General features: G+C 70.6%; 98 protein-coding genes, 2 tRNA genes, 1 rRNA gene, 1 pseudogene and 1 riboswitch (1 of these 103 only partly in view). Of the genes and pseudogenes, 42 read left to right on the forward strand and 60 right to left on the reverse strand.

The genetic code is table 11. The annotated features are described in order from the left end of the window. The first annotated feature begins 173 nt into the window (after positions 1-173). Both rrf and J2X36_RS12595 read left to right on the forward strand, forming a co-directional pair. Positions 174-289: ribosomal RNA gene (gene rrf, locus J2X36_RS12590) — 5S ribosomal RNA — on the forward strand. A gap of 88 nt (positions 290-377) precedes the next feature. Beyond that, positions 378-454: transfer RNA gene (locus tag J2X36_RS12595), tRNA-Met, on the forward strand. A 65-nt stretch (positions 455-519) separates the two neighbouring features. On the opposite strand, the gene J2X36_RS12600 is transcribed toward J2X36_RS12595, so the two are convergent. Next, a complete protein-coding gene (locus J2X36_RS12600) occupies positions 520-714 on the reverse strand; it encodes a YqaE/Pmp3 family membrane protein (protein ID WP_132254445.1) in 195 nt (64 codons plus the stop codon). An 84-nt stretch (positions 715-798) separates the two neighbouring features. Between J2X36_RS12600 and J2X36_RS12605 the strand changes: the two genes are divergently transcribed. After that, positions 799-1,638, forward strand: coding sequence for a hypothetical protein (locus J2X36_RS12605; RefSeq protein WP_310350104.1), 840 nt, complete (start codon positions 799-801; stop codon positions 1,636-1,638). Positions 1,639-1,681: 43 nt separating this feature from the next. On the opposite strand, the gene J2X36_RS12610 is transcribed toward J2X36_RS12605, so the two are convergent. From J2X36_RS12610 to J2X36_RS12630, 5 genes are all read right to left on the reverse strand, one after another. Next, entirely contained in the window at positions 1,682-2,689 is a 1,008-nt protein-coding gene (locus J2X36_RS12610) for a DUF4167 domain-containing protein (RefSeq protein ID WP_310350106.1), read from the reverse strand. Between the two features lie 418 nt (positions 2,690-3,107). Further along, positions 3,108-4,016 carry a peptide chain release factor N(5)-glutamine methyltransferase gene (gene prmC / locus J2X36_RS12615; RefSeq protein WP_310350107.1) on the reverse strand — a complete coding sequence of 303 codons (909 nt, stop codon included), beginning with the start codon at positions 4,014-4,016 and terminating at the stop codon, positions 3,108-3,110. A 7-nt stretch (positions 4,017-4,023) separates the two neighbouring features. Further along, on the reverse strand, positions 4,024-5,109 hold the full coding sequence (gene prfA / locus J2X36_RS12620; RefSeq protein WP_310350110.1) for a peptide chain release factor 1: 1,086 nt from the start codon (positions 5,107-5,109) through the stop codon (positions 4,024-4,026). A gap of 195 nt (positions 5,110-5,304) precedes the next feature. Beyond that, entirely contained in the window at positions 5,305-7,569 is a 2,265-nt protein-coding gene (ptsP, locus tag J2X36_RS12625; RefSeq protein WP_132254450.1) for a phosphoenolpyruvate--protein phosphotransferase, read from the reverse strand. A gap of 74 nt (positions 7,570-7,643) precedes the next feature. Next, positions 7,644-8,879 (reverse strand): aspartate kinase, encoded by a 1,236-nt coding sequence (locus J2X36_RS12630; protein WP_132254451.1) that lies wholly within the window; start codon positions 8,877-8,879, stop codon positions 7,644-7,646. A gap of 171 nt (positions 8,880-9,050) precedes the next feature. Between J2X36_RS12630 and ubiG the strand changes: the two genes are divergently transcribed. Genes ubiG through J2X36_RS12645 form a run of 3 tightly spaced genes read left to right on the forward strand, consistent with a single transcriptional unit; the run spans position 9,051 to position 11,477 of the window. Beyond that, positions 9,051-9,821: a bifunctional 2-polyprenyl-6-hydroxyphenol methylase/3-demethylubiquinol 3-O-methyltransferase UbiG gene (ubiG, locus tag J2X36_RS12635; protein ID WP_310350112.1), complete on the forward strand. Its 771-nt coding sequence runs from the start codon at positions 9,051-9,053 to the stop codon at positions 9,819-9,821. 48 nt (positions 9,822-9,869) lie between these two features. Further along, positions 9,870-10,442, forward strand: a complete 573-nt coding sequence (locus J2X36_RS12640; protein WP_310350113.1) for a YbhB/YbcL family Raf kinase inhibitor-like protein — start codon at positions 9,870-9,872, stop codon at positions 10,440-10,442. A gap of 60 nt (positions 10,443-10,502) precedes the next feature. Next, positions 10,503-11,477, forward strand: coding sequence for an NADPH:quinone oxidoreductase family protein (locus tag J2X36_RS12645; RefSeq protein ID WP_310350115.1), 975 nt, complete (start codon positions 10,503-10,505; stop codon positions 11,475-11,477). 13 nt (positions 11,478-11,490) lie between these two features. Here J2X36_RS12645 and J2X36_RS12650 read toward each other — a convergent pair whose 3' ends face one another. The 4 genes from J2X36_RS12650 to J2X36_RS12665 all read right to left on the reverse strand — a co-directional run bounded on the left by J2X36_RS12650 (position 11,491) and on the right by J2X36_RS12665 (position 14,474). Beyond that, positions 11,491-12,504, reverse strand: coding sequence for an adenosine kinase (locus tag J2X36_RS12650; RefSeq protein WP_310350117.1), 1,014 nt, complete (start codon positions 12,502-12,504; stop codon positions 11,491-11,493). Between the two features lie 76 nt (positions 12,505-12,580). Then, positions 12,581-13,135, reverse strand: a complete 555-nt coding sequence (locus tag J2X36_RS12655; RefSeq protein WP_132254456.1) for a Uma2 family endonuclease — start codon at positions 13,133-13,135, stop codon at positions 12,581-12,583. 51 nt (positions 13,136-13,186) lie between these two features. Further along, entirely contained in the window at positions 13,187-13,507 is a 321-nt protein-coding gene (locus J2X36_RS12660; RefSeq protein ID WP_405029776.1) for a hypothetical protein, read from the reverse strand. A gap of 73 nt (positions 13,508-13,580) precedes the next feature. Then, positions 13,581-14,474: a sulfite oxidase heme-binding subunit YedZ gene (locus tag J2X36_RS12665; protein ID WP_132254458.1), complete on the reverse strand. Its 894-nt coding sequence runs from the start codon at positions 14,472-14,474 to the stop codon at positions 13,581-13,583. A 315-nt stretch (positions 14,475-14,789) separates the two neighbouring features. On the opposite strand from J2X36_RS12665, the gene ligA reads away from it, so the two are divergent. Together ligA and J2X36_RS12675 are read left to right on the forward strand one after the other, a co-directional pair. Then, positions 14,790-17,171, forward strand: a complete 2,382-nt coding sequence (ligA, locus tag J2X36_RS12670) for an NAD-dependent DNA ligase LigA (protein ID WP_405029781.1) — start codon at positions 14,790-14,792, stop codon at positions 17,169-17,171. An 85-nt stretch (positions 17,172-17,256) separates the two neighbouring features. Continuing rightward, positions 17,257-18,165: a 3'-5' exonuclease gene (locus tag J2X36_RS12675; protein WP_310350121.1), complete on the forward strand. Its 909-nt coding sequence runs from the start codon at positions 17,257-17,259 to the stop codon at positions 18,163-18,165. Positions 18,166-18,285: 120 nt separating this feature from the next. Here J2X36_RS12675 and J2X36_RS12680 read toward each other — a convergent pair whose 3' ends face one another. From J2X36_RS12680 to J2X36_RS12695, 4 genes are all read right to left on the reverse strand, one after another. Then, complete coding sequence (locus J2X36_RS12680) at positions 18,286-20,487, reverse strand: 3-hydroxyacyl-CoA dehydrogenase NAD-binding domain-containing protein (protein ID WP_310350122.1); 2,202 nt, start codon at positions 20,485-20,487, stop codon at positions 18,286-18,288. A gap of 192 nt (positions 20,488-20,679) precedes the next feature. Next, the gene (locus J2X36_RS12685) at positions 20,680-21,159 is read right to left on the reverse strand and encodes a hypothetical protein (protein ID WP_310350124.1); all 480 of its coding nucleotides are present in this window, start codon (positions 21,157-21,159) and stop codon (positions 20,680-20,682) included. A 130-nt stretch (positions 21,160-21,289) separates the two neighbouring features. Continuing rightward, positions 21,290-22,498, reverse strand: a complete 1,209-nt coding sequence (locus tag J2X36_RS12690) for an acetyl-CoA C-acetyltransferase (protein ID WP_310350125.1) — start codon at positions 22,496-22,498, stop codon at positions 21,290-21,292. Positions 22,499-22,630: 132 nt separating this feature from the next. Further along, positions 22,631-24,424 carry an acyl-CoA dehydrogenase C-terminal domain-containing protein gene (locus tag J2X36_RS12695; protein WP_310350126.1) on the reverse strand — a complete coding sequence of 598 codons (1,794 nt, stop codon included), beginning with the start codon at positions 24,422-24,424 and terminating at the stop codon, positions 22,631-22,633. 293 nt (positions 24,425-24,717) lie between these two features. Here J2X36_RS12695 and J2X36_RS12700 point away from each other — a divergent pair, with 293 nt between their 5' ends. The 3 genes from J2X36_RS12700 (at position 24,718) to J2X36_RS12710 (ending at position 29,679) form a co-directional block, all read left to right on the forward strand. Beyond that, positions 24,718-28,026, forward strand: a complete 3,309-nt coding sequence (locus tag J2X36_RS12700; RefSeq protein ID WP_310350128.1) for a hypothetical protein — start codon at positions 24,718-24,720, stop codon at positions 28,024-28,026. Positions 28,027-28,158: 132 nt separating this feature from the next. Continuing rightward, the gene (locus J2X36_RS12705) at positions 28,159-28,596 is read left to right on the forward strand and encodes a DUF3429 domain-containing protein (RefSeq protein ID WP_310350131.1); all 438 of its coding nucleotides are present in this window, start codon (positions 28,159-28,161) and stop codon (positions 28,594-28,596) included. A gap of 15 nt (positions 28,597-28,611) precedes the next feature. Beyond that, positions 28,612-29,679, forward strand: a complete 1,068-nt coding sequence (locus J2X36_RS12710; RefSeq protein WP_310350133.1) for a putative sulfate exporter family transporter — start codon at positions 28,612-28,614, stop codon at positions 29,677-29,679. Here J2X36_RS12710 and pdeM read toward each other — a convergent pair whose 3' ends face one another. From pdeM to J2X36_RS12725, 3 genes are read right to left on the reverse strand one after another with little or no spacing between them, the layout of a single operon-like run. Then, complete coding sequence (pdeM, locus tag J2X36_RS12715) at positions 29,680-30,393, reverse strand: ligase-associated DNA damage response endonuclease PdeM (RefSeq protein WP_310350324.1); 714 nt, start codon at positions 30,391-30,393, stop codon at positions 29,680-29,682. Positions 30,394-30,428: 35 nt separating this feature from the next. Continuing rightward, the gene (locus J2X36_RS12720; protein ID WP_310350135.1) at positions 30,429-33,074 is read right to left on the reverse strand and encodes a ligase-associated DNA damage response DEXH box helicase; all 2,646 of its coding nucleotides are present in this window, start codon (positions 33,072-33,074) and stop codon (positions 30,429-30,431) included. Positions 33,075-33,080: 6 nt separating this feature from the next. Beyond that, positions 33,081-34,043: an alpha/beta hydrolase gene (locus J2X36_RS12725; protein ID WP_310350137.1), complete on the reverse strand. Its 963-nt coding sequence runs from the start codon at positions 34,041-34,043 to the stop codon at positions 33,081-33,083. Between the two features lie 277 nt (positions 34,044-34,320). Between J2X36_RS12725 and J2X36_RS12730 the strand changes: the two genes are divergently transcribed. Continuing rightward, a complete protein-coding gene (locus tag J2X36_RS12730; RefSeq protein ID WP_310350139.1) occupies positions 34,321-34,674 on the forward strand; it encodes a DUF6460 domain-containing protein in 354 nt (117 codons plus the stop codon). Positions 34,675-34,734: 60 nt separating this feature from the next. After that, entirely contained in the window at positions 34,735-36,099 is a 1,365-nt protein-coding gene (locus tag J2X36_RS12735; protein ID WP_310350141.1) for an MATE family efflux transporter, read from the forward strand. A 13-nt stretch (positions 36,100-36,112) separates the two neighbouring features. Here the strand turns inward: J2X36_RS12735 and J2X36_RS12740 are convergent, their stop codons facing one another. After that, positions 36,113-36,487 (reverse strand): hypothetical protein, encoded by a 375-nt coding sequence (locus tag J2X36_RS12740; RefSeq protein WP_132254472.1) that lies wholly within the window; start codon positions 36,485-36,487, stop codon positions 36,113-36,115. A gap of 95 nt (positions 36,488-36,582) precedes the next feature. Further along, positions 36,583-36,972 carry a tautomerase family protein gene (locus J2X36_RS12745; RefSeq protein ID WP_310350143.1) on the reverse strand — a complete coding sequence of 130 codons (390 nt, stop codon included), beginning with the start codon at positions 36,970-36,972 and terminating at the stop codon, positions 36,583-36,585. 179 nt (positions 36,973-37,151) lie between these two features. Here J2X36_RS12745 and J2X36_RS12750 point away from each other — a divergent pair, with 179 nt between their 5' ends. Continuing rightward, on the forward strand, positions 37,152-38,036 hold the full coding sequence (locus tag J2X36_RS12750) for a CoA ester lyase (protein WP_132254474.1): 885 nt from the start codon (positions 37,152-37,154) through the stop codon (positions 38,034-38,036). 66 nt (positions 38,037-38,102) lie between these two features. On the opposite strand, the gene J2X36_RS12755 is transcribed toward J2X36_RS12750, so the two are convergent. Together J2X36_RS12755 and J2X36_RS12760 are read right to left on the reverse strand one after the other, a co-directional pair. Further along, positions 38,103-39,179: a quinone-dependent dihydroorotate dehydrogenase gene (locus J2X36_RS12755; protein ID WP_132254475.1), complete on the reverse strand. Its 1,077-nt coding sequence runs from the start codon at positions 39,177-39,179 to the stop codon at positions 38,103-38,105. Continuing rightward, positions 39,176-39,538: a DUF952 domain-containing protein gene (locus J2X36_RS12760; protein ID WP_310350146.1), complete on the reverse strand. Its 363-nt coding sequence runs from the start codon at positions 39,536-39,538 to the stop codon at positions 39,176-39,178. The genes J2X36_RS12755 and J2X36_RS12760 overlap by 4 nt, the downstream gene beginning before the upstream one ends. 225 nt (positions 39,539-39,763) lie before the next feature. Here J2X36_RS12760 and J2X36_RS12765 point away from each other — a divergent pair, with 225 nt between their 5' ends. The 3 genes from J2X36_RS12765 to J2X36_RS12775 all read left to right on the forward strand — a co-directional run bounded on the left by J2X36_RS12765 (position 39,764) and on the right by J2X36_RS12775 (position 42,698). Continuing rightward, entirely contained in the window at positions 39,764-40,396 is a 633-nt protein-coding gene (locus tag J2X36_RS12765; protein WP_132254477.1) for a helix-turn-helix transcriptional regulator, read from the forward strand. A gap of 109 nt (positions 40,397-40,505) precedes the next feature. Then, entirely contained in the window at positions 40,506-41,579 is a 1,074-nt protein-coding gene (locus J2X36_RS12770; protein WP_310350327.1) for an ATP-binding protein, read from the forward strand. A 138-nt stretch (positions 41,580-41,717) separates the two neighbouring features. After that, positions 41,718-42,698 (forward strand): TIM44-like domain-containing protein, encoded by a 981-nt coding sequence (locus J2X36_RS12775; RefSeq protein WP_132250122.1) that lies wholly within the window; start codon positions 41,718-41,720, stop codon positions 42,696-42,698. Between the two features lie 36 nt (positions 42,699-42,734). On the opposite strand, the gene rsmA is transcribed toward J2X36_RS12775, so the two are convergent. The 5 genes from rsmA to lptF all read right to left on the reverse strand — a co-directional run bounded on the left by rsmA (position 42,735) and on the right by lptF (position 49,729). Next, positions 42,735-43,598: a 16S rRNA (adenine(1518)-N(6)/adenine(1519)-N(6))-dimethyltransferase RsmA gene (gene rsmA / locus J2X36_RS12780; RefSeq protein ID WP_310350148.1), complete on the reverse strand. Its 864-nt coding sequence runs from the start codon at positions 43,596-43,598 to the stop codon at positions 42,735-42,737. After that, positions 43,595-44,722: a 4-hydroxythreonine-4-phosphate dehydrogenase PdxA gene (gene pdxA, locus J2X36_RS12785; RefSeq protein WP_310350150.1), complete on the reverse strand. Its 1,128-nt coding sequence runs from the start codon at positions 44,720-44,722 to the stop codon at positions 43,595-43,597. Before pdxA ends, rsmA begins: the two co-directional genes overlap by 4 nt. Positions 44,723-44,820: 98 nt before the next feature. Next, positions 44,821-47,418, reverse strand: coding sequence for an LPS-assembly protein LptD (locus J2X36_RS12790; protein WP_405029777.1), 2,598 nt, complete (start codon positions 47,416-47,418; stop codon positions 44,821-44,823). Positions 47,419-47,474: 56 nt separating this feature from the next. Next, complete coding sequence (gene lptG, locus J2X36_RS12795) at positions 47,475-48,563, reverse strand: LPS export ABC transporter permease LptG (RefSeq protein WP_132250128.1); 1,089 nt, start codon at positions 48,561-48,563, stop codon at positions 47,475-47,477. 5 nt (positions 48,564-48,568) lie between these two features. Next, positions 48,569-49,729: an LPS export ABC transporter permease LptF gene (gene lptF / locus J2X36_RS12800; RefSeq protein WP_310350152.1), complete on the reverse strand. Its 1,161-nt coding sequence runs from the start codon at positions 49,727-49,729 to the stop codon at positions 48,569-48,571. 278 nt (positions 49,730-50,007) lie between these two features. Here lptF and J2X36_RS12805 point away from each other — a divergent pair, with 278 nt between their 5' ends. From J2X36_RS12805 to msrP, 4 genes are all read left to right on the forward strand, one after another. Next, on the forward strand, positions 50,008-51,507 hold the full coding sequence (locus J2X36_RS12805; protein WP_132250132.1) for a leucyl aminopeptidase: 1,500 nt from the start codon (positions 50,008-50,010) through the stop codon (positions 51,505-51,507). Positions 51,508-51,553: 46 nt separating this feature from the next. Then, a complete protein-coding gene (locus J2X36_RS12810; protein ID WP_310350153.1) occupies positions 51,554-52,297 on the forward strand; it encodes a hypothetical protein in 744 nt (247 codons plus the stop codon). Between the two features lie 11 nt (positions 52,298-52,308). Then, on the forward strand, positions 52,309-54,057 hold the full coding sequence (locus J2X36_RS12815; RefSeq protein WP_405029778.1) for an AMP-binding protein: 1,749 nt from the start codon (positions 52,309-52,311) through the stop codon (positions 54,055-54,057). Between the two features lie 122 nt (positions 54,058-54,179). Beyond that, a complete protein-coding gene (msrP, locus tag J2X36_RS12820) occupies positions 54,180-55,124 on the forward strand; it encodes a protein-methionine-sulfoxide reductase catalytic subunit MsrP (RefSeq protein WP_132250136.1) in 945 nt (314 codons plus the stop codon). A 14-nt stretch (positions 55,125-55,138) separates the two neighbouring features. On the opposite strand, the gene J2X36_RS12825 is transcribed toward msrP, so the two are convergent. From J2X36_RS12825 to carA, 9 genes are all read right to left on the reverse strand, one after another. Then, the gene (locus tag J2X36_RS12825; RefSeq protein ID WP_310350156.1) at positions 55,139-55,846 is read right to left on the reverse strand and encodes a hypothetical protein; all 708 of its coding nucleotides are present in this window, start codon (positions 55,844-55,846) and stop codon (positions 55,139-55,141) included. 203 nt (positions 55,847-56,049) lie between these two features. After that, positions 56,050-56,940, reverse strand: a complete 891-nt coding sequence (locus J2X36_RS12830) for a LysR family transcriptional regulator (protein ID WP_310350158.1) — start codon at positions 56,938-56,940, stop codon at positions 56,050-56,052. Positions 56,941-57,291: 351 nt separating this feature from the next. Further along, positions 57,292-58,272 (reverse strand): thioredoxin-disulfide reductase, encoded by a 981-nt coding sequence (gene trxB / locus J2X36_RS12835; protein WP_310350160.1) that lies wholly within the window; start codon positions 58,270-58,272, stop codon positions 57,292-57,294. Positions 58,273-58,294: 22 nt separating this feature from the next. Further along, positions 58,295-59,299 (reverse strand): mitochondrial fission ELM1 family protein, encoded by a 1,005-nt coding sequence (locus tag J2X36_RS12840; RefSeq protein ID WP_310350331.1) that lies wholly within the window; start codon positions 59,297-59,299, stop codon positions 58,295-58,297. 10 nt (positions 59,300-59,309) lie between these two features. Further along, positions 59,310-59,804, reverse strand: coding sequence for a hypothetical protein (locus J2X36_RS12845; RefSeq protein WP_310350162.1), 495 nt, complete (start codon positions 59,802-59,804; stop codon positions 59,310-59,312). 43 nt (positions 59,805-59,847) lie between these two features. After that, positions 59,848-60,324 (reverse strand): transcription elongation factor GreA, encoded by a 477-nt coding sequence (gene greA / locus J2X36_RS12850; RefSeq protein ID WP_207919138.1) that lies wholly within the window; start codon positions 60,322-60,324, stop codon positions 59,848-59,850. Between the two features lie 126 nt (positions 60,325-60,450). After that, positions 60,451-63,924 (reverse strand): carbamoyl-phosphate synthase large subunit, encoded by a 3,474-nt coding sequence (carB, locus tag J2X36_RS12855; protein WP_310350164.1) that lies wholly within the window; start codon positions 63,922-63,924, stop codon positions 60,451-60,453. A gap of 208 nt (positions 63,925-64,132) precedes the next feature. Beyond that, the gene (locus J2X36_RS12860) at positions 64,133-64,507 is read right to left on the reverse strand and encodes a hypothetical protein (RefSeq protein WP_132250148.1); all 375 of its coding nucleotides are present in this window, start codon (positions 64,505-64,507) and stop codon (positions 64,133-64,135) included. Positions 64,508-64,621: 114 nt separating this feature from the next. Beyond that, the gene (gene carA, locus J2X36_RS12865) at positions 64,622-65,857 is read right to left on the reverse strand and encodes a glutamine-hydrolyzing carbamoyl-phosphate synthase small subunit (protein WP_310350166.1); all 1,236 of its coding nucleotides are present in this window, start codon (positions 65,855-65,857) and stop codon (positions 64,622-64,624) included. 186 nt (positions 65,858-66,043) lie between these two features. On the opposite strand from carA, the gene J2X36_RS12870 reads away from it, so the two are divergent. From J2X36_RS12870 to J2X36_RS12905, 8 genes are all read left to right on the forward strand, one after another. Beyond that, positions 66,044-66,508, forward strand: a complete 465-nt coding sequence (locus J2X36_RS12870) for a GatB/YqeY domain-containing protein (protein WP_132250152.1) — start codon at positions 66,044-66,046, stop codon at positions 66,506-66,508. An 82-nt stretch (positions 66,509-66,590) separates the two neighbouring features. Continuing rightward, positions 66,591-68,501, forward strand: a complete 1,911-nt coding sequence (dnaG, locus tag J2X36_RS12875) for a DNA primase (protein WP_310350169.1) — start codon at positions 66,591-66,593, stop codon at positions 68,499-68,501. Positions 68,502-68,699: 198 nt separating this feature from the next. Further along, on the forward strand, positions 68,700-70,694 hold the full coding sequence (gene rpoD, locus J2X36_RS12880; protein WP_132250156.1) for an RNA polymerase sigma factor RpoD: 1,995 nt from the start codon (positions 68,700-68,702) through the stop codon (positions 70,692-70,694). 215 nt (positions 70,695-70,909) lie between these two features. After that, the gene (locus J2X36_RS12885) at positions 70,910-72,178 is read left to right on the forward strand and encodes an adenylate/guanylate cyclase domain-containing protein (protein WP_310350173.1); all 1,269 of its coding nucleotides are present in this window, start codon (positions 70,910-70,912) and stop codon (positions 72,176-72,178) included. A gap of 27 nt (positions 72,179-72,205) precedes the next feature. Continuing rightward, positions 72,206-72,335: riboswitch (TPP riboswitch) on the forward strand. 80 nt (positions 72,336-72,415) lie between these two features. Next, positions 72,416-73,621 carry a glycine oxidase ThiO gene (gene thiO / locus J2X36_RS12890; protein WP_405029779.1) on the forward strand — a complete coding sequence of 402 codons (1,206 nt, stop codon included), beginning with the start codon at positions 72,416-72,418 and terminating at the stop codon, positions 73,619-73,621. After that, positions 73,618-73,830 carry a sulfur carrier protein ThiS gene (thiS, locus tag J2X36_RS12895; RefSeq protein ID WP_310350178.1) on the forward strand — a complete coding sequence of 71 codons (213 nt, stop codon included), beginning with the start codon at positions 73,618-73,620 and terminating at the stop codon, positions 73,828-73,830. Before thiO ends, thiS begins: the two co-directional genes overlap by 4 nt. 3 nt (positions 73,831-73,833) lie before the next feature. After that, the gene (locus J2X36_RS12900) at positions 73,834-74,640 is read left to right on the forward strand and encodes a thiazole synthase (protein ID WP_132250164.1); all 807 of its coding nucleotides are present in this window, start codon (positions 73,834-73,836) and stop codon (positions 74,638-74,640) included. Continuing rightward, positions 74,637-75,287: a thiamine phosphate synthase gene (locus J2X36_RS12905; protein ID WP_310350180.1), complete on the forward strand. Its 651-nt coding sequence runs from the start codon at positions 74,637-74,639 to the stop codon at positions 75,285-75,287. Before J2X36_RS12900 ends, J2X36_RS12905 begins: the two co-directional genes overlap by 4 nt. 16 nt (positions 75,288-75,303) lie before the next feature. On the opposite strand, the gene J2X36_RS12910 is transcribed toward J2X36_RS12905, so the two are convergent. The 6 genes from J2X36_RS12910 to map form a co-directional block, all read right to left on the reverse strand. After that, the gene (locus J2X36_RS12910; RefSeq protein ID WP_132250168.1) at positions 75,304-76,056 is read right to left on the reverse strand and encodes a peptidase; all 753 of its coding nucleotides are present in this window, start codon (positions 76,054-76,056) and stop codon (positions 75,304-75,306) included. Between the two features lie 42 nt (positions 76,057-76,098). Then, positions 76,099-76,926, reverse strand: a complete 828-nt coding sequence (locus J2X36_RS12915; RefSeq protein ID WP_132250170.1) for a transglutaminase family protein — start codon at positions 76,924-76,926, stop codon at positions 76,099-76,101. 29 nt (positions 76,927-76,955) lie between these two features. Next, positions 76,956-77,900, reverse strand: coding sequence for an alpha-E domain-containing protein (locus J2X36_RS12920; RefSeq protein ID WP_132250172.1), 945 nt, complete (start codon positions 77,898-77,900; stop codon positions 76,956-76,958). Positions 77,901-77,982: 82 nt separating this feature from the next. Continuing rightward, entirely contained in the window at positions 77,983-79,413 is a 1,431-nt protein-coding gene (locus tag J2X36_RS12925; protein ID WP_132250174.1) for a circularly permuted type 2 ATP-grasp protein, read from the reverse strand. 255 nt (positions 79,414-79,668) lie between these two features. Continuing rightward, on the reverse strand, positions 79,669-80,379 hold the full coding sequence (gene radC, locus J2X36_RS12930; protein ID WP_310350338.1) for a DNA repair protein RadC: 711 nt from the start codon (positions 80,377-80,379) through the stop codon (positions 79,669-79,671). A gap of 30 nt (positions 80,380-80,409) precedes the next feature. Continuing rightward, positions 80,410-81,270 (reverse strand): type I methionyl aminopeptidase, encoded by an 861-nt coding sequence (gene map, locus J2X36_RS12935; protein WP_310350183.1) that lies wholly within the window; start codon positions 81,268-81,270, stop codon positions 80,410-80,412. A 229-nt stretch (positions 81,271-81,499) separates the two neighbouring features. Here map and J2X36_RS12940 point away from each other — a divergent pair, with 229 nt between their 5' ends. The 3 genes from J2X36_RS12940 (at position 81,500) to J2X36_RS12950 (ending at position 83,083) form a co-directional block, all read left to right on the forward strand. Beyond that, a complete protein-coding gene (locus J2X36_RS12940; RefSeq protein WP_132250179.1) occupies positions 81,500-81,757 on the forward strand; it encodes a zinc-finger domain-containing protein in 258 nt (85 codons plus the stop codon). A 17-nt stretch (positions 81,758-81,774) separates the two neighbouring features. Then, positions 81,775-82,962 (forward strand): FAD-dependent oxidoreductase, encoded by a 1,188-nt coding sequence (locus tag J2X36_RS12945; RefSeq protein ID WP_310350185.1) that lies wholly within the window; start codon positions 81,775-81,777, stop codon positions 82,960-82,962. 34 nt (positions 82,963-82,996) lie between these two features. Further along, positions 82,997-83,083: transfer RNA gene (locus J2X36_RS12950), tRNA-Leu, on the forward strand. Between the two features lie 13 nt (positions 83,084-83,096). On the opposite strand, the gene J2X36_RS12955 is transcribed toward J2X36_RS12950, so the two are convergent. Further along, the gene (locus J2X36_RS12955) at positions 83,097-83,516 is read right to left on the reverse strand and encodes an MliC family protein (protein ID WP_310350187.1); all 420 of its coding nucleotides are present in this window, start codon (positions 83,514-83,516) and stop codon (positions 83,097-83,099) included. Between the two features lie 269 nt (positions 83,517-83,785). Between J2X36_RS12955 and edd the strand changes: the two genes are divergently transcribed. Together edd and eda are read left to right on the forward strand one after the other, a co-directional pair. After that, complete coding sequence (gene edd, locus J2X36_RS12960; RefSeq protein ID WP_310350189.1) at positions 83,786-85,609, forward strand: phosphogluconate dehydratase; 1,824 nt, start codon at positions 83,786-83,788, stop codon at positions 85,607-85,609. A 35-nt stretch (positions 85,610-85,644) separates the two neighbouring features. Next, a complete protein-coding gene (gene eda / locus J2X36_RS12965; protein ID WP_310350191.1) occupies positions 85,645-86,262 on the forward strand; it encodes a bifunctional 4-hydroxy-2-oxoglutarate aldolase/2-dehydro-3-deoxy-phosphogluconate aldolase in 618 nt (205 codons plus the stop codon). 36 nt (positions 86,263-86,298) lie between these two features. On the opposite strand, the gene J2X36_RS12970 is transcribed toward eda, so the two are convergent. From J2X36_RS12970 to J2X36_RS12980, 3 genes are all read right to left on the reverse strand, one after another. Next, entirely contained in the window at positions 86,299-87,024 is a 726-nt protein-coding gene (locus tag J2X36_RS12970; protein WP_310350192.1) for a Crp/Fnr family transcriptional regulator, read from the reverse strand. 75 nt (positions 87,025-87,099) lie between these two features. Then, positions 87,100-89,214, reverse strand: coding sequence for an ABC transporter ATP-binding protein/permease (locus J2X36_RS12975; RefSeq protein WP_132250233.1), 2,115 nt, complete (start codon positions 89,212-89,214; stop codon positions 87,100-87,102). A gap of 188 nt (positions 89,215-89,402) precedes the next feature. Next, positions 89,403-89,744: a hypothetical protein gene (locus tag J2X36_RS12980; RefSeq protein ID WP_405029780.1), complete on the reverse strand. Its 342-nt coding sequence runs from the start codon at positions 89,742-89,744 to the stop codon at positions 89,403-89,405. Between the two features lie 329 nt (positions 89,745-90,073). Here J2X36_RS12980 and J2X36_RS12985 point away from each other — a divergent pair, with 329 nt between their 5' ends. After that, positions 90,074-90,775: a peptidase inhibitor family I36 protein gene (locus tag J2X36_RS12985; protein WP_310350195.1), complete on the forward strand. Its 702-nt coding sequence runs from the start codon at positions 90,074-90,076 to the stop codon at positions 90,773-90,775. A gap of 11 nt (positions 90,776-90,786) precedes the next feature. Beyond that, positions 90,787-91,092, forward strand: coding sequence for a hypothetical protein (locus tag J2X36_RS12990; RefSeq protein ID WP_310350196.1), 306 nt, complete (start codon positions 90,787-90,789; stop codon positions 91,090-91,092). A 109-nt stretch (positions 91,093-91,201) separates the two neighbouring features. Here J2X36_RS12990 and groL read toward each other — a convergent pair whose 3' ends face one another. Then, a complete protein-coding gene (groL, locus tag J2X36_RS12995; protein WP_132250239.1) occupies positions 91,202-92,842 on the reverse strand; it encodes a chaperonin GroEL in 1,641 nt (546 codons plus the stop codon). 99 nt (positions 92,843-92,941) lie between these two features. Beyond that, a complete protein-coding gene (gene groES / locus J2X36_RS13000; protein ID WP_132250241.1) occupies positions 92,942-93,229 on the reverse strand; it encodes a co-chaperone GroES in 288 nt (95 codons plus the stop codon). 211 nt (positions 93,230-93,440) lie between these two features. Between groES and J2X36_RS13005 the strand changes: the two genes are divergently transcribed. Then, the gene (locus J2X36_RS13005) at positions 93,441-94,445 is read left to right on the forward strand and encodes a magnesium transporter CorA family protein (protein WP_310350199.1); all 1,005 of its coding nucleotides are present in this window, start codon (positions 93,441-93,443) and stop codon (positions 94,443-94,445) included. A 319-nt stretch (positions 94,446-94,764) separates the two neighbouring features. On the opposite strand, the gene J2X36_RS13010 is transcribed toward J2X36_RS13005, so the two are convergent. The 5 genes and pseudogenes from J2X36_RS13010 to J2X36_RS13025 form a co-directional block, all read right to left on the reverse strand. Continuing rightward, positions 94,765-95,451 carry a hypothetical protein gene (locus J2X36_RS13010; RefSeq protein WP_310350201.1) on the reverse strand — a complete coding sequence of 229 codons (687 nt, stop codon included), beginning with the start codon at positions 95,449-95,451 and terminating at the stop codon, positions 94,765-94,767. A 109-nt stretch (positions 95,452-95,560) separates the two neighbouring features. After that, positions 95,561-95,740, reverse strand: a pseudogene (locus tag J2X36_RS26885) (IS630 family transposase); the annotation flags it as partial. Between the two features lie 108 nt (positions 95,741-95,848). Beyond that, entirely contained in the window at positions 95,849-96,028 is a 180-nt protein-coding gene (locus J2X36_RS26890) for a helix-turn-helix domain-containing protein (RefSeq protein WP_405029782.1), read from the reverse strand. A gap of 63 nt (positions 96,029-96,091) precedes the next feature. Next, on the reverse strand, positions 96,092-98,200 hold the full coding sequence (glyS, locus tag J2X36_RS13020) for a glycine--tRNA ligase subunit beta (RefSeq protein WP_310350204.1): 2,109 nt from the start codon (positions 98,198-98,200) through the stop codon (positions 96,092-96,094). 93 nt (positions 98,201-98,293) lie between these two features. After that, positions 98,294-99,232, reverse strand: coding sequence for a glycine--tRNA ligase subunit alpha (locus J2X36_RS13025; RefSeq protein WP_310350206.1), 939 nt, complete (start codon positions 99,230-99,232; stop codon positions 98,294-98,296). 211 nt (positions 99,233-99,443) lie between these two features. Here J2X36_RS13025 and J2X36_RS13030 point away from each other — a divergent pair, with 211 nt between their 5' ends. Further along, entirely contained in the window at positions 99,444-99,695 is a 252-nt protein-coding gene (locus J2X36_RS13030) for a hypothetical protein (protein ID WP_132250253.1), read from the forward strand. A 7-nt stretch (positions 99,696-99,702) separates the two neighbouring features. Here the strand turns inward: J2X36_RS13030 and J2X36_RS13035 are convergent, their stop codons facing one another. After that, positions 99,703-100,560 carry a S49 family peptidase gene (locus J2X36_RS13035; protein ID WP_132250255.1) on the reverse strand — a complete coding sequence of 286 codons (858 nt, stop codon included), beginning with the start codon at positions 100,558-100,560 and terminating at the stop codon, positions 99,703-99,705. Positions 100,561-100,759: 199 nt separating this feature from the next. Between J2X36_RS13035 and J2X36_RS13040 the strand changes: the two genes are divergently transcribed. After that, a complete protein-coding gene (locus J2X36_RS13040; protein ID WP_132250257.1) occupies positions 100,760-101,119 on the forward strand; it encodes a hypothetical protein in 360 nt (119 codons plus the stop codon). Here J2X36_RS13040 and J2X36_RS13045 read toward each other — a convergent pair. Then, on the reverse strand, positions 101,113-101,886 hold the full coding sequence (locus J2X36_RS13045) for a methyltransferase (protein WP_310350208.1): 774 nt from the start codon (positions 101,884-101,886) through the stop codon (positions 101,113-101,115). The genes J2X36_RS13040 and J2X36_RS13045 overlap by 7 nt on opposite strands. After that, the gene (locus J2X36_RS13050) at positions 101,873-102,103 is read right to left on the reverse strand and encodes a DUF2007 domain-containing protein (protein WP_132250261.1); all 231 of its coding nucleotides are present in this window, start codon (positions 102,101-102,103) and stop codon (positions 101,873-101,875) included. Before J2X36_RS13050 ends, J2X36_RS13045 begins: the two co-directional genes overlap by 14 nt. A gap of 202 nt (positions 102,104-102,305) precedes the next feature. Between J2X36_RS13050 and J2X36_RS13055 the strand changes: the two genes are divergently transcribed. Next, entirely contained in the window at positions 102,306-103,328 is a 1,023-nt protein-coding gene (locus J2X36_RS13055; protein WP_310350210.1) for a polyprenyl synthetase family protein, read from the forward strand. A 10-nt stretch (positions 103,329-103,338) separates the two neighbouring features. Here J2X36_RS13055 and J2X36_RS13060 read toward each other — a convergent pair whose 3' ends face one another. The 3 genes from J2X36_RS13060 to J2X36_RS13070 all read right to left on the reverse strand — a co-directional run bounded on the left by J2X36_RS13060 (position 103,339) and on the right by J2X36_RS13070 (position 108,151). Further along, complete coding sequence (locus J2X36_RS13060; RefSeq protein ID WP_310350212.1) at positions 103,339-104,214, reverse strand: 4-(cytidine 5'-diphospho)-2-C-methyl-D-erythritol kinase; 876 nt, start codon at positions 104,212-104,214, stop codon at positions 103,339-103,341. A gap of 222 nt (positions 104,215-104,436) precedes the next feature. Continuing rightward, on the reverse strand, positions 104,437-106,320 hold the full coding sequence (locus J2X36_RS13065) for a tetratricopeptide repeat protein (protein ID WP_310350215.1): 1,884 nt from the start codon (positions 106,318-106,320) through the stop codon (positions 104,437-104,439). A gap of 157 nt (positions 106,321-106,477) precedes the next feature. Continuing rightward, on the reverse strand, positions 106,478-108,151 hold the full coding sequence (locus J2X36_RS13070) for an electron transfer flavoprotein-ubiquinone oxidoreductase (protein ID WP_310350218.1): 1,674 nt from the start codon (positions 108,149-108,151) through the stop codon (positions 106,478-106,480). Positions 108,152-108,345: 194 nt separating this feature from the next. On the opposite strand from J2X36_RS13070, the gene J2X36_RS13075 reads away from it, so the two are divergent. Both J2X36_RS13075 and J2X36_RS13080 read left to right on the forward strand, forming a co-directional pair. Beyond that, complete coding sequence (locus tag J2X36_RS13075; protein WP_310350221.1) at positions 108,346-109,200, forward strand: uracil-DNA glycosylase; 855 nt, start codon at positions 108,346-108,348, stop codon at positions 109,198-109,200. A gap of 113 nt (positions 109,201-109,313) precedes the next feature. After that, on the forward strand, positions 109,314-110,219 hold the full coding sequence (locus J2X36_RS13080; RefSeq protein ID WP_310350223.1) for a neutral zinc metallopeptidase: 906 nt from the start codon (positions 109,314-109,316) through the stop codon (positions 110,217-110,219). Positions 110,220-110,267: 48 nt separating this feature from the next. Here J2X36_RS13080 and J2X36_RS13085 read toward each other — a convergent pair whose 3' ends face one another. Both J2X36_RS13085 and J2X36_RS13090 read right to left on the reverse strand, forming a co-directional pair. Further along, complete coding sequence (locus J2X36_RS13085; RefSeq protein ID WP_132254340.1) at positions 110,268-111,779, reverse strand: aspartate ammonia-lyase; 1,512 nt, start codon at positions 111,777-111,779, stop codon at positions 110,268-110,270. Positions 111,780-111,865: 86 nt separating this feature from the next. Then, positions 111,866-112,395, reverse strand: partial view of a substrate-binding domain-containing protein gene (locus tag J2X36_RS13090; RefSeq protein WP_310350228.1) — the 3' portion only. 313 nt of this gene lie beyond the right edge of the window; 530 of the gene's 843 nt are visible here — the last part of the coding sequence; its start codon lies off the right edge, out of view — the gene reads right to left on this strand; the stop codon is at positions 111,866-111,868.

Here is a 112,395-nt window from a genome sequence, read left to right on the forward strand (position 1 = left end):
GCAAGCGCGGTGACGCGTTGAGCTTACCGGTACTAATCGCTCGATTGAACTTGATCGCTCCCGTGATCCATGTTCGCACAGCCAACACACACACAAAGACCCGAGAGACGAGCCGCGGCAGGCATTCCCTGCGCAGCCCGCCGCAACGCTTGCCGAACGCTGCTGTCCGCCGGCCTGGTGGTTCGAGCGGTGCGCACAAAACCCGATCCCATCTCGAACTCGGCCGTTAAACGCACCAGCGCCCATGGTACTGTGTCTCAAGACACGGGAGAGTCGGTCGCCGCCAGGCCTGCCAACAGCAGAACACACACCAACACAACACACGTTCCCTCGACACGATCGACACCACGGCCGGTCCCAGACAGGACCGGCCCCGGCGCGGGGTGGAGCAGCCCGGTAGCTCGTCAGGCTCATAACCTGAAGGTCACAGGTTCAAATCCTGTCCCCGCAACCAAATTGAGAAAGCCCGTCGCAGATCCTGCGGCGGGCTTTCTTCGTTCGTGCCGTGCGGATGCCGGCTCAACGATTCCGCATGATGATCCAGATCGCGTGGATCATCCCCGGAATGCCTCCGAGCAGCGTCAGAAGGATGTTGAGCAAGAATTGCAGCCCGATCCCTTCCGTGATCAGGACGGCGACCGGCGGCAGGAAGATGGCGAGCAGGATACGGACGATGTTCGACACGGGATCTCCGGGGGAGGGGGCTTTGTCCATGGCCAGAACGAAGCTCGGCCGTTCCTGTTCCCAAACCCCCGTCGCCGATCGCCCGGCCGGCAGGCGGCCGCGGGTCGGCCCCCCATGCTGAGGGAATGGGTCCTGTACCTGACGGCGCCGGCGCCCCTCGCGTTCCGGCGTCTCGGCTACGTGCGGGAGAGCGTATCACTCTATTCGCGTTCGCGCCGCTGCCATACGGCCTGGCGCCCCCATCTCGAGGCGACGCGTGCCGCCATCCGCGAGGCGATGGCCGGCCTGTCGCGCCGGCGGACGGTCGTCGTGCTCGGATCCGGCCTCCTCGACGACATTCCGCTCGCGACCCTGGCGGAGAGCTTCGCGCAAGTTCGCCTCGTCGATGCGGTGCATCTCTGGCCGGCACGCCGTGCGGCCGGCCGCTACCGGAACGTCGAGCGGGTGGCGCGGGATCTCGGCGGGAGCGCGGCCCTCCTGCTTCGAGGCGAGACCGATCTTCACGATGCGGTGACCCCGCTCTGCTCGGGGCCGGACGTCGACCTCGTCATCTCCGCCAACCTGCTGTCGCAGGTCCCGATCCTTCCGCTCGATTGGTACGACGAGCGCGGATGGCCGGAGCCGCCGGATCTCGGCCGCCGTCTCGTCTCGGCCCATCTCGACGCCCTCGGCCAGACGAAGGCGCGCGTCTGCCTCGTCACGGACACGGTCGAGATCGAGCTCGACCGCGAGGATCGCGAAACCGATCGGCTCGATCTGATGCACGGCGTCGCGCTGCCGCCGCCGGACCGATGCTGGGATTGGGATCTGGCGCCGTTCGGGGAGAGCTCGGCGGACAGGCGCCTCGTCCATCGCGTGCAGGCTTACACCGATTGGCACAGGGCGCTGCGACGGCAGGCATCCCAGGGGCCGGGCAAAGAAAAAGCCGTCTCCCGCGACGGAGACGGCTTCTGATTGGTCGAGGAGTGCCGGCGCAGGTTTGCGCGCCGGGATCACCTCATTCCGCGGAGGACTCGGCCGGTGCCGGGTTCTCGGCACCCTCCGCCCCCTCGCTTCCCTCGAAGCGGGGCCGACGGCGGCGACGCGGCTTGGCGGCGGCGCGCGGCGTCTCGTCGCCGGCCTCCGGCGCGCTCTCGGCCGCCTGCGGCACCACCCCGTTGGCGGCGGGCTCCGCAGAGGGCTCGGACGGAACGGGCGTGCGTGCCGGATTCACGAGGAACGCGGGCAGCGCGCTCGCCTGCTCCTCGGGCGCGGCGCGCGCGCCCTCGTCGCGACGACGCTCCCGGCGGGACGGGCCTTCGCTCGAGCGCGGCTGGAAGTCCTGGGCCGGGGCGTCCGGCCGCACGGGCTCCTGGCGCCGATAATCGCCGCGGCCGTTCTCGTAACGGTTCTCGCGGGGCTGATCCTGACGGCCGAAATCCTGGCGCGGCTGCTCGTTGCGCCCGTAATCCTGCCGGTGCTCCTGCCGACCTTCCTGCCGCGGGTTGTTGTCGAAGCGCTGGTTCTCGTAGCGCTGACGGTCGCCGCGATTTGGCTGGAAGCGGTCGCGCCGCTCGTTCCGGTTCTGGCGGCTGTCCTGCTGGCGGCCGTCCTGCCCGTTGTCCTGGCGCATCTCGTAGGGCTGGGGCTGCTGGCCCGGGTCGGAATACTCGTCCCCGTACTGGCCGTAGCCCTGACCGTTCTGGCCGGAGCCGCCGGGACCCTGCTGCACACCCTCGTCGTCGCCCTCGTCGAGATCGTCGTCGTAGGATTGGCGGGCATAGCCGGCGCCGGCCTGCGGGCGATTCTGTTCCTGAGCACCGGAGACGATGCGGAAATAGTGCTCGCCGTGCTGGAAATAGTTCTCGGCTGCGACCGGGTCGCCCGCCGCCAGCGCATCGCGCGCGAGCTGGGCGTACTTGTCCGCGATGTGCTGGGCCGTGCCGCGGATCTTCACGTCGGGACCGTTGGATTCGTACGACCGCGTCAGGGGATTGGGGCCCTTCGGGCGGTTGCGGCCACGCATCCGTCTATTCTGGTTTGGTCTCATCGGTCTCGATTGACCCTCATTCGTGCGATAAGCGCGTCTGTTGATCCGGTCGCATCCGGCAGGCTTCGCTCCGGACCCCTTCGCCGACGGACGATGCCCGTCCCGAGTGATCCGTGATCCGCTTGCCGTGCTGGCGGTCCGTCCCGTCCAATCGGGGCCTGCGCATGCGTCCGAGACGCCGTTCGATTGTCAGGTTCGAATGTCACCGAGCCGCATCGCGACACCTGAAACGCGCCTGCTCGGTGGTGAGGAGATCTGGAACAGCTCGGCGGGAGGGATCGTCGCCAACCTTACCGCTGCCCGACTTAACGGACCGTTCGCGATCTGCACCCTGGAGATTAACGGCTCGAACCCGGCACAACAAGCTTTTTTTCATGCGAACGCGATGATCGGCCTAGGATTTTCGCCGCGAGCCCCCTGCCGGACTGCGGCGTAGCGCCACGACCCGCGCATGTCCTGCCAGATCGTACCGGATTGCGGCGTCTTCAAGACCCGCCCCGATCCCAAGGGCGCGAACGCTCTCCGCCTGGTCGTGCCCGACCTCGAAGCAGAGGGAGCCCTCCTCACGCAGGAGATCGCCTCTCATCACCTCGGCGATGATGCGCCGATAGGCGTCGAGCCCGTCGATTCCGCCGTCGAGCGCCATCATCGGATCGTGCAGGCGCACCTCCGGTGACAGGCTCGGGATGACGCCGCTCGCGATGTAGGGCGGGTTCGAGACGATCAGGTCGAAGGGGCCGCGCAGGCTCGCGCACCAATCCCCCAGGATGAAGCCGGCCCGCGCCTCCACGCCGTTCAGCCGGGCATTCTCCCGTGCGGTCCGCAGCGCGGCCTCGGAGCGGTCGAGGCCGATACCGAAGGCGCCCCGCGCCTCGCTCAGGATCGCCACGAGGAGGCAGCCGGATCCGGTACCGAGGTCGAGGATCCGGGAGGGCGGGCCGTCGCGACCCGGCAGCGCCGCGAGGGCCGCCTCGACGAGCGTCTCCGTGTCGGGGCGCGGCACCAGGGTCTCGCTCGAGAGCCGGAACGGCAGGCCCCAGAATTCCCAGGCCCCCAGGATGCGCGCCACGGGCTCGCCCGAAAGGCGCCGCGCCACGGCTGCGTCGAGGGCGGCGGCCCCCTCAGCGCCGACGAGCACGTCGCCCCGCGCCGCGAGGTCGAGCGGCGAGAGCCCGAGGATGGCGGGTACGAGGAAGCGGGCGTCGCTGACCGCGCCCTCGTTTCCGGACGCCGCGAGGATCCGTTCGAAGAGCCGCAGCGCGGCGCGGCGCGAGAGGTCGGGCGCGAAGCGCGGCGGATTCATCGGGGCCTCAGGCCATGCCCTCTGCGGCGAGAAGCTCGGCCTGATGCTCGGTCACGAGCGCGTCGACCAACTCGTCGAGCGCCGTCCCGTCGAGGATCTCGGGGAGCTTGTAGAGGGTCAGGTTGATGCGGTGGTCCGTCACACGCGCCTGCGGGAAATTATAGGTGCGGATCCGCTCCGAGCGGTCGCCCGAGCCTACCTGCGCCTTGCGGTCCGCGGCCCGGGCCGCGTCCTTGGCCGTGCGCTCGGCATCGAACAGCTTGGCGCGCAGGAGGGACATCGCCCGGGCGCGATTCTTGTGCTGCGAGCGCTCCTCCTGGACGAAGACGACGATGCCGCTCGGGAGGTGCGTCACCCGGATCGCGGATTCGGTCTTGTTCACGTGCTGGCCGCCGGCGCCCTGCGCACGCATCGTATCGATCTTCAGGTCGGATTCGTTGATGACAATGTCGACCTCCTCCGCCTCCGGCAGCACCGCCACCGTCGCCGCGGAGGTGTGGATGCGCCCCTGCGTCTCGGTCTCCGGCACCCGCTGGACCCGATGGGCGCCGCTCTCGAACTTGAGGCGGGCGAAGACGCCCCGTCCCTTCACCTCGGCCACGATCTCGCGGTAGCCGCCGACCGTGCCCTCGCTCTCCGAGATCACCTCGACCTTCCAGCCCTTCGCCTCGGCGTATTTCGCGTACATGCGGAAGAGGTCGCCCGCGAAGAGCGCCGCCTCGTCCCCGCCCGTGCCGGCGCGCACCTCGAGGATGGCGCTCTTCTCGTCGGCCGCGTCCTTCGGCAGCAGCATCAGCTGAAGGGCCCGGTGCGCGGCCTCCAGCGCGGCCTCGGCCTCGGGCTTCTCCTCGGCGGCGAGCGCCCGCATCTCGGGATCGCTGCCCGGCTCGTCGATCAGCGCCACCACGCCCCGGAAATTGGCGTCGGCGGCCCGATAGGCGCGGATGCCCGCGACGACGGGATCGAGCTCGGCGAGTTCACGGGAGAGCTGCACGAAGGTGTCGGCGTCGGCCGAACCGGCGCTGAGCGTCGCGGTGGCGATGTCGTGGCGGGCCAGGATCGCGTCGAGGCGGTCGGGAGGGAATGGGGTCATCGCCCGGATGATACTCTCGCCTGAAAGGGGACATGGGAGGACGTGGCTCGGCGCGGGCCGGGCCCGGCGGCCGGCCGCCGAACGGGTGCGGCGGCAGGGGAGCGAGCCGACGATGTGCGGGGTCAGGCGTCCCCGCGGAACTCCCCGCGCTGCCTCCGCGCCGTGGCGCCGGGGCGAGAATTCCGCGGGGTGCCTCTAGATAGGCACGCCGTGCGCCTTGGCGAAGGCCGTCAGCGCGGGCCGCAAGCTCTCGCCGTCGCTGCTGCGCGTGAGCTCCGCCTCGATCAGCGCGCCGACGGCGGCGGCATCCATGCTGAGCACCGTCGCCTTCACCGGGCCGATCGCCGCCGGCGACATCGAGAGATCGCGGAAGCCGAGGCCGATCAGGGTCATGGCTTCGAGGGGGCGCCCGCCGATCTCCCCGCAGACGGTGACCGGGCAGCCCGCCGCGTTCGCGCGCTCGGCGATGATGCGGAAGGCTCGCAAGGCCGGTGCGCTCAAGGGGTCGAAACGGTCGGCGACGCGGCGGTTCTCGCGGTCGACCGCGAACAGGAACTGCATGAGGTCGTTCGAGCCGACCGAGAGGAAGTCCGCATGCTTCGTCAGCTCGTCGAGCTGGAAGAGCAGCGAGGGCACCTCGATCATCGCGCCGAGGCGGCAATCGCTCGGCAGCGGGTGCCCGTGGCGGCGCAGATGCGCCTTCTCCCGGTCGACGATCGCCTTGGCGCGAACGAACTCGTCGACCGTCGCCACCATCGGGAACATGATCTTGAGGGGGCGCCCGCCAGAGGCCTTGAGCAGCGCGCGCAATTGCACCCGCAGCAGGGCCGGCCGGTCGAGGCCGATGCGGATGGCGCGCCAGCCGAGGGCGGGATTCTCCTCCTCGAGCTTGGGCATGTAGGGGAGGATCTTGTCCCCGCCGATGTCGAGCGTGCGGATCGTGACCGGCTTGTCGCCGGTGGCGGCGAAGACCGATTCGTAGAGATTCTGCTGCTCCACGGCGGACGGCATGCGCTCGGCCACCATGAATTGCAGCTCGGTGCGGAACAGGCCGATCCCCTCGGCGCCGGTCTCGTGCAGGTGCGTGAGGTCGACGAGCAGGCCCGCGTTGAGATGCAGACCGATGCGCACGCCGTCGCGGGTGACCGCCGGCACATCCCGCAGCGCGCGATACTGCTCCTGCCGGCGGGCGCGCAGCCGCACCATCTCGGCGTAGGAGGCCTCGACCTCCGGGCTCGGGCGGACGTGGATCTCGCCCGAGACGCCATCGACGATGATCGCGTCGGCCGAATCGCACAGGGCGGTCGCGTTGGCGACCTCGCCGACGGCGGGGATGCCGAGTGCGCGCGCGACGATCGCGATATGGCTCGTCGGGCCGCCTTCCTCCAGCACGACGCCGCGCAGGCGGGTGCGGTCGTAATCGAGCAGAGCGGCCGGGCCCATCGAGCGGGCGACGAGGATCGCGTTCTCGGGCAGGTGGCCCGCGCCCTCGGCCGATTGCGAGCCGATGAGCTGGCGCAGCAGGCGGTTGGCGAGGTCGTCGAGATCGTGAAGGCGGTCGCGCAGGTAGGGATCGCTCTGGCGCAGCATCCGGGCGCGATTGTCGGACTGCACGCGCTCCACCGCGGCCTCCGCGGTGAGGCCGGAATGCACGGCCTCGCGCATGCGGCGCAGCCAGCCCTTGTCGTGCGCGAACATGCGGACGGTCTCGAGCACCTCGCGGGATTCGCCGGTGCCGATGGAATCGCCCCGCTCGACGAGATCGTCGATCGCCGAGCGGACCTCGCCGATCGCCCGTTCCAGGCGCTCGACCTCGCGCTCGACATTCTCGGCGATCAGCGTCTTCACGATGATGCGAGGTTCGTGCAGCACCACGTGGCCGAGGCCGATTCCCTCGGCGAGCGCGACGCCCCGCTGGCTCACCGGGCGCCGGCCGGCCGGCCCCGCCCCGGGCGCGAGGCTCTGCAGCTCGCCCGAGGCGATCATCTCGGCCAGCACCATGGCGGTGGTCTGGAGCGCCTCGATCTCCTCCTCGGAATAGACCCGGTAGGTCTTGTTCTGGACCACCAGCACGCCGAGCGTGTTCCCGGCGCGCAGCAGCGGCACGCCGAGGAAGGCGTGGTAGGCCTCCTCGCCCGTCTCGGGGCGATACGAGAAGGCGGGATGCGACTGCGCGTCGGAGAGGGAGAGCGGCTCGGCCGTGCGCGCGATCAGGCCCACAAGGCCCTCGTCCGCGCGCAGGCGCGTGAGGTGCACGGCCTCCCGGTTGAGGCCCTCGGTGGCGAAGAGCTCGAGGACGTTGTCGTCGCGCAGGACGTAGACCGAGCAGACCTCGGCGACGACGTTGGCGGCGATGAGGACCACGATGCGGTCGAGGCGCGCCTGTGCGCTGACCGGCTCCGCCATCGCTTCGCGGAGGCGGCGCAGCAGCAGGCGCGGGCCTCCAGGCGCAGCGGGCATCGTCTCGTCAATCCAACCTGGCGGCCGGTGCAACCTTAGCGCCACTCGGGCGCCAGCCGCACCAGCGCGGAGGTTCAGGCCTGATCGAGGCCGTATAGCGAGTGGAGCGTGCGAACGGCAAGCTCTGTATAGGCCGCGTCGATGAGGACGGAGAACTTAATCTCAGATGTGGTGATGGCGCGGATGTTGATGCCCTTCTGGGCGAGCGCCCGGAAGGCCTTCGCCGCGACGCCCGCATGGCTGCGCATGCCGACGCCGATCGCCGAGACCTTGACCACCTCGGTCGCGCCCTCGATCTGGCCGTAGCCGATCGTCTCGCGCTGGCTGTCGAGGATCGTGCGGGTGCGCTCGTAATCGGCCTCGGGCACCGTGAAGGTCATGTCGGTGGTCGACTGGTCGCCGGACACGGTCTGGATGATCATGTCGACGTTGATGTTGGCATCGGCCAGGGGGCCGAAGATGGCGGCGGCGACGCCGGGGCTGTCCTTGACCGCCCGGAGCGTGATCTGCGCCTCGTCCTTCGCGAAGGCGATGCCGGTGATAATCTGCTGTTCCACGATGTCGTCCTCGTCGCAGATGAGGGTGCCGGGGCGGGCGGCGTCCGGCGGGTCGAAGCTCGACCGCACCGTGGTCGGCACGCGGTGCACCATGGCGAGTTCCACGGAGCGGACCTGCAGCACCTTGGCGCCGAGCGAGGCCATCTCCAGCATTTCCTCGAAGGTCACGCGCTCCATGCGCTTGGCCTTCGGCACGATCCGAGGGTCGGTGGTGTAGACGCCGTCCACGTCGGTGTAGATGTCGCAGCGCTCCGCGCCGATGGCGGCCGCCACCGCGACGGCGCTGGTGTCAGAGCCGCCGCGCCCGAGCGTCGTGATGCGGCCGGTCTCGGGGTGGATGCCCTGGAAGCCGGAGATCACCGCGACCTCGCCGCGCTTGAAGCCGGCATCGAGGTTCGCCCCGTCGATCCGGGCTATGCGGGCCGAGCCGTGCGCGTCCGAGGTCTCGATCGGGATCTGCCAGCCCTGCCAGGAGCGCGCCGTGATGCCGTCCTTGCGCAGCGCCACGGCAAGGAGACCGGAGGTGACCTGCTCGCCCGAGGCGACGACGGTGTCGTACTCTGCCTCGTCGTAGAGGGTGTTGGCGTCCTTCACCCAGCCGACGAGCTCGTTCGTCTTGCCGGACATGGCCGAGACCACGACGGCGACGTCGTAGCCGGCCGCGACCTCGCGGGCGACGTGGCGCGCCACGTTGCGGATCCGGTCCACGGTGGCGACCGAAGTGCCGCCGAATTTCATCACCAAACGGGGCATGTCGCGTCCGCGTCGATTCTTTTCGGGCCTGTCCGGGAGCGCCACGAGGCGCACGTCCGAGTGCCCGGGCCGCATTGCGGCTGTACCGGGCCGGGCTTCGGCGGGTACAAGGGGTGCATCCAGCTGTCAATCAAGAGCCCGATCTCCGGGCGCCGATATCCCGCGGAGCCGATGCCCGTTTCCCAAGCCTCCTCCGGCGCTTCCGCCCGAGCCTCCTCCATCGACCGCGACGAGGTCGCACGTTTCGATGCCCTCGCGGCCACGTGGTGGGACGAGCGCGGCCCGATGCGCGTGCTGCACCGCTTCAACCCGGTCCGCCTCGCCTACATCCGCGACGCCGCCTGCCGCCATTTCGGGCGCGACCCGAACGCGCCCTTCGCCCTCGACGGCCTGAGCCTCGTCGATGTGGGCTGCGGGGGCGGGGTTCTGTCGGAGCCGCTGGCCCGGCTCGGCGCGCGGGTGACCGGGCTCGATCCCGCCGCCGAGAACATCCGGGTCGCCCGGGCTCACGCGGAGAGCGAGGGCGTGCCGGTCGCGTACCGGTCCGAGACGATCGAGGCCGTGGTCGACGCGGGCGAGCGCTTCGACATCGTCCTCGCCATGGAGGTCGTCGAGCACGTCGTCGACATGCCGGCCTTCGTGCGCAAGGCGGCTGAGGCCGTGAAGCCCGGCGGCCTGATGTTCGCCGCCACGATCAACCGGACGATGCGCTCCTTCGCCCTCGCCATCGTCGGGGCCGAGTACGTCCTGCGCTGGCTGCCGAAGGGCACGCACGATTGGGAGAAGTTCGTGACGCCGGCCGAGCTGACCCGCGCCGTCGAGGCGGGCGGGCTCGTCGTCACCGACACGACGGGGGTCGTCTACAACCCGCTCGGTGACACATGGTGGGCGAGCCGTGACACGGGCGTCAACTACATGATCGCTGCCGAGCGTCCCGCCTGAACCTCGGGCGTCGGCTCCCGTTGATGCCGGAAGGCACAGGAGGCGTCGATGCTCGAGAAGATCCCGCACGCGGTCGGCGAGGCTCTCGCGGGTCTCAAGGCCGGCCTGGAGAAGACCGCCTACCACGCGTCCTTCGGGGACGTTCCGGCCACGATCAGCGTGTCGAGCAGGGCCTTCGCCGACGAGGCGCCGATGCCCGCCCGCTTCACGGAGGACGGCGCCGGGGTCTCGCCGCCCCTGGCCTGGAGGGGCCTGCCGCAGGGCGCCCACAGCGTCGTGATCCTTATCGAGGACGCGGACAGCCCGACGCCGAACCCGCTCGTCCATCTCATCGTCTGGAACCTTGCGGGAACGGACGATGCGTTGCCCGAGGGCGGGATCGCGAGTCCCAATGGGCCCGGTGTCCACCTCAACCTCGGCCGGAACAGCTTCCTGAGAGACCAGTACCTGCCGCCCGACCCGCCGAACGGGCACGGGCCGCATCGCTATGTCTTCCAGGTCTACGCCCTCGACCAGACCCTCGACCTGCCGGCCTCGCCGGGCCGAACCGCGCTCCTCGACGCCATGAAGGGCCACGTCCTGGCGAAGGGCCGGCTCACCGGAACCTACGCGCGGGGCTGAGCCCCGCTTGCTGCGCGCGACCGATTCCGGCAAGCACGGCCGGACCGGCGGAGACGCGCGATGAAGGCCTTGCTGTGCACACGCCTCGGGGGACCCGAGGATCTCGTCATCGAGACGCTGCCCGATCCGGAGCCGGGTCCGGGCGAGGCGGTGGTGCGCGTGACGGTCGCCGCGTTGAATTTCTTCGACACGCTGATCATCGCAGGCCGCTACCAGGTGAAGCCGGACTTGCCCTTCTCGCCCGCTGGTGAGGCCTGCGGCGTCATCGAGGCGCTGGGACCGGGGGTCGAGGGCTTCTCGGTCGGCGACCGGGTCATCGTGCACGTCCGGTACGGCACGGCCCGCGAGCGCGTCGCGGTCGCCGCGAACTACCTCACCCGCGTGCCGGACGGCGTCTCCGACGAGCAGGCGGCCGGGCTCACCATCACCTACGGGACCTCGCTCCACGCCTTGCGGGACCGTGCTCGCCTTCGGCCGGGGGAGACGCTGGCAGTGCTCGGCGCCTCGGGCGGCGTGGGGCTCGCCGCCGTGGAGCTCGGTGCGGTCCTCGGCGCCCGGGTGATCGCCTGCGCCTCGTCGGAGGAGAAGCTCGCGGTCGCCCGCGCGCACGGGGCGCACGAGACCCTGGTCTACAAGCCGGAGACATTGCGCGACGACCTCAAGGCGCTGACCGGGGGCGAGGGCGTCGACGTGGTCTACGATGCGGTCGGTGACGCCTACGCGGAGCCGGCCCTGCGGGCTCTCGCCTGGAAGGGCCGCTTCCTCGTCGTCGGCTTCGCGGCGGGCGAGATCCCGCGCCTGCCGCTCAACCTCGTGCTCCTCAAGGGCGTCGACGTGCTCGGCGTGCACTGGGGCGTGTTCGTCGAGCGCGAGCCCGAGGCCCATCAGGCGAACCAGCGCCAACTTCTCGACTGGGTCGCCGAGGGGCGCCTCACTGCGAAGGTCCACGGCGTCTACGCGCTCGAGGATTACGCGGAGGCGCTCGGCATCCTCAAGCGGCGGGAGGCGGTCGGCAAGGTGCTCGTGAGGCCGTGAGCCCCGGCTGCCCTCAGAGCAGCCGCTGTTCGCGGGCGAGCGCGACGAGATCCGATTGCGGGCGCGCCCCGATGTGCTGGATCACCTCCGCGGCGGCGAGGGCCCCGAGGCGGGCGCTCGACACGTAGTCGAGGCCCCGCGCGTGCCCGGCCAGGAAGCCGGCCGCGAACAGGTCCCCCGCGCCCGTCGAATCGACCACCTCGCGCACCGGCGAGACGCCGACGCTGCGGATCTCGCCGCCCTTCACGACGACCGAGCCGTCCTCCGAGCGGGTGACGAGCCCCAGCAGGTGGCGGCCGTGGTTGTCGCGCTCGTCGCGCAGCGCCCGGATCGCCGCGTCGCCGTCCTCGGTCTCGTAGAGGCTCTTCAGCTCGCCGATATTCGCGAACAGGATGTCGATGCTGCCGTCGCGGATGAGGCCGAGGAATTCCTCGCGGTAGCGCCCGACGCAGAAGGCGTCGGACAGCGTGAGCGCCACGGCGTGCCCGGCATTGTGGGCGATCTTCACGGCCTTGCGGAAGGCGTCCTTCGCGGCCGGCGGGTCCCAGAGATACCCTTCGAGATAGGTGACGCGCGCGCGCCCCACGGCGGCCTCGTCCACGTCGGCCGGCGAGAGGCCCTGGCAGGCGCCGAGATAGGTGTTCATCGTGCGCTCGCCGTCCGGCGTCACGAGCACGAAGCAGCGCGCGGTCGCCGGCCCCTCCGTCGCGGCGGCGACGCCGAAGCGGACCCCGGTCGCCTTCAGGTCGTGAGCGAACAGGCCGCCGAGCTCGTCGTCGCGGACCTTCCCGACGAAGCCGGTCTTCGCCCCGAGCAGCGCCGCGCCGACAGCCGTGTTTGCGCCCGAGCCGCCCGAGACGATGGTGGCCGGCCCCATCACGGAGAACAGCTCCTCCGCCCGCGCCTCGTCGATGAGCTGCATGGCGCCCTTGTGGACGCCCTGAGCCGCGAGGAACGCGTCGTCCGTGCGGGCGATGACGTCCACGATGGCGTTGCCGAGGACGAGGAGGTCGAGGGGTTCGGTCATCTGGGCATCCTGCGCAGGCGGTCGGGAAGCGTGGGCGCGCTCTCGCACCCGGGCCGGCAGGGGTCAAGCCGCGGTGTCAGCTCGCCGGAAACAGATCGTCCACGCGAAGCGAGAGGCCCGGAGGGCTGAGGTCCAGCGCGCCATCGGACACGATGCGCGTCTCGATGAGACCTGCCGCACCCCTCCGGTGGTGGATGACGACCCGCCGTTGCGGATGCACGATCAGGTAGTGGAGGATGCTCGCGACCTGAAAATAGCCCTCGAGCTTTCGCACCGTATCGGTGTTCCGCGTGCCGGGCGACAGCACTTCGACGACGACGATCGGGTCTCGTACCTCGACAGCATCGCCGTCGAGTCGTTCGCCGCAATAGATCAGGGCATCCGGCTCGAACGCCGTCACACGATCGATGCGCACTGTCATACCGTCGGGAAGCAGGCGGCAGGGCAGTTCGGCCGCCTGCAAGCCGGCGCGCAGCGCATCGTGGATGGCCAGCTTCGTTTCCGCGTGCCGGACGCGCTGCGGCGACATCGCGACCACCAAGCCGTCGATGAGTTCATAGCGCCCGGGCCGTCCCTCCGCCCATGACAGAAATTCCTCGACCGTCATGATGGCTTGGGGCTGCGCGCTCATGGCACCGAAACTACCATGACGCCGGTCTCCCGCGAAGGTCGCCGGTTGCGCCTACTGCAGCGTCTTCACCTCGCACTGCGCGTAATCCGAGCTCGCCTTCACGTAGGCATTGAGCTTCTGGACGTAGGCTTCGGCGAGCGGGCGGAAGGCCTGCGCCTGCACGTTGTAGGCCTTCACGGCGTCGTTGTAGCTGTAGGCTTCCCATCCCGGGCAGCCGCCCTTGGCATCGAGGCAGGCGGGCTTTTCCGGCAGCGCCGGCTTGGCGGGCTTCGAATCCGGGGGCGGGGGCTCCGGCCGGGTGCAGGCGGCCCGCGCGCCGGTGGCCAGCGTGAACAGGGCCAGACTTGCCAGAACCGTGCGCATCGCTCTCATGTCCTCGCCCGCCTCGTCCAAAGGCTGGCTTGTCGGGCATCCCGCGTGCGTCGGCAAGCTCCGGCGCCGACCGCTACTCGGCCGGCACCACGCGCGATCGGGCCGGGCGCGTACCGAGAGGTCCCGGCGCCGGCAATCCGCGGAGAATGTTGACGAGCGGAAGCACGAGCCCCGCCGCGAGCACCCACCAGGCAGGGCGGATCACGTAGGAGAAGTCGAGATTGGCGCCGAGCACCATGCCCGCCGGCACGCCGCTTTTCAGACCGTACCACGCCGCCTCGAGGAGGGCTGTGGCGGCGCCCGTCGCCACCGCGAGGCCGAGGAGCGGCAGCGGGCTCATCGGGATCCGGAAGCGCTGAATCAGGCGCCAGCCCATCAGAAGCAGGAACAGGCCGGTCCAGAACACCGGGTCGGACACGTCGATCTTCGACTGCAGGAAGTAGTGGAACAGGCCGAGCGCCGTGACCGCGTAGACGATGCGGTGGAGCCGGTTCCAGGCCTGCCCCATCCGGCGGATCGCCGCGTCGGTCGAGGTGATCCCGAGGGCGATCAGGCCGAGGAGCGCGACGAAGCCGATCGTCAGGTAGAACCGGAACGCGATCTCGGACACGACCTTCGTCAGGATGAAGTTCTGATCCACCACGTAGAGGGCGAGGTGGATCAGCGCGTAGGCGAGGGCCGTCAGCCCCAGCATCCGCCGCAGGTTGATCAGCTTCGGCCAGTTCGCGATCCGCCGCAGCGGCGTCACCGCGAGCGAGAGCAGCAGGAAACGGATGCACCACTCCCCGGTCCCGTGCAGGAGAGCCGTGATCGGCTTCGCGCCGAGAGCGTCGAGGGCGTAGGCGGCGGCGAGATACAGCCCGGGCGCGAGCGCGGCCAGGAACACCGCGAGCTTCAACCCGGAGAGGCGGCCGGCGCGGTCTCGCCAGGGCCGGGGGAGGGTTCGGGGCAGTGCGGATGCGGGCATCGAGAGGGCGGCTTCGAGGATCCGGCTGGGGAGGGTGATGGTGCGGGGCGCAAGCTCGGCGCCAGATTCGCACTCGAACGCGGACGCACGATGGCACGAGAGAGTTCCCGTGCCGGGCCATTCGCCGCGGCGCCGCCGCGGTTACACGTGGTCGGCAGCCGTCCCCGATATTCTGTGCCCGGCTGCGTCGCCACCGCCGCGCCGTTGGGCTAGGTTTCGCCCCCGCCCTGAACCGACACCGGACACACGCCACGCCCCATGGCCGCTCGACAAGCCTCACAGGACCGGACCCTCGCTGCCGACGCGGTCGAGGCGATGACCGAGGCGGAGGCCAAGGCCCGGCACGAAGCCCTCTCCGTCGAGATCGCCGAGGCCGACGAGGCCTATCACGGCTCCGACGCGCCGATCATGACGGATGCGGAATACGACGCGCTGCGCCGCCAGCTCGAGACGGTCGAGGCTCGCTTCCCCGATCTCGCGGGCACCGGCGCCGCGAGCGCCTCGGTCGGCGCGAAGCCCTCGGAGAAATTCGCCAAGGTGCGCCACGCGGTGCCGATGCTGTCGCTCGGCAACGCCTTCGCGGACGAGGAGGTCGAGGAGTTCGTCGCCCGCGTCCGGCGCTTCCTGAACTGGCCGGAGGGCGAGCCGCTCGCCTTCACCGCCGAGCCGAAGATCGACGGACTGTCCCTGTCGCTCCGCTACGAGCGCGGCCGCCTCGTCACGGCGGCGACCCGCGGCGACGGCGAGGTCGGCGAGAACGTCACGGCGAACGCGCGCACCGTCCAGGACATTCCCGAGACGCTGACGGGCGCGGACGTGCCGGAGGTCTGCGAGGTGCGCGGCGAGGTCTATCTCAGCCACGCGGATTTCGGTGCCATCAATGCCCGCCAGGAAGCGGCGGGCAAGCCGCTCTTCGCCAATCCGCGAAACGCCGCGGCGGGCTCGCTGCGCCAGCTCGACCCCGCGATCACGGCCTCGCGGCCGCTGCGGTTCTTCGCCTATGCCTGGGGCGAGGTCGTCCCGGCCTTCGAGGGCACGCAGGCCGGCGTCATCGACCGGTTCCGGGCCTGGGGGCTGCCCGTGAACCCGCGGACCGCGCTCTGCGACGGCGCGCCCGCGATGCTCGCCCATTACCGGGCGATCGAGGAGGCGCGGCCCGACCTCGGCTACGACATCGACGGCGTCGTCTACAAGGTGAACGACCTCGGCCTGCAGCGGCGGCTGGGCTTCGTCTCGCGGGCGCCGCGCTGGGCGCTCGCGCACAAATTCGCGGCGCAGAAAGCCTTCACGGTGGTGGAGGATATCGAGATCAATGTCGGGCGCACGGGCTCGCTGAACCCGCTCGCCAAGCTCAGCCCCGTCACGGTCGGCGGTGTCGTGGTGTCGAACGCGACGCTTCACAACGAGGGGTACGTGCAGGGTGTCGGGGCCGATGGCGAGCCGATCCGCGAGGGCCGCGACATCCGGGTCGGCGACACCGTCGTGGTGCAGCGGGCGGGCGACGTCATCCCGAAGGTGATGGACGTCGTCATCGAGAAGCGCCCCGCGGATTCCGTGCCCTATGCCTTCCCGACCCTCTGCCCCGCCTGCGGAAGCCGCGCGGTGCGCGAGACGAACCCCCGCACGGGAAAGGTCGACGCGGTGCGCCGCTGCACCGGCGGCCTGATCTGCCCGGCCCAGAGCATCGAGCGGCTGAAGCACTTCGTCTCGCGCAATGCCTTCGACATCGAGGGTTTCGGGGAGACCTACATCGAAGTGCTGTTCGACGCGGGCGTCGTGCGCCAGCCGGCGGACCTGTTCCGCCTCGATTTCGATCGTCTGAAGGCCGCCGTCGTGGCCCGGCGCGAGGCGCTCTCCGCCGAGCGGCGCGCCGCCGGCGAGCCGCCGCCGAAGAAGGCCGCCAAGAAGAAGGGCGAGGACGAGGACAAGGCTATCAAGAACCTCGTCGCGGCGGTGGAGGCCCGCCGCCACCTGCCCCTCAACCGGTTCCTGTTCGCCCTCGGCATCCCGCAGATCGGCGAATCGACGGCCAAGGCGCTCGCCAAGCGCTTCGCCGACATGCCGGCCCTGATGGAGGCCCTGCGGGCCGCCGCCGACGCGCAGGCGGGATCGGACTGGATCGAGCTCTCGACCGTTCCGCGGATCGGCCCGACCACCCGCGACCGGCTCCTGCAGGCGGACGTGTCCGACGGCGAGGACGGCTTCCGCGCCCGCCTCACCGCGTCCCAGCGCGAGAGCCTGACGGCCCATTTCGGGAGCCTGGAGGCGGCCGAGGCGGCGCTCGCCCGGGCGGCCGCGCAGCAGCCGGGCGAGGCCTATCACGTCTTCGCCGACGACGGTGAGATCGGGCCGGTGGCGACGGATTCGCTGATCCAGTTCTTCGCCGAGCCCCACAACGACGAGGCCGTGCGGGCGCTCCTCGCCGAAGTCACGGTCGAGCCGATGCAGGCCGCAGGCTCCTCGGCGCTCTTCGCCGGCAAGACCGTGGTCTTCACGGGCTCGCTGGAGCGGATGACCCGCAACGAGGCCAAGGCCACGGCCGAGCGGCTCGGCGCCAAGGTCTCGGGCTCCGTCTCGGCCAAGACCGACCTCGTGGTCGCCGGTCCCGGCGCCGGCTCGAAGCTCAAGGACGCCGAGAAGCACAAGGTGCGGGTCGTCTCCGAGGACGAGTGGATCGCGATGCTCGAGAGCGCCTGAGGCGGACCGCGCCGGCGACGTCAGTCTGCCGCGCCGGCGCCTTCACGGTTGCGTGGCGAGTCCCCGAACCCCTATCGTCCGCGCCATGACCTGCCTGGCGATCGACTTCGAGACGGCGAACGAGCGGCGCGACAGCGCCTGCGCGGTCGGGCTCGCCTGGATCGAGGGTGGGCGCGTCGTCCGGCGCGAATCGCGCCTGATCCGCCCGCCGGAGCTGCGCTTCTCGCCCGGCAACATCCGCGTCCACGGCATCCTGCCGGCCGACGTTCGCGACAAGTCCGCCTTTCCGGAGGTGATGGCGGAATTCCTGCCCGATCTCGAACGCGGGCTGATCCTCGCCCACAACGCGCCCTTCGACATGGGGGTGCTGCGCGCCTCGCTCGCCGCCCACGGCCGGCCGGTGCCCGCCTTCTCCTACCTCTGCACCCTGCAGATCGCCCGGCGGGTCTTCCCGGATCCGGCCGGCTGCGGGCTCGGCAAGGTGGCGGGGCGCCTCGGCATCCGCTTCGAGCATCACGACGCGGGCGAGGACGCCTATGCCTGCGCCGAGATCGCGCTCGCGGCCGTGCGGGAGACAGGGGCAGGGGACGTCGCCGGGCTCGCGCGGGTGCTGCCGATGCCGGTGACCCGGCTCGCGCCGGGACCTGACCGGCCGCCGCCCGCGCGCGAAGGCGTGTCCGGCCGCGCCCTGTTCGCGGCTCGCCGCGCGCGGCAGGCTCCGAACGAGATCCGCTTCATGATTCGAGGCAGCACCGGCAACCGCTACGAGGTCGCGTTGGAGGAGAAACCCTTCGGGCTCTATCTCCGCTGCTCCTGCATGGCCGGGCGGAACCGCCGCCGCTGCCGTCACGTCGACGCGATGGTGGATGGCGACGTCACCGACCTGATCTCGGCCAACCACGCCGACGTCGAGCGCCTGCGCCGCCTGATCGAGGGCGCGCCGGCCGGCCACCGGGTCGAGCCGGAGCGGGTGCGGCGCGTGCAGGCGGCTTAAGCCCGATCGAGCCCCGGACGAGGGCGCCCGTCAGGGCGACGGGCGTCCTCTCGCTTTCGGGAGAGGGCGGGGGCCGGGAGTGCGACCGCGCCCCAAGGATCCGATCCCGCACCCGTCCGCTCACGCGGCTTGCTGGGCCGCCTCGCCGTAGAAGGTGCCGCCGGTCTCGGCCATGCGCAGGAGGTTGTCCGGCACGCCGAAGCGGGGTCCGTGCTTGGCCTCGAGGCCGTGGGCGAGATCGACGAAGGCCTTGGCGCCCATGAAGTCGATGTAGGAGAGGGCGCCGCCCGTGAAGGGCGCGAAGCCGAAGCCGAGGATGGAGCCGACATCGGCCTCGCGCGGGTCCGTGATCACGCCCTCTCCGACGGTGCGGGCCGCCTCCAGCGCCTGGACCACGAGCAGGCGATGCTTCAACTCCTCCACATCCACCGCATCCGGATCGAGGCGGGCCGGCTGCAGGTCCCTGAGGCCGGGCCAGAGGCGCTTCGGCGCGCCCTCGGGATAATCGTAGAAGCCCTTCTTGTTCTTGCGTCCGAGTCGGCCGTGGGTCTCGACGAGCGCGGTGAGGAGCTTCATCTGGCCCGGATCGACCGCGTCGGCGCCGAGCTGAGCTTCGGTGGCGCGGGCGATCTTGAGGCCCAGGTCGAGCGCCACCTCGTCGTTGAGCGAGAGCGGGCCGACCGGCATTCCGGCCATGCGCCCGGTCGCCTCGATCATGGCGGGGGGCACGCCCTCCAACAGCATCTTGTGGCCTTCGAGGACGTAGGCCAGGACGCAGCGGTTGGCGAAGAAGCCACGGGAATCGTTGACGACGATCGGCGTCTTCTTGATCGCCCGCACGTAGTCGAGGGCCGTCGCGACGGCGCGCTCGCCCGTGGTGCCGCCGCGGATGATCTCCACGAGCATCATCTTCTCGACCGGCGAGAAGAAGTGGATGCCCACGAACTGCTCCGGCCGGCCCGAGGCCTTGGCGAGCCCCGTGATCGGCAGGGTGGAGGTGTTCGACGCGAAGATCACGTCGGGGCCGATCACGGCCTCGACCTTCCCGATCACCTCGGCCTTCACCTTCGGGTCCTCGAAGACGGCCTCGATGACGAGGTCGCAATCCTTGAGGTCCGCGTAGTCGGCGCTGGCATGGATGCGGGCGAGCAGCGCGTCGCGGTCGGCGGTCTTGGCGCGGCCCTTGCTGATCTGGTTGGTGACGAGCGTGTGGGCGTAGGCCTTGCCCTTCTCGGCGGCCTCGACCGACTGGTCGATCAGCACGACCTCCATGCCGGCATTGGCCGAGACGTAGGCGACGCCCGCGCCCATGAAGCCCGCGCCGACGACGCCCACCTTCCTGATGGCGGTCGGAGCCACGTCCTTGGGCCGGCGCGCGCCCTTGTTCAGCTCGCCCATCGAGATGAACAGGGTGCGGATCATCGCCGCCGCCTCCGTGGTGCGCAGGATCCGGGCGAAGTGCCGGCTCTCGACCTTGAGGGCGAGATCCATCGGCAGTTGCAAACCCTCGTAAACGGAGGTGAGGATCGCCTTGGCGGCCGGGTAATTGTCGTGCGTCTCGCGGCGGTAGATCGCGTTCGCCGGCGGCCAGATCATCATCCCGGCGGGCGAGTAGACCTTGCCGGACGGCGCCTTGAACTTCGGCACGTCCCAGGGCGCGACGGCCGAGCCGCCGGCCCGGATCCACTCCTTCGCCTTGGCGACGATCTCGTCCTTCGGCGCGACCGCGTGGACGAGGCCCATGTTGCGCGCCATGAGCGGGCGGATCTGCTCACCCTTGAACAGCATCTGCAGCGCGTCGCCCGTCTGCATCAGGCGGGCCACGCGCTGCGTGCCGCCGGCGCCGGGAAACAACCCGACCTTGATCTCGGGCAGGCCGACCCGCGTCCTGTCGTCGTCGGCGAGGATTCGGTGGTGGCAGGCGAGCGCCAGCTCGAAGGCGCCGCCGAGGCAGACGCCGGCGACCGCCGCGGCGAAGGGCTTCCCGCACGTCTCGAGCTTCCGGTAGAGCAGGCTGAGGCGCCGCGATTCCTCGAAGAAGGCGCGCATCGCGGCCTCCTCGCCCTGCTCGGCCTTGAGGCGCTCGTACTCGCGGCCGAGGCCCTGGAGCATGGTGAGGTCGGCGCCGCCCGAGAAGTTGTCCTTGCCCGAGGCGATGACGCAGCCCTTGATGGCCGCGTCGCCCGCCACCGCATCGACGATCCGCGCGAGCTCGTCCATCACCTCGGGGGTGATGACGTTCATCGAGCGGCCCGGCATGTCCCAGGTGGCCAGCGCGATGCCGTCGGCGTCGGTCTCGAAGCGGAAATTCGTGAGATTCATCGCTGATCCTCGGGTTGGCATCGGTGAGGCTGCTCACCCCGCCGGGTCGTTCGGGCCGTCCCGCTTCGCGCGGGACGCGTGGGTCAAGGTCTCGGTGCCGGTCCGCCGGGCGGGGCCGGAGCCGTCGGGCTCCGGCCGCCTCGCGTCAGGGCGGCGCCGATCGAACGGCCGTCCGTCCCGAGGCGCCGGGCCTCATTTCGCCGGCATCGGCATTCCTGCCGGGCCGCCGTTCTCCCCGGCCGCGGCGATCGTCAGCATGTTGATGAGCTTCGTGACGGCGTTCTGCGAGATCGTGGTCACCGTCGAGGACGGATCGGCGTTCATCGTCTGGAACTTCTGGTAGGTCTTGTCGTCGTAGATCTCGTTGATGTGCTTCAGCTCGGCGAGCGAGAACTTGTCGGCGTATTCCTTGGCCAAGCCTTCGACCATGATGCCGCGCTGGTTCTCGAACTCGGCGCGCACCTCCTTGCGGACGGCATCGGCCTTCTCGTCCTTCATCGGCGCGACGGTTTTCTCCAGGGCGACGGTGAACCCGTTCTCCAAGTTCTTGATCACGGTCTTCTGAACGAGGGTCTTGGCCTCGGCGAGCTTGTCCGCGGCCTCGTCGGCGCGGGCGGCGAGCGGCAGGGCGAGAGCCGTCGTCAGGCAGAGGGTGGCGAGCAGTCGCGTCATCGTGGCGTTTCTCCCATGGCTGGTCTCTTGAGGCCGCCCCGTGCGTCGGGGCGGCCGCGCGCCCTCTACCAGCCCGCGCAAGGGTTTGGGAGGCGCGGCGTCCGCGCCGCACCCCCGGGCCCCCGGTTTCTCACACCCGTTCGATGATGGTCGCCGTGCCCATGCCGGCGCCGATGCAGAGCGTCACGAGGGCCCGCTCCTTGCCGGTGCGTTCCAGCTCGTCGAGCACCGTGCCCAGGATCATCGCGCCGGTGGCTCCGAGCGGATGGCCCATGGCGATGGCGCCGCCATTGACGTTTACCTTCGCCGGGTCGAGGTCGAAGGCCTGCTGGAAGCGCAGGACCACGGAGGCGAAGGCCTCGTTGATCTCGAACAGGTCGATGTCGGACAGGTCCAGGCCGGCGCGTTTCAGGACCTTGCGCGTCACGTCGACCGGTCCGGTCAGCATCAGGGCCGGGTCCGAGCCGATATTAGCGAAGGCCCGGATGCGGGCGCGGGGCTTGAGACCGGCCCCGTCGCCGGCTTCCCGGGAGCCGATCAGCACGGCCGCGGCACCGTCGACGATGCCCGACGAATTGCCGGCGTGGTGGACGTGGTCGACCGCCTCGACGTCGGGATGCGCGTCCGTCGCGACCGCGTCGAAGCCGCCCATCTGCCCCATCTGCACGAAGGAGGGCTTGAGCTGGCCGAGGGACTGCATGTCGGTGCCCGGCCGCATGTGCTCGTCGCGGTCGAGAAGCGTGATGCCGTTGACGTCCTTCACCGGCACGACCGAATTGCGGAACAGGCCCTCGTCCCAGGATTTGGCGGAGCGCTTCTGCGACTGGACCGCGTAGGCGTCGCAATCGTCGCGGGTGAAGCCGTACTTGGTCGCGATCAGGTCGGCCGAGACGCCCTGCGGCATGAAGTAGGACTTGATGGCGATGTGGGGATCGACGGGCCAGGCCCCGCCCGAGGCGCCGAGCCCGACGCGGCTCATCGATTCGACGCCGCCGCCCACCGTCATGTCGTGCTGTCCGGCCATGACCTGGGCCGCGGCGAAATTGATCGCGTCGAGGCCCGAGGCGCAGAAGCGGTTGATCTGCACGCCGGGGACATGGGTGCCGTAATCGGCCACGAGCGCCGCCGCGCGGGCGATGTCGCCGCCCGCCTCGCCGACCGGGTCGACGCAGCCCAGCACCACGTCGTCGACGCGGCGCGTGTCGAGGGCGTTGCGCTCCTGGATCGCGCGCAGTGCGGCCTCGGCCAGCCGCAGCGCCGTCACCTCGTGCAGCGAGCCGTCCGGCTTGCCGCGCCCGCGGGGCGTGCGGACGTGATCGTAGATGTAGGCCTCGGGCATGGTGTCTTCCTCGTTGTCCTCCGGCCGGGTCGTCAGGGGACGGCCGCACCCGGAGAGGTCGCGTCCGTCACCCCGTCCCTCCCCCGGACGGGAGAGGGGACCCGCGCTCGATCCTGCGTCAAGCCGGCATTCTCAGAATGCCTCGACCGGCAGCGCCATCGTGGTCTCGGCGCCCGCCTTGATCCGGGTGAGGCGCACAGCCGTCTCCGGCAGCATCCGCTCCATGAAGAAGCGGCCGGTGACGAGCTTGGCCTCCATCCGCTCGGCCAAGCCGTTCTCAGCCTGCTTCTTCGCGGCCGCGGCCCTGGCGATGCGGGCCCACATGTAGCCGAGCGCGACGAGACCGAGGAGGTGCATGTAGTCGGTGGCCCCGGCGCCCGCATTGTCGGGCTTGGCCATCGCATTCTGCATGAACCACATGGTCGCGCCCTGCAGGTCGTTGAGTGCCGCCTGGAGCGGGCCCGTGAAGGCCTTCAGCGTCTCGTCCTCGTCGTGGTCCTTGATGAAGGTCTGGACCTCGCCGAGGAAGGTCATCATGGCGCGCCCGCCGTCCTTGGGCAGCTTGCGGCCGATCAGGTCCATCGCCTGGATGCCGTTGGCGCCCTCGTAGATCATGGCGATGCGGGCATCGCGCACGAACTGCGACATGCCCCATTCCTCGATGTAGCCGTGGCCGCCGAACATCTGCTGGGCGGCGACCGCGTTGTCGAAGCCCTTGTCGGTGAGCACGCCCTTCACCACCGGGGTCATCAGACCCATGTGGTCGTCGGCCGCCTGCCGCTCCTTGGCATCCTGCGAGCGGTGCACGATGTCGGCCTGCAGCGCCGTCCAGAGCACCAGGGCGCGGGCCGCCTCGTTGAAGGCGCGGATCTGCATCAGGGTGCGGCGCACGTCCGCATGCACGATGATGGGGTCGGCGGCCTTGTCGGGCGCCTTGGCGCCGGTGAGGGCGCGGCCCTGGAGGCGGTCCTTCGCGTAGGCCACCGCGTTCTGGTAGGCGACCTCGGACTGGCCGAGCCCCTGCACGCCGACGGCGAGCCGCGCCTCGTTCATCATCACGAACATGGCGTTGAGCCCGCGGTTGGCCTCGCCGACGAGCCAGCCCTTGGCGCCGTCGTAGTTCATGACGCAGGTCGAGTTGCCGTGGATGCCCATCTTGTGCTCGATCGAGCCGCAGGACACGCCGTTGCGCTCGCCCACCGAGCCGTCCGCGTTCACCAGGAACTTCGGCACCACGAAGAGCGAGATGCCCTTGGTGCCGGCCGGCGCGCCCTCGATGCGGGCGATGACGAGATGCACGATGTTCTCGGACAGGTCGTGCTCGCCGGCCGAGATGAAGATCTTCGTGCCGGTCAGCGCGTAGGAGCCGTCGCCGTTCGGCACGGCCTTGGTCTTCAGGAGACCGAGATCCGTGCCGCAATGGGGCTCGGTGAGGTTCATGGTGCCGGTCCAGGCACCCTCGACCATCTTCGGCAGGTAGGTCTTCTTCTGCTCGTCCGAGCCGTGCACGAGGAGCGCCGCGACGGCGCCCTGGGTCAGGCCCGGATACATGGCGAGGGCGAGGTTCGCGGACGAGGCGAATTCCTGGATCGCCGTGTTGAGGGTCTGGGGCAGGCCCTGGCCGCCGAACTCCTCCGGCACCGAGAGACCCATCCAGCCGCCCGCCGAGTAAGCGTCGTACGCGGCCTTGAAGCCTTTCGGCGTCGTCACCGAGCCGTCCGCGTGGCGGGTGCAACCCTCATGGTCGCCGGACAGGTTGAGCGGCGCGAGCAGTTCCTCGGCGAGCTTGCCCCCCTCCGAGAGCACGGCCTCGACCACGTCCGGCGAGGCGTCCGCGAAGCCGGCGAGATTGTCGTGGCGGTGGAAGCCGAGCACGTCGTTCAGGAGGAAGAGCACGTCCTCGACCGGGGCGCGATAGCTCGGCATCTGAATTCCTCCGTCATGGGCGGCTGCGCGCCCTTCTCATCCGAGGCCGCGCGGCGCGCCGCGATTCCCTCGATAGTTCATATGTAAACTATCTCGATGGGCGAGGGCAAGAGGGTGCTTGGGGGAGGCTGCGCCGGCCCGCCTAGATTGCACCGTCCGAAAGGCGACCGTGCTTAACGGGGTGTTTACCAAGAAAGTTAATTGTTCGGACAGGCGGGTCAGTCCGCGCAACCTGCGATACGGGCGGGGGGCGCGAGGACCGGCACCGGAAGCTGTCGATCCCAGGTCCGACGATGAGACGCAATCCCACCCCGAGCTTCGAGGGCTTCGACCCGGACGTGATCGAGGCTGCTCGGGAGGTCGCCCTTCGTGCCGGCGTCCCGCTCGAGACCTGGATGGCGTCCGTGCTGCCGGCCGAGAAGAAGCCCGCCCGCAGGCGGCGCGCGCCGGAGGAGACCTCCGCGCCCGAGCCCGCGAGCGCGCCGCCGAAGACAGCCGAGCCGGATACCGCGGACCGTTTCACGGCGACGCTCGACGCGTTGATGAGCCGCCTCGACGCGATCGACCGCACCATCGCCGAGGATCGCGTCGCGTCGAAGGACGCCGCCGGCCGCGGGATCGAGGAGATCGAGGCCCGCATCGCCAAGGCGGTGGGCGAGGGTGCCGCGCCCGTGCAGAAGGTGGCGGATCGCCTCGGCGACATCGAGCGCCGCATGTCGGAACTCGGCGAGCAGCTCGCCGCGCCCCGCCCGCTGGGGCGCCGTGGCCGCCCCGCCATCGCGGAGAAGCGCGACGCGGTCAGCGAGATCCGCCAGCGGCAGCGCGAGCTCGACGGCGGCGAGGCCGGGTCCGACGGCGTCGGCGCCCTTCAGCGGAATCTCGAGGAGCGGATCGAAGCCTCCCGCACGCTCTCCCCGGCGATCTCCGAATTGCAGCGCGAGACGAGCCGTCTGCGCGAGTCGATCGGCGGGCTCGCCACCGGTCAGGACGTCGGCGCCCTCGAACAGGCGATGCTCTCTCTCGCCAACGGCGTGGAGCGCACGCAGGAGCCGGCGAACCTCGCCGCCATCGCCGCGCCGATCGAGCTGATCCGGGTCCAGGTCGAGCGGCTGGCCGGCGACGTCGCCGACAACGTGCATGCCCGCGTGGCGCGGGACGTGGAGCGGCTCGCCGCCCGCGTCGACAGCGCGCTGTCGGGAGGCGCCACGGGCTTCGCGGACCGCGACGCCCTGTCGAACCTCTTCGGCGAACTCGACGAGATCCGCCGGCTGATCGCCTCGCTGGCCGGCCCTGAGCGCATCCAGAGCCTCGCGCAGGGTGTCCAGGCGATCAGCGCCCAGGTCGCGCAGTTGCAGCGCGGCGTCGGCGCCGACCATGCCGAGATGGCGGAGCTGCGCCCGCTCCTCGAGGAGATCCGCAGCGGCCTAAAGGTGCCGAATGCCGGCGACCTCGCCGAGCAGATCCAGGCCATGGCGAGGAAGCTCGACGCGCTTCACGAGCGCGCCGCGCGGTCGGCGCCGGCCGAATCGCAGGCGATCCTCGGCCGCATCGACGCCCTCGCCGACCGGATGGAGCGCGTGAGCGCGAGCCCCGTCGGCGAGCTGATCGACCGCCTCGAAGAGTTCGGCGAGACCCTGCGCCAGCCGCCGCGGGAGAGCGCGGAGCTCGCCACGATCCAGGCGCAGCTGCGGATCCTCGCCGAGAAGGTCGACGGCGTCGGCGCCCGGGGCGGCAGCGAGGGCCTCGACGCCCTCGAGCGCCAGGTCCTCGCGCTGACGAACCGCATCGACGCTCGCGGCGCCGATCCGACGCTGGCCGGCCTCGAGCGCACGATGAGCGAGCTGCTCCGGCAGGTCTCTTCTCTGCGCGAGGAGGCCCCGATCGAAGCGGCGGCGGAACTCGCGGCGCGCAATGCCGTCGCGGCGATGGTCGGCCGGTCGCAGAATGCCGATCCGGCCGAGATCGGTGGCCTGCGCTCCGCTTTCAGCGATCTCCTCCACCGGCACGAGGCGTCGGATCAGCGCCTGCAATCGACGCTCGCGGGCGTCCAGAGCGCCCTCGACCGCCTGGTCGCGCGTCTCGGCACCGTCGAGGGCGACGCCTCGGTCCTGCGCGCCGCGCCGAAGCCGCCGCAGGCTCGCGAGGAGCCGATCGAGGAGCGCCTGCTCGCCTCGACCAGCATGCCCGCGCCCCGCGCGCGGGGAGGACGCCGGCCCGAGCTGCCCCGCATCTCGGTCGGCGCGTCGGTGCCGGCCGTCGACACCGCCCGCGTCGCGGACGAGCTGCTCGAACCCGGTGCCGGCCGCCCGAGCCGCGAGACCGTGCCCGAGACGGGAGAGCCGGGCGACGCCTCGGCGGACATCAAGACGAGCTTCATCGCCGCCGCCCGCCGGGCCGCCCAGGCCGCCCAGGCCGAGGTCGCGTCGGAGGCGAGTCTCGCGGCGGAACTCCGCGAGGATCGTGCGGGCATCCGCGCCAGCCTCGCGGCGCCTTCGCGCAGCACAGGCCGGACCGCCCGCCTGAAGGCGGAGATCGATCGGCGTCGCCGGCCCTTGCTTCTGGGCCTCGCGGCGATCGTGCTCCTCCTCGGCGCCCTCCAGGCCATCGGGCTGCGGGAGGATTCCGCCCCGGCACCCGCCGCCCCTCAGATTGTCGAATCCGCGCCGCGGGAGACCCCGGCCGCCGATTCCACCACCCAGGCGCGGCCGGCGCAGGCCGCCGCGCAGGCACCGGTCCAGACCCCGGCCGAACCGCGCACGGCCCCCGCCGATCCGCAGACGACGCAGGCGATTCCGGCCCGCGGTGCGGACGCGGCCACCCCGGCGCCAGGCTCCGCCCGCTCCGTTGTCCCGCAGGTTGCGGGCATGGGGACGCTGGCGGGCGACCTCGCCGGCGTGCCGACGGGGCTCGCCAAGCTGCGCCAGGCCGCGCTCGAGGGCGACGGCGCGGCGATCTACGAGCTGGCGTCCCGCGAGGCGGACGGGCGCGGCATGCCGCGCGACCTCGCGGTGGCAGCCAAGCTCTACGAGAAGCTCGCGGCCGGCGGCTACGCGCCGGCGCAGTACAAGCTCGCGGGCCATCACGAGAAAGGCTCCGGCGTCATCCGGGATCTCGGCCAGGCGAAGCTCTGGTACGGGCGCGCCGCCGAGCAGGGGCATGCCCGCTCGATGCACAACCTCGCGGTCCTCTACGCCGAGAATCCCGGCCCGTCCGGACGGCCCGACTACGCGACGGCGTCCTCCTGGTTCCGCCGTGCGGCCGAGTTCGGCGTCCGCGACAGCCAGTACAATCTCGCCGTTCTCTACGCGCGGGGCCTCGGCGTCACGCAAGACCTCGTGCAATCCTACGCGTGGTTCGCCGCCGCCGCCGCGCAGGGGGACGACGATGCGGGCAAGAAGCGGGACGACGTCGCCGCCAAGTTGAGCCCGAGCGACCTCGCGAACGCGCGCAGCATCGCGACCGCGTTCAAGCCCCGCCGGATCGACCCCGCCATCAACGAGCCGCCGCCGTCGAACGAGGCTCCGGCTTCGATGACGCTCCTCGGCGCACCGCCCCCGAGCGGCGTGCCGGCGAGCTTCACCCCCCCGAAGAACCGCACCTGAACCCGGCAGAACGGCCGAACCCGGCAAAGCTTGGCCATATTGCCGCAGAGGGGAACTGCCCGGAGCGCCGACCGTATACCCGTTCGGACGCGCCGGCCGGGACCGGCCGGCAATCCATGACCGGGAGTGCTGATGGCGCGCGTGACACCGGTTCCGCTCGGAGCCGTCATCCTCGGCGTCGCCGGGTTGATCCCCTTTCTCGGCTTCGCGGCCCTCGCCGTGAGCGGGAGCGACGGGGGGCTCGGGACGATCGGCCTGTCGCCGCGCACGATTCTCTCGGCCTACGGCGCCGTGATCGCGTCCTTCCTCGGCGGTATCCGCTGGGGAGCAGCCGCCGCCCGCAATGCGGGCAACGCGGATTATCTCGTCGCCATCGTGCCGTCCCTCCTCGCCTGGGCGGCGCTTGCGGCGCCGGCCCCGTGGGACCTGCGCGTCCTCGGCGCTCTCGTCCTCGCCTGGGGCCTGATCGACCAGGATCTGCCGCGCCGGGGCCTCGTGCCGAGCTGGCTCGGCCGGCTGCGCCTCGTCCTGTCGGGCGTCGCCGGGGTCGCGCTGCTGATCGCGGCCTGACGGCGGCGGCGCGCCGTGCCGCGCGGGCCCGGACGGGAGCCAACGGGCCCTGCGGCGTGGCGGGCGGGCGCCGCGGATCTCCTTCCGGGCATCGGCCTCTGCCTCGGGGTGGCCCTTCTCTCCATCGCCCTGCAGGCGGTGGAGGAGCAGGCCTTCGGGCATCCCTACGTGGAGGCCCTGGTCGTCGCCATCCTCGGCGGGATGGCGCTGCGCACGGTCTGGGAGCCGGGCCCCGGCTGGCGACCGGGCATCGCGTTCGGCGCCAAGCAGCTCCTCGAGGTCGCGGTGATGCTGCTTGGGGCCTCGGTGAGCCTCGGCGCGATCATCGCGTCGGGCCCCGTTCTGTTGATCGCGATCATCGCCGTCGTGGTCGTAACCCTCTGGGCGAGCTACGGAATCGGTCGCCTGCTCGGCCTTCCGCCGAAAATCGCGATCCTGATCGCCTGCGGCAACGCGATCTGCGGCAATTCCGCGATCGCGGCGGTGGCGCCCGTGATCGGGGCCGAGGGCGACGACGTCGCCTCCGCGATCTCGTTCACGGCGATCCTCGGCGTCCTGATGGTCCTCGGCCTGCCCCTGCTGATCCCGTTCCTCGGCCTCGGGGCCGGGGAGTACGGGATCCTGGCGGGCCTCACCGTCTACGCGGTGCCGCAGGTGCTCGCCGCGACCGTGCCGGCGGGTCTCGTCGCCACGCAGATCGGCACGCTGGTGAAGCTCGTGCGGGTCCTGATGCTCGGGCCGGTCGTCGTGGCCCTGTCGCTGATGGCCTCCCGCTTCCGGGACGCGGCGCCGGCGCAAGCCCGCCGCCGCTTCGACCCGCTCCGGCTCGTACCCTGGTTCATCCTGGGCTTCCTGGCGCTGGCGGCCCTGCGCTCCCTCGGCCTCGTGCCCGACGCGGCCGTCGGGCCGATGACCAGGGCGGCCGGGCTCCTCACCGTGGTCTCGATGGCGGGCCTCGGCCTCGGCGTCGATGTCCGGGTGATCGGGCGCGTCGGGGGCCGGGTCACGGCCGCCGTGACCCTGTCCCTCCTGCTCCTGCTCGGGGTCAGCCTGGGGCTGATCCGCGGGCTCGGCCTCGGCTGATCAGTCCCGGGCCAGCATGGTGCGGCCGATCGCGAAGACGCGGCCGTCGCCGAGGAGATGGGCCGTGAAGCCGTTCGGGAAGAGCGGCTCGAAGGCGGCGTCGCGCACGTTGAGGCCGCCCGTAAAGGCGCCGAAAGCCGGCATGATCAGACGGTGGCCGTCCGAGACGAAGCAGCGGCGGCGCACGGCCCGCCCGCGCATCGCGACCTTGCCGCAGGGATGGAGATGCCCGGCGACCTCGCCCACCGCGGCCCCCGGCCTCGGCTCGTGGCGCAGGGACAGCCCGCCGAGGCTCAGCGTCTCCGTGTAGCGGCCGCCGACGCCCTCGTTGACCGCCGCGTCGTGGTTTCCCGCGATCCAGACCCAGTCCCGGCCCTCCTGCAGCGCGGCGAGCAGGGCGCGGTCGCCGGGCTCCATCCGCTCGGGGCCGCGGGCGTCGTGGAAGGAATCGCCGAGCGCCACCACGCAGCGCGGGTCGAAGCGGGCGACCGCCTCGTGCAGGCAGGCGAGCGTCTCGCGGGTGTCGTAGGGGGGCAGGAACTGGCCCGAGCGCGCGGCGAAGGAGGAGCCCTTCTCGAGGTGGAGGTCCGAGACGATCAGCGTCCGGTGCGCCTCGAGCCAGAGGCCGCCGCACAGGTCGAGGGTCAGGCTCTCGCCCGCCAGGATCAGGCCGGGGGCCTTGGTAATCTTCTCAAGTCTCTGGCCGAGCGCCAAGATCCGGTCCTCTCGCGTGAACGGGTCGGCATCGCTCACGCCAGCGCCTCTTCGAGAAGCTGCGCCTCGGCCTCGGCCAGAATCTCGTCGGCCCCCTCTCCGTAGACCCGCTCGCGCCCGATCTCGAGCATCACGGAGACGGAGAGAGGCGAGACGCGGTCGAGCGCCTTGTGGATGATTCGCCCCTGGATGCGCCTTAGCATCATGCCGAGGCGCCTCACGTCGAGGAGTCCGGTTGCCGCATCCTGCCGGGCTGCACGCAGGAGGAGGTGGTCGGGCTGGTGCTTGCGCAGGACGTCGTAGACGAGGTCGGTCGAGATCGTGACCTGGCGCCCGGTCTTCTTCTGGCCGGGAAAGCGCCGCTCGATCAGCCCGGCGATCACGGCGCATTGCCGGAAGGTGCGCTTCATCATCGCGGATTCGTCGAGCCACGCCTCCAGGTCGTCGCCGAGCATGTCCTCGGCGAAGAGGGTCTCCAGGAAGCCCGGCTCGAAGCCGATGCGCTCGCCGACGTCGCGGGTCGTCCAGATGGCGATGCCGTAATCGTTGGCCGCGAAGCCGAGCGGCCTCAGCCGCGCCCGCTCCAGGCGCCGCGTCAGCAGCATGCCGAGCGTCTGGTGGGCGAGGCGCCCCTCGAAGGGGAAGGCGGTGAGGTAATGGCGCCCGCCGCGGGGGAAGGTCTCGACGAGGAGGTCGCGTGGGCCCGGCAGGAGCGAGCGGCGGCGCTGCTGCAGCAGGTAGTCCGAGACCTGTCGCGGCAGGCGGTCCCACTCGAACGGGTCGGCGATCAGCGCCCGCACCCGGGCGGCGAGGAAGGTCGAGAGGGGGAACTTGGCGCCCGCGTAGGAGGGGATCGCCGGATCGGTGCCGGGGCCGGCCTTCGTCACCAGCGCCTCGTCCTCGGCGAGCCCCTCGAAGCGCAGCACCTCGCCGGCGAAGAGGAAGGTGTCGCCGACGGTGAGCGTCTCGGCGAAATCCTCCTCGATCTCGCCGAGCACCCGGCCGGTCTTCGGCAGCACCGTGCCGGGCTTGCCCCGCAGCGAGCGGGCGAGCCGCACCTTCACCTTGCTCGCCTCGATGATGGTGCCGACGTTCATGCGGTATTGCTGCGCGACCCGCGCGTCGCGCACCCGCCAGAGCCCGTCCGGCCCGCGCAGGATCTTGGCGAAGCGCTCGTAGGCGCGCAGCGCGTAGCCGCCGGTGGCCACGTAATCGACGACCTGCTCGAACTCCTCCCAGGTCAGTCCGGCATAGGGGGCGGCCGCCGTCACCTCGTCGTAGAGCGCGACCGGGTCGAAGGCGTCGGCGCAGGCCATGCCGAGGACGTGCTGGGCGAGCACGTCCGGCGCGCCGAGCCGGGCGTCCGGCGTGTCCTGCGCCGCCTCCTCGACGGCGTCGAGGGCCGCTCGGCATTCGAGGATCTCGAAGCGGTTGGCCGGCACGAGATAGGCTTTCGAGGGCTCGTCCATCCGATGGTTCGCCCGGCCGATCCGCTGCATGATCCGGCTCGCCCCCTTCGGCGCGCCGATATTCACGACGAGATCGACGTCGCCCCAGTCGATGCCGAGGTCGAGCGTGGCGGTGCAGACGATCGCCCGCAGCTGACCCGCCGCCATCGCAGCCTCGACGCGGCGGCGCTGCTGCGCGTCGAGGGAGCCGTGATGGAGGGCGATCGGCAGCACGTCGTCGTTGAGCCGCCACAGCTCCTGAAAGGTGTACTCGGCCTGGAGCCGGGTGTTGACGAAGACGAGCACCGTGCGGTGGGCCCGGATCAGGTCGTAGATCGCGGGCATCGACTGGTAGGCGGTGTGCCCGGCGAGCGGCAGCCGCAGGTCGATCTCGAGCATGCGCAGGTCGGGCTTGGCACCGCCCGCGACGACGACGAGGTCGGCCATGGGCGGCGGGGCGCCCTCCGCCTCCGGTGCCGAGGAATCGTCCTCCGGTTCGCTCGGGGGGCTCGGTGGCGCCCGTTCCGGAGAGGTCGCATCCCTCACCCCATCCCTCTCCCGAACGGGAGAGGGGGCTGCGTCGCGGCCCGGCAGCGCCTTCTGCGGCACGAGGTATCGGCGCAACTCGTCCGGCTCCCGCACCGTCGCCGAGAGGCCGATCGCGGTCAGGCCGGGGCTGAGGCGGTGCAGGCGGGCGAGCGCCAGCGAGAGCAGGTCCCCGCGCTTCGAGGTGACGAGGGCGTGGAGCTCGTCGAGGACGACGCAGCGGAGCGACCCGAACAGCTCGGCCGCCTCCCGGCGGGCGATCAGGAGCGAGAGTTGCTCGGGGGTCGTCAGCAGGATGTCCGGCGGCCGCTCGATCTGCCGGGTCCGCTTGTGGGCGGGCGTGTCGCCGGTGCGGGTCTCGACGCGGACGGGCAGGGCCATCTCGGCGATCGGCGCGTCGAGATTGCGGGCGATGTCGACGGCGAGCGCCTTCAGCGGCGAGACGTAGAGCGTGTGGAGGCCCGCGGCCTTCGTGCCTCCAGGCCGCCCGGCGAGCGCGACGAGGCTCGGCAGGAAGCCCGCGAGCGTCTTGCCGGCGCCGGTCGGGGCGACGAGGAGGGCCGAGCGGCCGCCGCCCGCGATCCGCAGGAGGTCGAGCTGGTGGGCGCGCGGCCGCCAGCCGCGCCGCGCGAACCAATCCGCGAAGCGCGGCGGCAGCGTCGGGTCGTCGGGCGGCCCCTCAGGCAAGGGGGGTCAAGCGAGGGCCGTGAGGAAGCGGTCGATCAGTTCGAGCGCCCGCTCGGTCATCTCGCCGGGATAGCGCACGAAGACGTGGCAGCCGCCGGGATAGACCGCCGTGTGGCCGCCATTGCCGGCCACCGCCCAGCGGGCCGACATGTAGAGCGTGTCGTCGATGAGCGGGTCGGCGGTGCCGATCGTGAACAGGGCCGGCGGCAGCCCCTTCAGGTCGGCGTAGATCGGCGAGACGTCGGGCCGGCGCCGGTCGACGCCCGCGCGCACGTAATCGTCGGCGAAGCGGGTGAGGTCGCGGGTGTTCACGACGAGGCGCTCGTCGCCCCAGTTGCGCACGCTCGGCGTCAGCCCGAGATCGTAGAAGCCCGCATTGAGGTTGGCGCCCCGGAAGGCGCGGGGCAGCCTGTGCCGGTCGCGCAGGCGCAGGAGCACCATCACGGCGAGATGCGCGCCGACCGACTCGCCGCCGATCGTCAACGCGTGCACGCCGAGCTCCGCCCGGCCGGGTCCGGCGAGCCACAGGGCCGCGGCCTCGCAATCCTCCAGGGCGGCGGGATACGGGTGCTCCGGCGCGAGCCGGTACTCGACCGAGAGGCAGATGAAGCCGCAATTGTCGGCAATCCGCTCCAGCCAGGGATCCTGCTCGTCGGCCGAGCCCCAGACCCATCCGCCCCGATGGATGTGCAGATAGGCGCCGCGCGGCGACTGGCCGGGCCGCAGGCGGGGGCGAATCACGCGCAGGGCAAGGGGGCCGCCCGGCCCCTCGATCGTCATCGTCTCGGCCCGGGCGCTGCGCGGCATCGCGGGCGAGGCCTGGGTGCCGCGGCGGCGGCGCGCGCGCACCTCCTCGATCGGAAGCTCCCAGGGATCTTCCTGCGCGGCATGCGCGGCGACGATCTCGGCGTTGAGCCGCTTCGTTTCGGGATCGATCGTCGCCGGGTCGAAGAGGGCGTGGTCGATCATAGGGCCTTCGTCTCGTCGGTGGAGTTCGAGCGTAACACGATTGCGCGCAAGCGCGGACGGGGCATCCCGCTTCCGCACAGGCGGTTGACTGCGCAAGGACCGGCGGCGTGAGGGCCGGTGACCTTGGCGGGCCGGGGCCGCATTGCCATCTCGGGGTGGAACGCGAAACCGCCTAACGCGTCAGGCGCTGGCGGGTTTCGCGGTGGGTGTGACGCATCCGTCACGCTTCCGCCGGGTTCGGGCGGTCTTCAGGGGGCGACTTCGCCGAGGAACACGCATGATCGTCGAGCAGGACCCGCGCCGCCCAGGTTCGCGCTACCAGGGGTCGCAGTACCAGGCGCCGCCGCACGGCTACAGCGAGAATCGGCCCTCGTCGCTCCGCCGGTTCCTCGGCGGCTCTCCGGCTGCGGTCTTCCTGCGGCTGCTCTTCCTGTCGATCCTCGTCGGCGCCTTCATGGCGATGCTCGGGCTGACGCCGGCCCGCCTGTTCTGGCACGCCTACGACACGGTGCGCGCGCTGGTGGATCTCGGCCTCGAGGCCTTCCACGATTTCGGCGGATGGATCATCGCGGGCGCGGTGGTGGTGGTGCCGCTCTGGCTCATCTCCCGCCTGTTCGCGGTCTCGAAATAGCGCCGACCGCCTTCCGGTGAGGGGAGGCGCGGTCACACTCCCGCAATCGGACCCGACCCCATGCACGCTCCCGCGCCCGTGACCGGGCGGCGCGTCCTCGCGCTCGCCCTGCCGATGACGCTGGCGAACGTCACCACGCCGATGCTCGGCTTCGTCGGCGCGGCCGTGATCGGGCGGCTCGGGGACGCGGCGCTCCTCGGCGCCATGGCGCTCGGCGCCGTGATCTTCGACGCGATCTTCTGGTCCTTCGGCTCGCTCCGGATGGCGACGGCGGGGCTCACGGCGCAGGCGGTCGGTGCCCGGGACGGCGCCGAGATCGACCGGACGCTCGCCCGCGCCCTGGCGGCGGGCGCGCTCGCGGGCCTCGCCCTCGTCGTCCTGCAGGTGCCGCTGGGCGCCGGCGCCATCGCGGTGAGCGGCGCCAGCCCGGCGGTGGCGGAAGGGCTCACCCTCTATTTCCACGTCCGGATCTTCGCCGCGCCCTTCACGCTCGCGAACTACGCGGTGCTCGGCTCCGTGCTCGGGCGCGGGCGCACCGATCTCGGCCTGCTGCTGCAGGTTGCGATCAACTGCGCCAACATCGCCCTGACCCTGCTCTTCGTCCTCGGCTTCGGCTGGAATCTCGCGGGCGCCGCGAGCGCGACCCTCCTCGCCGAGGCGGGGGGCCTCGCCCTCGGCCTCGCCGTCCTGGCCCGGCTCGGCACCCATCCGTTCCGGGTGCCGCTGGCCGCGGTGCGCGATCCGGTCGCGCTGCGGCGGATGCTCAGCGTCAACCTCGACGTCCTGATCCGGACGCTCGCGCTGGTGGCGGGCATCGCCCTGTTCTCGGCGCTGGGGGCGAGGATGGGCGACGTGACGCTCGCCGCCAACGCCGTCCTGTGGAATCTCTTCCTGATCGGCGGCTTCTTCCTCGACGGCTTCGCCACCGCGGCCGAGACCCTGTGCGGGCAGGCGGTCGGCTCGCGCTCGGCCGAGGCCTTCGCGCGGGCCGCGCGGCTCTCCCTGCTCTGGTGCCTCGGATTCGGGCTGGCCGTGAGCCTGATCGCCTATCTCGGAGGCGACCTCTTCATCGCCTCGGTGACGACGAACGCGGAGGTGCGCGAGGCGGCCCGGCATTACCTGCCGCTCGCCGCGCTCGGCCCCTTCGTCGCGGCGACGCCCTTCGCCTATGACGGGATCTATATCGGCGCGACCTGGACGCGGGCGATGCGCGACCTGATGATCGCGGCCTTCCTCACCTACGCGCTGATCCTGATGCTGATGGTCTGGGCCGGGCTCGGCAATACCGGCCTCTGGATCGCCTTCCTGAGCTTCCTGGCCGCCCGCGGGGGCGGTCAGGCGCTGGCCTATCCGAGGCTGCTGCGGACGACCTTCGGGCTGGGCCGCGGCGCGGCCGCACCGAGCCCGGGCACCGCGCGGGGCTGAGGCCCGGCGGGCCTCAGCGCGGGTCCTTCCAGCCCGAGCCGGCGACCGACCCGGTCTGCGTCGGCGCGCGGGGCGTGAGGCTCGGCGGCGCGGCCGATTGCGCGACCGGCTCGGCGCCACGCTGCACGTAGCGGCGCACGGGCGCGGCCTCGGCGCGGGAGCGGCGATAGGCCCGGACCCGGCGATGGCGGCGCCCGCCCGCCCGCTCGCTCGACGAGCCGACGACCCCGCCGATCACGGCGCCCGCCACCGCACCGATCGGGCCCCCGACGATGGCGCCGGCCACCGCGCCCGAGCCGACGCCGATCGTCGTGCTGCTGCCCGCGAGCGCCGCCTGCGGCGCGGCGGCGGCCGCAGCGAGCATCAGGCCGAAACAGACTGCCTTCATGGCGTGTCACCCCCATTGATCCGGCGCCGCTTTCGCAGCCGAACATGACCAAACGGGGGCGCCGGCCCTGTCCCGTCTGAGGCGGGAGGGAGTGTTCAGAGTTCCCCGGTGAGGAACTGCGCGCGCCCGTGGCCGAAGCTCCAATCCGCATCGGTGTTGACCACGCAGGAGACCATCACGTCGGACGGGGCGATGCCGCAGCGCGCCTCGAGCTTCTCGGTGAGGAGCCGATAGAAGGTCTGCTTCATTTCCTGCGAGCGGGGCCGGGTGATCATCTGCACCACGACGACGTTCCGGGTACGCGGGATGCCGAGCCCGGTATCCTCGATCACCATCCGCGACGGCTTGTGCTCGGTCACGATCTGGTAGCGGTCGCCCGGCGGCACGCGGAATGCCTCCAGCATCGCCTCGTGGGCGGCGTCGAGCAGCGTTGTCAGCTCGGCCTCGGTGCGGCCCTCGATCAGGTCGAAGCGAAGAAGGGGCATGATGTCTCTCGTCGATGGTGGCGTGCCGGGCTCTCTAGCAGTCGCCGCCGGGTTGTGCCGCAACGCCACGGCCCGGCGGTATCAAACCCCGCGGATTATCGCGCATTTTTCTGGGGCGCCTCGTGGCATGGCCGCTGCCTTGCTCTAAACGGTTGCCGCACACCACGAGGAAGCAGCCCATGTCCGATCTTCGCCTGCGCCGCAGCGTGCTCTACATGCCGGGCTCCAACCCGCGCGCGCTGGACAAGGCCAAGACGCTGCCGGCCGATTCGCTGATCCTCGACCTCGAGGACGCGGTCGGGCCGGAGGAGAAGGAGCTCGCCCGCGAGCAGGTCTGCGCGGCCGCGCGCAGCGGCGCCTACGGCGACCGCGAGATCATCATCCGGGTGAACGCGCCGCAGACGCCCTGGGGCGACGCGGACCTGCGGGCCGCCATCGCCGCCCGCCCCGACGCGATCCTGATGCCGAAAGTGTCCTCGCCGGCCGTGCTGGAGAGCATCGCCGACCATCTGGAGGCCCTCGACGCCCCGCCCGAGATCAAGATCTGGGCGATGATCGAGACGCCGGCCGCGATCCTCAACATCCAGAAGATCGCCGCCGCCAAGCGCGACCCGCGCACCCGGCTCACCTGCTTCGTGCTCGGCACGAACGATCTCGCCAAGGACACCTGGGCGCAGCTCGTCCCCGGCCGCGTGCCGATGCTGCCCTGGATCATGTTCACGCTGGCGGCCGCCCGCGCGGAGGGGCTGACCATCCTCGACGGCGTCTGGAACGACATCGGCGACGTGGAGGGCTGCCGCGTCGAGTGCCGGCAGGCCCGCGACCTCGGCTTCGACGGCAAGACGCTGATCCACCCGAACCAGCTGGAACCCGCCAACACCTCCTTCGCCCCGACCGAGGAGGAGGTGCGCCGCGCCCGCCTCGTGATCGACGCGTTCGACCTGCCCGAGAACGCCAAGCGCGGCGCCATCAAGGTCGAGGGCCGCATGTACGAGCGCCAGCATATCGGCATGGCCAAGCGCGCCGTCGTCTGGTCCGAGGCGATCGCCGCCAAGGGGCACTGACGGGGCACTGACGGGGCACCGGCCGGGCCGTCCCCTCCGGAGATCGGAGGAGACGCCGCCCGCGCCTCAGGCGGATGTCGCGAGCTCTGCCGCGTCCCGTCCGACGACGGCGGAGAGCCCGGTCAACCCCTCCGCCTTCATCCGCTGCACGAGGCCGGCCTTGATCTCGGAGACGAGGCCCGGCCCCGCATAGACGAGGGCGGAATAGAGCTGGAGCAGGCTCGCGCCGGCCCGGATCTTCGCCCAGGCGGCCTCGGCCGAATCGATGCCGCCGACGCCGACGAGGGGCAGCCGGCGCTCGACCCGCAGGTAGGTCTCGGCCAGGAGCCGCGTCGCCGGGCCGAAGAGGGGGCGCCCGGACAGGCCGCCCGTCTCCCGCGCCAGGGCGGATTCCGTGAGGCTCGCGGGCCGCGCCACCGTCGTGTTCGAGACGACGAGCCCCTGCACGCCCCGGCGCAGCGCCGTCGCGCAGATCGCGTCGAGGCTCGCGAGATCGATGTCGGGGGCGATCTTGAGCAGGATCGCGGTGCCGGGATGCGACGCGTCGCGGGCCTCGACCACGCGGGCGAGGAGCTCGTCGAGGAAGGCCTCGCCCTGCAGGTCGCGCAGGCCCGGCGTGTTCGGCGAGGAGACGTTGACCGTGATGAAGGCGACGAGCGGCGCGAGCGCCCCCGTGCAGGCGACGTAATCGGCGAGCCGGTCGGCCGAGTCCTTGTTCGCGCCGATGTTGACGCCGACGATGCCCTGGCGGCTGCGGCGGGCCTCCAGGCGCCGCGCGACGACCGCGAGGCCCTCGCTGTTGAGCCCGAACCGGTTGATGACGGCACGGTCCCGGGTGAGGCGGAACACCCGCGGCGCCGGGTTGCCGGGCTGCGCCTTCGGCACCACGCCGCCGACCTCGACGAAGCCGAAGCCGAGGCCGAGCATCGCGTCCGGCACCTCGGCTCCCTTGTCGAAGCCCGCCGCGAGGCCGACCGGGTTGGGGAAGCGGCGACCGAGGCAGTCGAGCGTGAGGCGCGGATCGTCCGGGGCCGGGCGCCGCGGCGGCAGCAGCTTCAGGCCGCGCAGCGTCAGATTGTGCGCGCTCTCGGCATCGAGCCCGTGCAGGACAGGCCGGACGAGGGGGAAGAGGGCGCCGATCACGCGCGCACCTCGTCCGCTCCGAGCCCCTTCGGGAAGACGTGGCGCCCGTCCGGGCCGAGAGGCAGCGGCTCGACCGCGCGCACCGCCGAGACCGGCAGCTCGGCGTAGAGATGCGGGAAGAGGTCGCCTCCGCGGGACGGCTCGTAGCGCAGGGCCGGCCCGAGCGCCTCGGCCTCGACCGCGACGAGGAGGAGGTCGCCCGCGGTGGCGAAGTGGCGGGCCGCCGTCTCGGCCACCTGCGCTGCGGTCGAGAAGTGGATGAACCCGTCCGCGTGGTCGACCGGGGCGCCCGTGAAGCGCCCGGCGGCCTCGGCCTCCCGCCAGAGGCTCTCGGGACAGATCTTGTAGATGAGCGGCATCCTGGCATCCGGCCTGCGCGTTGAACCGCCCGTCGATAATGCCGGGCCGCCACCCGGCGCAACCGCACCGGGCGGGCCAGCCGGTGCGGTCCCCGACATTTCCCGGTGCCGGACCGGCCGCGTGCGTGAAACATTCGCAAGCTCAATTGCCTTTTAGATCAGGTAGTTCTACTTTCCTACAACTAGGCCGTGCGTCTTAGCGGCCGACCCAGCCCCGAGCCCGAGATGCTGTCCCACGAGCAGATCTGGACTGCGATCGATCGCTTGGCCGAGCGCCACGGCTTCTCGGCCTCGGGCCTCGCCCGCAGGGCGGGGCTCGACGCCACGAGTTTCAACCGGTCGAAGCGGATCGGCCCGGACGGACGCAAGCGCTGGCCCTCCACCGAGTCGATCTCGAAGGTGCTCGCCGCCACCGGCGCGAGCCTCGACGAGCTCCTGCGCCTGATCGAGCCGCGGGAGGGGCCGCCGCGCTCGATGATCCCGCTCATCGGCATGACGCAGGCCGGCGCCGGCCGGCTCTTCAACGAGGAGGGCATGCCGACCGGCGGCCCGGGCTGGGAGGAGATCGAGTTCCCCGACATCGGGGAGGAGAGGGCCTTCGCGCTGGAGGTGCAGGGCGACTCGATGGCCCCGCTCTACCGGGACGGCGACGTGCTCATCGTCTCCCCGACCGCGAGCCTGCGCAAGGGCGACCGGGTGGTGGTTCGCCTCGGCTCCGGAGAGGTGCTGGCGAAGGAGATGCGCCGCCGCACGGCCCGCACGATCGAGCTCGCCTCCCTCAACCCCGACCATGAGGATCGCGTGGTCGGGGTCGGCGACATCGCCTGGATGGCCCGGGTGATGTGGGTGCGGCAGTAGCGCCCGCCCCGCGCCGGTCCCGCGGCCCCTGCCTCTCTCGACCCGCCCTGCGGTTCCCGCTATCGGTGAGGGCACCGTGGGCTCAGGGCCCGTCGAGGCCGACAGCGCGATGCGAGAGCCCGGACCTGAGGACGTGAGCGGCGTGGCCGAGATCGAGCCGGGCTGGGTCGCGCTCCTCGACGCCGCCGCCGTACCCGCCATCCTGACCGACCCGCGCCGCGACGGCGCGCCGATCGTCTACGCGAACCCCGCCTTCCTGTCGCTCGCCCGCCGCAGCGCGGCGGAGGTGCGCGGGCGCGGCATCGCGAGCCTGTGGCCCGGCGCGGCCCCGGGCGAGGGCGGCGCCGAGTTCCTGGCGATGGCCGGCGACGGCAGCACCTTCTGGGCGAGCCTGACCCAGGCGCCGGTCGCGGGCAGCCCCCTCCGCCTCGGCCAGATCGTCGACGTGACCCGGCGCCGCGAGATGGAGGGCGCGCTCGCCCTGTCGCGGCAGCGCGAGGCCCTCGGCCTCCTCACCAACAGCGTCGCGCACGAGTTCAACAACTTCCTCCAGATCCTGATCGGCTACATCGACGGGCTGAAGCGCCGCCTCGTGGACAAGCAGGAGCCCTTCATCCAGCGGGCGGTGACCCGCTCCACGGACGCCGCCGAACGCGCCGCCGTGCTGACGCGCCAGCTCCTCGCCTTCTCCCGCCGGATCGCGCCGGAGGTCCGCGCCGTCGATCTCGACGCGGTGGTCGCCGAGATCGCCGGGCGCCTGCGGGAATCCCTGCCGCCGAGCATCACCCTGACGGTCGAGACCAGCCCGAACCTGCCGCGGGCGCTGAGCAACCCGACGCAGCTCGAACTGGCGCTCGCCCACATCGTCGCCAATTCCTGCGAGGCGATGCCGCGGGGCGGCACCATCACGATCGCGACCTTCCCTGTGCCGGTGGGAGACCGCACGATCCAGCGCCCGTCCGACGGCGCCGTCGGCATCCTCGTGAGCGATACCGGAACCGGCATGTCGCAGGAGATGCTGGCGCGCGCGCTCGCCCCCTTCGCCACGAGCCGCGAGGCCGGCCGGGGCGCGGGGCTCGCCATCGTCCACGGCTTGATGAAGCGGCAGAACGGGACCGTCGCGATCGACAGCCGGCAGGGAGAGGGGACAAGCGTCCGCCTCATCTTCCCCGCCGCCGCCTGAAACCTGCCGAGGCCGCCGTCGCCGGGCCGGCTTTGTCACCGAAAGGTGAGGCGAAACCGGACTAAAATTCCCGCTCGAGCGTTCCCATATCGTCGGTGGCGCTCACGCCACCACGTTTTCTCTCGCAGAGGCGTATCGATGCTCACCTCCCACACGCGCCGCAAGCGCACCGCGGCCCTCCTCGCGCTCGCTGCAGCGCTGACGGTCGCGGCGCCGGTCGTCGAGGCCCGTCCGGGCGGCGGCGGCTCCGTCGGCTCGCGCGGAAGCCGGACCTTCAACGCACCGTCCGCGACCCCCACGGCGCCCGGCACCGCCGCGCCGATCCAGCGCTCGCAGACCCAGCCCGGCCCGGGCATGTCCAATCCCGGCATGCAGGCCCCGAGCCAGGGGCGCCGCTTCGGCGGCGGCTTCTTCGCGGGCCTTCTCGGCGCCGGCCTTCTCGGCGCGCTGATCGGCGGCGGGTTCTTCGGGGGCCTCGGCGGCATCGCCTCGTTCCTCGGCCTGCTGCTGCAGGTCGGTCTCATCGTCGGCCTGATCGTGCTCGCCGTGCGCTTCTTCCGCCGCCGCCAGCAGCCGGCCGGCGCGGGCGCGCCCTACGCCCGCCAGAGCCTCGACAACGGCCCCGACCCGCGTGGCGGCCAGCCCGGCCCTGCCGGCATGGCGTCCAGCGGCCTCGGCGGCCTGATGGGCGGCGGCGCGCAGCGCCCCGCCCAGCAGCGCCCGGTGCAGATCGGCCCGCAGGACTACCAGGTCTTCGAGCGGATCCTCGGCGACGTGCAGGATGCCTATTCCCGCGAGGACATGGTGACCCTGCGCAACATCGCGACGCCGGAGATGGCGGGCTACTTCGAGGAGGAGCTGCGCGCCAACGCAGCCCGCGGCATCGTCAACCGGATCTCGGACGTCAAGCTCCTGCAGGGCGACCTCGCGGAAGCCTGGGGCGAGGGTCAGGCCGAGTACGCCACGGTCGCGATGCGCTACTCGCTCAAGGACGCGAAGCTCGACCGCAACACGAACCGCGTCGTGGAGACCGAGCCGGGCGAGGCCACCGAGGTCTGGACCTTCGTGCGCGGCCCCGGCCGCCCCTGGATGCTCTCGGCGATCCAGCAGACGGCCTAAGCGTTCGAAACAACCACCTTCGATGGCCGGCGCCGCTCACGCGGCGCCGGCTTTTCTCTGCGCGTCCCATGCGTTGGCGAGCGCGACGAAGCCGGCGACCGGCACCTCCTCCGCCCGCGCCGTCTCGGGGATTCCCGTGGCGGCCAGGAGGGCGGCGGGCTCCGGAACCAGGGCCTTCAGGCTCTGGCGCAGCATCTTGCGGCGCTGGCCGAAGGCCGCCCGGGTAACCGCTTCGAGCGCGCCCGCGCGGCAGGGCAGGGGATCCGTCCGGGGGACGAGCCGCACCACGCTCGACGTCACCTTCGGCGGCGGCACGAAGGCGGAGGGCGCCACGTCGAACAGGATGTCGGCCCGGGTGCGCCAGCCGCAGAGGACGCCGAGGCGCCCGTAATCGGCGCGGGCGCCCTCGTCGGCGACGATCCGCTCCGCGACCTCGCGCTGGAACATCAGCGTCGCCGAATCCCACCAGGATGGCCACGCCTCGCCCTCCAGCCAGCCGGTCAGGAGCGCGGTCCCGACATTGTAGGGGAGGTTCGCCACGATCCGGGCGGGGCCATCGCCCAGGAGCGGGCGCGGGTCGAAGGCGAGCGCGTCGGCGTCGACCACTTCCAGCCGGCCCGGGTAATGCGCCGCGATCTCGGCCAGCGCCGGCAGGGCGCGCGGGTCGCGCTCGATCGCGACGACGCGGGCGGCACCCTCCGCCAGCAGGGCCCGGGTCAGGCCGCCGGGGCCGGGGCCGACCTCGACCACGGTCACGCCGTCGAGCGGCCCCGCCGCCCGCGCGATGCGCCCCGTCAGGTTCAGGTCGTAGAGGAAGTTCTGGCCGAGGGCCTTCTTCGGCTCCAGGCCGTGCCGGCGCACGACCTCGCGCAGGGGCGGCAGCCCGTCCGAGGCGCTCATAGCTCGTCGGTCGGGTCGAAATGGGTCGGGCGGCTCGGGCGGGGCCGGTTCAGGTAGTCGCTGATCGGGAGCACGTCGGCGACGGCCCGGGCCGGCCGGCGCGCGGCGACGTGGCCCGCGAGCCGGTCGGCGAGGCGCAGGGCCGCGATCAGGCTGTCGGGCCGGGCGATGCCCTGGCCGGCGATGTCGAAGGCGGTGCCGTGATCCGGCGAGGTCCGGATGAAGGGCAGGCCGAGGGTGACGTTGACGCCCTCGTCGAAGGCGATCGTCTTGATCGGGATCAGGGCCTGATCGTGGGTCGGGGCCAGCGCCACGTCGTAGGTGGCGCGGGCGCGGGCGTGGAACAGCGTGTCGGCGGGCAGCGGCCCGCGGATGTCGAGCCCCTCCGCGCGCAGCCGCTCGACGACGGGTGCGAGCACGTCGCGGTCTTCCGTGCCCATCGTCCCGGCCTCGCCCGCATGGGGGTTGAGGCCCGCCAGGACGAGGCGCGGGCGCTCCATGCCGAAGCGCGCCGTGAGGTCGGCCGCGACGATGCGGGCGGTGCGCTCGACGAGATCGGCGGTGAGGAGGTCCGGCACCCGGCGCAGCGCCACGTGGATCGTGACGGGCACGACGGCGAGCCCCTCGCTCCAGATCATCATGACGGGCAGCGGAGGCTCGGCGCCGGGTCCCGCCGCCAGGGCGGCCAGGAACTCGGTGTGGCCCGGATGGGCAAAGCCGACCTGCGTGAGGACGTATTTCGCGATCGGGTTCGTCACGATCGCCGAGGCGCGGCCGGCCTGCACGAAGCCGACCGCCGCGGTGATGGATTCGATCGTCGCGCCGGCATGTGCCGGATCGGGCTTGGCCGGCAGCGCCTCGATCGGCGTCCCGCTCGGCAGGGGCACCACCGGCAGGGCGCGCGGGAAAACCTCGGCCGCCGTCTCGGGGTCGATCTCCGCCACCGGCACGGTCTCGCCGAGCCGGTAGGCGGTGCGCTCGACGAAGGCCGGGTCCGCGACGAGGAAGAAGGGCGGCACGCCGGGGTTCGCGCTCCGCGCCCGCCAGGCGGCGAGGGCGAGTTCCGGCCCGATCCCGGCGGGATCGCCGAGGGTGAGGGCGAGGGGAGGGCGATCCTGCATCATGCCGTCATCGGTCGGTCAGCCCGCCTCGTCGGGATCGAGTTCGCCGGTTCCCCGGCGCGGCCCGGCTCATCCGGAGCCCGTCGCGTCGGGTTCAACGCTCAGCGCACCGCCGCGATGCCGTCGGCGGTGATCGGCGTGCCGACGTTCTGGCGCAGGTCCGCCTCGCCGAGCGTCTTCAGCTCGACGCGCAGGAGCACGGTCTGGTTGCGCTCGCGGACGCCGAGCGCGGTGGCGATCGGCGAGATGATGTAGTTCAGCGAGATCGTGGTGCACTCGTCCTGGTAGCCGCCGCCGAGGCTCATGCCCGACAGGTAGAAGCGGTTGCTGCTGGGCGCGAGCGGCATCTGGCCGATCGGGTTGGCGAGGTAGCTGCGCAGGGCGTCGTTGTAGGAATCGCGCGCGTCGAGATAGTGCGTCAGGTCGACCAGCGCGGAGCCCGTGAGGAACCAGTTCGGCGTGATGTGGTAGGTCGCCGAGGCCGTGATGCCCTCGCGGTGGTTGTTGAAGCCGAGCAGGGGCTGGGCCTCGTAGAACGAGTAGAAGGCCGAGACCGTCAGCGGCAGGAAGGGCGAGAACCGCGCCGTGACGCCGCTCTCGAACCGGTTGACCCCGAAATCCGCCTGGTCGAAGCGGGCGCGGGTGATCAGGCTGATATGCTGGTTCGGCGAGAGCTGGAAGCGGCCGACGAAGTCCGAGCGCCGGTTCTCCAGGCCCGATTCGAGGCCGACATTGGCGATGTCGCCGCGCCGGAACGAGTTGACGCCCGCGATCTGCACGGATTCGCCGAACAGGACGTTGGCGTACCAGCCGGCCGGCGTCACCACCGAATACTGGCCGCCGAGATTGGCGCGCACGCCGCCCTCGACGCGGTCGTAGCCCGAGAACTTGTCCCACTCGAACAGCGAGGTGTCGTCGAAGACGAGGCTCTGCGCATCCTCGTTCGGCAGGCGCCCGATGCGGGTCTCGCTCGGCCGCGCGATCACCTGGGCGATCGGCTCCAGCGTGTGGACGCCGAAGCGGCCGGCATCGGAGACGAAGGGATAGCGGTAGTCGACGCCGACCGCCGGCATGACGCGCCCCGACGAGCCCTCGCCGATATTGGCGATCGTCGGCACCAGGGCGTTCTGGTAGCCGGACAGGCTCGGGTTCACGAAGAAGGCGTCGGTGCGCAGATACGCGAAGGGCGTGATCACCTGCCCGAGCGGGTCGATGAAGCTGCGGCGCCAGGAGACCTGGGCCGAGGCGCGGGTGTTGGTGCCGGCCAGGCCCCGGATCAGGCAGGTCGAGCGCGTGAAGGTGCTGCACGTGTCGTAGAGCGGGTAGTTGATCCCGTTGACGCTCGGGCTGAACAGGTAGGCGTTCGAGCGGGGCAGGCCCTGGAAATCCGTCGCCTCGCGGGTGAGGCTCGTGATGTTGCCCTCGAAGCGCAATTCGCCGCCGAGGGGATCCGGCCCGTTGATCCGCTTCTCGTAGTCGATCACCGGCGCGACGACGGGCTGCTCCTTCTGCCAGTCGAAGCTCGACAGCACCTTGAAGTAGTAGCCCCGCGCCTCGAACCACGAGCGGTCGCCCTGGCCGTTGAGGTAGGCCGTCGAGACCGCCTCGCGGAAATAGTCGGTGACGATGCTCTGGTTGCGGATGCGATAATTGTCGAGGAACCACTTGTCCGTGACGCCGACGACGTCCCAGCCCGTGGTCCAGCGGTCGTTGATGTAGAAGCGGCCGCGGGTCTCGACCGAGCCGCGGAAATCCCGGTCGCCCGCGCCGAGGGGGCCGGGCAGGAAGGCGCTCGGCGTCGTCTGGAAGATCCCGCTCAGGCGCAGGTTGTAGCTGCCGGTCTCCAGCCGGTGCCGGAACTCCGCTTGGCCCAGCACGCCCTGGCGGCTCAGGAAGGCCGGCGTCAGCGTGAGGTCGTAATTCGGCGCCACGTTGAAGAAGAAGGGCGTCGCGACGCCCGTGCCGAGGGCGGTCGAGGTGACGAAGCGCGGCGTCAGGAAGCCGGTCTTGCGCTTCACCGTCGGGTCGGGCGCCTCGAAATAGGGCAGGTAGGCGACCGGGATACCGCCGAGCTCGAGCCGCGAATCCTCGAAATAGACCGTGTGGGTCTCGTTGTTGTGGATGATCTTGGCCGCGCGCACCTGCCAGAGCGGCGGCTTCTCCGGATTGTCCTTGCAGGGCTCGCAAGCCGTGTAGGTGCCGTAGTCGAAGCTCGTCTGCTCGCCCGCGATGCGCTCGGCGCGGGGCGCCGAGAAGCGCGTGCGCACCACCTCGCCGCGCTGCTCCACCGTCTGCTGCACGCGCAGCGAGTCGATGAAGCCGTTCTTGAAATCGTCCGTTAGCTCCATCCGGTCGCCGGTGACGACGGCGCCGTCCCGGTCGGTCAGGCGGACGTTGCCCTCCGCGATCACGCGGCTCGCGCCGCGGTCGTAGCGGACGCTGTCGGCCTGCAGGGTGCGGGGGCCGTAATGCAGCTCGGCATTGCCGCGGGCGGTCACCGTGTTGCGGTCGTTGTCGTAGATGAGCTCGTCCGCCTCGACGAGGAGCTTGTCGCCGGGCTTGCCCTGCAGCGCGCCCGGGGCGGCGCCGCGCGCGCCCGCCTTCTGGGCAGCCGCCTGCGTCGCGGTCGCCAGGGGGGTGGCGGCCGTCATCAGCGCCAGCAAGCCGGCGGTCCATGCAATGTCGGCGACCCTACGCAACGCGCGTCCCAACTCCTGCCACGGTCGTTCCTCGCCTGCCGTCAGAAGCCGCAGCCTCAGCCGTCCTCCTGGTACAGAAGCGTGAGCGTACCGAGAAGACTCCCTACCACGGCCGGAAACCACGCCGCCACCGGCGCCGCCACGATCCCCGAGGCGCCGAGCCCCTCCATGACCTGACGGGCGACGTAGAGGGCGAAGCCCGCCGCGACGCCCCCGAGCACGAGCTTGCCGACACCACCAAAGCGGAAGAACCGTAAGGAAACGGTTGCCGCCACGAGGACCATGGCGACGAAGAGCATCGGCCTGGCCAGGAGCACATCATACTGGAGTCGGTACCGGGTCGCATCCAACCCCGCCCGCTCCGTCCGCGCGATGGTCTCGGGAAGTTGCCAGAAAGGCACAGAATCCGGGGGCGTGAAGCGCTGCTGCACCTGCCCCGGATCGAGCGGCGAGGCGATGAGATAGGTGTTGAAGGGTTCCGGCGGCACGCCCGGCGCGAGCACACGGGCTTCGCTCAACTCCCAGTAGCCGTCGTGCAGGGTCGCCCGCGCCGCCTCGATCTGCGAGACGAAGGAGCCCGCCTCGTCGAAGGTGAAGACCGAGACGCCGGCGAGCGTCGTGGTGCCCTCGATGGCCGTCTCCGCCCGCACGATCGCCTGCCCGTCGAGGCCCTTCTGGCGGATCCACAGATCCTTGCCCGACCCCGCCTTGGTGGAGCGGGCGAAGATCTTGGCCTCGATCACGGTCGAGCGCTGCTTCAGCATCGCCGAGACCGGATTGTAGATGCCGATGGTGAAGGCGCCGATGGCGAGCGCCACGAGAAGGCCCGGCTGCAGGAACTGCCACGCCGAGATGCCAGCGGCGCGGGCAACGACCAGTTCGAGCTTGCGCGAGAGCTGCAGCAGGGTCGCCATCGAGCCGAACAGGACGGCGAAGGGCAGCACGCCCTCGGCGACAGTCGGCGTCCGGAAGAGCGAGAGCTGCGCCATCAGCCCCGCCGTGGCGCCCTCCGCATCGCCGGCGCGCCGCAGGAGCTCCACGAAGTCGAGGGTGTAGACGAGGGCGAAGACGGTGATGAAGACGCCGAGCACCGTGCGCAGGAAGCGCAGGGCGAAGTAGCGCCCGAGGGTCGCGCCGATCAGCATCCGCCTCAGCCCGCCGCCAGCCGCGGCGCGCGCGCGCGCAGACGCCGGAACCCGGCGGCGAGGCGCGCGCCGGACGCGCGCACGGCCGGGCCGTGGAAGATGACGAGGGCGGACAGGCCGATCGCGAGGAGGGGCACGGCGTAGATCGCCACCACGGCCCCGGCGCTGCGCGCGGCCGCGCTCGTCGCCGCGAAGCCCGCGATCCGCAGGAGCGTGACGGCGACGATGGCGCCGGCCACCGACAGGCCGCGGCCCTGGCGCGTGGTGCGCGGGTCGCCGAGGGCGGCGAAGGCGATGAAGGTGAGGGCGATCGGGTAGAGCCAGGCCGAGAGCCGGTCGTGCAGCTCGGCGCGGAAGCGGCCCTTCTGGGCGAGATAGTAGCGCTCGCTCCGGTCGGGGAAGAGGAGCTGCGTCGTCGAGCGTTCGCGCGGCTTGTAGACGATCTCGGCATCCGGCGGCGCGAACGCGGCGAGGTCGATCGTGTAGCGCTCGAAGGTGAGGATCGAGGAATCCCGCGAATCCTTCAATTGCTGGTGGACGCTGCCCTTCTCCAGGGCGAGGTAGCTCTGCCCGTCGACCTCGATCGCCTGCCCCCGCTCGGCGAGGTAGACCTTCGTCTTGCCGGCCTCGCGCTTGTCCTGGATGAACAGGCCGAGCAGGGCGCCGCCCTGGCCGCGCTCGCGGAAGTGGAAGGTGATGCCGTTCTCAAGGCTCGTGAACTGCCCCTCCTTGAGCACGTTCGCGATCAGGTCGCCCCGCACCCGGGTCACGACGTCCCGCAATTCCTGGAAGCTCGACGGCATCACCTGGATCGTCAGGAAGGCGGTGAGGAAGGCGATCGCGAAGGCGAGGGTGAGGAACGGGCGCAGGATGGAACGGGGCTTCATGCCGGCCGCCGACATCACGATCAGCTCGGAATCGCCGTTCAGCTTGTTCAGCGCGTAGATGACCGCGATGAACAGGGCCATCGGCGAGATGACGGCGATCAGCGTCGGCAGCGACAGGCCGGTGACGAACAGGAAGATGAGGAGCGTCTGCCCCTTGGCCGTGATCAGGTCGAGCTCGCGCAGGGCCTGCGTTACCCAGATCGTGCCCGTCAGCCCGACGAGGCAGGCGAGGAAGGCGGAGAGCGCGATCCGGAATATGTAGCGCTCGATCTGCGTCATGGGGTCGTCATGGGGTCCCGATCGGTCGCCCGCCCTCGTCCTCGCGCGACCGTGATCGCGCCGCCGAATCCGCGGCTCCCGCCGTCCGCCCCCGCGCCGGCTCTTCCGCTGAGAGCGCCCCGAAAAGGGCGGTTTGAGGGCGCCCCGCCGCGACCCGGGGAGGCCCGGCGCCGCGTTGCGTTCTGCGCCTCAGAGGCTACACAGGCAGAGGGCCGGCCCGCGGCGCGCCCGGGCGAGCCCGCGCCCAGAGACATCATCGGCTGACGGAAAGCAACGACATGGCGGACGCTATCACCATCACCTTCGGCCCGCTCGGTTCCGCCGGTCGCGGCGATCTGGTGGTGTTCGTCGGGGACGACCTCGCCCTCGGCTCCGCGGCGCGGGACGTGATCGGCGCCGGCGGAGCGGATCTCGTCGCCCGCGCCGCCGCAGCCGAGAAGTTCAAGGGCCGCTCGCTCTCCGCCCTGGTGCTGCCGGCACCGGCCGGGATCGAGGCGGACCGCTTGGTGGTGATCGGCCTCGGCTCCGAGAAGGACCGCGCCAAGACCGATTGGCCGGTGCTCGGCGGCTTCACCGCCGGCAAGGTCTCGGGGCGCACCGCGCGGGTGGTGCTCGGCGCGAACGGGGGCGCCGTGACGCCCGAGAACGCGGCCGAGTTCGCCCTCGGCGCGCGCCTGCGCAGCTACAGCTTCGACCGCTACAAGACGAAGAAGAAGCCCGATGCCGACGAGAACGGCGGCACCACGCTGCACCTGCTGCTGCCCGAGCATGAGGCGGCTGCCGAGGCCGCGAAGGCGTCCGACGCCGTGGCCGAGGGCGTGCTCATCGCCCGCGACCTGATCAACGAGCCGCCGAACGTCCTCTATCCCGAGGAGTTCGCCCGGCGTGCCTCGGCCCTGTCGAAGCTCGGCGTCGAGATCGAGATCCTGGAGCCCGCCCGGATGCGCGAGCTCGGGATGGGCGCGCTCCTCGCCGTGGCGCAGGGCTCCGTGCGCGAGCCCCGCGTCGTGGTGATGCGCTGGAACGGCGCGGCCGACCGGTCTGAGCCGCCGGTGGCGCTGATCGGCAAGGGCGTCGTGTTCGATTCGGGCGGCGTCTCGATCAAGTCGGCCGGCGGCATGGAGGACATGAAGGGCGACATGGGCGGTGCCGCCGCCGTCGTCGGCACGCTCCACGCGCTCGCGAGCCGCAAGGCGAAGGTGAACGTGGTCGGTGCCATCGGCATCGTCGAGAACATGCCCGACGGCGGCTCCTACCGCCCCTCCGACATCGTCACCTCCATGTCCGGCCAGACGATCGAGGTGATCAACACCGACGCGGAGGGCCGCCTCGTGCTGGCCGACGTGATCTGGCACATCCAGGGCGCCTACAAGCCGAAATTCATGATCGATCTGGCGACCCTGACGGGCGCGATCATCGTGGCCCTCGGCCAGGACATCGCGGGCCTGTTCTCGAACGACGACGAGCTGGCCGCCCGGATCACCGCGGCCGGCGAGGCGACGGGCGAGAAGGTCTGGCGGATGCCGCTGGCGCCCTCCTTCGACAAGGCGATCGACTCGAAATTCGCCGACATGAAGAACACGGGCGGGCGCCACGGCGGCGCGGCGACGGCGGCCTCCTTCATCAAGCGCTACGTCAACGACGTGCCCTGGGCGCATCTCGACATCGCGGGCGTCGGCATGTCCTCGAACGCCACCGAGATCAACCGGAGCTGGGGCGCGGGCTGGGGCGTGCGCCTCCTCGACCGGCTGGTGCGCGAGCATTACGAGGCGAAGTAGGGCTGTCCCTCGGATTGGAGGCGGCGATGCCGGGAGGGACGGCGCCGTGAGCGATCCCGAAGCAACCCAAGAGGCCGGGCCGGCCCTCGTCGCCTTCGCGCCGCTCGCCGCCTCGCTCCTCGCCGCCGCGCTCGTCGCGGTCACGGGGTTCGACCAGGGCTCTGCCCTGCCGCCTTCCGTTCAGGCGCGCTTCTACGGCTTCTTCCTCGACCAGTATCCCCTCTTCGCCTTCGCGATCGTCTACGCGCTCGCGCGCATCCTCGCGGTCGCCTTCGGGCCCGGCCCGGCCTCCGTGCCGCGTCGCCTGATCGGCGGGCTCGCGGGCCTCGGCCTCGTCCTCGCCGCCTGCCTGCACCCGACCTTCGGCGGGCTCGTGCTGCGCGCGGGCTTCGCGACCGGCGGCATCGGCTTCCTGAACCAGATGCCGTTCCCGCTCGCCTACGCGCTCGGCACCGCCGCCGCCGCCTCGCTCTTCGGCACGGTGCTCGGCCTCGCCGTCCTGATGACGAATCGCGGGCACCGCCCTCGCGTCGGCTGGCGGCGCGCGCTTCCCGCCCATCTCGGTGGGCTGATCCTGCGCTTCCTCGCCCTCTGGCTCGCCTTCGCGATCCTCGGCCTCGCCCGCGAGGCCGGGATCGGGCTCTGGCCGCGGCGCCCCCTGACCATACCGCAGTTCGGAATTGCCGCCGGATTGCTCGTCGCCGCCCTGCTCCCACACAGCGCGATCACCGCGCTGCGTGGGCATACTTATTCCCGAAATGCCTTGATCAATCCGGCGCGATCCCGCTAATCCGTTGCGCAATGGGGCAAAGCCCTGGGCAGCCGCGAGCCGCCGAGACGAGAGGGAGGATCGCCGTGATCCAAGACATCCGTGCCGAGCGGCCCTGGCTGGCTGCCTATCCGCCCGGCGTGCCCCCGGAGATCGACGTCGAGCGGCTGGGCACGCTGGCCGACCTGTTCGAGACGAGCATGGGGCGCTACGCCGACCGGCCGGCCATCATCAGCTTCGGCACCTCGATCAGCTATGCCGATCTCGGCGCGCGGTCGGAGGCGCTGGCGGCCTGGCTGCAGGGGCAGGGGCTCGGCAAGGGCGACCGGGTCGCGATCATGATGCCGAACGTCGCCGCCTACCCGGTGGCGCTGTTCGCCGTCCTCATCGCCGGCTGCACGGCCGTGAACGTCAACCCGCTCTACACGCCCCGCGAGCTGATCGCGCAGCTCAACGATTCCGGCGCGCGCGTGCTGATCGTGCTGGAGAATTTCGGCCACACCGTCGCCGAGGCCCTGCCGGACCTGACTCTGGACCGCATCGTCGTCGCCGGCCCCGGCGACGGGCTCGGCCTGAAGGGTCGGGTGATCGATCTCGCCTCCCGCCACGTCAAGAAGGCGGTGAAGCCCTTCCGGCTCCCGGCCGCGATCACGACGCGCTTCGAGGCGGCGGTGAAGGCGGGCCGGAGCCTGCGCCGGAAGCGGGTCGAGATCGCGCCGGACGACCTCGCCTTCCTCCAGTATACGGGCGGTACCACGGGCATCGCCAAGGCCGCGATGCTGACCCACCGCAACATCATGGCCAATGTCGAGCAGTGCCAGCTCTGGTTCGGAGCCTCCGACACCGCCGAGCGTCGGACCATGGTCACGGCGCTGCCGCTCTATCACATCTTCGCGCTGACCTGCTGCTTCTTCTTCTTCATGCGGCTCGGCGGCACCTGCCTGCTGATCCCGAACCCGCGCGACGCCGACGGCTTCGTGAAGACGCTGGCCAAGAGCCACTTCACGCATTTCTCGGGCGTGAACACGCTGTTCAACCTGCTCAACAACCACCCGCAGATCGGCACGGTCGACTTCTCTCACGTGGATTACGTGGTGGCGGGCGGCATGGCCGTGCAGAAGGCGGTGGCGAGCCGCTGGAAGGAGGCGACCGGTCAGGCGATCGTCGAGGGCTACGGCCTCTCCGAGACCTCGCCGGTCGTCTGCGTGAACCCGCACCGGCTCAGCGAGTGGTCCGGGACGATCGGCTTTCCGCTGCCCTCGACGGAGGTGTCGATCCGCGGCGAGGACGGGATGCCGGTGCCGCTCGGAGAGCCGGGCGAGATCTGCGTGCGCGGGCCGCAGGTGATGAAGGGCTACTGGAAGCGGCCCGACGAGACCGGCCGGGCCACCACCGCCGACGGATTCTTCCGCACGGGCGACGTCGGCGTGATGCTGGCGGACGGGCAGATCCGGATCGTCGACCGGATGAAGGACATGATCATCGTCTCCGGTTTCAACGTCTACCCGAACGAGGTCGAGGACGTGCTGGCGAGCCACCCGGCCGTGCTCGAATGCGCGGTCGTCGGCGCCCCCTCGGCGGAATCGGGGGAGATGGTCGTCGCGCATGTCGTGCTGCGGGACAGGAGCGCCACGCAGGAGGTCATCCGCGCGCATGCCCGCACCCAGCTGACGCCCTACAAGGTGCCGCGCAGCGTCGTCTTCCACGAGACGCTGCCGAAGACGAATGTCGGCAAGGTGCTGCGCCGCGCGCTCCGGGACATGCCGCCCGGCGCCGCCTGAGCCAGGCCGGGCGGGGCCAATCTGTCGCGGGCCTGAAACCTTTCGGGCGCCGTTGACGAATGAACGGGACGCGTCAGCTGTGCGCCCCGGGAGCGGGGCGTCGAGAAAGGCAAGGGAGCGCCATGCACATCATGCGTCGTCGCGGCTGGGAGATCCCCGAGCACCGGGCCACGCCGGAGGCCGTGTTCCTCAACCGGCGGGCGCTCCTCGGCGGCGCGGCCGGCCTCGTCGCCGCCTCCTCCCTCGGGCGCAACCCCGCCCTCGCCGCGGAGGCGCTCTACCCGGCCCGACGCAACGAGGGCTACACGCTCGACCGGGCCGTGACGCCCGAGCGCTACAGCGGCGACTACAACAATTTCTACGAGTTCGGCACCTCGAAGACCGTGCTCCCGGCCGCCAACGCCCTGAAGACGAGCCCCTGGACGATCAAGATCGACGGGCTCGTCGAGAAGCCCTTCGAGATCGGCGTGGACGACCTCATCCGGAAGGTCGGTCTTGAGGAGCGGCTCTACCGGCACCGCTGCGTCGAGGCGTGGTCGATGGCGGTGCCCTGGACCGGCTTCCCGCTCTCGAAGCTGGTGGCGCTCGCCAAGCCCGGCTCGGGCGCGAAATACGTCCAGTTCCAGACCTTCCTCGACAAGGGCATGGCGCCCGGCCAGCGGCAATTCTTCTATCCCTGGCCCTATCTCGAGGGCCTGACCATGGCCGAGGCGAACAACGACCTCGCCTTCCTGGTGACGGGCGTCTACGGCAAGCCGCTGCCGAACCAGTTCGGCGCGCCGATCCGCCTCGCGGTGCCGTGGAAATACGGGTTCAAGTCCGCGAAATCGCTCGTGAAGGTCTCCTTCGTCGCCGAGCGCCCGAAGACCTTCTGGGAGGGCCTGCAGGCTTCCGAATACGGCTTCTGGGCGAACGTGAACCCGGCCGTGCCGCATCCGCGCTGGAGCCAGGCGAGCGAGCGCGTGCTCGGCACCGACCAGCGCGTGCCGACGCTGATCTACAACGGCTACGGCGAGCAGGTCGCCGACCTCTACAAGGGCCTGGAGAAGGAGCGCCTGTTCGTCTGAGGTCCAGGAATGCCTCAGGCGAGGAGACCGCCCCGCTGCGGTCTCCGATCCGACATCGAGACGCCCTCCGCGTCCGACACGGCCGCGATGTAGGTCATCGACGCCGAGGTGAGCTTGCCATCCTTGAACGACATCTCGCCGGAGAGGTTCTGGATGGCGGCCCGGTGCGCCGTGTAGCTGTCGAAGGCCCGGGCCTTCTCGTCGTCCGTCCTGGCCTGGCGCTTCTCCTCCGCGTAGACCTCGAGCGCCTGCTGGGCGGCCCGCATCGCGTTGAGGGTGGCAACCTCCTTGAAGGCCTTGGCTGCGTCCGGATCGTCGGCAAAGAATTTCTCGAGCTTCTTCTTGTAGGGGCTGTCCGTCGTCACCTTGCCGAAGCTGTCGAGCTTGAAGGTCGTGGCGTCGTCGAGCGGTATGCCGAGGTCCTTGAAAACCGTGACGAGCCGCTCGGCCAGGGCATCGGTCTTCCGCTGGGCAAGTCCGGCGAGAGAGGTATCGGCCTCGATCGGGAGCGCGGAGTCGGGCGCGGCCTTCGTCCTCGACGCAGCCCTGGCCTGATCCGACAGGTTCACCGAGAAGGCCGGGCCGGCGTTGCGCGCCACCTTGGCATCGCCCCGGGTCTCGGGCGCGGCTGTCCGTGCAGCGACGCTCGTCGAGCCGCCGGTCTGCGCTGCCCGACGGTCGCTCGGCCTGGGCAACGCGCTCGTCGAAATGCTCGTCGGCATGAGGGCAGCTCTCCGCTGGCTCGTTATGAGCGGGCGCTGCAATCCGAAGGAATCGTCAGTCTCGACGTGCGCGCAGGCCGGCTCGCGCTCATCGTAGAGACACTGCACTTAACGACCGGTTCCGAAAATCAGACTTGCGAGGCCAGAAAAGCGATCTTTACATTCCGATCCCGACTTCAGGACTGGTCGTAGTCTTGCAACCGTCAGTAGGTCCAGCGCTGCGCCTTCGTGACGAGGAAGTCGCGGAAGGCCTGAACGCGGGCGACCGAGCGCATCTCCTCGGCATAGACGAGGTAGCTCTCCAGGCTCGGCATGTCGCTCTCGCCGAGCACCTGGACGAGGTTCGTGTTCCCGTCCACCGCGTAGTCCGGCAGGATGCCGATGCCGACGCCGGTCTCCATCGCCACCTGCAGGGCGGCGATGTTGTTGACGGTGAAATGGACCGGACGGCGCTCGCGGCCTTCGCGGCCGATGCTGGCGAGCCAGTGGGCGGCCAGCAGGTAGGAGGGCTCGTTGCCGCCGAACGAGACGAGGCGGTGCTCGTCGAGGTCGTCGATCGTCTTCGGCTCGCCGAAGCGCTTGATGTAATCCTGGCTCGCGAAGGCGTGGTAATGCACCGTGAAGAGCCGGCGCTGGATCAGGTCCGGCTGCGCGGGGCGCCGCATCCGGATCGCCACGTCGGCCTCGCGCATGGCGAGGTCGAGCTCCTCGTTCGTGAGGATCAGCTCGACGCGGACGTCGGGGTAAAGGTCGAGGAACTCCGAGACGCGCTGGGCCAGCCAGGACGTGCCGAGGCCGACCGTGGTCGTCACCTTGAGATCGCCCGTCGGCCGCTCGCTCGTCTCGACGAGGCGGGCCTTGGTGTTCTCCAGGCGCAATTTCATGTCGCGCGCGGCGCGGAACAGCAGGTCTCCCTGCTCGGTCAGGATCAAGCCGCGGGCGTGCCGGTGGAACAGGGGCGCGCGCAGCTCACGCTCCAGCGCGCTGATCTGGCGGCTCACCGCGGACTGGCTGAGGCCGATATCGTCGCCCGCCCGCGTGAAGCTGCCGGCTTCCGCCACGTTGAGGAAGATCCGGATCTTGTCCCAGTCCACCGTCGAACTCCCCGAAGGCGGCGCGGCGCCGGGGACGCTGGCGTCCCGCGAGGCCGTCCGCTGACGCCGGTCACGATCCGGCGTCGCCATCCCTCGCCAAGCAACCGCCGCGGTTCATCGATGATGCGCCGGCCGACGATCCGGGACGAGACGATGTCGGCCTGCGCCGACATCGTCAGGATAGGACTTCCCTCTTGCGATTTGGTTGCACCATAACGCAAGTCGATTTGCGAAGATTTTGTTGACGGCTCAAGGAAACGGTGTCGCCTGACACGAAATCGTTCCTTGGCGGGACAACGTGGCAATCCCTCCCCGCGGGGGCGGGGAGGGGCACGCACCGGCCGCCTCGAATCACTCGGCGGCGGCGGCCTGCTGCGGGCTCTCGCCGACCTCGAGGTTCGCCAGGAACTTCTCGGCCTCGAGCGCGGCCATGCAGCCCATGCCGGCGGCGGTGATCGCCTGACGGTAGACGTCGTCCGTGACGTCGCCCGCGGCGTAGACGCCGGGGATCTCCGTCTCCGCGGTGCCGGGCCGCACCGTGAGATAGCCGCCGTGACGCATGGGCAGCTGGCCCTCGAAGATCGCGGTCGCCGGGGTGTGGCCGATCGCGACGAAGACGCCGTCGGTCTGCCGCTCGCTCACCGCGCCCGTCCGCGTGTCCTTGAGGCGCACGTGGGTGACGTTCGGGGCCGGATGGAGGGTGCCGCAGATCTCGTCGATCTCGCTGTTCCAAAGCACCTCGACGTTCGGATGCTTGAACAGGCGCTCCTGCAGGATGCGCTCGGCGCGGAAAGCGTCGCGCCGGTGGACGACGGTGACCTTCTTGGCGAGGTTGGCGAGGTAGAGCGCCTCCTCGACCGCGGTGTTGCCCCCGCCGACGACCACGACCTCCTTGCCGCGGAAGAAGAACCCGTCGCAGGTGGCGCAGGCCGAGACGCCGCCGCCCTGGAACTTCGCCTCGGACGGGATGCCGAGCCACTTCGCCTGCGCGCCGGTGGCGATGATCAGCGCGTCGCAGGAATAGGTCTCGCCGGAATCCGCCTCGAGCCGGAAGGGCCGCGTCTTCAGGTCGACCTTGGTGATGTACTCGGAGACGATCCGGGTGCCGACATGCTCGGCCTGGAGCCGCATCTGCTCCATCAGCCAGGGACCCTGGATCGCCTCGGCGAAGCCCGGATAATTCTCGACATCGGTCGTGATCATCAGCTGGCCGCCCGGCTGGAAGCCGGAGATGAGCAGGGGCTCGACCATGGCGCGGGCGGCGTAGATCGCGGCCGTGTAGCCGGCCGGCCCCGAGCCGATGATCACGAGCTTGGCGTGGGTGTGAGCCATACGTCTTCGTCTCCTGAGGCCGTCAGCCGTCGAGCCTGTGCCGGTGGGCGGCGTAGGCGCCAGCCAGCGCCCGCGCGATCACCGGCGTCGCGTCGATCGGCTTGTACGACAGAGGCTCCAAATGACCGATGAAGGGCTTGAGCGCCCCGGCCATGGCGAGCCCGGCGAACATCCGCCGATGGCGGATATAGGTACGGGGAAGGTCGAACAGCAGGACCGGCACGCCGGTGCTCACGGCCTCGCTGACCATGTTTGCGGAATCCGAGGTCACGACGATGGCCTCGGCGAGCGCCAGCAGGCTCACGTAGGGGTTCTCGCCGGTCCCGTCCCAGAAGAAGCCGCCCGTCTCGCCGACGAGCGCGCGCAGCGCGTCGCTCAGGGGCGGGGGCGTGCGCCGCGAGACCGTCACCATCAGGCGCCGGTCCCCGGCCGCGAGCCGGCGCAGGGACTCGACGAGGCGCTTCATGTCGGCCTGGCGGTAGCTGAGGTGGCGCGAATCGCCGCCGATCAGCACGGCGATCCGGGGCCCGTCGAGGGCGACGAGGCGCGGATCGGGGTGCCTGCGGGCGGCCGCGAGGCGCGAGGCCGTGACGAGGTGGGGCGCGGTGAGCGTCGTGAAGACGTTGGGCCCGCGCAGATCGTCGTAATCGGGCACCCAGATGAAATCCGCGCTGTCGTGGCCGGTCCGCGGATCCTTGAGGAAGGCGGTGAAGGTCCGGCCCCGCGTGGCGCGGCGGAGCGCGCGCAGGTAGGGCACGGCCCGGCGACCCGAAGCGAGCATCAGGTCCGGGAACGGGCCCGCGAGCGCGCCGCGGCCGGGAGCCTCCCGCGGGTCGATCGGGCCCCAGGGCGCCGTCCAGCCGAAGGGGCCGCGGGCCGGGATGCGGCGGATCTCGTAGGCGAGGCCGAGCGTCTCGGCGATGCCGATGCACTGGTTCTCGTCCCCCGCCTTGCCGTCGGTGACGATCCAGGCGCGCGCGCCGCGCAGGTCGGGGACGGGCGGCGCCGGCGGGTTCCGGTCGATCACGGTCGTCACGTCATTCGGCGGGAAGCTGGCGGCGCAGCCACTCGGCGTAGATGTTCGCCACCGCGGTCACGCGGCGGCGCTCCGAGACCGGATCGTACCAGGGACCGCCGTAGCTCGACGGGGTCGCCGTGAGCTGTGGGTGCCGACCGAGGACGGCCCCGCCGCGCCCGATCAGGAGCGCCTCGCCGTCGAGGTAATCCGTCTGGTTGCCGCCGCCGAGACCGCCGCGCCCCCCGCCCTGCGCACCGGCATAGGGCGGCAGCGAGAGGCCCCGGACCAGCACGACGAGCATCGGCCCGCGGCCGCCGAGCCGCCCGGCGAAGGCGCGCCGGAGCGCGACCGTGAGGTCCGCCCGCAGGGCTTCCGCCTGCAGGCCGTTCCCCTGCGCGATCAGCGGGCGAACGTCGACGCGGACATCGGCGAAGCGCTCGCCGTTGAGGCTGGGGAAATCATCGGCCGCGGCGCGCCCGGCCCCGAGGCCGAGGGCCGCCGTCAACGCCAGCATGACGGCCCGTGCGGCCGCCCGCGATGAGGAGATCGGCACGGCCTCAGCCGCCGTACTGCACGCCGACGACCTCGTAGGACTTGCCGCCGCCCGGCGTCGTCACTTCGACGGTGTCGCCGACGCCCTTGCCGATCAGCGCGCGGGCGATCGGCGAGGTGATCGAGACGCGGCCCGAGCGGACATCCGCCTCCGGCTCGCCGACGATCTGGTAGGTCTTCTCCTCCTCGGTGTCCTCGTCGAAGAGCTTCACCGTGGCGCCGAACTTGATCTTGTTGCCGGACAGCTTCGACACGTCGATGATCTCGGCGCGCGAGATCATGCTCTCCAGCTCCAGCACGCGGCCCTCGTTGTGCGACTGGGCCTCCTTGGCGGCATGGTACTCGGCATTCTCGGAGAGGTCGCCCAGCGCCCGCGCCTCGGCGATCGCCTGGATGATCCTCTGCCGCTCGACCTGCTGGCGATGCTTCAGCTCCTCCTCGAGAGCCGCGAAGCCACGCACCGTGATCGGAACCTTGTCGATCGTCATCGTCTCGCGCCACAATGAAGAAGCCCGGCCGGGAGCCAGATCGCTCCCTCCGGGCCAGATGAGGTCAAATCCCGAACCGTCTCGAACCGCGGGTGCGATGGCACCCGCGACTCTTACCGCTCAGGCCGCGAAGTATTCCTGCAAGGCGCGCACCTGAAGATCGCCTTCGAGGTAGGCCTTGATCCCCTCGGCCGCCGCCATCGCGCCGGCTAGAGTGGTGTAGTACGGGACTTTATGCAAGAGGGCCGCCCGGCGCAGCGAGCGCGAGTCGGACAGCGCACCTGCTCCCTCGGTGGTGTTCAGGACGAGGTGGATGTCGCCGTTCTTGATGGCGTCGACCACGTGCGGACGGCCCTCCAGCACCTTGTTGATGCGCTCGGTCGGAACCCCGTTCTCGACGAGGAACTTCTGGGTGCCGCCGGTCGCCAGGATGGCGAAGCCGAGATCCTTGAGCGTGCGCACGGCGGGCAGGATCCGCGCCTTGTCCGCGTCGCGCACCGAGACAAAGACGGTGCCCGTCGTCGGCATCGAGGCGCCCGCGCCGATCTGGCTCTTGGCGAAGGCGACCCCGAAGCCGCCGTCGAGGCCGATCACCTCGCCGGTCGAGCGCATCTCCGGCCCGAGCAGCACATCGACGCCGGGGAAGCGGGCGAAGGGGAACACCGCCTCCTTGACCGCGATATGCGCGAGCGTCTTCGGCTTGAGGCCGAAGCCTGCCAAGGGCTCGCCGGCCATGATGCGAGCCGCGATCTTCGCGATCGGCTCGCCGATCACCTTCGCGACGAAGGGCACGGTGCGGGAGGCGCGGGGGTTCACCTCCAGCACGTAGATGACGCCGTCCTTGATGGCGTATTGCACGTTCATCAGGCCGCCGACCTGGAGGGCCAGCGCCATCGCCTTCGTCTGGCGCTCCAGCTCCGCGATGATCTCGGGCGAGAGCGAGCGGGGCGGCAGCGAGCAGGCGGAATCGCCCGAGTGGATGCCCGCCTCCTCGATGTGCTCCATGATGCCCGCGATGTAGACGTCCTTGCCGTCGCAGACCGCGTCGACGTCGACCTCGACCGCATCCGACAGGTAGCGGTCGAACAGGAGCGGGTTCTTGCCCAGCACCGTGTTGATCTGGCCCGTCTTGTCGTTCGGGTAGCGGGCCTTGACCTCGGAGGGGATCAGGCTCGGCAGCGTGTCGAGGAGGTAGTCGGCGAACTGCGTCTCGTCGCGGATGATCGCCATGGCCCGCCCGCCGAGCACGTAGCTCGGGCGCACCACGAAGGGCAGGCCGAGATCGGCGGCGACCAGCCGGCTCTGCTCGACCGAGTAGGCGATGCCGTTCTTGGGCTGCTTCATCCCGAGCTTGTCGAGGAGGCGCTTGAACTGGTCGCGGTCCTCGGCGAGGTCGATCGCGTCGGGCGAGGTTCCGAGGATCGGCACGCCGGCCGCCTCCAGCGCGCGCGCGAGCTTCAGCGGCGTCTGGCCGCCGAACTGCACGATGACCCCGTGGAGCGTGCCCGCCTGGCGCTCGGTCTCGATGATCTCCAGGACGTCCTCGGCGGTCAGCGGCTCGAAATAGAGCCGGTCCGAGGTGTCGTAGTCGGTCGACACGGTCTCCGGGTTGCAATTGACCATGATGGTCTCGTAGCCGGCCTCGGAGAGCGCGAAGCAGGCGTGGCAGCAGCAATAATCGAACTCGATACCCTGGCCGATCCGGTTCGGGCCGCCGCCGAGGATGATCACCTTCCGGGCGTTCGTGGGCTGCGCCTCGTCGACCACCGCGCCCGCGAAGGGGGCCACGTAGGTCGAGTACATGTAGGCGGTCGGCGCCTTGAACTCGGCCGCACAGGTGTCGATGCGCTTGAAGACGGGGCGCACGTCGAGGGCGCGGCGCTTGGCGCGCACCTCCGCCTCCTCGAGGCCGGCCAGCACCGCGAGGCGCGCGTCCGAGAAGCCGGCGGCCTTGAGCTGCCGGAAGGCGCCCGGGGTCCCGGGCAGGCCGTGCGCCTTCACCCGGTTCTCGAGATCGACGATGGCCTGGAGCTGCTCGAGGAACCACGGGTCGATTTTGCAGGAGGCGTAGACCTCCTCGTGGCTGACCCCGAGGCGGAGCGCCTGCGCGACCTTGAGGAGCCGGTCCGGCGTCGGCGTGCCGATGGCGGCCTTGATGGCGTTGTGGTCGTCGCCCTTGCCGAGGCCCTCGATCTCGATCTCGTCGAGGCCGGTCAGCCCCGTCTCCAGGGAGCGGAGCGCCTTCTGCAGCGATTCGGCGAAGCACCGGCCGATCGACATGGCCTCGCCCACCGACTTCATGGCGGTGGTGAGCGTCGGCTCGGCGCCGGGGAATTTCTCGAAGGCGAAGCGCGGGATCTTGGTGACGACGTAGTCGATCGTCGGCTCGAACGAGGCCGGGGTGGCGCCGCCCGTGATGTCGTTGGCGATCTCGTCGAGCGTGTAGCCGACCGCGAGCTTGGCCGCGACCTTGGCGATCGGGAAGCCGGTCGCCTTCGAGGCGAGGGCCGAGGAGCGCGAGACGCGCGGGTTCATCTCGATCACGATCATGCGCCCGTTCTCGGGGTTGATCGCGAATTGCACGTTCGAGCCGCCGGTCTCGACGCCGATCTCGCGAAGCACCGCGAGGGAGGCGTCGCGCATCACCTGATATTCCTTGTCGGTGAGCGTCAGCGCGGGGGCGACGGTGATCGAATCGCCCGTATGCACCCCCATCGGGTCGATGTTCTCGATGGAGCAGACGATGATGCAATTGTCGGCCCGGTCGCGGACGACCTCCATCTCGTACTCTTTCCAGCCGAGCACGCTCTCCTCGATGAGCACCTCGTTCGTCGGCGAGGCGTCGATTCCGCGCTCCACGATGTCGAGGAACTCCTCGCGGTTGTAGGCGATGCCGCCACCCGTGCCGCCCATGGTGAAGGAGGGGCGGATGATGGCCGGGAGCCCGACCTCGGCGAGCGCCACGAGGGCTTGGCCCAGCGCGTGCTCGGCGTAGCGCTTGCGCCGGTCGCCCTCGCCGCGCTGCCACTTCTTCTCGAACTCCGTGAGCGCGGCGCGCCGCGCGGCCGGCTCGGGATTTGCCGCCTCGATGCCGGCGACCTCGGCGAGGTACTTCTCACGGTCGGCCTTCTTGGCGGCCGAGGCGTTGGCGAGCGCTGATTTCGGGGTCTCGAGCCCGATCTTCGTCATCGCGTCGCGGAACAGGTGCCTATCCTCGGCCTTGTCGATGGCTTCCGCCGTCGCGCCGATCATCTGCACGCCGAACTTCTCGAGCACGCCCATGCGCTGGAGGGAGAGGGCGCAGTTCAGCGCCGTCTGGCCGCCCATGGTCGGCAGGATCGCGTCGGGACGCTCCTTCTCGATGATCTTGGCGACGATCTCGGGCGTGATCGGCTCGACATAGGTCGCGTCCGCCATGTCCGGGTCGGTCATGATGGTGGCGGGGTTCGAGTTGACCAGCACGATGCGGTAGCCCTCCTCGCGGAGGGCCTTGCAGGCCTGGGTGCCGGAATAGTCGAACTCGCACGCCTGTCCGATGATGATCGGACCCGCACCGACGATCAGGATCGAGGAGATATCGGTGCGTTTGGGCATCGGACGCCTTCATACAGGCACGCGCGCCCGTCCGCGCGCGGCGCCGGGGAAGCGGAGCGGCAACGGGGCGGGCGCAGGCGGCGTGGATTGTCGTTCGGCCCCGCGTTTACACGCAGGCGTGCGCGTTTGAAAGAGCCGGATCGGAGAGCGGGCGCGCGTCGGGCGCACCCCTGGCGGGCGCGCCCGGAAAACCGCCTCGGCGCCGGCCTCAGAGGCCGATGTAGAGGGCGGCGACCGCCCGGTCGATCGAGAGGTAGAACACGCCGAAGGCGACCATCGCCGCGGCGGCGAATTCGAGGGTCAGATTCGGCAGCGTCTGCGTCCGGCGCATGATCTCGCGGCCGAAATAGACCGAGAGCCACGCGACCGTCAGCACGGCCGGCAGGACGAAGAGGAAGGAGAGGGTGCTCTCGACGCGGTCGAGGCCGGTCGGGTCGAGCAGGGCGCGGATGTTGCGGACCCACGGCGCGTAGCACGCGGCGTAGAGCGTGGTCAGCCAGGACAGGCCGACTGCGACGCCGAGATGGAAGGTGAAGATGCGATGCAGCCGCGAGAAGTCGTCGCGCGCTTCGTCCAAGGTCATCCGACAGCCCCGATCTGTTGTCCGCCCCGCCGACGATGCGTTGCTGCATCGCCGTTGACGGGCGCGGACGATGGGATGCGGGGCAATCCCGGGTTTTTTATGACGCGCGTCCGGTCAGCGCCCCGCCATCTCGGTCTCGGGCTTGTTCTCGCGCATCAGGGTGACGAAGCGCTCGAACAGGTAGTGGCTGTCCTTCGGGCCGGGCGAGGCTTCCGGGTGGTGCTGCACGGAGAAGGCGGGCCGGTCGCTCAGCGTCAGGCCGCAATTCGAGCCGTCGAAGAGCGAGACGTGGGTCTCGACCGCGTTTCCCGGCAGGGTTGCCGGGTCCACCGCGAAGCCGTGGTTCATCGAGACGATCTCGACCTTGCCGGTGGTCTTGTCCTTCACCGGATGGTTCGCCCCGTGATGGCCCTGCGCCATCTTGACGGTGCGCCCGCCGAGGGCGAGGCCCATGAGCTGGTGGCCGAGGCAGATGCCGAAGGTCGGCACCCGCTCGTCGAGGAGCTTGCGGATCACCGGCACGGCGTAGGTGCCGGTGGCGGCCGGGTCGCCGGGACCGTTCGAGAGGAAGACGCCGTCGGGCTTGAGCGCGAGGATCTCCTCGGCGCTGGTGGTGGCCGGCACCACGGTGACGTCGCAGCCGGCCTCCGCCAGCAGCCGCAGGATGTTGCGCTTCACCCCGTAATCGATCGCGACGACGCGGAAGCCCTGGCCGAGCTCGCGCTTGCCGTAGCCGCCCTGCACCGCCCAGACCGTCTCGGTCCAGAAGGAGGTCTCGCGGCTCGTCACCGGCGGCACGAGGTCGAGGCCCTCCATCGGGGCGAGGGCGGCGGCCTGCGCCTTCAGCGCCTCCCGGTCGAATTGCCCTTCCGGGTCGTTGGCGATCACCGCGTTCGGCATGCCGTTGTCGCGGATGCGGGCGGTGAGCGCGCGGGTGTCGACGCCCGTGATGCCGACGATGCCGCGGGCCCGCAGCCACGCGTCGAGATGGCTCGACGAGCGCCAGCTCGAAGGCTGCGTCACGGCGGAGGCGATCACGACGCCGCGCACGCCAGAGGCCGGCGCCGCGTCGAGGCTCTCCAGATCCTCGTCGTTGGTGCCGACATTGCCGATATGCGGGAAGGTGAAGGTGACGATCTGCCCCGCATAGGACGGGTCCGTCAGGATCTCCTGGTAGCCCGTCATGGCGGTGTTGAAGCAGACCTCGCCCTCGGCGACGCCGGTCTGGCCGATGCCGAAGCCTTCGAGGATCGTGCCGTCGGCGAGCACGAGGAGGGCGGTGGCCAGGGGCTCGGCCCAGGGCTCGGGCGCGGGGCTCGAATGCGCGGGCGCGCCATCGTCTTGCAGCATCGGCGTGATCTCGCTTATGTCCGGCCGACCCGAGGCCGGGAGGCGGCCCTGCGCGTTCGGGTGGCGTGATATCTCGGGCGCTCTTAGCGAGCGGCCCGCGTCAGGGTCAATGTGGCCCCGGCGGGCCGGCGGCTCAACCGCCGGGAATCGCAGGCCACCCAACAGCTTTTCGAATTGGAGAGACCGATGTCCCTGCGCGAGCGCCTGACCGCGGAGATGAAGGAGGCCATGAAGGCCGGCGAGAAGGCGAAGCTCGCCACGGTGCGGATGATCCAGGCGGCCATCAAGGACCGCGACATCGAGGCCCGCGGCGCCGGCAAGGGCCAGGCGACCGAGGACGAGGTGCTGGCGCTCCTGCAGAAGATGATCAAGCAGCGCAACGAATCGGCCGGCGTCTACGACCAGGGCGGCCGCCCCGAACTCGCCGGGAACGAGCGCGCCGAGGCGGCGATCATCGCGACCTTCCTGCCCCAGCAGATGGACGAGGCCGAGACGAAGGCCGCGATCGAGGCCGCCATCGCCGAGACGGGCGCCGCCGGCGCGAAGGACATGGGCAAGGTCATCGGCGCCCTGAAGGGGAAGTACGCCGGGCGCATGGACTTCGCGAAGGCGAGCGGGCTGGTGAAGGATGCGCTCAACGCCAAGGCGTGAATCACGGGCATGATCGGCAGGGTGCTGGGACTCAGCCAATGCGATCCGATAAGGTGTCCGGCTCGTCAAACCGGACCTGAGCGTGCGCTACCCGCCACACCTCCTCGATGAGATCCGCGCCCGCCTGCCGGCCTCCGACGTGATCGGCCGGCGCGTGCGCCTGAAGAAGGCCGGCCGCGAGTGGCGCGGGCTCTCGCCCTTCAATTCTGAGAAGACGCCGTCCTTCTACGTGAACGACCAGAAGCAGTTCTATCATTGCTTCTCGTCGGGCAAGCACGGCGACGTCTTCACCTTCCTGATGGAGACGGAAGGGCTGAGCTTCCCCGAAGCGGTCGAGCGCTTGGCCGGCGAGGCCGGGGTCGCGCTGCCGGCGCCGACCGAGAATGCCCGCGAGATGGAGACGCGGCGGCGCGGGGCGATCGAGGTGATGGAGCTCGCCGCCGCCTATTACGAGGAGCAGCTGCGCGCGCCCGCCGCCGCCCAGGCCCGGGCCTACCTCGACAAGAGGGGCCTCGGCTCGGAGATCCGCGCCCGCTTCCGCCTCGGCTATGCGGGCTCGGAACGCTACGGCCTGCGCGACTTCCTCGCGGGCAAGGACGTGCCGAAGGACCTCATGGCCGAGCTCGGCCTGCTCTACGCGGGCGAGGACGTCGCCGTCCCCTACGACCGCTTCCGCGACCGGATCATGTTCCCGATCGCGGATGTGCGCGGCCGCGTCATCGCCTTCGGCGGCCGCGCGATGCAGGCCGACGCCAAGGCGAAGTACCTGAACTCGCCGGAGACGCCGCTCTTCCACAAGGGGCAGGGGCTCTACAACCTGCACCAGGCCCGCAAGGCGGCCCACGAGCGCGGCACGATCGTCGCCGTCGAGGGCTACGTCGACGTCATCGCCATGACGATGGCGGGCCACGCCAACACGGTGGCGCCCCTCGGGACGGCGCTGACCGAGGAGCAGCTCGGGCTGCTCTGGCGGCAGGCGGACGAGCCGATCCTCTGCTTCGACGGCGACAAGGCCGGCCAGCGCGCCGCCTTCCGGGCGCTCGACGTGGCGCTGCCGATGCTGGAGCCCGGCAAGTCCCTGCGCTTCGCCCTTCTGCCGGAGGGGCAGGATCCGGACGATCTCCTGCGCTCGGGCGGTGCCTCCGCGATCGACCGGGTGCTGGAGGCGGCCAAGCCCCTCGTCGAGGTGCTCTGGGCCCGCGCGGTCGAGGCCGGCCCCACCGACACGCCGGAGCGCCGAGCCGGCCTCGCCAAGGGCCTGCGCGAGATGATCGCGATCATCCGCGACGAGACCGTCCGGAGATACTATCGCGACGAGATCGAGGAGCGGCTGCGGGCGCTCTCCCCGCGCGCCGCCCAAGCCCGTCCGGGCTTCCAGCAGGGCGGGCGCGCGAACGGCTTCCAGCGCCGCGGCGGGCGACCCGGCGACCCGCCGGCCTCGCCCCGGCTCACCGCGGCCCCGAGCGCACTGCTGGCGCGATCCTCGGGCTTCGCGGGGGGCGGGAACTTCCGAGAGGCGATGATCGTCGGCAGCCTCGTCGCCCATCCGGAACTCCTCGGTCTCAACGTCGAGGAATTGGCCGAACTCGAATTCGAGGATGCCGACGCGGTCACGCTGCGCTCCTTCCTCCTCGACCGCGCGGCCGAGGCGGCGGAGGCGGATGCCTCCCTCGTCGAGAGCCAGCTCACGCGCGCCGGCCTCGAGGAAGCGGTCGAGCGGCTCGCGTTCCGAGTCCGTCCCGGCGACCGATGGGCCCTCGATCCGCACGCCGATCCCGTGCGTCTCGAAGACGCATTGCGTCAGGCTATGATCTTGCACCGCAAGGCGGGAGCGCTACATAGCGAACTCCGCCAGGCTGAGCGGGCGCTGGTCGAAGAGGAAACCGAGGCCAATTTTGCGTGGCTCTGCGATGTCAAGGCACGCTTGGCCGTGGTGGCCGGAGCGGAGGCCGAGACGGATGTGCCGGAGACGACCGACTCGACCGCGCCGTAAAGCTGGTGCAAAGGCGTCGGAGCGACGCTCCGCCGCCGCATAGTTAACAATCGGTCAAGCGTCTTGCTTGCATACCGGATTGAGGATCGAAGCGGCCGGGTCGCGAACCGGTCGCGGTTCACGCGCATTGCGGCGTCGATGGCGCGGAGCGGCCCGAAAGCTCCCGCATCGCACCGCCACGAAAACAATAGGCTGATCATGGCGACGAAGGCAACTGAACGGGACGAGACGGACGCCGCTCCGGCGGAACAGACCGACGGGCCGCTCCTCGACCTGACGGATGCCTCGGTAAAGCGGATGGTGAAGCTCGCGAAGAAGCGCGGCTACGTCACCTACGAGGAAGTCAACGAGGTCCTGCCGGACGGTCAGTCGGATCCCGACCAGATCGAGGACGTGCTCGCCCAGCTCTCGGAGATGGGCATCAACGTCGTCGAGGCGGAGGAGACCGACGAGGCGGCGACAGAGCGGCCCGCCAACGGCGAGGCCGCCGAGGACGAGGAGGGCGCCGAGGGCACGGAAGTGGCCGAGGTCTCGCCTGCGCGCGCCGTCGCCGTGCGCTCGGAGACCACCAAGGAGCCGACCGACCGCACGGACGATCCCGTCCGCATGTACCTGCGCGAGATGGGCTCGGTCGAGCTCCTCTCCCGCGAGGGCGAGATCGCGATCGCCAAGCGCATCGAGGCCGGCCGCGAAGCGATGATCGCGGGCCTCTGCGAGAGCCCGCTCACGTTCCAGGCGATCATCATCTGGCGCGACGAGCTCGTCGACGGAAAGGTTCTGCTGCGCGACATCATCGATCTCGAGGCGACCTACGCGGGTCCCGACGGGAAGAACGCGCCCCAGATCGCCGAGGGCGAGGAGAGCGAGGAGAGCGAGCCGGCCGCGGCGCCCGAGGGCGGCGACGACGAAGACGACATGGAGAACAACGTCTCGCTCGCCGCGATGGAGGCCGAGATCAAGCCGCGCGTCCTCGAGACGTTCGACGCGATCGCCGACAATTACCGCAAGCTTCGCAAGCTCCAGAACGAGCAGGCCGCCCGGAAGGCGTCCGGCGAGGGCTCGACGGCCTCCCAGGGATCGAAGCTCTCCGAGCTGAAGGACGTCGTCGTCGCGGACGTGAAGTCGCTCTCGCTCAACAACAACCGCATCGAGGCGCTCGTCGAGCAGCTCTACGACATCAACAAGCGCCTCATCTCCCACGAGGGGCGGCTGATGCGCTACGCCGAGAGCCACGGCGTCGCCCGCGACGAGTTCCTGCGCCACTACCAGGGTTGGGAGCTCGACCCGAACTGGATGGAGCGGGTCGGCACGCTCGGCGGCAAGGGCTGGAAGAACCTCGTCGAGAAGGGCGGGCGGCAGGTCGGGGACCTGCGCGAGCAGATCCTGACGCTGGCCTCGGAGACAGGGCTGGAGATCGGCGAGTACCGCAAGATCGTCAACATGGTCCAGAAGGGCGAGCGCGAAGCCCGTCAGGCCAAGAAGGAGATGATCGAGGCCAACCTCCGCCTCGTGATCTCGATCGCCAAGAAGTACACCAACCGCGGCCTGCAGTTCCTGGACCTGATCCAGGAGGGCAACATCGGCCTGATGAAGGCGGTCGACAAGTTCGAGTACCGCCGCGGCTACAAGTTCTCGACCTACGCCACGTGGTGGATCCGGCAGGCGATCACCCGTTCGATCGCCGATCAGGCCCGCACCATCCGCATCCCGGTGCACATGATCGAGACGATCAACAAGATCGTCCGCACCTCGCGCCAGATGCTGCACGAGATCGGCCGCGAGCCGACCCCGGAGGAGCTGGCCGAGAAGCTGGCGATGCCGCTGGAGAAGGTCCGCAAGGTCCTCAAGATCGCCAAGGAGCCGATCTCCCTCGAAACTCCGATCGGCGACGAGGAGGACAGCCACCTCGGCGACTTCATCGAGGACAAGAACGTCGTCCTGCCGATCGACGCGGCGATCCAGTCGAACCTGCGCGAGACCACGACGCGCGTCCTCGCCTCCCTAACGCCGCGCGAAGAGCGGGTGCTGCGCATGCGCTTCGGCATCGGCATGAACACCGATCACACCCTCGAGGAGGTCGGCCAGCAATTCTCGGTGACCCGCGAGCGCATCCGCCAGATCGAGGCGAAGGCCCTGCGCAAGCTCAAGCACCCGAGCCGGAGCCGGAAGCTCAGGAGCTTCCTCGACAACTGAGCGGAGACCGCGACGCGGCGCTCCTCTCCAGCAGATCTCGGGGCCACCCGAGATCTGCCGCCTTCCGGGCATCGGCGGGTCCGATCTCGGAAGCCGGAATTCTGCTTTCCCGATTCTATTTCTGGTTTCAGCCGCGCGTCGGTAATGTCCGTGCGCCGCGAGCGAATCCCTGCGCGGCCATTGTCGCCCGCGCGTCCCACCACCACCTTGGCCGTATGCTCGATTCTGGCTCCCGAAAGTCGCCGTCCTCGCCGACCGCCGAAGCCGATGGCTCGGAGGCCGAGGGCGTGCCGTTCGGCCATCTCCAGGATTGCGTCGGCCTGCGCGACTGGCTGCTCAGCGAGGGGACACGGACGCTCGCCGCCGACGATCTCCTCGCCGGCCTCGCCGAGCGCCTGAACGCGCTCGACGTGCCCGTCGACCGGGCGAGCACCGCCATCGACACGCTGCACTCGGAATATGCCGGCGTCGGCCGCACCTGGAGCCGCGAGGAGGGCGCGACCGTGCGCCTGTTCCCGCACGGGGAGGCCTCGGACAAGGCGTACCGGGCGAGCCCCTTCTACACCGTCCATGAGACCGGCGACTGGCTCATCCTCGACCTCGCGGAGACCGCGGACGACGCCTACTCGATCATCCCCGAGCTGAAGGCGGCGGGCTACCGCCACTATCTCGTGGCGCCGCTCATCTTCACGAACGGGGCCCGCAACGGCATCACCTTCGCGACCCGCTCCGTGGAGGGGTTCCGCGACGACCACATCGCGATCCTGCGCTTCGTGATGCCGACGCTCGCCGCCGTGATGGAGATGCGCCTCGTCAACAAGCAGCTCGACCACGTGCTGCGGATCTACGTGGGCGACGAGCCGCACCGGGCGATCCTCTCGGGCGCCATCCGCCGCGGTCACGTCCAGCGCATCCGCTCCGCGATCCTGTTCGCCGACATGCGCGACTACACGCAGATCTCCGCCGAGATGACGCCCGAGGAGGCGGTCGACCTCCTCAACATCTTCTTCGACTGCCTCGTGCCCGCGATCGAGCGGGAGGGCGGCGAGATCCTGAAATATCTGGGCGACGGGCTGCTCGCGATCTTCCGCGAGCCGGGCGACGACCTCGGCGGCGCCGCCCAGGGCGCGCTGACCGCGGCGCAGGCCGCGCTCGCGGCCCTCGACGAGGCGAACGGGCTCGGCCGCTTCGCGAATCCGGTGGCCGCGGGGATCGCGCTCCATCACGGCGAGGCCGCCTACGGCAATGTCGGCTCCGGCGCGCGCCTCGACTTCACGGTGATCGGCCGCGACGTGAACCTCGCGAGCCGGCTCGCCCGGCTCAACCGGACGCTCGGCGAGCCGCTCCTCATGTCGAAGCCCTTCGTCGACTTCCTGTGGGGCGATCCGGAGCCCCTCGGCATCCACAGCCTGGACGGCTTCCCCGAGCCGATGGCGGTCTTCCGCCCCGCCGCCAAGCCCGCCGCCTGCCTGAAGCGGGCTTGACCCGGGGCGGCCGAGCGTCCAAATCTCAGGTGTTCCAGGGAGATCCCCGGCAAGGGGCTGAGAAACCGATGGGCCGTCCTCGCGAGGACGGCGGCGCGGAAATCCTTCGAACCTGATCCGGCTCATACCGGCGTAGGGATTGGACCGCGGGTTTCCGACAAGGGCCCGGTTGCTTCCGAGAGAAGCTGAAGGACACCAATCTCTGCGGGCCATCGCGGAGGGGAATCCTTGGCATCCGTGCCGATCTCACCCATCGGACTGCGCCGAGCCGGGCAGGGGCCTGCGGCGTCCGCCGGCCTGCCCGCGCGCGCCGACATCCTCGTCGTCGGCGGCGGCCTCATCGGCCTCTCGATCGCTTGGCGCCTCGCCGAGGCCGGCCGCTCGGTCACCGTGCTGGAGCGCGAAACCCTCGGCGCCGGGGCGAGCCTCGCCGCGACCGGCATGCTGGCGCCCGCCGCCGAGCACGAGCCCGGCTCGGACGCGCTGCTGCCGCTCGCCCTCGAGAGCCTGCGCCGCTGGCCGCACTTCCGCGACGCGCTGCAGGCGGCCTCCGGCCTGGAGATCGACTACCGGCAGGACGGCACGCTCGTCGTCGCCATCGGCCGGGACGAGGTGGAGCGCCTGCGCTTCCGCTACGACCTGCAGCGCCGCTCGGGCGTCGCCGCCGAGTGGCTGAGCGGTGCGGAGGTGCGTCGCCGCGAGCCGATGCTGCGCCCGACCGTGACGGCGGGCATCGCCTGCCCCCTCGACCATCAGGTCGACCCGAGGCTCGTGATGGCGGCCCTCGCCGCGGCCTGTGCGCGCGCGGGCGTCACGATAGGCGAGGGGATGCCCGTGACCGCCCTCGACTGGGCGGGCGGCCGCGTCGTCGGCGCCCGCACGGAGGCGGGGTGGATCACGGCCGAGACCGTGATCCTGGCGACCGGAGCCTGGAGCGGCGAGGGCGGCCTGCTGCCGGAGGCACTGGCGCTGCCGGTGCGCCCCCTCAAGGGGCAGTCGCTCGCGCTGCGCACCACGCGGCGCACGGGTACGCTCTCCGGGATGGTCTGGACCGAGCAGGTGCACCTTGCGCCCAAGAGCGACGGACATCTCATCGTCGGCGCGACGGTGGAGGATTGCGGCTTCCGCGCCGGCGTCACGGCGGGCGGCCTCTACGCGCTGCTCGAGGGCGCGCGCCGGGTGCTGCCGGGGGTCGAGGAGATGGAGGTCGAGGCGGTCTGGAGCGGCTACCGGCCGACCTCGGACGACGACGCCCCGATCATCGACGTGCTGGCGCCGGGCCTCGTCGCGGCGACGGGCCATCATCGCAACGGCTATCTCCTGAACCCGGCCACCGCCGACGCCGTGACGGCGCTCGTGCTCGACGGCGCGTTGCCCGATTACGCGCGGGCCTTCGGCCTCGGCCGGTTCCGGGACAGCCAGGGCATCAGGGCGACAGCATGAAGCTCACCGTCAACGGACAGCCCCGCGAGAGCGAGGCCGCCGACATCGAGGCCCTGTTCCGCTTCGAGGCCGAGGAGACCGGCATCGAGAGCCCGCAGGGCATCGCCATCGCGCTGAACGGCCGCGTCGTGCGCCGCAAGGACTGGGCGGAGACGCCCATCCGGGAGGGCGACCGCGTCGAGATCGTGCGCGCCATGCAGGGAGGCTGACACATGACACCATCCGACACCGTGACGCCGCTGCGCCCGTCCGAGGAGGACAGGCTCGTCATCGCGGGCGTGAGCCTCGGCTCGCGCCTCCTCATCGGCACGGCGGGGTATCCGACCCAGGCGATCATGCGCGAGGCGGTGGCCGCCTCGGGCGCCGAGATCGTCACGGCCTCGATCCGCCGCGTCTCCCTCCAGGGCCACGGGTCCGATACCGTTCGCATCCTCAAGGATTACCGCTTCCTGCCGAACACAGCGGGTTGCGAGACGGCGCGCGACGCGATCATGACGGCGGAGCTCGCCCGCGAGGCCCTCGACACGAACTGGATCAAGGTCGAGGTCATCGGCGACCGCGAGACCCTCTACCCGGACGTCGCGGAGCTGATCGAAGCCTGCCGCCACCTCGTCGACGACGGCTACGTCGTGCTGCCCTATTGCAACGACGATCCGGTCGTCTGCCAGCGCCTGCAGGATATCGGCTGCGCCGCCGTGATGCCCATGGGCTCGCTGATCGGCTCCGGCATGGGCGTGGCGAACCCAGCCAATATCGAACTCATCTGCCGCCGCGCCAGCGTGCCCGTCATCGTCGATGCCGGCATCGGCACGGCGTCCGACGCGGTGGTCGCGATGGAGCTCGGAGCCTCGGCCTGCCTCATCAACACGGCAGTGGCCAAGGCCGACGATCCGGTCCGGATGGCCCGCGCCATGCGCCACGCCGTCGAGGCCGGCCGCTTCGCCCATCTCGCCGGCCGCATCCCGCGGCGGGGCCGCGCCGACCCGTCGAGCCCGCAGCTCGGCCTCGTCGGCTCGTGAGAAAGCTGCCGTCGCCGCTCCTCGTCGTCACGGATCGGCACGGCCACACGCGCAGCCTCGTCGAGACCGTGGGCCGGATCCTCACGGGCGGCGGAAGCTCGTTCTGGCTGCGGGACGGAGATCTCGAACCGGCCGAGCGGCGGCGCCTCGCCTCGGATCTCCTCGCTCTCATCCGGCACGCCGGCGGCACCCTCGTGATCGGCCGCGACGCGCGGCTCGCGGCCGCGATCGGGGCGGATGGCGTTCACCTGCCCGGCGGCTCGACACCGGAGGACGTCGCGGCGGCCCGGCGCCTCCTGCCTGACGAGGCCCTGGTCGGAATCTCGGCCCACGCTCCGGCGGAGATCGCAGGGCTCGCCGCGGCCGGGATCGACTACGCGACGCTGAGCCCGGTCTTCGAGACCGCGAGCAAGCCGGGCTACGGCCCCGCCCTCGGCCCCGCCGGAATCGCGGCCGCAGCGGGACACGGCGTCCCGGTGCTCGCGCTCGGCGGCGTCACGCCGCGCGAGGCGGCCCTCTGTCGGGCCGCGGGCGCAGCCGGCCTCGCGGTGATGGGCGGCCTGATGCGCTCCGACGATCCGGCAGCCGAGGCGCGAACCCTGATCGCATCCTGGGAAGCGCGGGCCGAGACGGTGTCGGCCCGCTGATCACCGGACCCCGGCGCTACCGCGCCGCCGGCCCGTAGGGCGGCCTCGGGATCGCGCGGTGGGCTGCCCGCAATGCTGCGGACCAGCGCTCGCGCAGGTCGTGGAAGTAGGGCTCGCCCGCCTCGATCCGGTGGCTCACCTCGAGGTCGAGGGCGTTGCGCCGCGCGACCGCCACGTCGATCGGCAGGCCGACGCCGAGATTCGAGCGCATGGTCGAGTCCATCGAGACGAGGCTCACCTTCAGCGCGTCGTAGAGGTCCGTCGCGTACGTGACGGCGCGGTCGAGGATCGGCTTGCCGTATTTGTGCTCGCCGATCTGCAGGAACGGCGCGTCGCCGCTGCACTCTATGAAATTGCCCGCCGAGTAGATCAGGAACAGCCGCATCGGCTCGGCGCCGATCTGGCCGCCGAACAGGAAGGAGACCTCGAAGCGGAGGTTGGCGGCGGCGAAGCCCTCCCGCTCGATTGCGCGCACATGCCGGATCGCGCGGCCGACGAGCTGGGCGGCCTGGAACATGGTCGGCGCCTCGATGAAGCGCATCGGCCCCTCGCCCTCCTCATCCGCCGGCACGCCCTCGGCGAGCAGGCTGAGCACCGATTGCGTCACCGACAGGTTGCCGGCCGAGGCGAGCATCATCACGCGCTCGCCCGGCACGTTGAAGTGATGCAGCTTGCGATAGGTGGAGATGTCGTCGAGCCCCGCATTGGTGCGGGTATCGGCGATCATCACGAGCCCGTGCTCCACGAGGACCCCGACGCAGTAGGTCATGGCTTGGTACTTCCCTGAACGTCGTCCGCGACGCCGCCCGGATCAGGATTGGGTTGCCGCCTGTGCTTGCTCCACTCGGAGGCGCACGTCCAGCGTCTCGGTGCCGCCGCCGGTCCGGCTGCCCCGGATCGGGGCCGCACCGAGATAGTCGAGCCCGGTGGCGACCCGGATATAGCCCTCCGTCGTGCCGATGGCGTTGGAGGGGTCGAAGCCGACCCAGCCGAGATCCGGGACGAGGGCCTCCGCCCAGGCATGGCCCGCCTTCTGGTCCACCTCGCCGTCGTCGCGCCGGAAGTAGCCGGAGACGTAGCGCGTCGGGATCTCCAGGTGCCGCGCCGCCGCGATGAAGACGTGGGCGAGATCCTGGCAGACGCCCTTGCCGGCCGCGAAGGATCGCGCCGCATCGGTGCTCGCGCTCGCCGGGCCGGCCTCGAACGCCATCGCATCGCAGACCGCGCCGAGAACGCGGTGCAGGCAGGGCAGCACGGCCGGGTCGCCCGCGCCCGCGGCGCGCCGGGCGAGATCCTGGATCTCGTCGCTCGGCGCGGTGAGGTCCGTCTCGCGCAGGTAGAACGGGTCGGGAAGGCGCTCGACGGCGCCGCGCACGATGCCGTGCGTCTCGTTGGTATCGACCTCCCCGGTCACGCGGATCACCAGGGCGTCGGCCGGCTCGTCCGGCGAGAACCAGTGGACGATGTTGCCGAACCCGTCCTCCCGCTCGGTCAGGTGGCCGTCGATCGAGGGCTCGATCCGCCAGCGGCGGACGTATTGCCCATCATGGTCGCGGGGCGTCAGCCGCAAGACCTGGATCAGGCCGCGGGCCGGTTGCTCGTAGCTGTAGATGGTCTCGTGGACGACGCGGATGCGCATGCGGAACGTTCTACCCGTGTTGCCCGGTGTCAGACCAGATACTGCTCGGTGATGGCTGCGCCGACGCGGTTGTTCTCGCCGATGAAGACGGTGACGAACTCGTGCAGGCCCGAGGTGAAGATGCGGTCGATGTCCTCGCTCTCCAGGCGCGCCAGCAGGTTGCCGGCGAGCCGCTGGCTGGCGCCGCGCCGCCCATAGGCATCGGCCATGAGATCGAGATGCTCCACGATCATGCCGTAGCAATTGGCGAAGGAGCGCGGCATCTGCCGGTTGAGGATGAGGAGATCGGCCACGAGCAGCGGCTTGATGCTCTCCCGGTAGACCCAGTGATAGGCGTTGAAGGCCGAAACCTCGCGCAGGATCGTGGTCCACTGGAAATAGTCGAGGCTGCCGCCGACCTTCTCGTGGGCGGGCAGCAGGATCTGGTACTTCACGTCGAGGATGCGGGCGGTGTTGTCGGCGCGCTCCAGGCCGGTGCCGAGGCGGGTGAACCAGTAGGCGTCGTTGCGCAGCATCGTCCGGTAGGCCGAGCCGTCGAAGGTCAGCGAGATGCCCTTTACCCAGTCGAGGAAGCGCGAGAAATCCTCGCGGTTGAGGTCGCGGCCCTCGTAGTTCCGCAATTCGAGCCACGCCCCGTTGATCGTGTCCCACATCTCGGTGGTGAGGGCCGTGCGCACGCTGCGAGCGTTCTCCCGCGCCATCTCGATGCAGGAGCGGATCGAGGAGGGGTTGTGCGGGCTGAAGGCGAGGAAGTTGCTCACCGTATCGGCGTTGATGCCGTCGTAGAGCGGCTTGAACACCTCGGTGTCGCCCGCGGAGGCGAGGGCGGAGGCCCACTCGTTCGTCTCGCCGCCGCCATAGCTCGTCGGAAGCGAGGCGAGGCGGTGTGCCGCGTCGAGGATGCGGGCGACGAACTCGGCGCGCTCGACGTAGCGCGAGAGCCAGTAGAGGTTGTCGGCGGTGCGGGAGAGCATGGTCGTTTCGCTGGCGATCAATCTGGGGCGCGGAAGGTGATGCTTTTCCAGGCAGGCAGACCTGCCTAAGAAATTGGCAGGTTCAGCCGTCGAGAACCCAGGTGTCCTTCGTCCCCCCGCCCTGGCTGGAATTGACCACGAGCGAGCCCTCCTTCAGCGCGACGCGCGTCAGGCCGCCCGGCACGATGCGGATCTCGTCGGCGCCGCAGAGCACGAAAGGCCGCAGATCCACGTGCCGGGGCGCGACGCCGGAGGCCACGAAGGTCGGGCAGGTCGAGAGCGAGAGGGTGGGCTGCGCGATGAAGCCGTCCGGCGCGTGCCGCAGGCGGCGGCCGAACTCCTCGATCTCGCGCTTCGTCGCGTGGGGGCCGACCAGCATGCCGTAGCCGCCCGACCCGTTGACCTCCTTCACCACGAGTTCGTGCAGGTGGTCCATGACGTAGGCGAAGGCGTCCTTCTCGCGGCAGCGATAGGTCGGCACGTTGTGCAGGATCGGCTCCTCGCCGGTGAAGAACCGCACGATCTCCGGCATGTAGCTGTAGACCGCCTTGTCGTCGGAGATGCCGGTGCCGACCGCGTTGGCAAGCGTCACGGTCCCGCGCTCGTAGGCGTTCATGAGGCCGGGCACGCCGAGCACCGAGTCGGGACGGAACACGAGCGGATCGAGGAAATCGTCGTCGAGGCGCCGGTAGATCACGTCGACCCGGCGCGGACCCTCGGTCGTGCGCATGTAGACCGTGTCGTCCTTGGTGAAGAGGTCGGACGCCTCGACGAGCTCGACGCCGAGTTTGTCGGCCAGGAACGAGTGCTCGTAGAAAGCCGAGTTGTAGCGTCCGGGCGTCAGCAGCACGACGGTCGGGTCGCGCGTCGCGGTGGTGGGCGCGAGGCTGCGCAGCGTCGCGAGGAGCGCATCGGGATAGTTCTCCACCGGCGCGACCCGGTGCCTGGAGAACAGGTCCGGGAAGAGCCGAAGCATCACCTCGCGGTTCTCGAGCATGTAGGAGACGCCCGACGGCGTGCGGGCATTGTCCTCCAGAACGAAGAAGTCGTTCTCGCCGGTGCGCACGATGTCGATGCCGGCGATGTGGACGTAGAGGTCGTGCGGGACTTTGAAGGACCGCATCTCCATCCGGTAATGCGCGTTCCGGTAGACGAGGTCGGCCGGGATGATGCCGGCCTTCAGGCATTCCTGCGCGCCGTAGATGTCGTTGAGGAAGGCGTTGATCGCGGTCACGCGCTGCTTGAGGCCGCGCTCCAGGAAGCCCCATTCGGGCTTCGTCAGCACGCGGGGGATGATGTCGAAGGGGATGAGCCTCTCGGTCGATTCGTTGTCCCCGTAGACCGCGAACGTGATGCCGATGCGCCGGAACAGGAGCTCCGCCTGGCTTCGGCGCGTGTTGAACTGCTCGGGCGGCGTGGCGTCGAGCCAGGTCTTGAGCTGACTGTAGGCCTCCCGGATCGCAGCCGGGCTGCCCTCCAGACCGCTCATCTCATCGAACGCGACGCGTGCCATTGTCCGCCTCCCTGACCTGTCACGCTAGAGGCAAGAGGCGCGCCACGCAAAGGGAAAGGCACTAACGGAAGTGGAGATCGAAAGACAATCACCCGTATGTCAGGGTGACGCCGCGTCTGGAATGGAGAGTCGTGGAGTTATGCCGCAGAAATCGGGGCCTTGCCGCTGCCATGACAGCGCTCTATTGCGGAACGATTGATAAAGCCAAGCTCGCCAGTGCCGCGGACGGCGTCGGCTCCCGCGCATGCGGCGCGATCAGATCAGCTTCAGACCTCTCAGGCTGGCGTGCCCCTCGCGCCCGACGATGATGTGATCGTGAACCACGATCTTGAGCGGATCAAGCGCGCCGATGATCTCCCGCGTCATCTTCACGTCGGTCGCGGAGGGCGTGGGATCACCAGACGGATGGTTGTGGGCGAGGATGACGGCGGTCGCCGAAAGTTCGAGGGCGCGCCTGGCCACCTCGCGGGGATAGACGGGGGTGTGGTCGACCGTGCCGCGCCCTTGCACCTCGTCCGCGATCAGGTGGTTGCGCTTGTCGAGGAACAGGATCCGGAACTGTTCGCGCGCGGAGAAGGCCATCGTGGCGCGGCAGTAATCGAGGACCGCGCTCCAGGAGGAGAGGAGGGGGCGCTCGGCGAGTGCGCCGCGGGCGAGGCGATGGCCGGCCGCCTCCATCAGCTTGAGATCGGCGATGATGGCGGGTCCGATGCCGTCGATCTCGGCAAGCCGCGCGGGCTCCGCGCTGATCACCTCGGCGAAGCTGCCGAAGCGGCGGATCAGTGCCTTGGCAAGCGGCTTCACGTCGCGGCGCGGGATGGCGCGGTAGAGCGCGAGTTCCAGAAGCTCGTAATCCGGCAACGCGTCGGCGCCCGATTGCGCGAAGCGGGCGCGCAGGCGGTCCCGGTGCCCGAGATAGTGCGGGGCGGCCTCTTGGCCCGGCGCCGGGCCGCGCGCGTCCTCCAGCGTCTCGGACGAAGCGCGGCCCACGGGGCCTCAGGCGATGGGCTGGGCGGGCTGGTGCAGGCCCGGCTGAAGCAGACCCGGTTGATGCAACCCTTTTGGCGACACGGTGAAGATCTCGACGCCCGTCTCCGTCACCGCCACGGTGTGCTCGAACTGGGCCGAGAGCGAGCGGTCGCGGGTGACCGCGGTCCAGCCGTCGGAGAGCACCTTCACGGCCGGGCGCCCGAGATTGATCATCGGCTCGACCGTGAAGAACTGGCCGGCCTTGAGCGGCACGTCGTAGCTCGGCTCGACATAGTGCAGGATCGTCGGCGCGTCGTGGTAGGTCCGGCCGAGGCCGTGGCCGCAGAAATCGCGCACCACCGAGCAGCGCTCGGCTTCGGCGTAGGCCTGGATCGCCCGGCCGATATCGTTCGTCGAGCCGCCGGGCTTGATCGCCGCGATGCCGCGCATCAGCGCCTCGTAGGTGATCTCGCACAGGCGCTGCGCCTTGCGCGGCACCTCGCCGACATAGGCCATCCGGCTCGAATCGCCGTGCCAGCCGTCGAGGATGAGACAGATGTCGAGGTTGACGATGTCGCCCTCGCGCAGGGGCTTGTCGTTCGGGATGCCGTGGCAGACCACGTGGTTGATCGAGGTGCAGATCGACTTCGGGTAGCCCCGGTAGAACAGCGACGCGGGATAGGCCCCGTGGTCCATCGCGAATTCGTAGGCGAGATGGTCGAGATGCTCCGTGGTCACGCCCGGTTGCGTCGCCTCCATCAGCAGGTCGAGGGCCTCCGCCGTGAGGCGGCCGGCCCGGCGCATCCCTTCGAAATCCTCGGCGGCGTGGATCGGCGGCTCCGGGGCGCGCCGGGAGCCCTGCGCGGCGACTTGGTCTTGCTGGGTCATCGAGGGAACGTCTTGCGGGAGGCTGCGGCGGATACCCTATGTACGGTCTGCGCGCGGCGACGCCAACCCGGGCCCGTGCAGGGGCGGAGCGCGGCGCTTTCCCCTAGGATTGCGCGCCCGGAGAGGCTAGAGGCATGGCCGTCCCGGTCGCGCGGCGCTTCGGGGCGCGAGATTCGTCGACGGACAAGGCCCGGCCCCGAGCGGGGCCGGCGCAGGGCAGGACGGCGCGATGGCTGACAAGGCGGTACCGCACTTCCACAACGATCTCGGCGTGGGCACGATCGAGGTCGGCTCGCGGGAGTTCATGTGCATCGGGGCGCTGCCGCCGTTCGACCATCCGCACGTCTTCCTCGACATGGGCGCCGACCACGAGATCATCTGCCAGTATTGCTCGACGCTCTACCGCTACCGGCCGAGCTTGCGGGCCGGGCAGGCGGACCCTGCGGCCTGCGTCTGGGACGACCGGGCGAGGGCGGCAGCCGAGTAGGCGGCGCCCGCACCCCGGTGAGCCTCGACATCGCCATCGTCGGTGCCGGCATCGGCGGTCTCACGGCGGCGCTGGCCCTGAGCGAGGCCGGCCACGCCGTCACCCTGGTCGAGCGGCGCACCGGCTTCAGCGAGGTCGGCGCGGGCCTCCAGCTCTCCCCGAATGCCAGCCGCATCCTGATCGGCCTCGGCCTCGGCGCGCCCCTGCGGCGGGCGGCCTGCGAGCCGCCGGGGGTGACGGTGCGCGCGCTGCGGACCGGCCGGACGATCGGTTCCGTCCGGCTCGGCGCCCGGGTGCGCGAGCGCTACGGCGCGCCCTACTACGTGATCCACCGGGCCGACCTGCAGACCCTGCTGCTCGACGCGGCGCGCTCGCGGGCGGGCATCCGCCTCCTCGTCGGGCGCGAGGTGGCGGGCCTCGCGGAGACCGACCGGGCCGCCACCCTGACGCTCGAGAGCGTCGCCGGCGGCCGGAGCGAGACCCTCAGCGCCGACCTCGTCGTCGGCGCGGACGGCCTGCGCTCGCGCATCCGCGGCCACCTCGACACCAAGCCGCTCATGCCCGGCGGCATGGCCGCATGGCGCGCCGTGGTGCCGCGGGAGGCGGCGCCTGGGGCGCTCCAGGGTGCCGAGACCGGGCTCTGGCTCGGGCCGGGGCGCCACGTCGTGCATTACCCGATCCTCGGCGGCGAGCGGCTCAACATCGTGGCCATCGTGCCGGAGCGGCAGGGCGACGAGGATTGGGGGCGCCTCGGCGAGCCGGCGGTGCTCCGCGCGCATTTCCGCGACGCCGCCCCTCAGATCGCCGAGCTTCTCGGCCTGCCGGATTCCTGGCTGGTCTGGTCCCTGGTGGAGCGGTCCGTGGCGCGCCCGATGGCACGCGGCCGCGTCGCGCTCCTCGGCGACGCCGCACACCCGGTCCTGCCCTTCCTGGCCCAGGGCGCGGCGCTCGCCATCGAGGATGCGGCGGTGCTCGCCGCCTGCCTGGCCGCAGGCTCGGTCCCGGAGGCGCTCGTCGCCTACGAGGGGGCGCGGGCCGAGAGGGCGCGCCGGGTGCAGCGCACGGCCCGCGGCAACGGCCGCAGCTACCATGCCGGCCGTGTCGTCGGCGCCGCGCGCGACCTCGTCATGCGCCGCCTCGGACCCGACGGGATGCGCGACCGCTACGCATGGCTCTACGGCTGGCGGCCCGAACCCGCCGCTTGATCTGCCGCGCGCCTGCGGCTACCGCAGGCCCCGCGCGGACGTGGCGGAATCGGTAGACGCACGAGACTTAAAATCTTGCGGCCGCATGGCCGTGCGGGTTCGAGTCCCGCCGTCCGCACCATCGGTCCCGGCCCTCACTCCTTCGGCTCCGTCCCGAGCGGCGTCGGCATCTGCTCGGTGCAGACGACCGGCTTGCCCGACAGGTCCGTCCAGATCACCTCGCGGCCCTTGCCGCGCAGCTCGCGCCGTCCGTCCCCGTAGCGGAAGCCCGATCCGCTCTCCTGTGCCTGCAGGGTCACCGGCTCGCCGCCCGCCGGGCGGACCACCGCCGGCCGCCCCGGCTCGGAATTCAGGAATTCCACCGTCAGCAGGGCGTCCTTCGGGCAGGTGAACATCACGCGCCGGGTCGCTGCGGTCTCCGCCTGAACGGCCTCGGTCAGGGCCTCCTCGGCGGGTTTGGGAGGCTTCGAATCCTGCGCCGCGACCGGCGGGGAGGCGATCCCGAGGAAGAGCGCCGCGAGGCAGGGGGAGAGGCGTCCGCAGGCCGGCATCATGCATCCTCTTCCCGCGATCGGCGTCGACCGCGCCATCAGGACAGGAGATCACCCCAGGGGGCGTGCGCGTGCAAGCCGAGGGCGAGGCCGGTGCGGTATCAAACCTGCAAGCGACCTCTTGAGGCCGTGATCGGACGCACGGCCAAACGTTCACAGGATCGCGCGCCTGCCTTGTGTAAACGTTTACATCGGCGCTGGCCGGGCGTAGAACCGTTCTCAAACGGGAGGTGCTGCGGCACCTTCACCGAGGCAAGACGGAAGGACGAGGAATGACCGAGATGCATCCCGAGGTCGCCGCCGTCACCGACCGCGTGATCGAGCGGTCGCGGGGGACGCGCCGCGCCTATCTCGACCTGATCGAGCGCGAGCGGGAAGCCGGCGTCCACCGCCCGATGCTCGCCTGCGGCAACCTCGCCCACGGCTTCGCCGCGGCCGGCGAGGACAAGGCCGCGATCCGCTCCGGGCGGGCGATGAACATCGGCATCGTCACCGCCTACAACGACATGCTCTCCGCGCATCAGCCCTACGGGCGCTATCCGGACCAGATCAAGGTCTTCGCCCGGGAGCGCGGCGCCACCGCCCAGGTGGCGGGCGGCACGCCGGCCATGTGCGACGGGGTCACGCAAGGTCAGCGCGGCATGGAATTGTCCCTGTTCTCGCGGGACATCATCGCCCTCTCGACGGCGGTGGGCCTGAGCCACGGCATGTTCGACGGCACGGCCCTGCTCGGCATCTGCGACAAGATCGTGCCGGGTCTCCTCATCGGCGCGCTGCGCTTCGGCCACCTGCCGACGATCCTGATCCCGGCCGGGCCGATGCCCTCCGGCCTCGCCAACAAGGAGAAGCAGCGCATCCGCCAGCTCTACGCGGAGGGCAAGGTCGGCCGCGAGGAACTGCTCGAATCGGAGGCCGCCTCCTATCACGGGGCCGGCACCTGCACCTTCTACGGCACGGCCAATTCCAACCAGATGATGATGGACGTGATGGGCCTGCACATGCCGGGCGCCTCCTTCATCAACCCGGGCACGAAGCTGCGCCAGGCCGTGACGCGGGCGGCGATCCACCGCCTCACCGAGATCGGGGCGGAGGGCAACGATTATCGCCCCCTCGGGCGCTGCGTCGACGAGAAGGCGATCGTCAACGCGGTGGTGGGGCTCCTCGCGACCGGCGGGTCCACGAACCACGCGATCCACCTGCCGGCCATCGCGCGCGCCGCCGGCATCGTCCTCGACTGGGAGGATTTCGACCGGCTCTCGGCCGTGGTGCCGCTGATCGCCCGGGTCTACCCGAACGGATCGGGCGACGTGAACCATTTCCACGCGGCCGGCGGCATGAGCTTCGTGATCGCGAGCCTCCTCGACGCGGGTCTCCTGCACGGCGACATCCTCACCGTCGCGGGCGCCTCCCTGCGCGACCACGCCCGCGACCCGAAGCTCGACGGCGAGGATCTCCGCTACGAGGATGCGCCCGCGCAGAGCTTCGACGACACCATGCTGCGCCGCCCGGCCGAAGCCTTCCAGCCGGATGGCGGGATGCGGCTCGTGAAGGGCAATCTCGGCCGCGCCACGTTCAAGACCAGCGCCGTCGAGGAACAGCGCCGCACGATCGAGGCGCCCGCCCGTGTCTTCTCCGACCAGGACGAGGTGCTGAAGGCGTTCAAGGCGGGCGAGCTGGAGCGCGACGTCGTCGTCGTCGTGCGCTTCCAGGGGCCGCAGGCGAACGGCATGCCGGAACTGCACAAGCTCACCCCGCCGCTCGGCGTGCTGCAGGATCGCGGGCACAAGGTCGCGCTCGTCACCGACGGGCGGATGTCGGGCGCCTCCGGCAAGGTCCCGGCCGCGATCCATCTCAGCCCCGAGGCGATCGGCGGCGGGCCGATCGGGAAGATCCGCGACGGCGACATCGTGCGCCTGAGCGGGCCGGAGGGGCGTCTCGACGTGCTCGTCGAGGAGGCGGAATTTTCCGCCCGCGCGGCCGCCTCGCCTCCGCCGTCCGCGACCGGCACCGGCCGCGAGCTCTTCGCCTTCATGCGCCACGGCGCGGACGGCGCGGAACAGGGCGGCTCGGCCATGCTCGCCGCCGCCGGCCTCTGACACGCACCGTTCTCGATCCTGAGAGGAAGCTGCCGATGACCGACATCGACGCCCTGATGCGCTCGGTTCCCGTGATCCCCGTGCTCGTCGTGGAGGAGGCGCGCCATGCCGAGCCGATCGCCGAGGCGCTGGTCGGCGGCGGCCTGACCGCGCTGGAGGTCACCCTCCGCACGCCCGCCGCCCTCGACGTGATCCGCGCCATGTCGCGGGTCGAGGGCGCGGTGGTCGGGGCCGGCACGGTGCTGAACGCGCGCGACCTCGACGCGGCGATCGAGGCGGGCGCGCGGTTCATCGTCAGCCCAGGGCTGACCGCGCCCCTGACGGAAGCGGCCCTCGACCGCGGCATCCCCTATCTTCCCGGCGTCGCGAACGCCGCCGACATCATGCGCGGGCTCGATCACGGCCTCAGCCGGTTCAAGTTCTTCCCGGCGGAGGCCGCGGGCGGGATCAAGGCGCTGAAGGCGCTGGCCGGGCCTTTCGGGCAGGTGCGCTTCTGCCCGACCGGCGGCATCACCGAGGCGACGGCTCCCGAATGGCTCGCCCTGAAGCCCGTGCTCTGCGTCGGCGGAAGCTGGGTGGTGCCGGCCGGGGAACCGGACGTCGCCGCGATCCGCCGCGCCGCCGAGGCGGCCTCGCGCCTGCGCGCAGCCTGACGTCGGCGCGGCTCCGCGACGCGTCGGGAGCGGGGGCTACCGCGGTTCCTGGTGCTGGTGGAGGTAGATCGGGTCGAACCGCGCGACATCGGTGAGCCCGGCCCAATCCGGAATCGTCACCGTGCGGCCCCGCCACGTCAGCAGGCCGCGCCGCCGCAATTCCTGCAGCGTGCGGTTCACGTGGACGTTCGTCAGCCCGAGCATGTCGGCGACGTCGCTCTGGGTCACGGGCAGGGTGAAGCTGCGCGCCTCCGCATCCACCAGCCCGACGGCTCCGAGCCGGCTGTAGAGCTCGCAGATGAGATGTGCGAACCGCTCGAGCGCCGACATCCGGCCGATGCCGACGAGCCACTCGCGATGGATCGCGGCGTCGATGACGGTCGTCAGCCAGAGCAGGCGGGTCAGATGCGGCTGCGTCTCGGTGATCCGCTGAAGCTCGCCGTGCGGCGTGATGGCGACGCGGCAGGGCGAGAGCGCGGCTACCCCGTGATCCATCGTCTTCAACGTGAAGCTGTGAAGGTCGACGAAGTCGCCGGGCACGTCGATCGACGTGATCTGCCGGCGCCCGTCCGCGAGGATCCGGTAGCGCCCGGTCAACCCTTCGAGGATGAGCGTGCTGTGCCCGGGCCGGCTGCCCTGCTCGACGATGTCGGCGCGCGCCTCGACCGAGCGGGCTTGGCGCGCGATGTCGCGGAGGATGCGGACCTCCGCCTCGTCGAGCGCATCGAACCCCCTCAACTTGCGGACGAGAAGCTCACTCATGGCGCCAGTGTAGCGCGCCCGCTCTAGCTCGCCACCCTGACGGGGGCCGCTTCGCTCCCGCCGGGAACCCGGCGCTTACTGCGCCGGAATCGCCTGGCGCAGATCGTGCGGCACGAAGCGGCCGTCATTGGCGGCCTGCATGTCGAGGCGCCGGTCGTGATGCTCGTGCAGGGTGGAGCGGTGGCCGATCGAGACGATCGTGGTGCCGGGCAGGCGCTCCCGCAGCATGCGGTAGATGCCGGCCTCGCTCGCCTCGTCGAGGGCCGCGGTCGATTCGTCGAGGAACAGCCAGTCGGGCTTGGCGAGCACTGCCCGGGCGATCGCGAGGCGCTGCTGCTCGCCCCCCGACAGGCGCTGATCCCAGGCATCGACCTCGTCGAGGCGGTCGGCCAGTTGGGGGAGCTGCGCCGCCACCAGCGCATCGCGGATCTCGGCATCCGCGAACTGGTCCACGGTGCTCGGATACACGACGGCGCCGCGCAGGGTTCCCAGAGGCAGGTAGGGCCGCTGCGGCAGGAGCAGGGCCGACTGGTCCTTCGGCACGTCGACCCGGCCCTTGCCGAAGGGCCAGATGCCCGCGATCGCCCGGAACAGCGTCGACTTGCCGGAGCCCGAGGGGCCGGTCACCAGGGTGGCCGCGCCCTTGGCGATGGCGAGCTTCTCGGCGGCGACGATCTCGCGGCCGTCCGGTAGCGCCAGAGCGAGGTCCGAGGCGGTGACGTCCTGCTTCGTCTCGTTGCCCTGGACGAGGCCGTATCCGGAGCTCGACAGGGCCTCGGCCTTCGTCATCGCGCGCTTGAACGAGGCGAGACGGTTGGTGTTCGCCTTGTAGGCCGCGATCGTGACGTAGGAGTTGATGAAGAAGGACAGCGAGGATTGCACGCTGGAGAAGGCGTCGCCGGTCTGCTGGAACTGGCCGAGGGTGATCTTCTTGAGGAAGTAGGACGGCGCGGCGAGGATATAGGGGAAGACCACGCTCAGCTGGCTGTAGGAGAGCGTGAAGCTGCCGAGCTTGATCCGCCGGTAGATGATGCCGAGGTAGTTGTCGATGATCTCGCGGAAGAGGCCCCAGAGGCGCACGCTCTCGGCGCGCTCGCCGCGCAGCAGCGCGATCTGCTCCGAGTAGATGCGCGAGCGGGCAAGGGAGAAGCGGAAATCCGCCTCGACCTTCTCCTGGCGGAAATCGAGGCCGATGAGCGGGCGGCCGATCAGGTGGGTCAGCCAGGTGCCGATCACCGCGTAGCCGACGACGAGCCAGACGAGGAACCCCGGGACCACCGTGTCCGTGAAGGGCAGGACGAAGTCCCGCGACAGGCCCCAGAGGATCACCATGAAGGAGACGAGCGTCGCGGCCTGCGAGAGCAGCCGGATCGACAGCGTCGTCGTCTGCGAGATGAACAGGTTCACGTCCGACTGGATGCGCTGATCCGGGTTATCCGCGTGCTCGCCGGTGAAGGGGATGCGGTAATGCGTGCCCCCGTCGAGCCAGCGCTCGTAGAGGCTGCGGGTCAGCCAGGTCCGCCAGCGCAGGTGGAGGCTCGCATCGACGAAGGTGTCGAACATGCCGACGATCACCCAGATCGTGGCGAGCGGCCCGAACACCCAGATCAGCTGATACCAGAACACCTCCGCATTGTATTCCTGCAGGGCGTTGAACAGGTCTCGGAACCAGAAGTTGAGGCGCAATTGCAGCGCCACCTGTGCGAACGTGATGAAGATCGACAGGGCGACGAGCCGCTGGCCGACCTTGCCCTCGGTCCCCCCGAAGAACCGGAACGGGCCGATCTCGCGCGTCGGCTCGTTGCGCGAGGCGAAGTAGGGATCGGCGATGAGCGTGATCGCGCGGATCGGCTCGAGGTAGGAGATCCCGAGGACGATGGCGGCGAAGACCACCGCGCCCGTGGCGGCAAAGGCGGGCGGCAGGAGGGCCGCGAGCGTCGGCGGCAGGAGGCCCATGGCGGCGAGCGTCTTGCCGCCGGCCAGGAACAGGTAGCCGATGCCGTAGACCGAGACGAAGACCTTGAGATAGGCGGAGAGATTGCCGGAGGCGAGCAGGATGCCCGCCATCACGAAGCCGGCGAGCGAGACGTAGAGGGGCGGGGAGGGGACGCCCGGCGCCGCCAGCAGCACGAGGGCGAAGATCGCGGTGAGGGCGGCCTGAAGGCCGAGCCCGCTCCTGATTGCGGCCACGCTCATCTCCCATGATCGATGCCGGGCCGGCGCGTTGCGCGCGAGGACGGCCCGAGCCGGCAGTGACGGCGGCTCATGGCGAGATAGTGGCGTGGGGCGGCCCCTGTCCCGTGAATTTTTGGTCATGCGCGGCCCCGCGCGCCGCCCCTATCCCGTTGCGGGCCGGCCCCTTCTCGAGCCGGCTGCCCTCACGGCCAGTCCCAGTCCTCGAAGCCCGGCTCGCGGCAGCGGTACCCGACCGGACATTGCGGGTTGTCGCGGGTCGGCAGGAACCGGAGCTCGGCGATCTCGGTGAACTCGCAGAAGCTGCGGTCCCGCACGAGGCGCTCGGCGCCGCTGCCCGTGTTGAGCACGATCGCGCCCTCGGCCTTCACGAGGTTGATGACGTCGCCGCAGGTCATCCGGGGCGTCGCAGACCGGATCTGCCCGAACGCCGGCATCGTCGTCGCGATGCCGAGCATCAGGGCGAGGGCAGGGCGTCTCATCGGTGTCGGTCGGGCGCCTTGGGGCAGGATCGGGGCCGGAAGCATGGCAGTTTCCAGCCTCAGCGGGAAGGGGTCGCAGAAGGCCGCCGCGCGCTCGCCGCAATCTGAGGATTTAGGGGATTTCGAGAACGGCGAGATACCGCTTAAGATCTCGATTCGTCGGTCTAACCGGTGCGTGACGTGTGATATCTACTTCTGCGTGTCTATGAGTCTCCGGTATCGGAGGTCGCGGTCGTGACCGGACTTGATGAGCGAAGGTCAACCGGCTCGTGTGCCCGCGAGCCGGTCGAGCACCGGGGAGAGGGGCGTCGGGAGCGACGATCGGTCGCCGCAGGAGCGGCCCGATCGGCGGGGACGAAGCGGGGGGAGCCGAGATGGCGGCGGGAACCGATCCGGTCCTGACCGGGCCGGGTGGAGGCGTGGTCGGGGTCGCCGCGCACGACATCCGCGGGGGGTCGATGCGCTGGCTCGCGATGCTGCTCGTGCTCGCGGCCGGCTGGGGCGCCCTGTTCAGCTACAGCGTCCTCTTCCTCGCCGAGGATCTGCCCCTTCGCCAGACCGCGCCGCGCCCCTTGAGCGGGCCCATCCCCGTAGATTCCGCCACCTTCGCGATGCCGCCCGAGCTCATGCGCCCGTCCGGCCTGCCGCGGCCCGAGGCGCGAGCCCCCGAGGCCGCGCCGATGCCCGCCCCCCGCCTCGTGCTCGCCGGGACGAATAGCGGCGCGGTGCCGGAGGCGGCGGTCCCGCTCTCCGCCGCGCCGACCTCATCCCCGATCGAGCGTCCGGACTACATCGGCATCTGGGGACCGACCGGGGCCGCCTGCGGGGCGCGCTCGCGGCGCCGGGGCTATCTTCCGGCGACCATCACGGCGGACGGGGCCCGGGCCGGGCGCACGATCTGCAGCTTCTACGACCGCACACGCAGCGGCAATGCCTGGGTCATGGGAGCTGAGTGCAGCGACCGCGGACGCCGCTGGTCCTCGCAGGTCCGCCTCCACGTGGATGGCGACCGCCTGACCTGGTCGAGCGGGAAGGGCACCTCATCCTACCTGCGCTGCTCGCGACGGGCCGGATAGGCGGTCTTCGCATGGCGGTCGGAAGCTTCGCCGCCGCCGTCCTCGTCACGATCGGCCTCGTGCTCTTGTGCTCGCTGTCCTTGTACGGACTTCCCCTGGCCTACAGCGACGCGAGGACCGACAGGACGGTCCTGCGGGAGGCGGCCTTCTACGCAGCCGTTCTGGCGAGTACGCCGTTCTGGCTCATCGGTATCTGGACGACCGCAACCGCATTCGCGGTCGGTGCCCGGCCGGTGGTCCGATGGCTCGGTGTCGGCTGCTGCACCGTGGCGGCCGCCGTCTTCACGCTCTTCTTCTGCCTCGGGCCCGATCTGTAAACGGCCGCACCGGGCCCACACCGGGCTCCAGCCCCGCGGCGCGTCTCACGCAAAGAAAAAGGGGCCGCCTCTCGGCAGCCCCTCCTTCGGTCGATCCGGGTCGGTGGACTTAGAAGTCCATGCCGCCCATGCCGCCGCCGCCCGGCATCGGGGGAGGCGCGTCCTTCTTCGGAGCGTCGGCAACCATCGCCTCGGTGGTGACGAGGAGGCCGGCGACCGAGGCCGCGTCCTGGAGCGCCGTGCGCACGACCTTGGCCGGGTCGACGATGCCCGCCTGGATCATGTCCACGTACTCTTCGGTCTGGGCGTTGAAGCCGTAGGTCTCGGAGCCTGTGTTGTCGGTGATCTTGCCGACGACGATCGAGCCTTCGACGCCCGCGTTCTGGGCGATCTGGCGCAGCGGGGCCTCAAGCGCCTTCAGGACGATCTTGATGCCGGCAGAGACGTCCGCGTTGTCGCTCTTGAGGGCGGCAACCGCCTTCTTGGCGCGCAGCAGCGCGGTGCCGCCGCCCGGCACGATGCCCTCTTCCACCGCGGCGCGGGTGGCGTTGAGGGCGTCGTCGACGCGATCCTTCTTCTCCTTGACCTCGACCTCGGTCGCGCCGCCGACGCGGATCACCGCGACGCCGCCCGCGAGCTTGGCCAGACGCTCCTGAAGCTTCTCGCGGTCGTAGTCCGAGGTGGTCTCCTCGATCTGCGCCTTGATCTGCCCGACGCGGGCCTCGATGTCGGCCTTCTCGCCGGCGCCGTCGATGATCGTGGTGTTCTCCTTCTCGATGCGAACGCGCTTGGCGCGGCCGAGCATCGGGAGGGTCACGTTCTCGAGCTTGATGCCGAGATCCTCGGCGATCATCTGACCGGAGGTCAGGATCGCGATGTCCTCGAGCATGGCCTTGCGGCGGTCACCGAAGCCCGGAGCCTTGACGGCCGCGACCTTGAGGCCGCCGCGCAGCTTGTTCACGACGAGGGTGGCGAGCGCCTCGCCCTCGATGTCCTCGGCGATGATGAGGAGCGGCTTGCCCGTCTGCACCACGGCCTCGAGAACCGGGAGCATCGCCTGCAGCGAGGAGAGCTTCTTCTCGTGGATCAGGATGTAGGGGTCGTCGAGCTCGGCGACCATCTTCTCCGCGTTCGTGATGAAGTACGGGGAGAGGTAGCCGCGGTCGAACTGCATGCCCTCGACGACGTCGAGCTCGGTCTCGGCGGTCTTCGCCTCCTCGACCGTGATGACGCCCTCGTTGCCCACCTTCTGCATGGCGTGGGCGATCATCTCGCCGATCTCGATGTCGCCGTTCGACGAGATCGTGCCGACCTGGGCAACCTCTTCCGACGAGGCGACCTTCTTGGCGCGGCTCGTGATGTCCTTCACGGCGGCCTGGGTGGCGAGGTCGATGCCGCGCTTCAGGTCCATCGGGTTCATGCCGGCGGCGACGTACTTGGCGCCCTCGCGGACGATCGCCTGGGCCAGCACGGTCGCGGTGGTGGTGCCGTCACCCGCGATGTCGTTGGTCTTCGAGGCCACTTCGCGCACCATCTGGGCGCCCATGTTCTCGAACTTGTCGGCGAGCTCGATCTCCTTGGCGACGGTGACGCCGTCCTTGGTGATCCGGGGGGCGCCGAAGCTCTTCTCGATCACGACGTTGCGGCCCTTGGGGCCGAGCGTCACCTTCACCGCGTCGGCGAGGATGTCGACGCCGCGCAGCATCTTCTCGCGGGCATCGGACGAGAAACGTACGTCTTTCGCTGCCATGTGCAGAGATCCTTGAGTTGGAATGGATGAGAGCCCCGAGGCGCCGCCCGCAGGCGGCCTCGAAGGGCGTCCTTCAGGAAACCGTGGGTCGGGCCGCCCTCAGGCGACGACGCCCATGATGTCGGATTCCTTCATGATCAGGAGGTCCTGACCGTCGATCTTGACCTCGGTGCCGGACCACTTGCCGAAGAGCACCCGGTCGCCCGCCTTCACGTCGAGCGCGTTGACACGGCCCTGCTCGTCGCGGGAACCCGGACCGACGGCGACGACCTCGCCCTCCTGCGGCTTCTCCTTGGCGGTATCCGGGATGATGATGCCGCCCTTGGTCTTCTCTTCGCCCTCGATGCGGCGGACGACGACACGGTCGTGCAGCGGACGGAACTTCATGAGCTGCCCTCTTGCTTCGAATTCGCAGGTGGCGTTCAAGCGGTCGGAGCCGGCTCGAACCCAGGCTGTTAGCACTCTCGGGTGTCGAGTGCCAAAGCTGGCCGCGAGATAGGCGCGTGCGTTTTTCGAGTCAAGGCAGGCGCAGCCTTATCGGCCGGGGATGACGGCGAAATGTCGAATCCTGTCCACTCTCCACGGAAATCCTGACCCCATGCTGAGCCTCCACGGACCCGAGGGCGCGGTCGAGCACGCCGCGACGCCCCGGCCCGCCGACCTGCCGCCCCAAGCGATCTGGATCGATCTCGCGGATCCGAGCGCGGAGGAGGCGGAGCTCGTCGAGGAGACGACGGGCCTGCGCGTTCCCTCGCGCCAGGCGCTCAGCGAAGTCGAGAGTTCGAGCCGCCTCAGGCGCCTGCGCAACGGCCTCTCGCTCTCGACGCCGATGATCACCTTCGACCAAGCCGATTCGCAGCTGAAACCCCTCGGCTTCGTGCTGACGAAGGACCGGCTCGTCACCGTGCGATTCCACGACCTGCGGGCCTTCGCGGAGGTGAAGGCCCGCCTCTCCAACGGCGACGGCCCGTCGGCCACGAGCATCGAGATCTTCCTGCTGCTGATGGAGGAGCTCGTCGACAGCCTCGCCGACGCCCTCGAGGAGATGGCCGCCGATCTCGACGCCCTCTCCACGCGGGTGTTCGACTTCGACACGAGCGCGCGGCCGGGTGCCCGCCCGGACGACCGCAAGGCCCCGCGGCGGCGGGACATCGCGTTGCGGCGGATCCTGCGCAGCGTCGGGCGGCGCGGCAAGGCGCTCGGCAAGCTGCGCGCGAGCCTGCTCGGGCTCCAGCGGATCGTCCCCTTCGTGGCGGCCGAGTGCGGCAGCCTCATCGAGGGCGATGCGGATGCGCGCTTCGAGACGATCCAGCGCGACATCGCCTCGCTCGACGAGTTCGAGACGCGGCTCACCGGCAACGTTCAGTTCCTGCTCGACGCGACCCTCGGGCTCATCAACATGGAGCAGAACAACACCTTCCGGATCCTGACGGTTGTCTCGGTGGTGGGCGTGCCGCCGACCCTGATCGCGTCGATGTACGGCATGAACTTCAAGCACATGCCGGAGCTCGACTGGATCTACGGCTACCCCTACGGCCTCGCCCTCATCGCGACGAGCGCGCTCGTCCCGATGGTCTATTTCAAGGTGAAGGGCTGGTTCTGAGCCGCGGACGCGCCGCCTGATCGCACTGCTCGATCGAACCGAAACGCAGCCGTCCGGTGGGAACCTGCAGCCGGACAATCATCCCAGCGGTCTTGCAAACCGTATCGAGGGCTTGCCTGATTGCCGCATGCAGCGCATCGCCCGCGTGGATGGCCGCGATGCGCGACAACCTTCCGAGCCCAGCGAAAGCCGAGTTGCTCGCCGTCGGCAGCGAGGCGCTACGTCGACGCGGTTTGATGCAGGGGAGCGATCACATCGCTGACCTGCTTGGCTGGCAGGCGCAAGCAAGCTCCGGTTTGCACGTGATTTACCGAACGTCCTAAAGGCTGCCCCTGCTCAACGCCTCCATGACGCCGTAATACATCGAAGAGGCCGCCGATTGTGCTGCCGAGTCGATCTTCGATTTAACGGTTTTCGATATTCCGCAGCTTTCGTCCATCTGGTAGACGGTATACATCAATTCGCCGACTTCCGCGATGAGCGCTCCTCCCGTCGCTCCTCCACTCGCTTCGGTCGCCACCAAGAGGCCGACTGTTTTCGACGCGCTGATGCCAACGTATCCTGCGGATATTCCGCACTTCATAATGTTGTTCTTATCCGCGATCTTTGCGATTCCGAGCCCTTTCATAGCCAGTATTTCGGCCAGCTTCCCTGGGCTGATCTTGCCTTTACCCTTCTTCGCTGCGAGGACGAGCTCATAGGCGACGGTGTATTGATCGGCGATGCCCTCGCTCGTGTTCGCTGAAAGGCCTGCGTTGACCAATCCGGCTTTGACAGCTTCGGATGTGCCCTTTTTGACCATAGCCTGCCAGAAATCCCTCTTGTCAGATCCTTTGATGATCTCCTTGACGGGAGTTTTTACCAATTTTGCTAAACTCTCAACGTTTGATTGACCGCCTTTTTGAGATTGCTTTTCGGTTGCGCTCGCCATTTTACTGACATCCGGTGAGTATGAATAGTTATGAATTGCATTCGCGCGTGAATTCGTCAAGATCTGCGTCAGCACGATCCATGCCGTTGAGGCAGTCGCGTCCCAGCACTAAGCAGACGAGCGCTTCGGGGTCTGTCGAGCCGGCGCGAGCCGGTGGTCCGGGCGGTTCGCCCGGGAGGGTCGCATCGCGGTGCCATCCCGGCCGAGGCCGCCGTCTCGTCGATGAACATCAGAGGGTCGGGATCGAGGTCGCGTTGACCCTCGAACCGCGCCTGACGGGCCTCTGCGACATCCGGCCGGTCCTGCTCCGCTGCGTGGAGAGCCGCTTTTTGCGGATGATGCGATGACGGGCCAGGACGCGCGACAGGCTGCCGGTGCTGGTGGTGACGCCTCGCTCCGCCAGCACGATGTTGCCGCGCTCCTGACACAGCCTCAGGATCTGCGGGGCATGGGCCTCGATGACGTGCAAGCGCTAGTCGGCGCCCATCCGCTTGGGCCGGGCATTCCCATCTTGAAGATGGCGGGCGTACCAAAGGCTGACGCTGGGTGCGCTCACCCCGAACCGCTCGCCAACGTGCCGGCAGGTCGCGCCCGCCAGGACGGCGGACACAGCACGCTCGCGCAGATCAACAGAGAGGGGTGAGGACGGCATCGGATTCTTCACCCGACCAACGCACTATCCGACTCGGCCGTTGGCCGGCGATCGCAGGACGCTCTAGCCTTCGATCTTCGAGAAGTCGGCGACCTCGCGCGTCGCGGCGCGCAGGGCGTTGAGGAGGGCGAGGCGGTTCGCCCGCAGAGCCGGATCCTCGGCATTCACCGTGACCTTGTCGAAGAAGGCGTCGACCGGCGCGCGCAGCGTCGAGAGCGCCCGCATCGCGCCCTCGAAATCCTCCGCCGCCACGGCGGAGGAGGCCGCCGCCCGCGCCTCGGCGAGAGCGTCGGCCAGCGCCCGCTCCTCCGGCTCGCCCTTCGCGATGAGGGCGGCATCGGGCGCCGCGTCGTAGGCGCGCCCGTCCTTCTTCTCCTCGATGCGCAGGATGTTGGCCGCGCGCTTCGCCCCGGCGAGGAGGTTGCGGCCGTCGTCGCTGTCGAGGAACGTGCCCAGGGCCTCGACCCGCCGGACGATCATCAGGAGATCGTCCTGGCCGGGAAGGGCGAAGACGGCGTCGATCAGGTCGTGCCGGGCACCCTGGTCGCGGAGATAGACCTTCAGGCGATCGGCGAAGAAGGCAAGGAGATCCGCGCCGGCCTCCTCGCTCAGTCCCCCAGCCCTGGCATGGCCGGAGCCCGCCTGCCGGAAGGCGTCGGCGAGGCGCAGGCGGAAGGCACCGGTGACGACGAGCCGGATGATGCCGAGCGCCGCGCGCCGCAGCGCGTACGGGTCCTTGCTCCCCGTCGGCTTCTCGTCGATCGCCCAGAAGCCGACCAGGGTGTCGAGCTTGTCGGCCAGCGCCACCGCCACGGAGACCGGATCGGACGGGACGCGGTCGGTGGGCCCGAGCGGCTTGTAATGCTCCTCGATCGCGGCGCAGACAGCGTCCGGCTCGCCCTGGAGGTGGGCGTAGGTGCGCCCCATCAGGCCCTGAAGCTCGGGGAACTCGCCGACCATCTCGGTCACAAGGTCGGCCTTGGCGAGGCGCGCCGCGCGCTCGGCCAGATCCGGGTCGGCCCCGATGCGGGGCGCGATCGCGCGCGCCAAAGCCGCGATCCGCGCGACCCGCTCGCCCTGCGTGCCGAGCTTCTCGTGAAACACGATAGTGTCGAGCTTCGGCAGGCGGTCCTCCAGCCGTACCGCCTTGTCGGTCTCCCAGAAGAACTTCGCGTCCGAGAGCCGCGCCCGCACCACGCGCTCGTTGCCGGCGGTGATGGCCGCGCCGCCGTCGCTCGCCACGAGGTTCGAGACCAGGATGAAGGCCGGCGCCAGTTGGTCGGAGCCGCCCTTGCGCAGCACGAAGCACTTCTGGTTGGCGCGGATCGTGGCGCGGATCGCCTCAGGCGGGATGTCGAGGAAGCTCTCGTCGAACGAGCCCATCAGCACGACGGGCCATTCCACGAGGCCCGCGACCTCCTCCAGCAGGCCCTCGTCCTCGACGAGGTCGAGCCCGCGGGCGAAGGCGAGGTCGCGGGCATCGTGCAGGATGATGTCCTTCCGCCGGTCGGCGTCGAGCACGACCTTGGCGCGCTCCAGGCTCGGCGCGTAATCGTCGAAGCGGCGCACCTCGAAGGCGTCGGGCGCGAGGAAGCGGTGCCCGTAGGTGAGCGTCCCGGCCGCGATCCCGTCGACCGAGAAGGGCACGATGTCCGGCGTCTCGGTCTCAGGGCCGAAGGTGGCGACGATGGATTGCAGCGGGCGCACCCAGCGCAGGGCGCCGGCCTGGGCCGACGCGCGTCCCCAGCGCATCGATTTCGGCCAGGGGAAGGCGCGAACGATCTGGGGCAGGATCTCGGCCAGCACGTCGAGCGTCTCGCGGCCCGGGCGCTCGATCACCGCGAGGTAGAACTCGCCCTTCTTCGGGTCGGTGACGATGGTCGCCTCGTCGAGGCTCGCGAGCCCCGCGCCCTTGAGGAAGCCCTGGACGGCGGCGTCCGGCGCGCCGACGCGAGGCCCGCGGCGCTCCTCGCGCACGGCCTCGCCGCGGGGCGGCAGGCCGGCGACGTGCAGGGCGAGGCGGCGGGGCGTCGCGAAGGCCTTGGCCCCCTCGTAGAGGAAGCCGCGCTCGACGAGGGCGTCGGTGACGAGCTTGCGCAGGTCCTCGGCCGCGCGCCGCTGCATGCGGGCGGGGATCTCTTCGGAGCGGAGTTCGAGGAGCAGGTCGGGCATGGATCCACCGGCGGCAGCGGCCGCGCGTCGTGAGGGCGGCGGGGCCGGTGCTCGTTTAGAGAGCCGGCCCGGGGGTGTCGAGGCGCGGAGCGCTCAGGCCGCGGCGGGTGCGCCGCCCCCTTCTGTTCGGAGCCAGGCCGCGCCGCAGGCTTTCGCCAGTTCGCGCACGCGCAGGATGTAGCTCTGCCGCTCGGTGACCGAGATGACGCCGCGCGCGTCGAGCAGGTTGAAGACGTGGCTCGCCTTGATGCACTGGTCGTAGGCCGGCTGCACCATGCGGTGGCGGCCGGCCTCGCTCTCGGGCGCGCCGGCATCGAGGTAGAGGCGGCAGGCCTTCTCGGCGTCGGCGAAGTGGCGGAACAGCATCGCCGTGTCGGCGGCCTCGAAATTGTGGCGGGAATATTCCTGCTCGGCCTGCAGGAACACCTCGCCGTAGGTGACTTTGTCGTCGCCCGTGCCGCCGTTGAAGTTGAGGTCGTAGACGTTCTCCACGCCCTGCACGTACATGGCGAGGCGCTCGAGGCCGTAGGTCAGCTCGCCCGCCACCGGCGCGCACTCGAAGCCCGCGACCTGCTGGAAGTAGGTGAACTGGCTCACCTCCATCCCGTCGCACCAGCATTCCCAGCCGAGGCCCCAGGCGCCGAGCGTCGGGCTCTCCCAATCGTCCTCCACGAAGCGGATGTCGTGGAGCGCGAGATCGACGCCGATCGCCCGCAGCGAGGCGAGGTAGAGGTCCTGCAGGTTCTCGGGGTTCGGCTTCAGGATCACCTGGAACTGGTAGTAATGCTGCAGGCGGTTCGGGTTCTCGCCGTAGCGCCCGTCCTTCGGCCGGCGCGAGGGCTGGACGTAGGCCGCCTTCCAGGGCCTCGGGCCGAGCGCCCGCAGGGTCGTCGCCGGATGGAAGGTGCCGGCCCCCACCTCCATGTCGTAGGGCTGGAGGATCACGCAGCCCTGCTCCGCCCAGAATCGCTGCAGCGTGAGGATCAGCCCCTGGAACGAGGCTTTCGGCGAGAGATCGACGTCGCTCGGCATCGTGAGACGGGTCCGGAGGGCGCAAAACGGAGGGCCGGAGCGTTTAAGTGTGCGTCCCCTCGTGTCAAGCGCGGGGGGGCGTGCGCCGACGCACACAATTCCGTCGCAATTCGGTCAAGATCCGGAACTGCCAAGCCCCCGGCCAAGTTTACGCTGCAACCAGGGGATGACGCTCCGCCTCAGGGCGGACATAAGCTTCGGACGACCAGTCATGCGCAAGGGTTTCACAGTCTTCGCGGCTCTCGTGGCCGCCTCTCTCGTCGCCACGCCGATCGTCATGGGCGCCAGCGCCCTCGCGACCCCGGAGGAAACCTCCGCCGTCGAGAAGCCGGTGGCGATCATGCCGGTCGAGGTCGCGCCCGTGGCGGCTCCCGCCACCGCCGAGACCTGCACCCGCAAGGTCCGGGTGGTCTACAGCGGCTACGGCGCGCCGCAGGGCGGCTGCGCCGCGCCGGCGCGCTGATCCCGGCTCACAGCCCGAAGCGCGCCCAGGCGGCGCGCTCCTCGATGGCGGCGAGCGCCTCCTCGGCGAGGCCGATCCCGCCGGGCGTGGTCCGGCGGAGCAGGCGGGCGAGGAGCGAGCCCTTCGCCTCAGCCACCATCCTGAGGTCGACCGTCTCGCCGTAGCGCGCCCGCATCGCGGTGCGCACGTCGCCGAGCCCGTCGACGAGGCCGAGACCGAGAGCCTGGCGGCCGGTCCAGATCGCGCCGGTGAACAGGTTCTCGCCCTCCTTGGGGAGGTTCGGCCGGCGCTCGGTCACGAGCCGCGTGAACACCTCCTGCACGTCGGCCTGGATTTGCTTCAGGCGCGCCACGTCGGCCGGGTCCTCCGGCCGGAACGGGTCGAGCATCGCCTTCGCCTCGCCCTGCGTGTGGACCCGGCGCTCGACGCCGATCCGCTCGATCAGCCGGTCGAACCCGAAGCCCGCCGAGACGACGCCGATCGAGCCGACGACGGAGGTCGGGTCGGCGATGATCTCGTCGGCCGCGCAGGCGATCATGTAGCCGCCCGACGCCGCGACATCCTCGACGAAGGCGAAGACGGGGAGCGTCTTCTCCGCCGCCAGCGCCCGGATGCGGCGGTGGATCAGGTGCGACTGGGCCGGCGAGCCGCCCGGCGAGTTGATGACGAGGGCCACTGCCACGGCGCCCTTCATGGCGAAGGCGCGCTCCAGGCTGCCCGCCACCGAGCCGATGGAGAGGCCCGGCCGGATCGGCGACACCGCGCCGATCGCGCCGCTGAGACGCACCACCGCCACGCGCGGCGGGCGCTCCCGGAGGCGTCTCGGCAGAAGGGCCCGGACGGGCGCGGGAAGTGACAGCGGCATGGATCCTCGCATCGCAGGGCATCCAGCCGCCTGCGCAACCACACCCTGCGTAATCCACCTCGCCGGGCGATGCCATCGGCACCCCGTACGCCACCGAACGATTTTCGGACTCCGCCGTTTCTGAGGGCCGCGACACCTGACGCCCGGGCCTGCGGCGGCATCGAGACGGGCGATCCGATCCGGGGAAGGGAGACACGCCATGCGTGCTTTGATGATGATGTTCCTGGCGCTCGCCGCGCTCGGCGGGGCGGCGGGCCTCAGCCTGTCGGCGAAGGCGGCGCCGCTGCCCGTCGCCGCGAGCCTCGCCGAGACCGGCGAGGGCAAGCTCCTGACCGAGGTGCGCTGGCGCCACCGGCGGCATTGGCACCGGCATCACGGCTGGCGGCGCCACCATTGGCGGCGGCACCACCATTGGCGGCGCCATCACCACTGGCGGCGGCACCATTGGCACCGCCATCACGGCTGGCGGCGGCACCATTACGGCCGGCGTCATTTCGGCGGTCTTGTGGGCTACCGCCCGGTTCAGCACCGGCAATACGGCTGGCGCCCGTTCTACTGAGGCGTCGCCTCCGCCTCCATCGCGGCGCCCTCGCCGCGATGGAGCGCCTCGCTTTCCGGCGTCGCGCGCCCCTGTGGATCCTGCAGGACCAGCGGGTGCAGGATCCGCAGGGGGGCGCGGCTTCCCTTCGTGCCCGCGATCAGGACACGGATCGCCGGCCGGTCGGCGCGGGCATGGACGGGGCGGATCGCGAGGCCGCCGAACCTCTGCCCGATCGCCTGCAGGCAGGCGGCGAGGGCATCGGCGCGGTGGATCAGTCCGAGGCGGCCGCCGGGCCGCACGACGTCCGAGCAGGTCCGTAGCCACGCATCGAGCGATCCCGCCTCGAAGCTGTGGGCCGAGGCCCGGCCGCAATGGGGCGAGGGCCGGTGCCGCCCGGCTTCGAGGAAGGGCGGGTTGGTCAGCGCGATGTCGACCGAATCCGCCGCGAGCCCGGCAGCCCGGCGCGGGCCGGCCGCCGCGAGGATGTCGGCCTCGCAGATGCTGACGCGCGATTCGAGCCCGTTCTCCGCGGCATTCCAGCGGGCAAGATCGGCGAGTTCCGGCTCCCGCTCGACGAGGATGACGCGGCTGCGGGGAGCGCGCAGGGCGTAGCTCAGCCCGACGAGCCCCGTGGAGGCGCCGAGATCGCACACGACCCGTCCCTCCTCGGCGGGGAACAGCATCCCGAGGAGCACGGCGTCGGTGCCGGCGCGGTGCGCGCCCCGCGGGGGCTGGCGCAGGCGCAGGCGGCCGCCGAGGAACAGGTCCGGCTCAGCCGCCGGCATCGCGCAGTTCGTGGGCGAGGCCGACCTCGGTGAGGAGGCGCCGTGCCTGCCTCGCGTGGTCGTCCGGCACGAGGAGCCTTCGGGGGAAGGCGCCGATCGTCCCTTCCATCAGGCTCATGTGCTCGTCGGCGACGAGCACGGGGATGTCCGCGCCCTCCAGGAGCGAGCGCGCGAATCCGATGAGGACGATATCGTTGGTGCGGATCAGTTCGATCATCGGAGTTCGATCATCGGGGTTCGATCATCATGGGGCTCGCGGACGGGCGGCGCTTTCGCCGCGTACAGCTTCGCGTGCGGGCGCGCCATATCCGATGCGATCCGCACCTCGTTCGGGCGCGGCGTGTTGCAGCGCCACGGGCCGCGTGCGAAGGGGTGCCCCACGTATCGTCGCAGCATGTCTGGCCGGGAGGCATCGGACCTTGGGTGTCGTGGTTTCCTTCGATGAAGGCCGCTCCGATCCGGAAGCGAGCCTGACCGAACTCGTCGCGCTCGTGGCCGCCGGGATGGAGCGCGTCAACGCGATGATCCTGTCGCGCACGGGCTCGGACGTCGCGATGATCCCCGAGGTGGCCAACCACCTGATCGCGTCCGGCGGCAAGCGCCTGCGCCCGATCCTGACGCTCGCCACCGCAGATCTCTGCGGCTACGCGGGCGGCGACGGCGCCGTGAAGCTCGCCGCCAGCGTCGAGTTCATGCACACCGCGACCCTCCTGCACGACGACGTCGTGGATGAGAGCGACATGCGGCGCGGGCGCGTCGCGGCGCGGATCAACTGGGGCAATCAGGCGAGCGTCCTCGTCGGCGACTTCCTGCTGGGCCAGGCCTTCCGGATGATGGTCGAGGTGGGCTCGCTGCGCGCCCTCGACATCCTGTCCGCTGCCGCCACCGTGATCGCCGAGGGTGAGGTGATGCAGCTCACCGCGGCCAAGAACACGGAGACGAGCGAGGACGAGTATCTCGCCGTGATCCGCTCCAAGACCGCGGAATTGTTCGCGGCGGCCTGCGAGGTCGGCCCCGTGCTCGCCGACCGGCCGCGCGCGGAGCAGGCGGCCTGCCGCTCCTACGGGATGAATCTCGGCATCGCCTTCCAGCTCATCGACGACGTGCTCGATTACGGCGGCACCAGCGCCAGCCTCGGCAAGAACGTCGGCGACGATTTCCGCGAGGGCAAGATCACGCTGCCGATCGTGCTCTCCTTCCGCCGCGGGACCGACGAGGAGCGGGCCTTCTGGCGCCGCACGCTGGAGAAGGGCGAGGTGGAGGCCGGCGATCTCGAGACCGCCCGCGCCATCCTGCGCCGCCACCGGGCGCTGGAAGACACGGTGGAGCGGGCCCGGCATTACGGCGCGATGGCGCGGGACGCGCTCGCGCTGTTCCCGCACGGCCGGATGAAGGCGGCCCTGCTCCAGGTCGTCGATTTCTGCATCGCCCGGGCGCACTGACCCGGACGGCCTAGCGCAGCAGCGTCGGCTCGACCCACCAGCCGGGCATCGCACGCGCGATCGCGCGCGCGCCGAGCGCCGCCTGGCTGCGATGGGCGAAGATGCCGAAGACGGTCGCGCCGGAGCCCGACATCCGGGCGAGGCGGCAGCCGCCCTGCGCCCGCAGGCTCGCCAGCGCCTCGCCGATCACCGGCGCGAGCGTGAGCGCGGGAGCTTCGAGGTCGTTTCGCGCCGGGCCGATCAGGCTGAGCAGCCCGTTGGGGCCGAGCCCCTGCGCCACCTCCGGATGATCCGCGCCGGCCAGCGTGTCGCCGGGCGCGAGGCCGAGCGCCTTGAAGACGGGCGCGGTCGGCACCGGGACACCGGGATTGATGAGGACGGCCGGGAGGGGCGACAGGTCGAGCGGGGAGCCGATCGTCTCGCCCGCGCCGCGCATCATCCGGGCGCGCGGATCGAGGCAGACCGGCACGTCCGCCCCCGTCGCGCGGGCCGATTCGACAAGGGTTGGGTGGTCGAGGGCAAGCCCGTTCAACTCCGCGAGGAGCCGGAGCGCGGCCGCGGCATCCGAGGAGCCGCCCCCGATCCCGGCCGCCACGGGCAGGCGCTTCAGGAGGCGGAAGCGGCCGGTGCGCAAGCCCGGCACGCGCTCGGCGAGATGGCGCGCCGCCCGCAGAACGAGGTTGTCCGCGTTCGGGCCGGCCGGCCCCGCGGTCGGTCCCGAGATCGCGAGATCGAGATCCGGGCCGGGCTCCAGGGTCAGGTGGTCGCCCACCCCCGCGAAGGCGACGAGGCTTTCGAGGGCGTGATAGCCGTCCGCCTCCCGTCGCCCCAGCACGTGCAGGGTGAGGTTGATCTTCGCCGGAGCGCGGGTGGCGAGGCTCTGCATGGATGTCGAGGGTTCGTGAGGAGGGCCGCTCTGCGACGGAGCGGAGAGCGTTCGCGGCGCGGAGGCCGCGATGCGGGGCTCGGACAGGGCTGACGAGACACCGCTCTCATCCTGCGGTGCCGCGGGGCGGCCTCGGAGACAGGCTCCGGGTTTCGGGCGGCGCCTGCGGGACTGCCGCGCCCGCGCCGGGGTGGCCGAGAGGGAAGGGGGCTTCGCCCCCGCTCAGCTGCCGCCCTTCTTCTTCGCCTTGTCGGCGGCGCCCGGAGGCTCGCTCGGGGCGGGCGCGCCCTTCGGCAATTCCGGGTTCTCGGCATTGTGGGGGGCCGCGACCGGGGCGGGCGGGTTCTCGGCCGTCGCCGTCGGCTTCTCGACGTCGGGCAGGCCGTTCTTCAGCTTCTCGTTGATCTTCTCGAGCTCTTCGGCCTCGGGGTTCAGGTCCTTGGCGTGCTGCCACTGGAACTTGCCCTCAAGGCGGCGGCCGGAGCGCCAGTAGGCGTCGCCGAGATGGTCGTTGATGGTCGGGTCGCCGGGCTTGAGCTCGACGGCCTTCTCCAGTTCGCGCACCGCGTCGTCCCAGCGGCCGAGGCGGTAATAGGCCCAGCCCAGGCTGTCGATGATCATGCCGTCGCGCGGGCTCGCATCGACGGCCTGCTTCAGCATCTTGAAGGCGTCGTCGATGTTCATGTTCTGGTCGACCCAGGAATAGGCGAGGTAGTTCAGCACCTGCGCCTTGGCGCTGAGCTGGCTCGGCGGCACGAGCTCCAGCGCCTTCTTGAGGTCGGCCTCCGCCCTCGGCCATTGCTTGGCCCGCTCGTAGGCGGTGCCGCGGAAGTAGAAGGTCGTCCAGTAGTTCTGGATGGGCCGGTCGCCGATCAGCTCAATGGCGCGGCTGTAGGTCACCGCGGCGTCCTCGTACTTCTTGCGCGAGCGCTGCACGTTGCCGAGGGCGGTGATCACGTCGATGTCGTCGGGATGCGCCTTCATCGCCGCGTCGAGATGTGCGAGCGCCTCCTCGCCCTTGCCCATCTGCTCGAGGTTCAGGCCGATCTGGATGTCGGCATTGAGCTTGAGGGGCGAGCTGGCCGGGATCTGCGCGTAGGCGTCGTTCGCCCGCTCGGGCTGCTTCATCCGGTCGAGCGTGTCGGCGAGCGTGAGCCGGGCGAGCGCGTGCTCGGGGGCGAGGTAGAGGGCGAGCCGCAGGTAGACCACGGCCGGCAATTCGTCGCCCTGCGTCGAGCCCGCCGAGCCGAGCCCGTAGAGCACCTCGGCCGCACCCTCCTGGGCCGATCCGATCAGCCGCGGCAGCGGCTTGCCCGACTTCAGCTTGTCGAGGGCGTCGCGGATGATGGGGTGGCGCGGCAGGAGGTTGTCGAACTCGGTATAGGCCTGGATCGCGAGGTCGGTGCGCCCGGCCTGGGCCTCGAAGCGCGCGTAGGCATCGACGATGCGCAGGGTGTTGCGGTCCGCGTCGTAGGCGGCCTTGAGGCGGCGCTCGGCCTCGGCCTGATCGCCGACGAGGCTCGCGATGAGCCCGGCATGGTAGTCCCGGAAGGTGTTGTAGTAGCGCTCGCCCTTGAGCTTCGAGACGGTCTCCAGCGCCCGCTTGCCGTCCCCGGCGCCCGCATAGGCCCAGGCGGTCACGAGCGTGGCGGTGAGGTCGGCGGCCGCGCCCCGGCCGCTCCGGGAGAGGTTCTGGCGCGCGCCGGCCCACTGGCCGGCCTTGATCTGGCGGACGCCGAGGGCGAGCTGGGCGAGGCCGTTGGCCCCGTCGCGGGTCGTCAGCCGCTCGGCGGCGCGGAAGGCGTCGGGCAGGGCGCCGTCGGCGAGCATCGAGACGAAGGCGCGTTCCAAAAGCTCGGCGTTGCGCGGGTCGGCCTTCACGGCCTCGCGGTAGAAGCTCGCGGCGGCGGCCGTGTCGCGCGAGGCGCCGGCGATGTAGGCCGAGAGGAAGTTGCCCTCAAGCGATTCCGCCGGCTCGTACTCGGAGAGCGGCGTGGATTCGCGCGGCTGCGCGGCGAGCGCCGTCACCGCGAGGGGCAGGCTTCCGGTCAGCGTGAGGGCGAGCACCGACGCGGTGCGGAGGGCGGCTTTTCCGAGTGTGGGCACCAGTCACGGCTCCTGCGCGCGCCGGCCGGTTTCCGGGCCGGCGCCGATGTGGCGGGGACAGTGGACTCTTCCCGCCACGGCCGCAAGGCGAAAGGATGACGCCCCCGCGGCACGTCCGGAGCCGCGCGGGCGGGGCGGGCGAAGTCCTTGGAACGGCTCACATGTTGGGGTAGTTCGGGCCGCCGGGACCCTCGGGCGTGACCCAGTTGATGTTCTGGTTCGGGTCCTTGATGTCGCACGTCTTGCAGTGCACGCAGTTCTGCGCGTTGATCTGGTAGCGCACCCCGTCGCTCGCGGAGGCGTCCGCCACCCACTCGTAGACGCCGGCCGGGCAGTAGCGGGCCGAGGGGCCGCCGAACACGTCGTGCTCGGAGCTCTTCTGCAGGCCCATGTCCCGAACCTGGAGGTGGGGCGGCTGGTCCTCCTCGTGGTTCGTGTTCGAGAGGTAGACGGAGGAGAGCCGGTCGAAGGTCAGCTTGCCGTCGGGCTTCGGATAGACGATCGGCGTCACCTCCGAGAGCGGCTTCAGGCAGGCATGGTCCGGCTTGCCGTGCTTGAGGGTGCCGAAGGGCGAGGCGTTGAAGATCGAGGTCGCCCACATGTCGACCCCGCCGAGGCCCACGCCGACGAGCGTTCCGTAGCGCGACCAGAGCGGCTTGACGTTGCGCACGGCCTTGAGGTCGCGCCCGATCGGGCTGGCGCGCCAGCCGGCCTCGTACTCGGCCAGCTCGTCGCCCTGGCGCCCGGCCGCGAGCGCGGCGGCGATGGCGTCGGCGGCCTGGATGCCGGAGAGCACCGCGTTGTGCGAGCCCTTGATGCGCGGCACGTTCACGAAGCCCGCGGAATCGCCGACGAGGCAGCCGCCGGGGAAGACGAGCTTCGGCACCGATTGCCAGCCGCCCTCCATGATGGCCCGCGCCCCGTAGCCGATGCGCTTGGCGCCCTCGAACACGTCCCGGATCATCGGGTGCGTCTTGAAGCGCTGGAACTCCTCGAAGGGCGAGAGGGTCGGGTTCTCGTAGTTCAGGTGCGTGACGAAGCCGACCGAGAGCAGGTGGTCGTCGAAATGGTAGAGCCAGGAGCCGCCACCGGCCTTGTTCGGCAGGGGCCAGCCCATCGTGTGCTGGACGAGGCCGGGCTGGAACTTCTCCGGCGCGAGCTGCCACAGCTCCTTCACGCCGATCCCATATTTCTGGTGGTCGCGGCCCTTGTTGAGCCCGAACCTCTCGACGAGCCCCTTGGTCAGCGATCCGCGCGCGCCCTCGCCGAAGACCGTGTACTTCGCACGCAGCTCCATGCCGCGGGTGAAGTCCTCGCGCGGCACGCCCGAGCGGCCGATGCCGAGATCGCCGGTCGCGATGCCGACGACGGCGCCGCGCTCGTCGTAGAGCACCTCGGAGGCGGGGAAGCCGGGATAGATCTCGACGCCGAGCTCCTCCGCCTTGCGGCCGAGATACTTCGCGACGTTCGAGAGCGAGCCGACGAAGTTGCCGTGGTTCGACATCAGACGCGGGAAGAACACGTTCGGCAGGCCGATGCCGCTGTTCCGCGTGAGGAACATGAACTCGTCGCGCTCGACCGCCGTCTTGAGGGGGCGGTCGGGGTCGCTGCGCCACTCGGGCAGGAGCGCATCGAGGCCGAGCGGGTCGACGACCGCGCCGGACAGGATGTGGGCGCCGACCTCGGAACCCTTCTCGACGACGACGACGCTGATCTCCTCGCCGCGCTCGGCGGCGATCTGGCGCAGGCGGATCGCGGCGGCGAGACCCGCGGGCCCGGCGCCCACGATCACCACGTCGAAATCCATTCCCTCGCGTTCGGGAAGCGCCATTCCGTGTCCTCCTGCCGCCGTGCCCGCGGCGTCATCCGCGCAGAGCCGGCCTGTCTCGTTGATCGCTCTCTCTCAACCCGTTCCAAGGTAGGAAGGCAAGCGCGAATGGACAGGCTTGCAAAACCGTCGCGGGGATTGCTCAGATCTTCGCGCGCACGTTGTCCACAGGCTTTGGCGACACCACATCTCCCCTCATGACTTCACCAGCCGACTTCGACCGGGACCTGATCTCGCTGCTCGATTTCCACGTGGAGGCCGGCGCCGACGCGGCCCTCGACGAGCGCCCGCACGACCGCTTCGACGAGGCCGACGAGCCGCGCGCCGAGCGCCGCCCGGCCGCAGCGCCGCGCAGGGAGCTCGCGCCCGCGCGCGCGGAGCCCGCCCGGCCCCCCGAGCGGCCGGCGCCGCAGCGCACCTTCGGGCAATCGGCGGCGGCCAAGCCGGGCGAGGCGGCGGGCGATGCCCGCGCACGGGCCGCCGAGACCAAGACGCTGGAGGAGCTGGAAGCCCTGCTCGCCGGCTTCGACGGCTGCCCGCTCAAGTTCACGGCCAAGAACCTCGTCTTCGCCGACGGCAACCCGGCCGCGCGGGTGATGTTCGTCGGCGAGGCGCCCGGCGCCGACGAGGACCGGGTCGGCAAGCCCTTCATGGGCCGCTCCGGCCAGCTCCTCGACCGGATGATGGCGGCGATCGGCCTCGACCGGACCTCGGCCTACATCGCCAACATCGTGCCCTGGCGCCCGCCCGGGAACCGCAACCCGACGCCCCAGGAGGTCTCGGTCTGCAGGCCCTTCATCGAGCGGCAGATCGAGCTCGCCGACCCGGACCTGATCGTCTGCCTCGGCAGTCCGTCGACGCAGACCCTGACGGGCACGAAGGACGGCATCCTGAAGGCGCGCGGCCGCTTCTACCCCTATCGCGTCGGGGACCGGGAGATCCGGGCACTGGCGACGCTGCACCCCGCCTACCTGCTGCGCCAGCCCGTCCAGAAGCGGCTCGCGTGGCGCGACTTCCGGCTGGTGCGCGCGGCCCTCGAGGGCAAGGCTTGAATCGGACGCGCCCTTGCCTCAAGACGCGCCGCCGGCCCAAGCGGAACCGTAGCTCCGGTGCGGCCATTGAATGGGCGGTTGCCGGCGGGTGACCTGTAACGGGTGGTGCGGCCATGCGCTGGGAAGATTTCCGCAGTTCCGACAACGTCGAGGACCGGCGCGGCGAAGGCGGCGGCGGCGGTGGTTTCGGATTCCCGGGTGGCGGGGCCGGCGGCCTCGGCATCGGCACGATCGTCGTCCTGATGATCATCGGCTGGGTCACCGGCATCAACCCGGCGATCCTGATCGGCGGCGCCGAGCAGATGACCCGCGGGCGCGAGCCCCAGGAGCAGACCGACCCGCAGACGCAGCAGCGCCGCCGCACGCCGCCCGCCGACCAGAGCGGCCAGTTCGCGGCCAAGATCCTCGGCAACACCGAGGACGTCTGGAGCACGGTGCTGCCGAACCAGACCGGGAAATCCTACCCGCCGACGCGGCTCGTCCTCTACAAGGGCGGCACCCGCAGCGGCTGCGGCTCGGCCCAGTCGGCGATGGGCCCGTTCTACTGCCCGCTCGACAAGAAGGTCTATCTCGACACGTCCTTCTTCCAGGAGATGGGCCAGAAGTTCGGCGTGAAGGGCGACTTCGCCTACGCCTACGTGATCGCCCACGAGGTCGGGCATCACGTGCAGGACGTGCTCGGCATCCTCGGCAAGGTGCAGGCCCGCCAGCAGGCCTCGGGCAAGGTCGAGTCGAACCACCTCTCGGTGCGCGTCGAGCTGATGGCCGATTGCCTCGCCGGCGTCTGGGCCAAGAACTCGGACGACCGCTTCAACGCCCTGGAGCAGGGCGACATTGAGGAGGCCCTGCGGGCGGCGAGCGCGATCGGCGACGACAAGCTGCAGGAGCGCAGCCAGGGCTACGCGGTGCCCGATTCCTTCACGCACGGCTCCTCCGAGCAGCGCATGCGCTGGTTCATGACGGGCTACAAGACCGGGCAGACCAAGGCCTGCGACACGTTCCGCAGCGCGGGCAACTGACGGGCGCAACAGGCTCCCTTTCCCGGACGGGAGAGGTGAGGGCGCCTCCTAGACCGGCTTCGTGATCTTGCGGCCCCGCGAGGGCCGCGTCATCGCCTCGAGCTCCAGCAATTCGTGAAGCTGCTCTTCCGTGAGCAGCCCTTCCTCCAGCACGAGGTCGGCGACCGGGCGATTCTCGGCGAGCGCGCGCTGCGCCACCCGCGAGCAATTCTCGTAGCCGAGCGCCGGCACCAGCGCCGTGACGAGGCCGATGCTGCCGTGGACGAGGCTCCTGCAGCGCTCGCGGTCGGCCTCGATGCCCTCGACGCAGCGCCGCGTCAGGGTCTCGACGCCCGAGGTCAGCATCCGGATCGAGGAGAGCACGCAATAGCCGATGGTCGGCTCGAAGGCGTTGAGCTGGAGTTGGCCGCCCTCGGCGCAGAGGGTCACGGTGAGGTCCTGGCCGATCACGAGGAAGGCCACTTGGTTGACCACCTCGGGGATCACCGGGTTGACCTTGCCGGGCATGATCGAGGAGCCAGCCTGGACGGGCGGCAGCCGGATCTCGCCCAGTCCCGTGCGCGGCCCCGAGGAGAGCAGGCGCAGGTCGTTGCAGAGCTTCGAGAGCTTCACGGCGACGCGCTTCAGCACGCCCGAGAACAGCACGAAGGCGCCGAGATCCGAGGTCGCCTCGATCAGGTTCGAGGCGAGGATCATGGGCTGGCCGGAGGCGCGCGACAACTCCTCGACGGCGAGCGCCGCGTAGCGCGGATCGGCGTTGATGCCCGTGCCGATGGCGGTCGCGCCGAGATTGACCTCGCGGAAGAGCCCGACGATCTCGGTGATGCGCGCCACATCCTCCTTGATCGTGGTGTGGAAGCTGTCGAATTCCTGGCCGAGCGTCATCGGCACGGCGTCCTGCAGCTGCGTGCGGCCCATCTTGAGCACGTCGGCGAACTCGACCGCCTTGCCCTTGCAGGCATAGGCGAGGTCGTCGAGGGCGCGCACCAGCGGCGCGGTGGCGAAGATCACGGCGAGGCGGAGGGCGGTCGGGTAGGCGTCGTTTGTCGACTGCGCCATGTTGACGTCGTCGTTCGGGTGGAGCGCCGCGTAGTCGCCGAGGGGGCGGCCCATCAGCCGGAGGGCCACGTTCGCGATCACCTCGTTCGCGTTCATGTTGGTCGAGGTGCCCGCACCGCCCTGGATGGCGTCGACCACGAAGGATTCGGCGTAGCTCTTGTCGGTCGCGACGAGGGTGCAGGCGCGCTCGATCGCGTCGGCCTTCTCCGGCGGCAGGTAGCCGAGCCGCCGGTTCGCCCGGGCGGCGGCCTGCTTCACCAGCGCGAGCGCCCGGACGAGTTCGGGAAAATGCCCGACCGGCACGCCGGTGATCGGGAAATTCGCTACCGCGCGCTTGGTGTGGATGCCCCAGAGCGCGTCCGCCGGCACGTCCGCGTAGCCGAGGAGATCGTGCTCAGAGCGGGTCCGCGACCCTTCCATCTCGACGGTGCGCACCGTCGAGACGGCGAGGTTGTCCGGCATGTCGGGCGTCTGCGCGCTCTGCGCCGCTTCGGTCTCCATCGGGTCCTCCCGTTCGGGTCTGGGACAGGCGCGGAGCCTAGCAGACGCGGGAGGCCGTCGCAGGGATCAGGCCAGGCCCCGGCCGATCACGATTTGCCGGCCTCGGCATTCGGGAAGAACAGCTGCTCGCCCTCGATCTTGTAATCGGCGATGGCGCGCTGCCCGTCCGGGGCGATCAGCCAGTCGACGAAGGCCTGCCCCTCCTTGGCCTTCACCTGCGGGTGCTTCTCGGGGTTCACCAGCATCACGCCGTACTGGTTGAACAGGCGCTTGTCGCCCTGGACCAGGATCGCGAGGTCGCCGCGATTCTTGAACGAGAGCCACGTGCCACGGTCGGCGAGGATGTAGGCGTTCGCGGCCGAGGCGGTGTTGAGCGCCGGGCCCATGCCCTGGCCGACATCCTTGTACCAATCGCCCCTGACGGCGCCGAGATCGAGGCCGGCCTCCTTCCAGTAGCGGAGTTCCGCCGCGTGGGTGCCGGAGCGGTCGCCGCGCGAGACGAACGGCGCCTTGGCGGCGGCGATCCGGGCGAAGGAAGCGGTCACGTCGCCGCCCCTGGCGCCGGCCGGATCCGCCTTCGGTCCGGCGACGACGAAGTCGTTGTACATCACGGCGT

Source organism: Methylobacterium sp. BE186 (assembly GCF_031457035.1).
GTDB lineage: Bacteria > Pseudomonadota > Alphaproteobacteria > Rhizobiales > Beijerinckiaceae > Methylobacterium > Methylobacterium segetis.

What these genes read in the sequence shown, in the direction of transcription:
- J2X36_RS12600 (WP_132254445.1), bottom strand. Translation starts at nt 714, where the DNA reads ATGGACAAAGCCCCCTCCCCCGGAGATCCCGTGTCGAACATCGTCCGT.
- J2X36_RS12605 (WP_310350104.1), top strand. Translation starts at nt 799, where the DNA reads ATGCTGAGGGAATGGGTCCTGTACCTGACGGCGCCGGCGCCCCTCGCG.
- J2X36_RS12610 (WP_310350106.1), bottom strand. Translation starts at nt 2,689, where the DNA reads ATGCGTGGCCGCAACCGCCCGAAGGGCCCCAATCCCCTGACGCGGTCG.
- prmC (WP_310350107.1), bottom strand. Translation starts at nt 4,016, where the DNA reads ATGAATCCGCCGCGCTTCGCGCCCGACCTCTCGCGCCGCGCCGCGCTG.
- prfA (WP_310350110.1), bottom strand. Translation starts at nt 5,109, where the DNA reads ATGACCCCATTCCCTCCCGACCGCCTCGACGCGATCCTGGCCCGCCAC.
- ptsP (WP_132254450.1), bottom strand. Translation starts at nt 7,569, where the DNA reads ATGCCCGCTGCGCCTGGAGGCCCGCGCCTGCTGCTGCGCCGCCTCCGC.
- J2X36_RS12630 (WP_132254451.1), bottom strand. Translation starts at nt 8,879, where the DNA reads ATGCCCCGTTTGGTGATGAAATTCGGCGGCACTTCGGTCGCCACCGTG.
- ubiG (WP_310350112.1), top strand. Translation starts at nt 9,051, where the DNA reads ATGCCCGTTTCCCAAGCCTCCTCCGGCGCTTCCGCCCGAGCCTCCTCC.
- J2X36_RS12640 (WP_310350113.1), top strand. Translation starts at nt 9,870, where the DNA reads ATGCTCGAGAAGATCCCGCACGCGGTCGGCGAGGCTCTCGCGGGTCTC.
- J2X36_RS12645 (WP_310350115.1), top strand. Translation starts at nt 10,503, where the DNA reads ATGAAGGCCTTGCTGTGCACACGCCTCGGGGGACCCGAGGATCTCGTC.
- J2X36_RS12650 (WP_310350117.1), bottom strand. Translation starts at nt 12,504, where the DNA reads ATGACCGAACCCCTCGACCTCCTCGTCCTCGGCAACGCCATCGTGGAC.
- J2X36_RS12655 (WP_132254456.1), bottom strand. Translation starts at nt 13,135, where the DNA reads ATGAGCGCGCAGCCCCAAGCCATCATGACGGTCGAGGAATTTCTGTCA.
- J2X36_RS12660 (WP_405029776.1), bottom strand. Translation starts at nt 13,507, where the DNA reads ATGAGAGCGATGCGCACGGTTCTGGCAAGTCTGGCCCTGTTCACGCTG.
- J2X36_RS12665 (WP_132254458.1), bottom strand. Translation starts at nt 14,474, where the DNA reads ATGCCCGCATCCGCACTGCCCCGAACCCTCCCCCGGCCCTGGCGAGAC.
- ligA (WP_405029781.1), top strand. Translation starts at nt 14,790, where the DNA reads ATGACCGAGGCGGAGGCCAAGGCCCGGCACGAAGCCCTCTCCGTCGAG.
- J2X36_RS12675 (WP_310350121.1), top strand. Translation starts at nt 17,257, where the DNA reads ATGACCTGCCTGGCGATCGACTTCGAGACGGCGAACGAGCGGCGCGAC.
- J2X36_RS12680 (WP_310350122.1), bottom strand. Translation starts at nt 20,487, where the DNA reads ATGAATCTCACGAATTTCCGCTTCGAGACCGACGCCGACGGCATCGCG.
- J2X36_RS12685 (WP_310350124.1), bottom strand. Translation starts at nt 21,159, where the DNA reads ATGACGCGACTGCTCGCCACCCTCTGCCTGACGACGGCTCTCGCCCTG.
- J2X36_RS12690 (WP_310350125.1), bottom strand. Translation starts at nt 22,498, where the DNA reads ATGCCCGAGGCCTACATCTACGATCACGTCCGCACGCCCCGCGGGCGC.
- J2X36_RS12695 (WP_310350126.1), bottom strand. Translation starts at nt 24,424, where the DNA reads ATGCCGAGCTATCGCGCCCCGGTCGAGGACGTGCTCTTCCTCCTGAAC.
- J2X36_RS12700 (WP_310350128.1), top strand. Translation starts at nt 24,718, where the DNA reads ATGAGACGCAATCCCACCCCGAGCTTCGAGGGCTTCGACCCGGACGTG.
- J2X36_RS12705 (WP_310350131.1), top strand. Translation starts at nt 28,159, where the DNA reads ATGGCGCGCGTGACACCGGTTCCGCTCGGAGCCGTCATCCTCGGCGTC.
- J2X36_RS12725 (WP_310350137.1), bottom strand. Translation starts at nt 34,043, where the DNA reads ATGATCGACCACGCCCTCTTCGACCCGGCGACGATCGATCCCGAAACG.
- J2X36_RS12730 (WP_310350139.1), top strand. Translation starts at nt 34,321, where the DNA reads ATGATCGTCGAGCAGGACCCGCGCCGCCCAGGTTCGCGCTACCAGGGG.
- J2X36_RS12735 (WP_310350141.1), top strand. Translation starts at nt 34,735, where the DNA reads ATGCACGCTCCCGCGCCCGTGACCGGGCGGCGCGTCCTCGCGCTCGCC.
- J2X36_RS12740 (WP_132254472.1), bottom strand. Translation starts at nt 36,487, where the DNA reads ATGAAGGCAGTCTGTTTCGGCCTGATGCTCGCTGCGGCCGCCGCCGCG.
- J2X36_RS12745 (WP_310350143.1), bottom strand. Translation starts at nt 36,972, where the DNA reads ATGCCCCTTCTTCGCTTCGACCTGATCGAGGGCCGCACCGAGGCCGAG.
- J2X36_RS12750 (WP_132254474.1), top strand. Translation starts at nt 37,152, where the DNA reads ATGTCCGATCTTCGCCTGCGCCGCAGCGTGCTCTACATGCCGGGCTCC.
- J2X36_RS12760 (WP_310350146.1), bottom strand. Translation starts at nt 39,538, where the DNA reads ATGCCGCTCATCTACAAGATCTGTCCCGAGAGCCTCTGGCGGGAGGCC.
- J2X36_RS12765 (WP_132254477.1), top strand. Translation starts at nt 39,764, where the DNA reads ATGCTGTCCCACGAGCAGATCTGGACTGCGATCGATCGCTTGGCCGAG.
- J2X36_RS12770 (WP_310350327.1), top strand. Translation starts at nt 40,506, where the DNA reads ATGCGAGAGCCCGGACCTGAGGACGTGAGCGGCGTGGCCGAGATCGAG.
- J2X36_RS12775 (WP_132250122.1), top strand. Translation starts at nt 41,718, where the DNA reads ATGCTCACCTCCCACACGCGCCGCAAGCGCACCGCGGCCCTCCTCGCG.
- rsmA (WP_310350148.1), bottom strand. Translation starts at nt 43,598, where the DNA reads ATGAGCGCCTCGGACGGGCTGCCGCCCCTGCGCGAGGTCGTGCGCCGG.
- pdxA (WP_310350150.1), bottom strand. Translation starts at nt 44,722, where the DNA reads ATGATGCAGGATCGCCCTCCCCTCGCCCTCACCCTCGGCGATCCCGCC.
- lptG (WP_132250128.1), bottom strand. Translation starts at nt 48,563, where the DNA reads ATGCTGATCGGCGCGACCCTCGGGCGCTACTTCGCCCTGCGCTTCCTG.
- lptF (WP_310350152.1), bottom strand. Translation starts at nt 49,729, where the DNA reads ATGACGCAGATCGAGCGCTACATATTCCGGATCGCGCTCTCCGCCTTC.
- J2X36_RS12805 (WP_132250132.1), top strand. Translation starts at nt 50,008, where the DNA reads ATGGCGGACGCTATCACCATCACCTTCGGCCCGCTCGGTTCCGCCGGT.
- J2X36_RS12815 (WP_405029778.1), top strand. Translation starts at nt 52,309, where the DNA reads ATGGGGCAAAGCCCTGGGCAGCCGCGAGCCGCCGAGACGAGAGGGAGG.
- msrP (WP_132250136.1), top strand. Translation starts at nt 54,180, where the DNA reads ATGCACATCATGCGTCGTCGCGGCTGGGAGATCCCCGAGCACCGGGCC.
- J2X36_RS12825 (WP_310350156.1), bottom strand. Translation starts at nt 55,846, where the DNA reads ATGCCGACGAGCATTTCGACGAGCGCGTTGCCCAGGCCGAGCGACCGT.
- trxB (WP_310350160.1), bottom strand. Translation starts at nt 58,272, where the DNA reads ATGGCTCACACCCACGCCAAGCTCGTGATCATCGGCTCGGGGCCGGCC.
- J2X36_RS12845 (WP_310350162.1), bottom strand. Translation starts at nt 59,804, where the DNA reads ATGCTGGCGTTGACGGCGGCCCTCGGCCTCGGGGCCGGGCGCGCCGCG.
- carB (WP_310350164.1), bottom strand. Translation starts at nt 63,924, where the DNA reads ATGCCCAAACGCACCGATATCTCCTCGATCCTGATCGTCGGTGCGGGT.
- J2X36_RS12860 (WP_132250148.1), bottom strand. Translation starts at nt 64,507, where the DNA reads ATGACCTTGGACGAAGCGCGCGACGACTTCTCGCGGCTGCATCGCATC.
- carA (WP_310350166.1), bottom strand. Translation starts at nt 65,857, where the DNA reads ATGCTGCAAGACGATGGCGCGCCCGCGCATTCGAGCCCCGCGCCCGAG.
- J2X36_RS12870 (WP_132250152.1), top strand. Translation starts at nt 66,044, where the DNA reads ATGTCCCTGCGCGAGCGCCTGACCGCGGAGATGAAGGAGGCCATGAAG.
- rpoD (WP_132250156.1), top strand. Translation starts at nt 68,700, where the DNA reads ATGGCGACGAAGGCAACTGAACGGGACGAGACGGACGCCGCTCCGGCG.
- J2X36_RS12885 (WP_310350173.1), top strand. Translation starts at nt 70,910, where the DNA reads ATGCTCGATTCTGGCTCCCGAAAGTCGCCGTCCTCGCCGACCGCCGAA.
- thiS (WP_310350178.1), top strand. Translation starts at nt 73,618, where the DNA reads ATGAAGCTCACCGTCAACGGACAGCCCCGCGAGAGCGAGGCCGCCGAC.
- J2X36_RS12900 (WP_132250164.1), top strand. Translation starts at nt 73,834, where the DNA reads ATGACACCATCCGACACCGTGACGCCGCTGCGCCCGTCCGAGGAGGAC.
- J2X36_RS12910 (WP_132250168.1), bottom strand. Translation starts at nt 76,056, where the DNA reads ATGACCTACTGCGTCGGGGTCCTCGTGGAGCACGGGCTCGTGATGATC.
- J2X36_RS12915 (WP_132250170.1), bottom strand. Translation starts at nt 76,926, where the DNA reads ATGCGCATCCGCGTCGTCCACGAGACCATCTACAGCTACGAGCAACCG.
- J2X36_RS12920 (WP_132250172.1), bottom strand. Translation starts at nt 77,900, where the DNA reads ATGCTCTCCCGCACCGCCGACAACCTCTACTGGCTCTCGCGCTACGTC.
- J2X36_RS12925 (WP_132250174.1), bottom strand. Translation starts at nt 79,413, where the DNA reads ATGGCACGCGTCGCGTTCGATGAGATGAGCGGTCTGGAGGGCAGCCCG.
- map (WP_310350183.1), bottom strand. Translation starts at nt 81,270, where the DNA reads ATGACCCAGCAAGACCAAGTCGCCGCGCAGGGCTCCCGGCGCGCCCCG.
- J2X36_RS12940 (WP_132250179.1), top strand. Translation starts at nt 81,500, where the DNA reads ATGGCTGACAAGGCGGTACCGCACTTCCACAACGATCTCGGCGTGGGC.
- J2X36_RS12955 (WP_310350187.1), bottom strand. Translation starts at nt 83,516, where the DNA reads ATGATGCCGGCCTGCGGACGCCTCTCCCCCTGCCTCGCGGCGCTCTTC.
- edd (WP_310350189.1), top strand. Translation starts at nt 83,786, where the DNA reads ATGACCGAGATGCATCCCGAGGTCGCCGCCGTCACCGACCGCGTGATC.
- eda (WP_310350191.1), top strand. Translation starts at nt 85,645, where the DNA reads ATGACCGACATCGACGCCCTGATGCGCTCGGTTCCCGTGATCCCCGTG.
- J2X36_RS12970 (WP_310350192.1), bottom strand. Translation starts at nt 87,024, where the DNA reads ATGAGTGAGCTTCTCGTCCGCAAGTTGAGGGGGTTCGATGCGCTCGAC.
- J2X36_RS12980 (WP_405029780.1), bottom strand. Translation starts at nt 89,744, where the DNA reads ATGCTTCCGGCCCCGATCCTGCCCCAAGGCGCCCGACCGACACCGATG.
- J2X36_RS12985 (WP_310350195.1), top strand. Translation starts at nt 90,074, where the DNA reads ATGGCGGCGGGAACCGATCCGGTCCTGACCGGGCCGGGTGGAGGCGTG.
- J2X36_RS12990 (WP_310350196.1), top strand. Translation starts at nt 90,787, where the DNA reads ATGGCGGTCGGAAGCTTCGCCGCCGCCGTCCTCGTCACGATCGGCCTC.
- groL (WP_132250239.1), bottom strand. Translation starts at nt 92,842, where the DNA reads ATGGCAGCGAAAGACGTACGTTTCTCGTCCGATGCCCGCGAGAAGATG.
- groES (WP_132250241.1), bottom strand. Translation starts at nt 93,229, where the DNA reads ATGAAGTTCCGTCCGCTGCACGACCGTGTCGTCGTCCGCCGCATCGAG.
- J2X36_RS13005 (WP_310350199.1), top strand. Translation starts at nt 93,441, where the DNA reads ATGCTGAGCCTCCACGGACCCGAGGGCGCGGTCGAGCACGCCGCGACG.
- J2X36_RS26890 (WP_405029782.1), bottom strand. Translation starts at nt 96,028, where the DNA reads ATGCCGTCCTCACCCCTCTCTGTTGATCTGCGCGAGCGTGCTGTGTCC.
- glyS (WP_310350204.1), bottom strand. Translation starts at nt 98,200, where the DNA reads ATGCCCGACCTGCTCCTCGAACTCCGCTCCGAAGAGATCCCCGCCCGC.
- J2X36_RS13025 (WP_310350206.1), bottom strand. Translation starts at nt 99,232, where the DNA reads ATGCCGAGCGACGTCGATCTCTCGCCGAAAGCCTCGTTCCAGGGGCTG.
- J2X36_RS13030 (WP_132250253.1), top strand. Translation starts at nt 99,444, where the DNA reads ATGCGCAAGGGTTTCACAGTCTTCGCGGCTCTCGTGGCCGCCTCTCTC.
- J2X36_RS13035 (WP_132250255.1), bottom strand. Translation starts at nt 100,560, where the DNA reads ATGCCGCTGTCACTTCCCGCGCCCGTCCGGGCCCTTCTGCCGAGACGC.
- J2X36_RS13040 (WP_132250257.1), top strand. Translation starts at nt 100,760, where the DNA reads ATGCGTGCTTTGATGATGATGTTCCTGGCGCTCGCCGCGCTCGGCGGG.
- J2X36_RS13045 (WP_310350208.1), bottom strand. Translation starts at nt 101,886, where the DNA reads ATGCCGGCGGCTGAGCCGGACCTGTTCCTCGGCGGCCGCCTGCGCCTG.
- J2X36_RS13050 (WP_132250261.1), bottom strand. Translation starts at nt 102,103, where the DNA reads ATGATCGAACTGATCCGCACCAACGATATCGTCCTCATCGGATTCGCG.
- J2X36_RS13060 (WP_310350212.1), bottom strand. Translation starts at nt 104,214, where the DNA reads ATGCAGAGCCTCGCCACCCGCGCTCCGGCGAAGATCAACCTCACCCTG.
- J2X36_RS13070 (WP_310350218.1), bottom strand. Translation starts at nt 108,151, where the DNA reads ATGGCGCTTCCCGAACGCGAGGGAATGGATTTCGACGTGGTGATCGTG.
- J2X36_RS13075 (WP_310350221.1), top strand. Translation starts at nt 108,346, where the DNA reads ATGACTTCACCAGCCGACTTCGACCGGGACCTGATCTCGCTGCTCGAT.
- J2X36_RS13080 (WP_310350223.1), top strand. Translation starts at nt 109,314, where the DNA reads ATGCGCTGGGAAGATTTCCGCAGTTCCGACAACGTCGAGGACCGGCGC.
- J2X36_RS13085 (WP_132254340.1), bottom strand. Translation starts at nt 111,779, where the DNA reads ATGGAGACCGAAGCGGCGCAGAGCGCGCAGACGCCCGACATGCCGGAC.